Annotated in this window: 101 protein-coding genes and 2 pseudogenes (2 of these 103 cut by a window edge); 33 read left to right on the top strand and 70 right to left on the bottom strand. The window is 72.0% G+C overall.

The window, feature by feature from the left end; all coding sequences use genetic code 11:
* From ACZ7DE_RS18700 to ACZ7DE_RS18690, 3 genes are all read right to left on the bottom strand, one after another.
* Positions 1-516 carry the 5' portion of a histidine phosphatase family protein gene (locus tag ACZ7DE_RS18700; protein WP_470762479.1) on the bottom strand. The gene continues 78 nt to the left of window position 1, outside the view, so 516 of the gene's 594 nt are visible here — the first part of the coding sequence; it begins with the start codon at positions 514-516; its stop codon lies off the left edge, out of view.
* Positions 517-620: 104 nt separating this feature from the next.
* On the bottom strand, positions 621-1,058 hold the full coding sequence (locus ACZ7DE_RS18695) for a GNAT family N-acetyltransferase (protein ID WP_470762477.1): 438 nt from the start codon (positions 1,056-1,058) through the stop codon (positions 621-623).
* 27 nt (positions 1,059-1,085) lie between these two features.
* Entirely contained in the window at positions 1,086-2,570 is a 1,485-nt protein-coding gene (locus tag ACZ7DE_RS18690; protein ID WP_470762475.1) for an aminotransferase-like domain-containing protein, read from the bottom strand.
* On the opposite strand from ACZ7DE_RS18690, the gene ACZ7DE_RS18685 reads away from it, so the two are divergent.
* Both ACZ7DE_RS18685 and ACZ7DE_RS18680 read left to right on the top strand, forming a co-directional pair.
* Positions 2,569-3,495, top strand: coding sequence for a DMT family transporter (locus tag ACZ7DE_RS18685; RefSeq protein ID WP_470762474.1), 927 nt, complete (start codon positions 2,569-2,571; stop codon positions 3,493-3,495). The two genes, ACZ7DE_RS18690 and ACZ7DE_RS18685, sit on opposite strands and share 2 nt — an antisense overlap.
* A gap of 129 nt (positions 3,496-3,624) precedes the next feature.
* Complete coding sequence (locus ACZ7DE_RS18680) at positions 3,625-3,828, top strand: DUF1918 domain-containing protein (RefSeq protein WP_470762472.1); 204 nt, start codon at positions 3,625-3,627, stop codon at positions 3,826-3,828.
* 9 nt (positions 3,829-3,837) lie between these two features.
* On the opposite strand, the gene ACZ7DE_RS18675 is transcribed toward ACZ7DE_RS18680, so the two are convergent.
* Complete coding sequence (locus ACZ7DE_RS18675) at positions 3,838-5,064, bottom strand: glycoside hydrolase family 10-like protein (protein ID WP_470762470.1); 1,227 nt, start codon at positions 5,062-5,064, stop codon at positions 3,838-3,840.
* A 182-nt stretch (positions 5,065-5,246) separates the two neighbouring features.
* Here ACZ7DE_RS18675 and ACZ7DE_RS18670 point away from each other — a divergent pair, with 182 nt between their 5' ends.
* A complete protein-coding gene (locus ACZ7DE_RS18670; RefSeq protein WP_470762468.1) occupies positions 5,247-6,104 on the top strand; it encodes a 3-hydroxybutyryl-CoA dehydrogenase in 858 nt (285 codons plus the stop codon).
* 184 nt (positions 6,105-6,288) lie between these two features.
* Positions 6,289-6,546 (top strand): hypothetical protein, encoded by a 258-nt coding sequence (locus ACZ7DE_RS18665; RefSeq protein WP_470762466.1) that lies wholly within the window; start codon positions 6,289-6,291, stop codon positions 6,544-6,546.
* Positions 6,547-6,572: 26 nt separating this feature from the next.
* Here ACZ7DE_RS18665 and ACZ7DE_RS18660 read toward each other — a convergent pair whose 3' ends face one another.
* From ACZ7DE_RS18660 to infC, 10 genes are all read right to left on the bottom strand, one after another.
* Positions 6,573-7,103, bottom strand: coding sequence for an NUDIX hydrolase (locus ACZ7DE_RS18660; RefSeq protein WP_470762464.1), 531 nt, complete (start codon positions 7,101-7,103; stop codon positions 6,573-6,575).
* 121 nt (positions 7,104-7,224) lie between these two features.
* Positions 7,225-8,565, bottom strand: a complete 1,341-nt coding sequence (locus ACZ7DE_RS18655) for a transcriptional regulator (RefSeq protein WP_470762462.1) — start codon at positions 8,563-8,565, stop codon at positions 7,225-7,227.
* A gap of 287 nt (positions 8,566-8,852) precedes the next feature.
* Positions 8,853-9,917, bottom strand: coding sequence for a PP2C family protein-serine/threonine phosphatase (locus ACZ7DE_RS18650; protein WP_470762460.1), 1,065 nt, complete (start codon positions 9,915-9,917; stop codon positions 8,853-8,855).
* Positions 9,918-10,138: 221 nt separating this feature from the next.
* On the bottom strand, positions 10,139-12,661 hold the full coding sequence (gene pheT / locus ACZ7DE_RS18645; RefSeq protein WP_470762458.1) for a phenylalanine--tRNA ligase subunit beta: 2,523 nt from the start codon (positions 12,659-12,661) through the stop codon (positions 10,139-10,141).
* Positions 12,661-13,782 carry a phenylalanine--tRNA ligase subunit alpha gene (pheS, locus tag ACZ7DE_RS18640; RefSeq protein WP_470762457.1) on the bottom strand — a complete coding sequence of 374 codons (1,122 nt, stop codon included), beginning with the start codon at positions 13,780-13,782 and terminating at the stop codon, positions 12,661-12,663. The genes pheT and pheS overlap by 1 nt, the downstream gene beginning before the upstream one ends.
* Before the next feature lie 151 nt (positions 13,783-13,933).
* Positions 13,934-15,049: a sensor histidine kinase gene (locus ACZ7DE_RS18635; protein ID WP_470762456.1), complete on the bottom strand. Its 1,116-nt coding sequence runs from the start codon at positions 15,047-15,049 to the stop codon at positions 13,934-13,936.
* A 47-nt stretch (positions 15,050-15,096) separates the two neighbouring features.
* Positions 15,097-15,957: a TrmH family RNA methyltransferase gene (locus ACZ7DE_RS18630; RefSeq protein WP_470762454.1), complete on the bottom strand. Its 861-nt coding sequence runs from the start codon at positions 15,955-15,957 to the stop codon at positions 15,097-15,099.
* 213 nt (positions 15,958-16,170) lie between these two features.
* Entirely contained in the window at positions 16,171-16,554 is a 384-nt protein-coding gene (gene rplT, locus ACZ7DE_RS18625; RefSeq protein ID WP_232654097.1) for a 50S ribosomal protein L20, read from the bottom strand.
* Between the two features lie 97 nt (positions 16,555-16,651).
* The gene (rpmI, locus tag ACZ7DE_RS18620) at positions 16,652-16,846 is read right to left on the bottom strand and encodes a 50S ribosomal protein L35 (protein ID WP_470762451.1); all 195 of its coding nucleotides are present in this window, start codon (positions 16,844-16,846) and stop codon (positions 16,652-16,654) included.
* A 107-nt stretch (positions 16,847-16,953) separates the two neighbouring features.
* On the bottom strand, positions 16,954-17,661 hold the full coding sequence (infC, locus tag ACZ7DE_RS18615; RefSeq protein ID WP_470762449.1) for a translation initiation factor IF-3: 708 nt from the start codon (positions 17,659-17,661) through the stop codon (positions 16,954-16,956).
* 373 nt (positions 17,662-18,034) lie between these two features.
* On the opposite strand from infC, the gene ACZ7DE_RS18610 reads away from it, so the two are divergent.
* Positions 18,035-18,412, top strand: coding sequence for a DUF1844 domain-containing protein (locus ACZ7DE_RS18610; RefSeq protein ID WP_470762447.1), 378 nt, complete (start codon positions 18,035-18,037; stop codon positions 18,410-18,412).
* 16 nt (positions 18,413-18,428) lie between these two features.
* Here ACZ7DE_RS18610 and ACZ7DE_RS18605 read toward each other — a convergent pair whose 3' ends face one another.
* Complete coding sequence (locus tag ACZ7DE_RS18605) at positions 18,429-19,160, bottom strand: SseB family protein (RefSeq protein ID WP_470762445.1); 732 nt, start codon at positions 19,158-19,160, stop codon at positions 18,429-18,431.
* Positions 19,161-19,310: 150 nt separating this feature from the next.
* On the opposite strand from ACZ7DE_RS18605, the gene ACZ7DE_RS18600 reads away from it, so the two are divergent.
* Positions 19,311-20,345, top strand: a complete 1,035-nt coding sequence (locus tag ACZ7DE_RS18600) for a serine hydrolase (protein WP_470762444.1) — start codon at positions 19,311-19,313, stop codon at positions 20,343-20,345.
* A gap of 28 nt (positions 20,346-20,373) precedes the next feature.
* On the opposite strand, the gene mycP is transcribed toward ACZ7DE_RS18600, so the two are convergent.
* The gene (gene mycP, locus ACZ7DE_RS18595; protein ID WP_470762442.1) at positions 20,374-21,576 is read right to left on the bottom strand and encodes a type VII secretion-associated serine protease mycosin; all 1,203 of its coding nucleotides are present in this window, start codon (positions 21,574-21,576) and stop codon (positions 20,374-20,376) included.
* Positions 21,573-23,576, bottom strand: coding sequence for a hypothetical protein (locus ACZ7DE_RS18590; protein ID WP_470762440.1), 2,004 nt, complete (start codon positions 23,574-23,576; stop codon positions 21,573-21,575). The genes mycP and ACZ7DE_RS18590 overlap by 4 nt, the downstream gene beginning before the upstream one ends.
* A 282-nt stretch (positions 23,577-23,858) precedes the next feature.
* On the opposite strand from ACZ7DE_RS18590, the gene ACZ7DE_RS18585 reads away from it, so the two are divergent.
* Positions 23,859-25,061 carry an amino acid deaminase/aldolase gene (locus ACZ7DE_RS18585; RefSeq protein WP_470762438.1) on the top strand — a complete coding sequence of 401 codons (1,203 nt, stop codon included), beginning with the start codon at positions 23,859-23,861 and terminating at the stop codon, positions 25,059-25,061.
* Positions 25,062-25,064: 3 nt separating this feature from the next.
* Here ACZ7DE_RS18585 and ACZ7DE_RS18580 read toward each other — a convergent pair whose 3' ends face one another.
* Genes ACZ7DE_RS18580 through ACZ7DE_RS18570 form a run of 3 tightly spaced genes read right to left on the bottom strand, consistent with a single transcriptional unit; the run spans position 25,065 to position 28,638 of the window.
* Positions 25,065-25,856 carry a 3-oxoacyl-ACP reductase gene (locus ACZ7DE_RS18580; RefSeq protein WP_470762436.1) on the bottom strand — a complete coding sequence of 264 codons (792 nt, stop codon included), beginning with the start codon at positions 25,854-25,856 and terminating at the stop codon, positions 25,065-25,067.
* Positions 25,853-27,256 (bottom strand): aldehyde dehydrogenase family protein, encoded by a 1,404-nt coding sequence (locus ACZ7DE_RS18575; RefSeq protein ID WP_470762434.1) that lies wholly within the window; start codon positions 27,254-27,256, stop codon positions 25,853-25,855. The genes ACZ7DE_RS18580 and ACZ7DE_RS18575 overlap by 4 nt, the downstream gene beginning before the upstream one ends.
* 11 nt (positions 27,257-27,267) lie before the next feature.
* Positions 27,268-28,638, bottom strand: coding sequence for a glutamine synthetase family protein (locus ACZ7DE_RS18570; protein WP_470762432.1), 1,371 nt, complete (start codon positions 28,636-28,638; stop codon positions 27,268-27,270).
* Positions 28,639-28,747: 109 nt separating this feature from the next.
* Here ACZ7DE_RS18570 and ACZ7DE_RS18565 point away from each other — a divergent pair, with 109 nt between their 5' ends.
* Positions 28,748-29,482, top strand: a complete 735-nt coding sequence (locus ACZ7DE_RS18565; RefSeq protein ID WP_470762430.1) for a FadR/GntR family transcriptional regulator — start codon at positions 28,748-28,750, stop codon at positions 29,480-29,482.
* A 225-nt stretch (positions 29,483-29,707) separates the two neighbouring features.
* Positions 29,708-30,334 carry a gamma-glutamyl-gamma-aminobutyrate hydrolase family protein gene (locus tag ACZ7DE_RS18560; RefSeq protein ID WP_470762834.1) on the top strand — a complete coding sequence of 209 codons (627 nt, stop codon included), beginning with the start codon at positions 29,708-29,710 and terminating at the stop codon, positions 30,332-30,334.
* 406 nt (positions 30,335-30,740) lie between these two features.
* Here the strand turns inward: ACZ7DE_RS18560 and ACZ7DE_RS18555 are convergent, their stop codons facing one another.
* Positions 30,741-31,667: a LysR family transcriptional regulator gene (locus ACZ7DE_RS18555; RefSeq protein ID WP_470762429.1), complete on the bottom strand. Its 927-nt coding sequence runs from the start codon at positions 31,665-31,667 to the stop codon at positions 30,741-30,743.
* A 70-nt stretch (positions 31,668-31,737) separates the two neighbouring features.
* Here ACZ7DE_RS18555 and ACZ7DE_RS18550 point away from each other — a divergent pair, with 70 nt between their 5' ends.
* Positions 31,738-32,904, top strand: a complete 1,167-nt coding sequence (locus ACZ7DE_RS18550; protein WP_470762427.1) for a TDT family transporter — start codon at positions 31,738-31,740, stop codon at positions 32,902-32,904.
* Here the strand turns inward: ACZ7DE_RS18550 and ACZ7DE_RS18545 are convergent.
* The 4 genes from ACZ7DE_RS18545 to ACZ7DE_RS18530 all read right to left on the bottom strand — a co-directional run bounded on the left by ACZ7DE_RS18545 (position 32,816) and on the right by ACZ7DE_RS18530 (position 37,460).
* Positions 32,816-33,535 (bottom strand): helical backbone metal receptor, encoded by a 720-nt coding sequence (locus tag ACZ7DE_RS18545; RefSeq protein WP_470762426.1) that lies wholly within the window; start codon positions 33,533-33,535, stop codon positions 32,816-32,818. The genes ACZ7DE_RS18550 and ACZ7DE_RS18545 overlap by 89 nt on opposite strands.
* A complete protein-coding gene (locus ACZ7DE_RS18540) occupies positions 33,535-34,125 on the bottom strand; it encodes a helix-turn-helix domain-containing protein (RefSeq protein WP_470762424.1) in 591 nt (196 codons plus the stop codon). The genes ACZ7DE_RS18545 and ACZ7DE_RS18540 overlap by 1 nt, the downstream gene beginning before the upstream one ends.
* Before the next feature lie 442 nt (positions 34,126-34,567).
* Positions 34,568-36,382 carry an ABC transporter permease/substrate binding protein gene (locus ACZ7DE_RS18535; protein ID WP_470762422.1) on the bottom strand — a complete coding sequence of 605 codons (1,815 nt, stop codon included), beginning with the start codon at positions 36,380-36,382 and terminating at the stop codon, positions 34,568-34,570.
* Complete coding sequence (locus ACZ7DE_RS18530) at positions 36,375-37,460, bottom strand: quaternary amine ABC transporter ATP-binding protein (protein ID WP_470762421.1); 1,086 nt, start codon at positions 37,458-37,460, stop codon at positions 36,375-36,377. The genes ACZ7DE_RS18535 and ACZ7DE_RS18530 overlap by 8 nt, the downstream gene beginning before the upstream one ends.
* Positions 37,461-37,666: 206 nt before the next feature.
* Here ACZ7DE_RS18530 and ACZ7DE_RS18525 point away from each other — a divergent pair, with 206 nt between their 5' ends.
* Both ACZ7DE_RS18525 and ACZ7DE_RS18520 read left to right on the top strand, forming a co-directional pair.
* Positions 37,667-38,605, top strand: a complete 939-nt coding sequence (locus ACZ7DE_RS18525) for a 5'-3' exonuclease (protein WP_470762832.1) — start codon at positions 37,667-37,669, stop codon at positions 38,603-38,605.
* A gap of 66 nt (positions 38,606-38,671) precedes the next feature.
* On the top strand, positions 38,672-39,517 hold the full coding sequence (locus tag ACZ7DE_RS18520) for a siderophore-interacting protein (RefSeq protein WP_470762420.1): 846 nt from the start codon (positions 38,672-38,674) through the stop codon (positions 39,515-39,517).
* Positions 39,518-39,762: 245 nt separating this feature from the next.
* On the opposite strand, the gene ACZ7DE_RS18515 is transcribed toward ACZ7DE_RS18520, so the two are convergent.
* The 3 genes from ACZ7DE_RS18515 to ACZ7DE_RS18505 all read right to left on the bottom strand — a co-directional run bounded on the left by ACZ7DE_RS18515 (position 39,763) and on the right by ACZ7DE_RS18505 (position 42,301).
* Entirely contained in the window at positions 39,763-40,539 is a 777-nt protein-coding gene (locus ACZ7DE_RS18515) for an ABC transporter permease (protein ID WP_470762418.1), read from the bottom strand.
* Complete coding sequence (locus ACZ7DE_RS18510; RefSeq protein ID WP_470762416.1) at positions 40,536-41,555, bottom strand: ATP-binding cassette domain-containing protein; 1,020 nt, start codon at positions 41,553-41,555, stop codon at positions 40,536-40,538. The genes ACZ7DE_RS18515 and ACZ7DE_RS18510 overlap by 4 nt, the downstream gene beginning before the upstream one ends.
* A 170-nt stretch (positions 41,556-41,725) precedes the next feature.
* Positions 41,726-42,301: a PadR family transcriptional regulator gene (locus tag ACZ7DE_RS18505; protein WP_470762830.1), complete on the bottom strand. Its 576-nt coding sequence runs from the start codon at positions 42,299-42,301 to the stop codon at positions 41,726-41,728.
* A gap of 264 nt (positions 42,302-42,565) precedes the next feature.
* Here ACZ7DE_RS18505 and ACZ7DE_RS18500 point away from each other — a divergent pair, with 264 nt between their 5' ends.
* A complete protein-coding gene (locus ACZ7DE_RS18500) occupies positions 42,566-44,116 on the top strand; it encodes an amino acid permease (RefSeq protein WP_470762414.1) in 1,551 nt (516 codons plus the stop codon).
* A 29-nt stretch (positions 44,117-44,145) separates the two neighbouring features.
* Here ACZ7DE_RS18500 and ACZ7DE_RS18495 read toward each other — a convergent pair whose 3' ends face one another.
* On the bottom strand, positions 44,146-44,727 hold the full coding sequence (locus ACZ7DE_RS18495; protein WP_470762412.1) for a GNAT family N-acetyltransferase: 582 nt from the start codon (positions 44,725-44,727) through the stop codon (positions 44,146-44,148).
* Between the two features lie 67 nt (positions 44,728-44,794).
* On the opposite strand from ACZ7DE_RS18495, the gene ACZ7DE_RS18490 reads away from it, so the two are divergent.
* Positions 44,795-45,766, top strand: a complete 972-nt coding sequence (locus ACZ7DE_RS18490) for an RluA family pseudouridine synthase (RefSeq protein WP_470762410.1) — start codon at positions 44,795-44,797, stop codon at positions 45,764-45,766.
* Here the strand turns inward: ACZ7DE_RS18490 and ACZ7DE_RS18485 are convergent.
* The 6 genes from ACZ7DE_RS18485 to ACZ7DE_RS18460 form a co-directional block, all read right to left on the bottom strand.
* Entirely contained in the window at positions 45,760-47,304 is a 1,545-nt protein-coding gene (locus ACZ7DE_RS18485; protein WP_470762408.1) for a cytochrome P450, read from the bottom strand. The two genes, ACZ7DE_RS18490 and ACZ7DE_RS18485, sit on opposite strands and share 7 nt — an antisense overlap.
* Positions 47,305-47,361: 57 nt before the next feature.
* On the bottom strand, positions 47,362-47,982 hold the full coding sequence (locus ACZ7DE_RS18480; protein ID WP_328482922.1) for a GTP-binding protein: 621 nt from the start codon (positions 47,980-47,982) through the stop codon (positions 47,362-47,364).
* Positions 47,963-48,403 (bottom strand): DUF742 domain-containing protein, encoded by a 441-nt coding sequence (locus ACZ7DE_RS18475; protein WP_470762406.1) that lies wholly within the window; start codon positions 48,401-48,403, stop codon positions 47,963-47,965. Before ACZ7DE_RS18475 ends, ACZ7DE_RS18480 begins: the two co-directional genes overlap by 20 nt.
* Positions 48,400-48,807, bottom strand: coding sequence for a roadblock/LC7 domain-containing protein (locus ACZ7DE_RS18470; RefSeq protein WP_256909876.1), 408 nt, complete (start codon positions 48,805-48,807; stop codon positions 48,400-48,402). The genes ACZ7DE_RS18475 and ACZ7DE_RS18470 overlap by 4 nt, the downstream gene beginning before the upstream one ends.
* Positions 48,804-50,432, bottom strand: coding sequence for a sensor histidine kinase (locus ACZ7DE_RS18465; RefSeq protein ID WP_470762403.1), 1,629 nt, complete (start codon positions 50,430-50,432; stop codon positions 48,804-48,806). Before ACZ7DE_RS18465 ends, ACZ7DE_RS18470 begins: the two co-directional genes overlap by 4 nt.
* 285 nt (positions 50,433-50,717) lie before the next feature.
* On the bottom strand, positions 50,718-51,347 hold the full coding sequence (locus ACZ7DE_RS18460) for a TetR/AcrR family transcriptional regulator (RefSeq protein WP_470762401.1): 630 nt from the start codon (positions 51,345-51,347) through the stop codon (positions 50,718-50,720).
* A 171-nt stretch (positions 51,348-51,518) separates the two neighbouring features.
* Between ACZ7DE_RS18460 and ACZ7DE_RS18455 the strand changes: the two genes are divergently transcribed.
* The 4 genes from ACZ7DE_RS18455 to atzF are packed head-to-tail and all read left to right on the top strand — an operon-like array spanning position 51,519 to position 58,146.
* Positions 51,519-52,346 carry an urea amidolyase associated protein UAAP1 gene (locus ACZ7DE_RS18455; RefSeq protein WP_470762399.1) on the top strand — a complete coding sequence of 276 codons (828 nt, stop codon included), beginning with the start codon at positions 51,519-51,521 and terminating at the stop codon, positions 52,344-52,346.
* A complete protein-coding gene (locus ACZ7DE_RS18450; RefSeq protein WP_470762397.1) occupies positions 52,343-52,957 on the top strand; it encodes an urea amidolyase associated protein UAAP2 in 615 nt (204 codons plus the stop codon). Before ACZ7DE_RS18455 ends, ACZ7DE_RS18450 begins: the two co-directional genes overlap by 4 nt.
* Positions 52,954-56,463, top strand: coding sequence for a 5-oxoprolinase/urea amidolyase family protein (locus ACZ7DE_RS18445; RefSeq protein WP_470762396.1), 3,510 nt, complete (start codon positions 52,954-52,956; stop codon positions 56,461-56,463). The genes ACZ7DE_RS18450 and ACZ7DE_RS18445 overlap by 4 nt, the downstream gene beginning before the upstream one ends.
* A gap of 12 nt (positions 56,464-56,475) precedes the next feature.
* Positions 56,476-58,146, top strand: a complete 1,671-nt coding sequence (gene atzF, locus ACZ7DE_RS18440) for an allophanate hydrolase (protein ID WP_470762394.1) — start codon at positions 56,476-56,478, stop codon at positions 58,144-58,146.
* 321 nt (positions 58,147-58,467) lie between these two features.
* Here atzF and ACZ7DE_RS18435 read toward each other — a convergent pair whose 3' ends face one another.
* From ACZ7DE_RS18435 to ACZ7DE_RS18385, 11 genes are all read right to left on the bottom strand, one after another.
* Positions 58,468-61,326: a DEAD/DEAH box helicase gene (locus tag ACZ7DE_RS18435; protein ID WP_470762392.1), complete on the bottom strand. Its 2,859-nt coding sequence runs from the start codon at positions 61,324-61,326 to the stop codon at positions 58,468-58,470.
* A 90-nt stretch (positions 61,327-61,416) separates the two neighbouring features.
* A complete protein-coding gene (tatC, locus tag ACZ7DE_RS18430) occupies positions 61,417-62,301 on the bottom strand; it encodes a twin-arginine translocase subunit TatC (RefSeq protein WP_470762828.1) in 885 nt (294 codons plus the stop codon).
* 92 nt (positions 62,302-62,393) lie between these two features.
* Positions 62,394-62,678, bottom strand: a complete 285-nt coding sequence (gene tatA / locus ACZ7DE_RS18425; RefSeq protein WP_470762390.1) for a Sec-independent protein translocase subunit TatA — start codon at positions 62,676-62,678, stop codon at positions 62,394-62,396.
* 261 nt (positions 62,679-62,939) lie between these two features.
* Positions 62,940-63,134, bottom strand: coding sequence for a hypothetical protein (locus ACZ7DE_RS18420; protein WP_470762389.1), 195 nt, complete (start codon positions 63,132-63,134; stop codon positions 62,940-62,942).
* Between the two features lie 80 nt (positions 63,135-63,214).
* Positions 63,215-63,478 carry a hypothetical protein gene (locus tag ACZ7DE_RS18415; protein ID WP_470762826.1) on the bottom strand — a complete coding sequence of 88 codons (264 nt, stop codon included), beginning with the start codon at positions 63,476-63,478 and terminating at the stop codon, positions 63,215-63,217.
* Positions 63,479-63,507: 29 nt separating this feature from the next.
* Positions 63,508-64,536, bottom strand: coding sequence for a helix-turn-helix transcriptional regulator (locus ACZ7DE_RS18410; RefSeq protein ID WP_470762387.1), 1,029 nt, complete (start codon positions 64,534-64,536; stop codon positions 63,508-63,510).
* An 18-nt stretch (positions 64,537-64,554) separates the two neighbouring features.
* Entirely contained in the window at positions 64,555-65,532 is a 978-nt protein-coding gene (locus ACZ7DE_RS18405) for a helix-turn-helix transcriptional regulator (protein ID WP_470762385.1), read from the bottom strand.
* A 154-nt stretch (positions 65,533-65,686) separates the two neighbouring features.
* Entirely contained in the window at positions 65,687-66,058 is a 372-nt protein-coding gene (locus ACZ7DE_RS18400) for an FKBP-type peptidyl-prolyl cis-trans isomerase (protein ID WP_470762383.1), read from the bottom strand.
* 66 nt (positions 66,059-66,124) lie between these two features.
* On the bottom strand, positions 66,125-67,129 hold the full coding sequence (locus tag ACZ7DE_RS18395; protein ID WP_470762381.1) for an FKBP-type peptidyl-prolyl cis-trans isomerase: 1,005 nt from the start codon (positions 67,127-67,129) through the stop codon (positions 66,125-66,127).
* Positions 67,130-67,265: 136 nt separating this feature from the next.
* Positions 67,266-68,627: a Pup--protein ligase gene (gene pafA, locus ACZ7DE_RS18390; RefSeq protein ID WP_470762379.1), complete on the bottom strand. Its 1,362-nt coding sequence runs from the start codon at positions 68,625-68,627 to the stop codon at positions 67,266-67,268.
* A 9-nt stretch (positions 68,628-68,636) separates the two neighbouring features.
* Positions 68,637-69,896, bottom strand: coding sequence for an MFS transporter (locus tag ACZ7DE_RS18385; RefSeq protein WP_470762377.1), 1,260 nt, complete (start codon positions 69,894-69,896; stop codon positions 68,637-68,639).
* 120 nt (positions 69,897-70,016) lie between these two features.
* Here ACZ7DE_RS18385 and ACZ7DE_RS18380 point away from each other — a divergent pair, with 120 nt between their 5' ends.
* Positions 70,017-71,033 carry a LacI family DNA-binding transcriptional regulator gene (locus tag ACZ7DE_RS18380; protein ID WP_470762375.1) on the top strand — a complete coding sequence of 339 codons (1,017 nt, stop codon included), beginning with the start codon at positions 70,017-70,019 and terminating at the stop codon, positions 71,031-71,033.
* Between the two features lie 75 nt (positions 71,034-71,108).
* Here ACZ7DE_RS18380 and prcA read toward each other — a convergent pair whose 3' ends face one another.
* From prcA to arc, 6 genes are all read right to left on the bottom strand, one after another.
* Positions 71,109-71,846, bottom strand: a complete 738-nt coding sequence (gene prcA, locus ACZ7DE_RS18375) for a proteasome subunit alpha (protein WP_109001842.1) — start codon at positions 71,844-71,846, stop codon at positions 71,109-71,111.
* Positions 71,847-71,908: 62 nt separating this feature from the next.
* Positions 71,909-72,754 (bottom strand): proteasome subunit beta, encoded by an 846-nt coding sequence (prcB, locus tag ACZ7DE_RS18370; protein ID WP_470762373.1) that lies wholly within the window; start codon positions 72,752-72,754, stop codon positions 71,909-71,911.
* On the bottom strand, positions 72,706-73,203 hold the full coding sequence (locus tag ACZ7DE_RS18365; protein WP_470762371.1) for an endonuclease VII domain-containing protein: 498 nt from the start codon (positions 73,201-73,203) through the stop codon (positions 72,706-72,708). Before ACZ7DE_RS18365 ends, prcB begins: the two co-directional genes overlap by 49 nt.
* 38 nt (positions 73,204-73,241) lie before the next feature.
* A complete protein-coding gene (locus tag ACZ7DE_RS18360) occupies positions 73,242-73,460 on the bottom strand; it encodes a ubiquitin-like protein Pup (RefSeq protein ID WP_266723537.1) in 219 nt (72 codons plus the stop codon).
* A 188-nt stretch (positions 73,461-73,648) separates the two neighbouring features.
* Positions 73,649-75,160, bottom strand: coding sequence for a depupylase/deamidase Dop (gene dop, locus ACZ7DE_RS18355; protein WP_470762369.1), 1,512 nt, complete (start codon positions 75,158-75,160; stop codon positions 73,649-73,651).
* A 233-nt stretch (positions 75,161-75,393) separates the two neighbouring features.
* Positions 75,394-77,160 carry a proteasome ATPase gene (gene arc, locus ACZ7DE_RS18350; RefSeq protein ID WP_327313949.1) on the bottom strand — a complete coding sequence of 589 codons (1,767 nt, stop codon included), beginning with the start codon at positions 77,158-77,160 and terminating at the stop codon, positions 75,394-75,396.
* A gap of 243 nt (positions 77,161-77,403) precedes the next feature.
* Between arc and ACZ7DE_RS18345 the strand changes: the two genes are divergently transcribed.
* Positions 77,404-77,709 carry a ferredoxin gene (locus ACZ7DE_RS18345; RefSeq protein ID WP_470762367.1) on the top strand — a complete coding sequence of 102 codons (306 nt, stop codon included), beginning with the start codon at positions 77,404-77,406 and terminating at the stop codon, positions 77,707-77,709.
* 57 nt (positions 77,710-77,766) lie between these two features.
* On the opposite strand, the gene ACZ7DE_RS18340 is transcribed toward ACZ7DE_RS18345, so the two are convergent.
* From ACZ7DE_RS18340 to ACZ7DE_RS18330, 3 genes are all read right to left on the bottom strand, one after another.
* Positions 77,767-78,336: a hypothetical protein gene (locus tag ACZ7DE_RS18340; protein WP_470762366.1), complete on the bottom strand. Its 570-nt coding sequence runs from the start codon at positions 78,334-78,336 to the stop codon at positions 77,767-77,769.
* Between the two features lie 220 nt (positions 78,337-78,556).
* The gene (locus tag ACZ7DE_RS18335) at positions 78,557-79,459 is read right to left on the bottom strand and encodes a tRNA (adenine-N1)-methyltransferase (protein WP_470762364.1); all 903 of its coding nucleotides are present in this window, start codon (positions 79,457-79,459) and stop codon (positions 78,557-78,559) included.
* Positions 79,460-79,532: 73 nt separating this feature from the next.
* The gene (locus ACZ7DE_RS18330) at positions 79,533-81,089 is read right to left on the bottom strand and encodes a site-2 protease family protein (RefSeq protein ID WP_470762362.1); all 1,557 of its coding nucleotides are present in this window, start codon (positions 81,087-81,089) and stop codon (positions 79,533-79,535) included.
* Between the two features lie 187 nt (positions 81,090-81,276).
* Here ACZ7DE_RS18330 and ACZ7DE_RS18325 point away from each other — a divergent pair, with 187 nt between their 5' ends.
* Positions 81,277-82,242 carry a RecB family exonuclease gene (locus ACZ7DE_RS18325; RefSeq protein ID WP_470762360.1) on the top strand — a complete coding sequence of 322 codons (966 nt, stop codon included), beginning with the start codon at positions 81,277-81,279 and terminating at the stop codon, positions 82,240-82,242.
* A gap of 14 nt (positions 82,243-82,256) precedes the next feature.
* Positions 82,257-82,928, top strand: coding sequence for a response regulator (locus ACZ7DE_RS18320; RefSeq protein WP_097215673.1), 672 nt, complete (start codon positions 82,257-82,259; stop codon positions 82,926-82,928).
* 120 nt (positions 82,929-83,048) lie between these two features.
* Here ACZ7DE_RS18320 and ACZ7DE_RS18315 read toward each other — a convergent pair whose 3' ends face one another.
* The 4 genes from ACZ7DE_RS18315 to metH form a co-directional block, all read right to left on the bottom strand.
* Positions 83,049-84,632, bottom strand: coding sequence for an ABC transporter substrate-binding protein (locus ACZ7DE_RS18315; protein WP_470762357.1), 1,584 nt, complete (start codon positions 84,630-84,632; stop codon positions 83,049-83,051).
* A gap of 70 nt (positions 84,633-84,702) precedes the next feature.
* The gene (locus tag ACZ7DE_RS18310; RefSeq protein WP_470762356.1) at positions 84,703-86,310 is read right to left on the bottom strand and encodes an ABC transporter substrate-binding protein; all 1,608 of its coding nucleotides are present in this window, start codon (positions 86,308-86,310) and stop codon (positions 84,703-84,705) included.
* 476 nt (positions 86,311-86,786) lie between these two features.
* The gene (locus ACZ7DE_RS18305) at positions 86,787-87,485 is read right to left on the bottom strand and encodes an HAD family hydrolase (protein WP_470762354.1); all 699 of its coding nucleotides are present in this window, start codon (positions 87,483-87,485) and stop codon (positions 86,787-86,789) included.
* Between the two features lie 123 nt (positions 87,486-87,608).
* Complete coding sequence (gene metH, locus ACZ7DE_RS18300; RefSeq protein WP_470762353.1) at positions 87,609-91,124, bottom strand: methionine synthase; 3,516 nt, start codon at positions 91,122-91,124, stop codon at positions 87,609-87,611.
* Positions 91,125-91,477: 353 nt separating this feature from the next.
* Between metH and ACZ7DE_RS18295 the strand changes: the two genes are divergently transcribed.
* The 5 genes from ACZ7DE_RS18295 to ACZ7DE_RS18275 all read left to right on the top strand — a co-directional run bounded on the left by ACZ7DE_RS18295 (position 91,478) and on the right by ACZ7DE_RS18275 (position 97,391).
* On the top strand, positions 91,478-92,242 hold the full coding sequence (locus ACZ7DE_RS18295) for an IclR family transcriptional regulator (RefSeq protein WP_470762351.1): 765 nt from the start codon (positions 91,478-91,480) through the stop codon (positions 92,240-92,242).
* A 376-nt stretch (positions 92,243-92,618) separates the two neighbouring features.
* Positions 92,619-93,413 (top strand): MIP/aquaporin family protein, encoded by a 795-nt coding sequence (locus ACZ7DE_RS18290; protein WP_470762349.1) that lies wholly within the window; start codon positions 92,619-92,621, stop codon positions 93,411-93,413.
* Between the two features lie 74 nt (positions 93,414-93,487).
* The gene (gene glpK, locus ACZ7DE_RS18285) at positions 93,488-95,026 is read left to right on the top strand and encodes a glycerol kinase GlpK (protein ID WP_470762347.1); all 1,539 of its coding nucleotides are present in this window, start codon (positions 93,488-93,490) and stop codon (positions 95,024-95,026) included.
* A gap of 8 nt (positions 95,027-95,034) precedes the next feature.
* On the top strand, positions 95,035-96,651 hold the full coding sequence (locus ACZ7DE_RS18280; RefSeq protein WP_470762345.1) for a glycerol-3-phosphate dehydrogenase/oxidase: 1,617 nt from the start codon (positions 95,035-95,037) through the stop codon (positions 96,649-96,651).
* A 179-nt stretch (positions 96,652-96,830) separates the two neighbouring features.
* Positions 96,831-97,391: an SMI1/KNR4 family protein gene (locus ACZ7DE_RS18275; protein ID WP_470762343.1), complete on the top strand. Its 561-nt coding sequence runs from the start codon at positions 96,831-96,833 to the stop codon at positions 97,389-97,391.
* Positions 97,392-97,397: 6 nt separating this feature from the next.
* On the opposite strand, the pseudogene ACZ7DE_RS18270 reads toward ACZ7DE_RS18275, so the two are convergent.
* Positions 97,398-97,574, bottom strand: a pseudogene (locus ACZ7DE_RS18270) (S-methyl-5-thioribose kinase); the annotation flags it as partial.
* A gap of 2 nt (positions 97,575-97,576) precedes the next feature.
* Positions 97,577-97,942 (bottom strand): annotated as a pseudogene (locus tag ACZ7DE_RS18265) (S-methyl-5-thioribose-1-phosphate isomerase); the annotation flags it as partial.
* Between the two features lie 219 nt (positions 97,943-98,161).
* On the opposite strand from ACZ7DE_RS18265, the gene ACZ7DE_RS18260 reads away from it, so the two are divergent.
* Positions 98,162-98,833: a FadR/GntR family transcriptional regulator gene (locus tag ACZ7DE_RS18260; protein ID WP_470762341.1), complete on the top strand. Its 672-nt coding sequence runs from the start codon at positions 98,162-98,164 to the stop codon at positions 98,831-98,833.
* A gap of 164 nt (positions 98,834-98,997) precedes the next feature.
* Positions 98,998-99,933 (top strand): PAC2 family protein, encoded by a 936-nt coding sequence (locus ACZ7DE_RS18255; protein WP_470762339.1) that lies wholly within the window; start codon positions 98,998-99,000, stop codon positions 99,931-99,933.
* A 161-nt stretch (positions 99,934-100,094) separates the two neighbouring features.
* On the opposite strand, the gene ACZ7DE_RS18250 is transcribed toward ACZ7DE_RS18255, so the two are convergent.
* The 5 genes from ACZ7DE_RS18250 to ACZ7DE_RS18230 form a co-directional block, all read right to left on the bottom strand.
* Positions 100,095-101,054 (bottom strand): SMP-30/gluconolactonase/LRE family protein, encoded by a 960-nt coding sequence (locus ACZ7DE_RS18250; RefSeq protein ID WP_470762337.1) that lies wholly within the window; start codon positions 101,052-101,054, stop codon positions 100,095-100,097.
* Between the two features lie 181 nt (positions 101,055-101,235).
* On the bottom strand, positions 101,236-102,465 hold the full coding sequence (gene mshC / locus ACZ7DE_RS18245) for a cysteine--1-D-myo-inosityl 2-amino-2-deoxy-alpha-D-glucopyranoside ligase (protein ID WP_470762335.1): 1,230 nt from the start codon (positions 102,463-102,465) through the stop codon (positions 101,236-101,238).
* 101 nt (positions 102,466-102,566) lie between these two features.
* Complete coding sequence (locus tag ACZ7DE_RS18240; RefSeq protein ID WP_470762333.1) at positions 102,567-103,400, bottom strand: SCO1664 family protein; 834 nt, start codon at positions 103,398-103,400, stop codon at positions 102,567-102,569.
* Positions 103,364-103,954 (bottom strand): DUF3090 domain-containing protein, encoded by a 591-nt coding sequence (locus ACZ7DE_RS18235; protein ID WP_470762331.1) that lies wholly within the window; start codon positions 103,952-103,954, stop codon positions 103,364-103,366. Before ACZ7DE_RS18235 ends, ACZ7DE_RS18240 begins: the two co-directional genes overlap by 37 nt.
* A gap of 111 nt (positions 103,955-104,065) precedes the next feature.
* Positions 104,066-104,752 (bottom strand): histidine phosphatase family protein, encoded by a 687-nt coding sequence (locus tag ACZ7DE_RS18230; RefSeq protein ID WP_470762329.1) that lies wholly within the window; start codon positions 104,750-104,752, stop codon positions 104,066-104,068.
* 62 nt (positions 104,753-104,814) lie between these two features.
* Between ACZ7DE_RS18230 and corA the strand changes: the two genes are divergently transcribed.
* Complete coding sequence (gene corA / locus ACZ7DE_RS18225; protein WP_470762328.1) at positions 104,815-105,810, top strand: magnesium/cobalt transporter CorA; 996 nt, start codon at positions 104,815-104,817, stop codon at positions 105,808-105,810.
* Positions 105,811-105,827: 17 nt separating this feature from the next.
* On the opposite strand, the gene ACZ7DE_RS18220 is transcribed toward corA, so the two are convergent.
* Together ACZ7DE_RS18220 and ACZ7DE_RS18215 are read right to left on the bottom strand one after the other, a co-directional pair.
* Complete coding sequence (locus tag ACZ7DE_RS18220) at positions 105,828-106,616, bottom strand: ferritin-like domain-containing protein (RefSeq protein ID WP_470762326.1); 789 nt, start codon at positions 106,614-106,616, stop codon at positions 105,828-105,830.
* A gap of 235 nt (positions 106,617-106,851) precedes the next feature.
* Positions 106,852-107,907, bottom strand: coding sequence for an LLM class F420-dependent oxidoreductase (locus ACZ7DE_RS18215; protein WP_470762324.1), 1,056 nt, complete (start codon positions 107,905-107,907; stop codon positions 106,852-106,854).
* Positions 107,908-108,108: 201 nt separating this feature from the next.
* Here ACZ7DE_RS18215 and ACZ7DE_RS18210 point away from each other — a divergent pair, with 201 nt between their 5' ends.
* Complete coding sequence (locus tag ACZ7DE_RS18210) at positions 108,109-109,095, top strand: aldo/keto reductase (protein ID WP_470762322.1); 987 nt, start codon at positions 108,109-108,111, stop codon at positions 109,093-109,095.
* Complete coding sequence (locus tag ACZ7DE_RS18205; RefSeq protein ID WP_470762320.1) at positions 109,092-111,509, top strand: helix-hairpin-helix domain-containing protein; 2,418 nt, start codon at positions 109,092-109,094, stop codon at positions 111,507-111,509. The genes ACZ7DE_RS18210 and ACZ7DE_RS18205 overlap by 4 nt, the downstream gene beginning before the upstream one ends.
* Positions 111,510-111,672: 163 nt before the next feature.
* Here the strand turns inward: ACZ7DE_RS18205 and ACZ7DE_RS18200 are convergent, their stop codons facing one another.
* Positions 111,673-112,356: a hypothetical protein gene (locus ACZ7DE_RS18200; protein ID WP_470762318.1), complete on the bottom strand. Its 684-nt coding sequence runs from the start codon at positions 112,354-112,356 to the stop codon at positions 111,673-111,675.
* Positions 112,357-112,403: 47 nt separating this feature from the next.
* Here ACZ7DE_RS18200 and ACZ7DE_RS18195 point away from each other — a divergent pair, with 47 nt between their 5' ends.
* On the top strand, positions 112,404-112,592 hold the full coding sequence (locus ACZ7DE_RS18195; protein WP_470762316.1) for a DUF5703 family protein: 189 nt from the start codon (positions 112,404-112,406) through the stop codon (positions 112,590-112,592).
* 70 nt (positions 112,593-112,662) lie between these two features.
* On the opposite strand, the gene ACZ7DE_RS18190 is transcribed toward ACZ7DE_RS18195, so the two are convergent.
* Positions 112,663-113,079: the end of a chaplin gene (locus tag ACZ7DE_RS18190; protein ID WP_470762314.1), read on the bottom strand. Its footprint extends 441 nt past the window's final position; 417 of the gene's 858 nt are visible here — the last part of the coding sequence; the start codon falls outside the window, past its right edge — the gene reads right to left on this strand; the stop codon is at positions 112,663-112,665.

Genomic DNA, 113,079 nt, shown 5'->3' with positions numbered 1-113,079 from the left:
CGACAGGGGACGTACGTCGATGTTCCAGTACGTCGCCGGCGGCGCCTTGAGCGCGTACACCACGGCGGCGCGGATCACGCTGGGCTCGGCGACCGCGACGATCTTGTCGCCGTCGCCGATCGGCCGGGTGTCGAGCCAGTCGCCCACCCTGGTGACGAAGTCCAGCAGGGACTCGCCGCCGTGCGGGGTCGCCAGCGGGTCGGCCAGCCAGGCGTCCACGGCCTGCGGCTCACGGGCCATCGCCTCGCCCAGGGTGAGACCCCGCCAGCGCCCCATGTCGCAGTCGCGCAGCGCGAGCTGGACCAGCGGCGCGTAGCCGAGGGCGTCGCCGGTGGCGCGGCTGCGCGGGGTGGGCGAGCAGTAGCGCAGTCCGGCGGCGGCCAGCGGCAGCAGGTCGGGGACCGCCCGCTGCACCTCGTCCCAGCCCGGCTGGTCCAGCGGCCGGTCGTCCTCGAAGCGCTCCGCGAGCAGCGAGGAGCTGCGAGCGGCGGCGACGAACGTGACCCGAAGTGGCATGCGGTGATGGTGAGCCGCCGAAGTGAGCAGGTCAAGAGACGTTACGCGCGAGTTATGAGGGCTGCGCCAAACCTTGCCGAAAGGTCTGGACACGGCAGGGCAAGTCACTCGAAAACGAGCGCCATCCACCGGTCGGGCACGGCGAGCGGCCTGAATCCGGCCTTCTCGTACACGCCGTGCGCGTCATGGGTGGCCAGCAGGACGCGGCGCAGTCCGTGCGGCCTGAGGTGCTCCCGGACCGCCTCGACCATCGACGTGCCGAGCCCCTTGCCGCGCACCGCCGGGTCCACGTACACATCGCACAGCCAGGCGAAGGTGGCCTGATCCGTCACCACCCGGGCATAGGCGACCTGCTCCCCCGAGGCCGTGTCGTACACCCCGAAGTTGAGCGAGCCCGCGAGCGCCCGCTCCTGCTTGTCCCGCGGCCGCCCGACGGCCCAGTACGCGTCGGTCGACAGCCATCGATGCACCCGCTCGACGTCGATGCGGTCGGGGTCGGTGGAGATCTCGTAGCCGTCGGCGAGGCTGGCGGTGTGGGTCATGGCGGGATCCTCACAGCGGGGGGCGCGTCATGTCGAAGGGTTTACGGGGAACGCCTCGTCGCATGCCGTCCGCAGCCGCCGCACCCCCTCCGCGATCTCCTGCGTCCCGGCGACGGCCGCGAAGCTCAGCCGCACGTGGGCGGCCGGGGGTTCGGCGCTGAAGTACGGGCGGCCAGGGGTGAGGGCGACGCCGGCCCGCAGGGCGGCGGCCGCGAACGCCGCGTCTCCCCCGGCGCCGAATGCCTGGGAGGGGCCCTCGGCGCCGTCGGGCAGTCGCAGCCACAGGTGGTAACCGCCGGACGGGACGTGCGGCAGGGCCAGCCGGGGCAGGCGCAGCCGCAGCGCGGAGGTCATCGCGTCCCGCCGGATCTTCAACTCGGCGGCCACCGCGCGCAGATGACGCGGCCAGGCCGGCGAGCCGACGAGTTCGAGGGCCGCCTCCTGGAGCGGGCGCGGCACGAAGAACGTGTCGACGACCTGGATGGCGCGCAGCCGTTCCAGCACCGGGCCGCGGGCGACCAGGGCGCTGACCCGGAAGCTCGGCGAGGTCGCCTTGGTCAGCGACCCGACGTGGACGACGACCCCGTCGGGGTCCTCGGCGACGAGCGGGCGCGGCAGCGGTCCGGCGTCCTCGTGCGCGAGCCGTCGCACGAAGTCGTCCTCCACGACGAAGGCGCCCGCCTCCCGGGCGATGCGCAGCACCTGCGCCCGTCGGTCTGCGGCGAGGACGGCGCCGGTGGGGTTCTGGAACAGCGGCTGGCAGACGAAGACCCGGGCGCCGCTCGCCCGGAACGCGTCGGCGAGCAGGTCCGGCCGCACCCCGTCGGCGTCGACCGGGACCGGGACGGGCCGCAGCCCCGCCGACCTGGCGATCGCGAGCATGCCGGGGTAGGTGGGCGACTCGACGAGCACCGGCGCGCCGGGCGGGGCGAGGGCGCGCAGGGCGGTGGTCAGCGCTGCCTGGCCGCCGGCTGCGACCAGCACCTCGGCCGCGGTGACCGAGCCACCGACCGCGCGGGCGAACCACTCGCGCAGTTCCGGCAGTCCCTCCATGGGCGGCCGCCCCCAGGCGCCGGGCCGCCGCCCCGCCCTGGCCAGGGCCGCGGCCATGGCACGCTCCGGCTGCAGCGAGGGGTGGAGGTAGCCGCCGTTGAACTCGATCACCCCGGGCGGCGGGGCGGCCAGTGACACCGTGACGCCGGAGGCGTCCACCGAGCGCGGGACGAGGTCGCCGGCGCCGCCCGCGCTCAGCGCGACCTCCTGCCAGGAGGTGTCGCCGGCGGGGGCGGGGGCGGCTCGCGACGGACGGGCCCGGAAGGCTCCCGCGCCGGGGCGCGTCACCACCAGCCCCTCGGCGGCCAGCTGCGCCAGCGCCCGCGAGACGGTCACGGGGCTCACCCGGAACCGTTCGACCAGGGCCCTGCTCGACGGGAGCTTTCCACCTGGAGAGTAGCGGTCCAGCTCCTGTCGCAGCCGATCAGCCAGCTCACCCACGCTGCTACGCTCTTGCATGAAGACACAGAGTAGCGCTATCGCACCGCCCACGATAGCGGTCAGCACCCCGGACGACCTGGCTCCGCGCGGCGGCCTCGGCACCCTGCAGGCCGCTCTCGGCGTCGTCGCCTTCTCGCTGACCTTCCCCGCCACCGCCTGGGGCCTGGAGGGGTTCGGCCCCTGGGCGCTGGTCGCGGTGCGCAGCGTCCTGGCCGCCCTGATCGCGGGCGCGTGTCTGCTCGCCATGAAGGTCCGCCCACCCGCCCGGCGGCACTGGGCGGGACTGGCCGTCGTGGCCGGCGGGGTCGTCGTCGGGTTCCCGCTGCTGACCACGCTCGCGTTGCAGACGTCCACGACCTCGCACGCGGCCGTGGTGGTCGGGCTGCTGCCGCTGACGACCGCGCTGCTGTCCGCCCTGCGCATGGGCACCCGCCCCTCCCGCACCTTCTGGGCGGCGGCCCTGGCCGGCGCGGGCGCGGTGGCGGCGTTCACCGTGCTGCAGAGCGGCGGGGCCCTGACCGGCGCGGACCTGTATCTGTTCGGGGCGCTGCTGGTGTGCGCGGCCGGCTACACCGAGGGCGGCAGGCTGGCCCGGGTCATACCGGGCTGGCAGGTGATCGGCTGGGCGCTGGTGTTCTGTCTGCCCCTCACCCTGCCCGCCGCCGCGGTCGCCCTGGCCCTCGAACCCGCCCGTCCGACCGCGCACAGCGTGGCCGGGCTGCTGTGGGTCGCCGCCGGCTCGCAGTTCCTCGGCCTGGTCGTCTGGTACCGGGGCATGGCGGCCATCGGCATTCCCAGGGCCAGCCAGTTGCAGTTGGCGCAGCCGCTGCTCACACTGGTGTGGTCGGTGCTGCTGCTGGGCGAGCACGTCACGCCCGCCGCTCCGCTGACGGCCGCGGCCGTGCTCGTCTGCATCGCCGTCACGCAGCGGGCGCGCGGCTAGTCCGGCCCCGGCCGCGACCCACCACGGACTCGACGCACGGACTCCCTTCAGGAACTCGAAGATCAGGACTCGAAGATCAGGGACTCGACAGCACGGACCGATGCTCCGGCACGGTGAGGAGGCCCACAGATGCGCGCTACCGCGGGCGACCAGCTTGTCCAGCACGGCAGGGTGGTCGGGCAACACGACAAGGTCGGCGAGATCGTCGAGGTACTGGGCCAGGGCGGCGACCCCCCGTACCGCGTCCGTTTCGAGGACGGGCACGTGGGCGTGTGCTCACCAGGCCCCGACACCGAGATCCGCCACAGGACGGCCGAGGAACGACGACCGTAGGACGTCCCCTCAGCGCGGGGGCTTCGCCGGCTGCTGGTAGTGGTCGGCGATCACCCGCGCCATCGCCCCGATCCGGTCCGACTTGACGTCCTTGGCGGCGAAGTAGACGTGCCCGCGCACCTGCGGGTGCGCGGCGGCCAGATCGAGGTGGTCCGACAGTTCGGCCGGGTCCTGCCAGGCCGCCGACTGGGCCGGATCGCCCGCCCGGTACAGCGCCTCGCCGATGTACAGCTTGGTCCGGCTGCCCTTGGCCACCTCCGCCCACCAGGGCACGAGTTCGGCGTAGTCGGCGGCCGACTGCCCGATGTTCCAGTACAGCTGGGGCACGACGTAGTCGATCCAGCCCTCCCGCACCCACGTGCGGGTGTCGGCGTGGATGTCGTCGTACGACTGCAGCGCCCGGGTGTCCGAGCCGCGCGGGTCGGTGGAGGCGTTGCGCCACACCCCGAACGGGCTGATCCCGAACTGCGTGCCGGGCCGGGTGGCCTTGATCCGGGCGGCCGTCTCCAGCACCAGCTTGTCGATGTTGTCGCGCCGCCAGGCGGCCCTGCTGGGGAAGGCGTCGCCGTGGGCGTCGTACGCGTCCCCGTCGTCGAAGGTCTGGCCGGCGATCGGGTAGGGGTAGAAGTAGTCGTCGAAGTGCACGGCGTCCACGGGGTACTTCTGGACCGCGTCGAGGATCGCGTCCTGCACGAAGGCGCGGACCTCCGGAAGACCGGGGTTGTAGTAGAGCTTCCCGCCGAACGGCACCACCCAGCCCGGATGCCTGCGCGCGGGATGGGAGGCGACGAGCCGGGTGGGGTCGGCGTGGGTCGCGACCCGGTACGGATTGAACCAGGCGTGCAGTTGGAGGCCGCGGGCGTGCGCCTCCGTGACGGCCGTGCCCAGCGGGTCCCAGCCCGGCGACCTGCCCTGGGTCCCGGTGAGCACCTGGGACCACGGCTCGTACGGCGACGGCCACAGCGCGTCGGCCGTGGGCCGCACCTGGAAGACGACCGTGTTGAGCCGTCTGCGCACCGCCAGGTCGAGCCAGGCGATCAGTTCGGCGCGCTGGGCGGCGGCGGTCAGCCCCGTCCGGGACGGCCAGTCGCGGTTGGAGACGGTGGCCAGCCACATCCCCCGCATCTCGGTCGTCGCCCGCCGTTCCCGCGTTCCCGCGGGAGCGGCCGCCGCCCCCGTGGTGGTGAACGCCGACAGCGCCGCCAGCGCGAACGCCCGCCGGGTCAGTCGCCCCATCGCACACATCTCCATGTACTCCGCGGATCCGTTCGGTCACGGATCGTTTTCGCGCCCCAGCATGCCCCCACCCCGGCGATCGATCATCGATACTTCCTAGTAACGTGCACGATCGGAGCAAGCCTGCCGGGACCCGGCGGACGTGCCCCTGCCTACACAGTCAGCGCTGCGAAAGGGACGATGTGACCGACATCCAACGGGTCGGAGTGGTGGGCTGCGGCCAGATGGGGGCGGGCATCGCCGAGGTCTGCGCCCGCGCCGGACTGGACGTCAAGGTCGCCGAGACCAACGGCGAGGCCCTGGAGATCGGCCGGACCCGGCTGTTCAACTCCCTGGCCAAGGCCGCCGAGCGCGGCAAGATCTCCGAAGAGGAGCGGGACGCCACGCTGGCCCGCCTCAGCTTCACCACGGACCTGGGCGAGTTCGCCGACCGCGACCTGGTCGTCGAGGCCGTGGTCGAGAACGAGCAGGTCAAGACCGAGATCTTCCAGGTGCTCGACCAGGTCGTGACCCGACCGGACGCGATCCTCGCCTCCAACACCTCCTCCATCCCGCTGGTGAAGCTGGCGGTCGCCACCTCGCGGCCCGACCAGGTCGTCGGCATCCACTTCTTCAACCCGGCCCCGGTGCAGAAGCTCGTCGAGCTGATCCCGGCGCTGACCACCTCCGAGGGCACGCTCGGCCGGGCGCAGCTGTTCGCCGAGAAGGTGCTCGGCAAGCACGCGATCCGCGCCCAGGACCGCTCCGGCTTCGTGGTCAACGCGCTGCTGATCCCGTATCTGCTCTCCGCGATCCGGATGTTCGAGACGGGCATCGCCAGCCGCGAGGACATCGACAACGGCATGGAGATGGGCTGCGCCCACCCGATGGGCCCGCTGAAGCTGTCCGACCTGATCGGTCTGGACACGGTCGCCTCCGTCGCGTTCTCGATGTACGAGGAGTACAAGGAGCCGCTGTACGCCGCTCCCCCGCTGCTGCAGCGCATGGTGGACGCGGGCCGGCTGGGCCGCAAGACCGGCTCGGGCTTCTACACGTACTGACGGCCGTCGCTCCACGGCCACGGGCCCGGCGCTCCTCGGAGCGCCGGGCCCGCCGTATTCACACTCCGTGTGCACGCCGGGCCCGCATATGCCGCGCGCACACTCTCCCCACCGGCTCACCGGGCGAGTTCACTCATCATGCGCATGCAAGGGATGTGAGACGACTACGGAAAGGAGCGGACACGTGACCGCCGATCCCGGGCATCCCGTCGTCCATGAAGAACTCGCGGAGTTACGGCGCCGGCTCGACGTGGCGTACGCCCGCGTCGAGGGCGGGCTGGCCCTGCTGACCCACCGCACCGAGGAGACCGCCAAGGAGCTCGACGAACTGAGCACCCGCATCGTGACGTTGGAGCACGCACGCTGGCCGCTGCCGGCCGTCGCCGCCCTCACCGCCGTCGGCGCGCTGGTCGTGACGATCTGGCAGGCCGTCGGACGGTAGCACCCCGCACGGCACGTCGAGGGGGTTCAGCCGAGCCTGATGTGGTGCAGCAGCATCAGCGCGGCCGCCATGTTGGCGGCCGGGACCTCCCCCCGGGCGACCAGGTCGGGAACGAGCTTGAGGGGCACCCATTCCCGGCGGTCGGACTCGAAGTCGTCCACCGGGTGCCCCGTGTACTCGCCGTCGTCCGACCAGTAGATGTGGTGGACGGCGTCGGTGAGGCCGTTGGACGGCTCCACGCTCATCAGGTGGTTCAGGGGCCCCGGCCGCCATCCGGTCTCCTCCTCCAGTTCCCGGGCGGCCGCGCGGGCGACGTCCTCGCCGTCCTCGACCACGCCCGCCGCGAGCTCCCACCCCCAGCTGTCGGTGATGAAACGGTGGCGCCACAGCAGGAGTACCTCGTTGGCGTCGTTGACGACGGTCGCCACGGCGACCGGCCTCAGCCGTATGAGGAAGTGGTCGAGGTGCCGGCCGTCGGGCAGCTCCACATCTGCCAGGTTGACGCTGAACCAGCGGTTTTCATACACAGTTTGTTCGTTCTGTTTCGTCCACTGCACGGTTCTGCCACCTTCCGTCGAGTAAGTGGCAATATCGCAGCAGGAACTGTGCAGTGTGGCGTCGACGCCGGGGCCGGCGCCCCTCCAGGTGCCGACGTTCGGATACCCCGTAGGGCCCGTTCTACAGCGGTACGCGCAAGGCTCCGTCGATGAGTTCGGCCGCCTCGGCCGTGCCCGCGCAGCCGCTCTGCACCAGGTGCCGTCGCACCGCCCGGAGTCTGTCGCGCAGCCGCTGGGACTCCATTCCCCGGGCCTGTTCGGCCATCTGCACCGCGGTGACCACCGCTTTGTCGGCGTTGCCCTGGCGCAGTTCGATCGTGCTGAGCATCGCGAGCCGGTGCACCCGCCCCCGGTCGTGCGCCGGGTTGTCCACGGCGGCCACCGCGTGCTCGGCGGCCGCGGCGAGTTCGCCGAGGCTGAGCAGCGCCTCCGCCACCTGGACGTTGACCAGACCCGGCTGGACATAGCCGGTCTCGTCGGGCTCGTGGCCGCGCCGGATGCGTTCGGCGGCCGTCTCTGCACGCCGGATGCACGACAGGGCGCTCGTGCCGTCGCCGAGGTGGGCGTACGCCTTGGCCTGCATCGCGTACAGGTCGGAGGCGAGCGCGGGCGTGATGTGCCGGTCCGCCGCCCGCAGCGCCGCCTCCGCGAAGGCGACGGCCTGCCGGTACTCCCGCATGAACAGCGACTGGTTGACGAGCAGGGCGATGACGTACGCCCCGAGTCCGCGGTCACCGCTGGCCTTCGCCAGGCGCAGCGCCTGGTGGAAGTAGCGCTGGGCGAGGCCGTGGGCGTCGGAGTCGTACGCGCAGATGCCGGCCACGGCGACCAGTCCGCCGGTGGCGCGGTGCAGTTGACGGCCCGTCTCGTCGGTGTAGCTTCCGCGCAGCAGAGGCGCGGCCTCGGCGTTGAGGAAGCACACCACCCGGCTGCGGGTCACGATGCCGCCCGCCTTGCGGTACATCTGCTCGTAGTGGGCGCGCGCGGCGCGCAGCATCTCCAGGTCGGCCGAGGTGACGTGATGGCGGCCGCCACGGGAGACGTCGACGTCCTCGGGCGGGTTCTCCCACTCCCACACCGGCATCACGGCCGGGGTGCCGGTGACGGCGGGAGCGCCCAGGATGTGCGGGCGCTGCTGCTCGTCGGAGCGCCACAGGGCGGTGGCCCGCTCCACGAATCCGGAGAGGGAGGTCCCGTGCGGGGCGGACGGCTCGCCCGGGACGCCGAGGCCGATGTCGTCGAGGGTGACCGGCCGGTGCAGCCGCACCGCGAGCACCTCGCAGATCAGGTCGGGCACCTGACCTCGCGGCCGCTGGCCCTTGAGCCATCGGGCCACGGCCGTGTGCTCGTACCGCAGCGTGAGACCGCGGGCCCGTCCGGCCTGGTTCACGTGGGCGGCGAGGCCCGCGTGCGAGATGCCCGCCTCGTCGAGGATCGCGTCTAGCAGAGTGTTGGGCTGCATGGGTGCCCCCGGTGCCTCGGTGCCGTCAGATTAGCGGGTCCGCCTTCACACGGGGTGTGAACGGAGTGCCCGCATTCGCAGGGTGTGCACGCTGTCGCGGAGCGTTTCCGGCCGGTTGACTGGAATGCCTCGCAAGAGGTTCGCCGGGCCGTCGGCTCCCCCTCGAAAAGCGACGGTCCGGCGAAGCGTTCCACGGGCCCGACGCGCTCCTCGGGCCCGACGCACTCCGCGGGCCCGGACGGGACCGGGCCGCGCCGGGGCCGGGGGTCGTGGCTACGGGCGCGTGGCTAGGGGTGCGTGGTCGGCCCGGGGCGCCCCGTGGTGGCCCGCGGCCGCGCGGCGAAGCCCGCGACGTCACCGCTCCGGGCCTCCGGGATGTCGCACTCCCGCCCGCTCGCCAGCACCAGCAGGGCGATGTCGTCCGTCGGTCTGTTCGCCGTGTGCCGCAGCAGTGCGGTCAGGACCGAGTGCAGGATCCGCTGCGGTGACGCGGGCTGGTCGTGAGCCGCCTCCATGAGCGCGTCCGGCAGCGAGAAGAACGCGCCCCGCGCGTCCCGCGCGTCCTCCGCGCCATCGGTGAACAGAAGGACGGACTCGCCTCGCAGCAGAGGCCCCAAGGGCTGGGCGGTCAGCTCCGTCGGCAGGGGGAACAGGCCCAGCGGCGGAAGCGGATCCGCCCTCGACAGCGGCCGCGCCCTCGTGCCGCTCAGCAGATACGGCCAGGGGTGCCCGCAGTTCAGTCCGCGTACCTCGCCGTCCCCCCGGATCTCCAGCACCAGCACGGTGACGAACTCCTCCGCCACCGGCGCCTCGGGGTCGTCCCGGTGCCGGTCCCGCAGGTGCCGGGCCCATGCGCGCTCCAGCCGGCGCAGTACGCGGCCCAGGTCGGGCTCGTCGTGCGCGGCCTCGCGGAAGCTGCCGAGCAGAGCGGCCGCGGCGCCCAGCGCGGGCAGCCCGTGTCCACGGACGTCGCCCATCACGACCCGTACGCCGTGCTCGGTGGCGACGACCTCGTACAGGTCGCCGCCCACGCAGGCCCCTCGGTCCGCGGAGAGCTGGGCGGCGGCCACATTCAACCCGTCGACCTGCGGTGGCAGCGGCCGCAGCAGCGCCCGCTGGACCGCTGCGGCGACCCTGCGGACCTGCCGGAGCTCGCGCACCAGGGTCTGCCGCACGTGAAGGATCAGCACCGTGCCCACGGCGAAGAAGACGGCGCTGGAGACCATCCTCGCGCCGAGCCCGTCCTGCTGGGCCAGCGGACAGGACAGCTTGTAGGTGATCGCCAGGGCTCCCCAGACCGTGGGCAATCCCAGTGAGAGGGTCCGGCGCAACGGCCGCCTGATGCCGAACATGCTTGTCTGGCCCCCATCCAGGCCCGCACAACGCGGAATCGGACCGGCCTCGAAAGGCCGGTCCGATTCTGTCGGGCTCATGGCCCGGAAGGGGCATGCCCCCGGGCGATCTCACCCGAACGGATGAGGTGACCGGTCGGGTGCGGGGGCGCGTCCCCGCACCCGGGGAGCGCGGGGAGTCGCACGAGCCGCCGCAGCGCACCCGTAGCCGGCGACCGGCGTCAGCCGCGCAGGACCGCTCCCGTGCGCTCGCCCGCCAGGGCGACCGCCGCGTCCCGGGCGGCCGACGCCTCGTCGACCGTCAGCGTCCGGTCCCCGGCGCGGAAGCGCAACGCGTAGGCCAGCGACTTCTTGGCGTCGCCGAGCTGCTCCGCGTTCTCGTACACGTCGAACAGCCGGATCGCCTCCAGCAGTTCGCCCGCGCCTTCCCGCAGCGCGGCCTCGACCTCGGCGTGCGGCACGATCTTGTCGACGACGAGGGCGACGTCCTGCGTGGCGACCGGGAAGGAGGAGATGCTCGGCGCCTGGGGCGTGCCGTCGCCGGCCTGCTCCAGGACGTCCAGGTCGAGCTCCATCGCGCAGGTGCGCGCGGGCAGGCCCAGCGCCTTCAGCACACGGGGGTGCAGCTCGCCCGCGTGACCGATCACCCGCTCGGCGCCGTCGACGACCACGGCGAACTCGGCGCAACGCCCCGGGTGCCACGGCCCGTACTGGCCCTTGCGGACGATCAGGTCGACGCCGGCCTCCCGGGCGACCGCGCGCCCCGCCTCGACGGCGTCGGCCCACTCCGCCGGGCGGCCCTTGCCCCACCAGCCGGCCTGCTCGCGGGCGCCCGCGAGGACGACGGCGACATGGCGCGGCTGGTCCGGCAGCACGGCGTCGAGCGCCGCCAGCTCCTCGTCGGTGGGCCGACGGTCCACGGGCAGGTGCCCGGCGACGCCCTGCTCCTCGCGCGGGAGGAAGACCAGCCCGGTCTCGAAGAGCGCCAGGTCGTGCGCGCCCCGGCCGTCGTTGCGCCGCAGCGCGCCCAGCAGGCCCGGCAGCAGCGACGTGCGCAGCGCGGGCTCCTCGTCGTTGAGCGGGTTGGTGAGCTTCACGACGCGGCGGGCCGGGTCCTCGGCGTCCAGGCCGAGCTGGTCGAAGACCTGCTCGCTGACGAACGGGTAGTTCGGCGCCTCGACGTAGCCGGCGCCGGCCAGCGCGCGGCCGACGCGGCGGTGCAGCCGCTGGCGGTGGGTGAGACCGCGGCCCGACGGGGGCTTGGGCAGCGTGGAGGGCAGGTTCTCGTAACCCTCCAGCCGGATGACCTCCTCCGCGAGGTCGTTGACCTCGGCGAGGTCGGGCCGCCAGGACGGGACGGTGACGATCAGCTCGTCCTGCCCGTAGACGTCGCAGCCGATCTCCTGGAGCCTGCGGACGACGGTCTCACGGCCGTAGACCACGCCCGCGACCTTGTCCGGGTGGTCGGCCGGGACGCTGATCGTGTGCGGCGCCGAGGGCGCGACGATCTCCGTGACGCCCGCGTCGGCGGTGCCGCCCGCGAGCAGCACCAGCAGGTCCACCGTGCGCTGCGCGGCGGCCGCGGCGGCCAGCGGGTCGACCCCGCGCTCGAAGCGCCGGGACGCCTCGGAGGACAGCTTGTGGCGACGCGCCGTACGCGCGATCGACACGGCGTTGAAGTGGGCGGCCTCGATGACCACGTCGGTCGTGGAGGCGCCTCCGTTCTCGGCGGCGTCGTGGTCGGCGATCTCCGTGTCCGCGCCGCCCATGACGCCCGCGAGGCCGATGGGCCCGCGGTCGTCGGTGATGACCAGGTCCTCGGCGTGCAGCTCGCGGGTCACCCCGTCGAGGGTGACGATCCGCTCGCCCTCCCCGGCCCGGCGCACGCCGATCGTGCCCTGGACCAGGCTGCGGTCGTAGGCGTGCAGCGGCTGGCCGAGCTCCATCATCACGTAGTTGGTGACGTCGACGGCGAGCGAGATCGGGCGCATGCCGACCTTCTGCAGCCGGCGCTTCAGCCAGATCGGGGAGCGTGCCTCGGGGCTCAGACCGGTGACGGTGCGGGCGGTGAAGCGGTCGCAGCCCATCGGCTCGGAGATCTGCACCGGGTAGCCGAAGGCGTTCGGGGCCGGCACGTCGATCAGCGCGGGGTCGCGCAGCGGCAGGCCGTAGGCGATCGCGGCCTCGCGGGCGACGCCGCGGATGGACAGGCAGTCGCCGCGGTTGGCGGTGACGGCGATGTCCAGGACCTCGTCGACCAGTTCGAGGAGCTCGATGGCGTCCTTGCCCACCTCGGTCTCCGGCGGCAGCACGATGATGCCCTTGGTGCCGTCGTCGCCCATGCCCAGCTCGTCGCTGGAGCAGATCATGCCGTGGGAGGTCTTGCCGTACGTCTTGCGCGCGGCGATCGCGAAGCCGCCGGGCAGGACCGCGCCCGGGAGGACCACGACGACCTTGTCGCCGACGGCGAAGTTGCGGGCGCCGCAGACGATCTCCTGTGGCTCGCCGGTGCCGTTGGCGGTGCCGACGTCGACGGTGCAGAAGCGGATCGGCTTCTTGAAGCCCTCGAGCTCCTCGATGGTCAGCACCTGACCGACGACGAGCGGGCCCTTCAGGTCGGCGCCGAGGTGCTCGACGGTCTCGACCTCAAGGCCTGCGGAAACGAGCTTGGCCTGCACGTCGCGGCCGGTCTCGGTGGCCGGCAGGTCGACGTACTCCCGCAGCCACGAAAGCGGGATCCGCATCAGATCTCCATCCCGAACGGCCGGGTGAACCGGACGTCACCCTCGACCATGTCTCGCATGTCTTCGACGTTGTGGCGGAACATCAGCATCCGCTCGATGCCGAACCCGAAGGCGAACCCGCTGTACTTCTCCGGGTCGACGCCGCAGGCGGCCAGCACCTTGGGGTTGACCATGCCGCAGCCGCCGAGTTCGATCCAGCCCTCGCTGGAACAGGTGCGGCAGGGCCGGTCGGGGTTGCCGACGGACTCGCCGCGGCAGACGTAGCACACCATGTCCATCTCGGCGGACGGCTCGGTGAAGGGGAAGAAGTTCGGCCGCAGCCGGGTCTTCATGCCCTCGCCGAACAGCGACTGGACCATGTGGTCCAGCGTGCCCTTGAGGTCGGCCATGGTCAGGCCCTCGTCCACGGCGAGCAGCTCGACCTGGTGGAAGACCGGGGTGTGCGTGGCGTCCAGCTCGTCGGTGCGGTACACCCGGCCGGGGCAGATCACGTACACCGGCAGCTCACGGCCGAGCAGCGAGCGGATCTGCACGGGCGAGGTGTGGGTGCGCAGCACGACACCCGACTCGGTGCCGCCGTCCGGGCCCTGCACGAAGAACGTGTCGGCCTCACCGCGCGCCGGGTGGTCCGGGCCGATGTTGAGGGCGTCGAAGTTGAACCACTCGGCCTCGACCTGCGGACCCTCGGCGACCTCGTAGCCCATGGCCACGAAGACGTCCTCGATGCGCTCCGACAGGGTGGTGAGCGGGTGGCGGGCGCCGGCCGGCACGCGGTCGTAGGGCAGCGTGACGTCCACCGCCTCCTCGACCAGCACACGTGCGTCGCGCTCGGCCTCCAGCTCCTCCTGGCGGGCGGCCAGGCCCTTGTTCACGGCCCCGCGCGCCTGGCCGACCAGCTTGCCGGCGGCGGCCTTGGCGTGCGGGGGCAGGGCGCCGATCTCGCGGTTGGCGAGGGCGAGCGGGGAGGTGCCGCCGGTGTGGGCGACCTTGGCCTCCTGGAGCGCGTCGAGGGAGTCCGCGGCGGCGAAGGCGGCGAGCGCCTCGTCCCGCATGCGCTCGATCTCTTCCGGTTTCAAGGCCTCGACCTCTACCGGGTCGTACGACTTATTCGGTGCCGACATCTCTTCCCGTGCTTCCGATTGGCTGGCTGAAGGTCCCCGTCACCGACTCACGCTGAGGTCAGAGGGCCGTCCATGGGACACAAAGGTGCCAAAGGCCGAGTCTAACGGGGTGGGGGTGTACGGATGCGCCCGCGGGCTGCTCAGGCTGATCTCAGGCGAGATATGCCGGGGCCGCCACGGGCAACGTAAATCGGAACTCCGCGCCGCCGCCGGGGGCGCGGCCGACCGTGATGACACCGCCGTGGGCCTCGACGATGCCCTTGACGATGTAGAGCCCGAGGCCTGTGCCACCGCGCTTGCTGCCCCGCCAGAAGCGGGTGAAGACGCGGTTCATGGACTCCTCCGGGATGCCGGCGCCCTCGTCGCTCACGGTGACCGATGTGCCGGTGTCCTCCCCTTCCCGGGGGGACGCGGCGGGCGTGACGTCAATGGTGACGGTTCCCTCGCCGTGGCGCACCGCGTTTTCGATGAGGTTGCTCAGGACCTGGTCGATCTTGTCGGGGTCGGCCCACAGGGCGGGCAGCGGCTGTTCGAGGCGCAGCAGGAACCGGTCGGCGGGCTGCCCCGCGGCCACGTAGGCCTGGATGTGCCGCCCCACGGCCGCGCCCATGTCGACGGGCTGGCGGCGCACCTCCAGCCGCCCGGAGTCGATGCGCGAGATGTCGAGGAGTTCGGCGATGAGCCGGGTGACCCGGTCCGCGTCGGCGTCGACGGTCTCCAGCATCAGCCGCTTCTGGTCGTCGGTGAACCGCGACCACTTGGCGAGCAGGGTGGCGGTGAAGCCCTTGACGGAGGTGAGGGGCGAGCGCAGTTCGTGGGCCACGGTGGCGATCAGCTCGGCGTGGCTGCGCTCGGTGCGGCGGCGCGCCTCGGTGTCGCGGATCGAGACGACGACCCGGCGGACGGGGCCGGTGGGCTCGGCGCGGACGTACCGGGCGGAGACGAGCACCTCACGCCCGCCCGGCAGCAGAAGGTTGCGCTCGGGCTGGCCGACGCGGATGGCGAGGCCGCCGTAGGGGTCGGTGAGCTGCCACCAGCGGCGGCCCTCGAGGTCCTCCAGCGGGAGGGCCTTGTCCAGGCGCTGTCCGACGGCGTCCTCGGCGGCGACGGCGGTGATGCGCTGGGCGGCGGCGTTGAAGCAGATCACGTGCCCGTGCTCGTCGGCGACGACGAGCCCGTCGGGCAGGTCGTCGGGGTCGATGCCGAGTTCGGCGAGGTCACCGGCGGATCGGGCCGCTCCCGGTGCGCTGCTCGTGCCGACACTCATCCCCGTACCCCACCTCCCAGACGAGGACCCGCGAACTCGTCACCCTACTAGCTCTCGGTCACGGAGCGGCACCCTCCGGAGGCGCGCTGTGCACGGGCCGACGCGTAGAGACATACGGCGGCGGCGGTCGCGAGGTTCAGGCTCTCGGCCTTTCCGTGGATCGGGACGCGCACGACGGCGTCCGCGAGGGCACGGGTCTCCTCGGGCAGCCCCCAGGCCTCGTTGCCGAAGACCCACGCGGTGGGGCCGCCCATGGTGCCCTTGTCCAGCTCGTCGTCGAGGTCGTCGTCCCCCGCTCCGTCGGCGGCGAGGATCCGCACCCCGGCGTCCCTGAGGCCGGTCACGGCCTGCTCGACGGGGACGCCGACGGCGACGGGCAGATGGAACAGGGAGCCGACGGAGGCGCGGACGGCCTTGGGGTTGTAGAGGTCGACGGAGGCGTCGGTCAGCACGACGGCCTCGGCGCCGGCGGCGTCGGCGCACCGCAGTACGGTGCCGGCGTTGCCGGGGTCGCGCACATGGGCCAGGACGGCGACGAGCTTCGGCCGGGCGGCCAGGATCGCGTCGAAGGGCGTGTCCAGGAAGCGGCAGACCCCGACGAGCCCCTGCGGGGTGACGGTGGTGGAGACGTCCTCGATGACCTGCTCGGCGGCGAGGTGCACCCGGGCGCCGGCGGCGCGGGCCTCGCCGACGATGTCGGCGTGGCGTTCGGCGGCCTCGAGGGTGGCGAACAGCTCCACCAGCGTCGCCCGGCCGTCCGCCCGGTGCGCGGCGGCCTCCCGCACGGCCTGCGGCCCCTCCGCGAGGAACAGCCGCTCCTTGCCCCGGAAGTTCCGCCTGGCGAGCCGCCGGGCGGCCAGGACGCGGGGAGAGCGGGGGGAGATCAGCTCGGGGGTGGCGGAGGGCATGTGGTTCACCTTCGGCGACGGGGTCGGCCTGGGGCCGACGTGAGGGGACTTCCCCGGGGGCGCGGGGCGGTGCCGATGTGCGGCTCCGCCGCGTGGGCGCGACCGGTCACGGACGACCGGCACCCGGACGCCGGCCTCGGCCGGCGTCAGCAGCAAAGGACCCGCAGGCGAAACCTGCGGGTCCTTTCACGTCGGCCGGGAGCCGGCGCGGCGTCACGCGGCCTTGGGCGCGTTCACGTCCGCGGGGAGGGCCTTCTGCGCGACCTCGACCAGCGCGGCGAACGCGGTGGCGTCGTTCACGGCCAGCTCGGCCAGGATCTTGCGGTCGACCTCGACGTTCGCGGCCTTCAGACCCTGGATGAAGCGGTTGTAGGTGATGCCGTTGGCGCGGGCAGCGGCGTTGATGCGCTGGATCCACAGCTGACGGAAGTCGCCCTTGCGCTTCTTGCGGTCGTTGTAGTTGTAGACCAGCGAGTGGGTGACCTGCTCCTTGGCCTTGCGGTACAGGCGCGAACGCTGACCGCGGTAGCCGGAGGCCGCCTCGAGGATCGCCCGGCGCTTCTTGTGGGCGTTGACCGCCCGCTTGACGCGTGCCACTTTTTTAACTCCTTGTAGCGGGGCCGTGGTTGGACTCACACGACCCGGAAACGATTGGGTCCCGGTCAGGTGTCAGGCGCGACGGTTGCGCCCGACGTCACTTGCCGAGAAGCTTCTTGATCTTCGCGGCGTCGCCCGGGGCCATCTCGGCGTTGCCGGTGAGGCGGCGCGTCACGCGGGACGACTTCTTCTCGAGCAGGTGGCGCTTGCCGGCGCGCTCACGGAGCACCTTGCCGGAGCCGGTGACCTTGAAGCGCTTGCTGGCACCGCTGTGCGACTTGTTCTTCGGCATAGCGCCGTTCTCTCCTCGTCGGTGGCGTTCCGGTGCCCGGTCGTGAAACCGGGCACGGTGGAACGTCTCTGGTATCGGTTATGTCCCCGGGACTCGCGCCCCGTGGATCACGCCTCGGCGGAAGCTGCCTCGGCAGGGGCCTCGGCAGGCGCCTCGGCGTCGTCCGCGTCGGCGTTCACGGCGTCGGCGTCCGCGGCGTTCTGCGAGCGGCCCGGGTTGGCCTTCGCTTCGGCCTTGCGGGCCTCCTGTGCCTGACGGGCCTCGGCCATCGCCTCGGTCTTCTTCTTGTGCGGACCGAGAACCATGATCATGTTTCGGCCGTCCTGCTTCGGGTTCGACTCGATGAACCCGAGGTCCTGAACGTCCTCCGCGAGACGCTGGAGCAGTCGGTAGCCCAGCTCGGGCCGGGACTGCTCACGACCGCGGAACATGATCGTGATCTTGACCTTGTCGCCCTGCTTGAGGAACCGGACGACGTGACCCTTTTTGGTGTCGTAGTCGTGCGGGTCGATCTTCGGCCGGAGCTTCATTTCCTTGATGACCGTGTGCGCCTGGTTCTTGCGCGCCTCACGGGCCTTCATGGCCGACTCGTACTTGAACTTCCCGTAGTCCATGAGCTTGCAGACCGGCGGGCGGGCGCTCGCCGCCACCTCGACCAGGTCGAGGTCGTACTCCTGCGCAAGCTCCAGGGCCTTGGCAAGCGGCACGATGCCGACCTGCTCGCCACTGGGACCGACAAGTCGCACTTCGGGAACGCGAATCCGGTCGTTGATGCGGGGCTCGGTGCTGATGGATCCTCCTCGGTAGCACCACACGGCAGTCTGGCGGACGGCCGCGTAACGTCTGTGTTCGGTAGTCTTATAACCACGTCGAAGCACAAAAAATGCCCCGAACAATCACATGCGGGGCTCCAAGCACTACCGGAGCACCGCCGCAAGGATCGCGGGGCGCACTACCGGGCGACTCCATCGTCCGTACGGAACGATGGTGGCCGCCTGACCGGGGTGACCCGCCGCCCTCGAAGGACAGTCGGGTGGGAGCTCGGAGTCTCCACTTGTGGGCCGGGCCCGCCTGCTGAGGGGCACGCGTGTCCGACCGGTCGTTACACGAGATTACCAGCACGCGCCAGGAACGGCCAATCGGGCCTCGTCACAGGGCCCGGTCCGGCCTGCGCCTATCGTGTCCTGCATGAGTGAGACCTCCCCCGGCGGCTCCGCCGAGATCCCCGAGACCCCCGACTTCGACGAGATGACCCGCGACATCGCAGAGGTCCCCGCCGTCGAGGTGATCGTGACCGTCGCCGTCAACCTGATGAGCGCCGCGGCCGTGAAGCTCGGGCTGACCGAGGAGGGCGACAAGTACAAGGACCTGGACGAGGCCCGCAAGCTGGTGACGGCCCTCGCGGGTCTGCTGGACGCGTCCGCGACCGAGATCAGCTCCTTCCACGCGGCCCCGCTGCGCGACGGCCTCAAGTCGCTGCAGCTGGCGTTCCGCGAGGCGTCCCTCGTCCCGGACGAGCCGGGCCAGGGCCCCGGCGAGAAGTACACGGGCCCGGTCTACGGCTAGACCGCCGGCCGCCGGATCATCCGCGTACGTACAGGGGCTCGCCCGGAGGCGTCGTCCCGGCCGGCAGCAGTGCCAGGTCGAGGCCGCGCACCAGGCGGGCCCTCAGCGTCTCGTCGGCGGCCAGGCGGCGGGCCACGGCACGGGCGGTCTCGGCGGGGGCGGCCGCCGGGTCGAGGACGAGGGCGAGGGTGCCGTCGGCCTGCCCGGGCCCGAGGTGGGCGCTCAGGACCTCCGGTTCGGCGGCCACGGCGGCCCGTACCGCCGCGACGACAGCCGGATCGGCGAGCGGGTCGGTGGAGGTGCGGCCCTCGGCGAGCGCCAGCAGCGCCGGTCCGGTCAGCTCGAAGGCCACCGGCCCCGCCAGGTCGAGGACGACCGTGTCGGCCTTCTCGTGGGCGGCCGCCTGCAGCGCCTGGTGCAGCGGGACGGCGACGGGGCGGGCCGCGGGGTCCCAGCGGGCGAGCGAGTCGGTCGAGGTGAAGGCGGGCAGGGCGGTGCGGGGGCCCGCCTTCAGGGTCGGGACGGCCATGTCGCTGGTCTTCTCACGGCGCAGCCCGTTCTCGTCCTCCTCCACCTCGCCGAGCACGGCCACCACGGGGACGAGCAGCCGGGCGCCCTTGAGCGCCTCGAGCACGGGTCCCACGGCGGTGCGGTCCTCGGCCCAGGCGGCGAGCGCCGCGCTCAGCCGGGGGTCGGCGGAGCCGTCGTCGTCGGAGAAGCCGGGGTCGGGAATGTTCTTGTTCGCCACGGTCGTCGACCTTATCGGGGGGATGCTGCTGGGCTTGTGCGGGGCCCGAAACGCGGTGGTGACGGCCTTCACGGGATTCTCAGAGTCTCCTGACACACCTTTAACGCCGGCCCAACGGCGCGCACAGTCGCCGCCCCGACCATCACGGTCATGGAGTCCTCCGGAGCCCGTCGCAACCGCCGCGCTCGCACCTCCCGGCGCCGCCCCCTCCTCCGCGTCGCGCTGGCCGCGGTCGCCGTGCTGGGCGCGACGGCGGGCGGCACCGTCTACGTGAAGGCACAGGCCCACTCCCGCGCGGGAGCCGTATCGTCGTCCGGTACGCCGTCGCCCTCCGCGTCGGCGTCGGCGCCCGATGCGGAGTCGGGGAGCGAGGAGGTGGCGGTGGAGTCGGTGGTTGTGCCCGGGACGGACCGTGAGGCGCTGCTGGCGTCGGCGATGAAGTCGGTGACCGTGCCGGAGGACGCCGCCGTGTCCGTGGCCGTGCTCGACCTGCGCTCCGGTGACGGCGCCTCCTACGGCGAGGGCGCCTTCGACACGGCGAGCATCGTCAAGGTGGACATCCTGGCGGCGCTGCTGCTGCGGGCGCAGGACGAGGACCGTCACCTCACGGCGACCGAGAGGACGTACGCCACCGCGATGATCGAGAACAGCGACAACGACTCCGCGTCGGCGCTGTGGCGGACCATCGGGAAGGCCGAGGGGCTCGACGCCGCGAACGAGCGGTTCGGGCTGACGGAGACCGAGGGCGGCGACGGCATGCTGTGGGGACTCACCCAGACCACCGCCGCCGACCAGCTCACCCTGCTCCAGCAGGTGTTCGGGGACGACTCGGAGCTGAGCGAGGCGTCGCGGGCGTATCTCCAGGGGCTGATGGGGCAGATAGCCGCGGGCCAGCGCTGGGGCGTCTCGGCCGCGGCCGACGGGTCCTCGTGGGCGCTGAAGAACGGCTGGCTGGCGCGCAGCACGACCGCGTTGTGGGACATCAACAGCATCGGCCGGGTGAGCGTCGGCGGCCGCGACCGCCTGGTGGCCGTGCTGTCGAACGGCAACGCGACGCAGGCCGCGGGGATCTCGCTGGTCGAGGCGGCGGCGAAGGCCGCGGTGTCGGTCTTCGCCGACGGCGGCGCGACGGCGGCGACCGCGTCCGCGCCGGCCGTCACTAAGTCCTCGTCCGCCGCCGGATAGCCGCTCCCGGCCGTTGCGGACGGCCCGGCTAGAGGGTCTCGTAGGTCTCGTGGCGGTCGCCCTCGCGGCGGCCGCGCCACAGGACGACCGCCGTCGCCAGCAGCACTCCCCCGGCGCCGCCCGCGAGCAGGCCCGCCCAGCTCGACGTGTCGTCCTCCGTCTTCGCCTCGTCCGGGCCGGCGCCGAAGTACCGCTCGCCGTAGGCCGCGGACTGCAGCCCCTCCGGCTTGAGGTCCCCGGCCGCCCTGATCGCCGCGGCCGGGTCGATGAAGCCGTAGCCGCGGGAGTCGTCGCGGCCGCCTGCGGGTGCGTTGCGGGCGGTGTCCTCCAGGAGCTTCTTGATCTGCGCCGGGGTCAGTCCGGGGTGGGCGGCCTTGACGAGCGCGACGGCTCCCGAGACGAAGGCGGACGCGGCGCTGGTCCCCCAGCCCTGGTAGTACTTGTGGTCCGGGTCGGCGATGACGACGTCGACGCCGGGCGCGCTGACCGTGGCGTACCAGCGGCGGGTGGAGAACGAGGCGCGCGTGCCGTAGCGGTCCACGGCGGTCGCGGCGATGACGCCCGGGTAGGCGGCCGGGTAGGAGATGTGGTCGCCCTTCTCGCCCCCGTTGCCGGCCGAGGCGACGACGACCGAGCCCTTCTTCAGCGCGTACTGGACGGCCTCGTCCTCGGCGGGCTCGGGGTGGGCGGAGGCCGAGTCGTCGCCGAGGGAGAGGTTGATGACGTCGGCGCCCTGGTCGGCGGCCCAGCGGATGCCTTCGGCGAGGGCGTTGCCGCGGGTGTTGCGGGCCTTGGTGCGCTGCGGGTCGCCGTCCTCGAGGATCACGCGGACGGGAAGGATCTTCGCCTCCGGGGCGATGCCGAGCACTCCGTCGCCGTTGCCGTCGCCGTGTCCGTGACCGGCGATGATGCTCGCCATCGCGGTGCCGTGGCGGGCCCAGGCGCGCTCGCCGGGCCGTGCCCCGAAGCCCACCATGTCCCGGCCGGTGAGGACGTTGCCGGCGAGGTCGGGGTGGTCGGCCTCGACGCCGGTGTCCAGGACGGCGACCGTGATGCCCCGGCCCTTGGTGGTCTGCCAGGCCTGCGGGGTGTGCAGGGCGTCCAGGGCCCACTGCTGGCCGCGGATGCCGTCGGCGTGGGCGGTGGAGGGCGGCACCAGGGCGACGGCGGCGGCGAGGAGACAGCACAGGATCCCGGCCCTGCGGGGCGTACGGGTCGTACGGGTGCTCATGAGGGCTGCTCCGAGGGCGTGACGGCGGTCTTGCGCAGGCCGCGCTCGACGCGGTCGGCGAGGCCCTGGGCCTCGTTGCCGAGGCCGGCCTGGGCGGGGGCCGTGGTCGCGCCGTTCGCCGTGGCCCGGGGGGCGGGCTGCGGGGCGTCGACGGTCCTGCCGTCGGCCCAGCCGGAGACGGCGTAGACGACGACGGGCGCGTCGGTGAGGACGGACACCGTCCACGCGGCGCGCTGCCGGTCGCCGAAGCCTGCGGCGACGGTGCCCTTCGCGGCGTACGGGCGGGGCATCAGGTCCGCCCGCTGGGCCAGGCCCTCCTTGCCGAAGCGGGCGTCCAGCGAACGCATGGCGGCCGCGTCCGCCTTGGTGAACAGCAGGCCGACGGTGGTCACGTAGCTCTGGGTGGCGTCGGTGTAGGTGGCGCGCAGGAGACGCTCGCAGCCGACCGGGGAGAGCGCCTTGAGCAGCAGCGGGTCGAACGCGTCGGCGCAGCCGCTGTCCGGGGCGACGGCGATCCGCGTCCAGGTGCGGTCGGCGCCGCCGGGGCCGGCGCCCTTGCCGTCCACGGTGGGCGGGAACAGCTGGTCGACGGGCACGTTGTGCCACAGGCCGCCGGCCGTCACGTAGGCGCTGCGCTCGCTGTCCTCCGCCGAGCCGCCGACGAGCCAACTGCCCGCCGCGGCACCGCCGATGAGGCCCAGTCCGAGGACGGCGCAGGCGGCGGCGACGGCGGTGCGGCCGCGTCTGCCGAGGGTGCGGCGCGTGTCGCGGTATCCCTCGGGGCGCGCGAACGTCACCACGGGCCGGGTGGCGCCGAGGGCGCCGCCGGGGCTCATGGGCGCGCTCCAGGAGAGGGACGGATCGGGTCCGTGGACCGCGTCGGGGGCGACGTCCGGCCGCCGCGGCGTCTCCGGCGCGGGAGGCGCGGTGAACTCGGGTTGCCGCACCGCCGCCGCGGGACTCCAGGCGGGCCGTTCGTCCGCCGCCGGGTCCGGGTGGGGGACGCCGTGCCGTCCGGACCCGGCGCCGTCCGCGTCCGTGTCCTGTCGGCCGGTCCCGGGCACGGGCACCCAGCCGCGGGGCAGGGGCGACCAGGCCCGCTCGGTCGCGGGGGCCGGGATCGGTCCGGGGACGGCGTCGTCGTCCGGACCCGCGGGGCGCGCGTCCGCCCGGTCGCCGGGACGCGTGCCGTCCGGGCCCGGGCCGCCGGGGGCCGTCGGGCCGGTGCCGTGTGCGCCCTCCGAGGCCGCCGGGCCGTGCGGGCGGGGCACGGGCGCGCCGAGGGGGCGGAAGGCGGCCGCGTCCGGGCCGGCGAAGCGTGCAGGGGGTGCGTCGGAGGGGGCCGGGGTGTCCGCGGACGCCGGTCGCGGGCTCGGCCTGGCGGGACGAGGCGGCCTGCGGAAGTCGTGCGGCGGGCCGGGGCGCGGGCCGTGCGGGGAGGCCGGGCGCTCATCGGCCCGCGCGGGCGTCCCCGCGCCGTCGCTCCGGGGGGCCGGGGCGGGGCGGCTCGGCCGCGGCGGGGTGTCCGGGAAGCGTGCCGACGCGGGCGGCGGGGGCGGGATCATGGCGTCCGTGTGCTGGGCCCGCAGCCTGACGAAGCGGGGGGCGGTGCGTGGGGTGGGGGGAGCGGTGTCGGGGGAAGCGGGGGCGCCGTCCCCGGCGGTGGTCTCGTTCTCGGCGGCGGGCGCGGTCGGCGGACCGGCGGACGTCGGGCGCGAGGGCTCCTGGTCACGGTCAGCCGCAGGGGGTGCCGTCCGGGGCGCGGACCCGGGGTCCTGAGGGCCGGACGTCGCCCGCCGCGCGGGGTTCTCGTCCGGCCGGCCGTCGGCGGTCGGAGGGGCTGCCGTCGTGTCCCCCGGGTCGGCCGGTTGCGTCGGGCGCGCGGCCGTCGTCGGGGGCCGGGACGGGCGGGGAGGAGTCGTCGGGCGCGGGGGCACGCCGGGCTGGGGAGGCACGTCCGGGCGCGGGGGGACCGAGGCGCGGCGTGCTTCCGTGCTCATGCACCCCCCGTTTCCTCGTCCCCGGGCCGTCGTTCTGGTACTCGGGCCGTCCTTCTCGTGGCCGGGCGGCCCGGGCAGGACGCGACGATCCGTTCCGGGCACGCATACCCGCACGGGCGGACCGGCATCCCGACGCGGGCGTCCGGCCGGAGCCGTCCCTCCGTGCGTGCGCGTCACTCTACGGCTTGTCGGCGGGCGAACGGGAACCAGTCCGCACCCCCCGGGGCTTCTGCCCGGAACGTCCCCCTACCCTGCGGTAATCCTGTCTGGCAGGCTTCGTTCATGACTGCGCGCGCCGCCGACCGGGCCCGTTACGACCGGGCCACCGCCCATCTCGACGCCCCTCTCGCCCTTGTGGACCTGGACGCCTTCGACGCCAACGCCGAGGACCTGGTCCGCCGGGCCGGCGGCAAGCCGATCCGTGTCGCCAGCAAGTCCGTGCGCTGCCGGACGCTGCTGGAGCGCGTCCTGGCGAAGGACGGCTTCGCGGGCATCATGTCGTTCACCCTCGCCGAGTCGCTGTGGCTGGCGCGTTCGGGGTTCGACGACATCCTGCTCGCGTACCCGTCGGCCGACCGCGCCGGCTTCGCGGAGCTGGCCGCCGACCCCAAGCTGGCCGCCGCCGTCACCGTCATGATCGACGACGTCGCCCAGCTCGACCTGATCGACGCGGCGCGCGGCGAGGGCGGCGAAGTGATCCGCGTCTGCCTGGAGTTGGACACGGCGCTGAAGCTGTTCGGCGGCCGGTTCCGGGTCGGCGCCCTGCGCTCCCCGCTGCACTCCCCCGCCCAGATCGCCGACGTGGCGCGCGCGGTGTCCCGGCGGTCGGGCTTCCGGCTGGTGGGGATCATGGCGTACGAGGGGCACATCGCCGGGGTGGGGGACGCGGTCGCCGGGCGGCCCCTGCGGTCCCGGGCCATCCGGCTGATGCAGACCGCCGCCCGGCGTGAACTCGCCGAGCGGCGCGCCGCGGTCGTGCGGGCGGTGCGGGCCGTCGTACCGGACCTGGAGTACGTCAACGGCGGCGGCACCGGCAGCGTGCAGCACACCGCCGCCGAGGACGCGGTCACGGAGATCGCGGCCGGGTCGGGCCTGTACGTGCCGCGCCTGTTCGACAACTACACGTCGTTCAGCGGCCGGCCGGCCGCCCTCTTCGCCCAACCCGTCGTGCGTCGCCCGGGGGTGGGCACCGTGACCGTGCTCGGCGGCGGCTACCCCGCCTCCGGCGCCGCCGGCCCGGACCGGCTGCCGGTGCCGTACCTGCCCGAAGGGCTGCGCTACGACCCCCAGGAGGGCCCCGGCGAGGTGCAGACCCCGCTCATCGGCTCCCCGGCCGACGATCTGCTGATCGGCGACAAGGTGTGGTTCCGGCACGCGAAGGCCGGCGAGCTGTGCGAGCGGTTCGACGTGCTGCACCTCGTCGAGGGGGACACGGTGACGGCGACCGTGCCGACCTACCGGGGCGAGGGCCGGACCTTCCTCTGACTCCTAGAGCGGGGTGACGTAGGCGCCGGAGATGCCGCCGTCCACCAGGAAGTCGGTGGCGTTGACGAACGAGGAGTCGTCGCTGGCCAGGAAGGCCACGGCGGCGGCGATCTCCTCGGCCTCGGCGAACCGGCCGACGGGGATGTGCACCAGCCGGCGGGCGGCCCGCTCCGGGTCGGCGGCGAACAGCTCCTGCAGCAAAGGGGTGTTGACCGGGCCCGGGCACAGGGCGTTCACCCGGATCCCCTCCCGGGCGAACTGCACGCCCAGTTCGCGGGACATGGCCAGGACGCCGCCCTTGGACGCCGTGTACGAGATCTGCGAGGTCGCCGCGCCCATCCTCGCCACGAACGACGCCGTGTTGATGATGGAGCCCCTGCCCTGGCGCCGCATGTAGGGGATCGCGGCCTTGCAGCACAGGTAGACCGACGTCAGGTTGACCTCCTGGACCCGCTTCCAGGCCTCCAGGCCGGTCTCCAGGATGGAGTCGTCGTCGGGCGGCGAGATGCCGGCGTTGTTGAAGGCGATGTCGACGCTGCCGTAGGTGTCGTGAGCGGTCCTGAACAGCGCCTCGACCTGCTCGGGGTCGGTGACGTCGACCTTCACGAAGGTCCCGTCGATCTCCTCGGCGACGGCCTTGCCGCGCGCCTCGTCCACGTCGCCGCAGACGACGTGCGCGCCCTCGGAGGCGAGCCGGCGCGCGGTGGCGAGGCCGATGCCGCTGCCGGCTCCGGTGATGACTGCGGTGCGGCCGACCAGACGGCGGCAGATGATCTCGTCAGGCGATGCGGTCACTGTGCGGGGCCCTCCGTGCTGATGAAGACGTTCTTGGTTTCGGTGAAGGCGGTCAGGGCGTCCGGGCCCAGCTCACGGCCGACGCCGGACTGCTTGAAGCCGCCGAAGGGGGTCCAGTAGCGGACGCTGGAGTGGGAGTTGACGGACAGGTTCCCGGCGCGCACGGCCTGCGAGACGCGCAGGGCGCGGCCGACGTCCCGGGTCCAGATGGAGCCGGAGAGGCCGTAGGGGGTGTCGTTGGCGAGCCGGATCGCGTCCGCCTCGTCGGTGAAGGGGAGCAGGACGGCCACGGGCCCGAAGATCTCCTCGCGGGCCGCGGCCGAGTCGGGCGCGGCGCCGGTGAGGACGGTCGGCGGGAACCAGAAGCCGGGGCCGTCGGGCGCGGAGCCGCGCAGCGCCCGGGCGTCGTCCGGCACGAACGACCGTACGCGGTCCACCTGCTGACGGGAGATCAGCGGGCCCATCTGTGTGGCCTCGTCGGCCGGGTCGCCGACCGCCACCGCGGCCAGTTCCCGCGCCAGGTGGTCGGCGACCTCGTCGTACACCGACTCCTGGACCAGGATGCGGGTGCGGGCGCAGCAGTCCTGGCCGGAGTTGTCGAGGAACGAGAACGGGTCGACCGCCGCCTTCAGGTCGGCGTCCGCGAAGACGATGTTGGGGCTCTTCCCGCCGAGTTCGAGGGTGACCGGCTTGATCTGTCCGGCGCACCGCTCCATCACCTCGCGGCCGGTGCGGGTGGAGCCCGTGAACACGATCTTCGCCACGCCCGGGTGGTCGACGAGCGCCCTTCCGGTGACCGCGCCGTAGCCGGGCAGCACCTGGAAGAGGTGCTCCGGCAGGCCCGCCTCCAGGGCCAGTTCGGCCAGGCGCAGGGCGGTCAGCGGGGTGGCCTCGGCGGGTTTGAGGAGGACGGCGTTGCCGGCGGCCAGGGCCGGGAAGGACCCCCAGGCGGCGATCGGCATGGGGAAGTTCCAGGGGGCGATCACGCCGACCACGCCGAGCGGCTCGTGGAAGGTGACGTTCCAGCCGCCGGGGGCGGGGATCTGCCGGCCCAGGAGCCGCTCGACGCCGCCGGCCGCGTAGAGCAGCAGGTCGCGGGCGTTGCCTGCCTCCCAGCGGGCGTTGCCGAGCAGGTGGCCGGCCTCGCGGACCTCCAGCAGCGCGAGTTCCTCGAGGTGGGCGTCGACGACGTCGGCGAAGCGGCGCAGCAGCCGGGCCCGGTCGGCCGGGGCGGCGGCGGCCCACGCGGTCCGGGCGGCGCTCGCGCGGGCGACCGCGCGGTCCACGTCGGTCGCGTCGGCGGCCGGGACGGCGGCGACGACCTCCTCGGTGGCCGGGTTGAGGACGATCAGCTCGTGCGGGGAGCGCTCGGACGGGGACGGCTCGTGCGGGTCGGACACGGCGGGACCTTTCACAGGCGTTCGAAGGAGCGGCGCAGCTCCCAGTCGGTGACCGCGGCGTCGAAGGCCTCCAGCTCGACGCGTGCCATGTTGCGGTAGTGGGCGACGACCTCGTCGCCGAAGGCGGCCGACGCGATCGGGCTGTTCTCCCAGAGCTCGGCGGCCTCGCGGAGGGTGGTGGGGACGTGGGCGTAGTCGCCGGTGTAGGCGTTGCCGGAGCAGGCCTCGGGCAGTTCCAGCTTCTGCTCGACGCCGTACAGGCCGGCGGCGATCAGTCCGGCCACGGCGAGGTGCGGGTTGACGTCGCCGCCCGGCAGCCGGTTCTCGAAGCGCGTCGAGCGGCCGTGGCCGACGATCCGCAGCGCGCAGGTGCGGTTGTCGTGGCCCCAGGCGACGGCGGTGGGGGCGAAGGAGCCCGGCTGGAACCGCTTGTAGGAGTTGACGTTGGGCGCGTAGAGGAGGGCGAAGTCGCGCAGGGCGGCGAGCTGTCCGGCCAGGAAGTGGCGCATCACCTCGGACATGCCGTGCGGGTCCTCGGCCGTGCCCGCCATGACGTTGCGGCCGTCCGCGTCGGTGAGCGAGAGGTGGATGTGGCAGGAGTTGCCCTCGCGCTCGTTGTACTTGGCCATGAAGGTCAGCGAGACGCCCTCCTGGGCGGCGATCTCCTTGGCGCCGGTCTTGTAGATCGCGTGCTGGTCGCAGGTGACCAGGGCCTCGTCGTAGCGGAAGACGATCTCGTGCTGGCCGGGGTTGCACTCGCCCTTGGCGGACTCGACGGTGAGACCGGCTCCGGCCATCTCGTTGCGGATGCGGCGCAGCAGCGGCTCCACACGGCCGGTGCCGAGGACCGAGTAGTCGACGTTGTACTGGTTGACCGGGGTGAGCCCGCGGTAGTTCGCGTCCCAGGCGGCCTCGTAGCTGTCCTTGAAGACGATGAACTCCAGCTCGGTGCCGACCTGGGCGGTGAGGCCGTGCTCGGCGAGGCGCTCCAGCTGGCGGCGCAGGATCTGGCGCGGCGCGGCGGCCACGGGCGAGCCGTCGTTCCAGGCGAGGTCGGCGATCAGCATGGCCGTGCCCGGGTTCCAGGGCACGCGGCGCAGGGTGGCGAGGTCGGGGTGCATGGCGAAGTCGCCGTAGCCGCTCTCCCAGGAGGACATGGCGTACCCGTCGACGGTGTTCATCTCCGTGTCGACGGCGAGGAGGTAGTTGCAGCCCTCGGTCCCGTGCCGGAGGACCTCGTCGAGGAAGAACCGGGCGGCGAACCGTTTGCCCTGGAGCCGCCCTTGCATGTCGGGGAAGGCGAGGACGACAGTGTCGATCTCACCGCTCGCGACGAGGGCGTGCAGTTCCTCGACGCCGAGCGGGGGTGTGCGGTCTGCCACGGGAGGGCCTCCTCAGGCTTCCTCGGCTTCCGTCGCCTCGGTGGATCGGGCGGCCGGTGGCCCATAAGGTATTGCGGAGAACCATTGCTTGGGAAGGGGGCACGGCGAGATGTCGGTGGACGCTGACGGCGGACCGGACGACCGGCTGACGCCGGTGCTGCGGCCGGTGCGGGCCGGGAACGGCTTCGAGGAGGCGCTGGAGCAGATCCTGCAGGTCGTCCGGCTCGGTCTGGTGCCGGGGGGCGAACGGCTGCCGGCCGAGCGGGATCTGGCGGAGCGGCTCGGGATCAGCCGGGTGACGCTGCGCGAGGTCCTGAAGGTCCTGCAGGACCAGGGCCTGGTCGAGTCGCGCCGGGGCCGCTACGGCGGAACGTTCGTGCTGCCGCGGACCGACGCCGGCGGCGAGGACGAGCTGCGGCGGCGCGTCGCGGAGACCGACGTCGAGGACGTGCTGCGCTTCCGTGAGGTGCTGGAGGTGGGCGCGGCGGGCCTGTGCGCCGCGCACGGCCTCACGGACGAGCAGGCACAGCGGCTGCGCGAGGCGCTGGCCCGCACGGCGGACGCCCCGCTGACCGACTACCGCCGCCTGGACACCATGCTCCACCTCACCCTGGCCGAGCTGTGCGGCTCCCCCTCGCTGAGCGCTCGGTACGCGGCGGTGCGGGCCACGGTGAACGACCTGCTCGACTGCATCCCGCTCCTGGTGCGCAACCTGGAGCACTCGCAGCGCCAGCACACCGCGCTGGTGGAGGCGGTGCTGGACGGGGACGCGGACGGCGCGCGGGAGATGATGCGGGAGCACTGCGCGGGGACGGCCGCCCTGCTCAGAGGCTTCCTCACCTGACATGATGCATTGGTCTGCAGGCGATCCATTGTGGACGGTGCACCGGTGCGGTGGTGCACCGACAGGGCAGGAGGTCACATGACGCACGACGACACGCCCCTGATCGACGGGCCGCCGGCCGACGGGCCGCCGGTCGACAGGCCGCTGATCGACAGGCCGCCGGTCGACAGGCCGCTGATCGGCGTCAGCACCTATCTGGCCAGGGCTCGCTGGGCCGTGTGGGACATGGACGCGGCGCTGCTGCCCGCCGGGTACCCACGGCTGGTGCAGCGGGCCGGCGGGCTGGCCGTGATGCTCCCGCCGGACGCGCCCGGGCACGCGGCGGCGACCGTGGCGCGCCTCGACGGCCTGGTGATCGCCGGCGGCCCCGACGTCGAGCCCGTCCGCTACGGCGCCGATCCGGACCCCCGCACCGGGCCGCCCGCGCCGGAGCGGGACGCGTGGGAGCTGGCCCTGATCGAGGCGGCCCTGGCCTCCGGCCTCCCGCTGCTCGGCATCTGCCGGGGCATGCAGCTGCTGAACGTCGCTCTCGGCGGCACGCTGACGCAGCACGTCGACGGACACGTCGAGGCCGTCGGCGTCATGGGCAGCCACCCGGTCAAGCCCGTCCCCGGCACGCTGTACGCCGGGGTGGTCGCGGAGGAGAGCTCCGTGCCGACCTACCACCACCAGGCGGTGGACCGCCTGGGCGCGGGCCTGGTGGCGTCGGCGTACGCGGCGGACGGCACCGTGGAGGCCGTCGAACTGCCCTCCGCCGACTGGGTGCTGGGGGTGCAGTGGCATCCGGAGATGGGCGAGGACGTCCGCGTCGTACGCGCCCTGGTCACAGCCGCCTCCCGCCCCACCGCCTGAGCCCGCCCCCCCTCGCCCCGACCGGCCTCAGCCCCCGCCCTCGGTACGACCGGCCTCACCCTGACCGCCTTCGCCCCCGACCGGCGTCGCCTCCACCCTCGCCCCGACCGGCCTCGCCCCGACCGGCCTCGCCCTCACCGCTTCCGCCCCCGACCAGCGTCGCCCACCGCCTCGGTACGACCGGCCTCACCCTCACCGCCTTCCCCCCGACCGGCCTCACCCTCACCGCCTTCGCCCCCGGCCCTCGCCCTGACCGGCCTCGCCCCGATCACCTGGCGGCCCGGCCCTGCGCGAGCGACCGACCGGCCCCGCCGACGCCCGCTCCCTGCCTCACCCCGTGGGGAGCCTCACCCTCGCGCGCGCCCTCACAGGGCAGTGCCCCGGTCCCGGAGGCGAGGATGCCGGGTCACCCGCGCGTCAGGGTCAGGAGGTCTCTCGCGGGGCCCGTCGGGCGGTGGCCGGTGGGCCAGACCGCGCGCAGGTCCCGCGCCAGCGACACGCCGTCCACCGGTATCCCCACCAGCCGGCGCAGCGCCAGTTCCTCCCCCACCGCCAGTTCGCTCAGCACCGCCGGGCCGGCCCCGCTCACCGCCGCCGCCTTCACGGCCGTCGTCGAGGAGAGCTCGATCAGGGGGCGGGCCAGGCCGCCCAGGGCCCGGTCGAGGACCTGACGGGTCCCCGAGCCCTTCTCCCTCAGGATCAGCGGCGTCGACGCCAGCTCGGACGCGGCCAGCGGTCGCCGGCGCCGGGCCCACGGGTGGCCGGGTGCGACGACGACGACGAGATGGTCGTGCGCAATCACGGCGGAGTCCAGTCCGGCCGGCGCCGTGAGACCCTCCACGAAGCCGAGGTCCGCCTCCCCCGCCAGCAGCCGCTCCGCGACGGCCGCCGAGTTGCCCGCGAGCAGCGACACCGCCGTGTCCGGCCGCCCGGCGCGCAGCGCGAGCAGCCAGCCGGGCAGCAGGTACTCCGCGATCGTCATGCTGGCCGCCACCCGCAGCCGCGAGTCCCGCCGGTCCCGCAGGGCCTGCGTCCCCGCGTCGAAGGCCTGGGCCGCCTCGACGACGCGCCGCGCCCAGTCCGTCACCAGCGCGCCGGCGTCGGTGAGCCGGGAGCCGCGCGGCGAACGGTCCACCAGAGCCACGCCCAACTGCCGCTCCATGGAACGGATCCGGCTGCTCGCGGCGGGCTGGGTGATGCCCACCTCGCGAGCGGCCGCGCCCAGGCTGCCCAGCCGGGCCACCGCCAGCAGCAGCTCCAGCGCGCCCAGGTCCGGGACGCGGTGCGCGATCGAGCCGCCGCGGCCCGGCCGCTCTTCCTCCACGCTCCCCATAAGCCCAGCTTATGCCCCCATAGAGCCGTGCTCCCTGGTCCCGGCCGCGCCGTCGGGCGACCGTGGAACCATGGTCACCGCCGCCCAGCCCCTGTACGCCCCGTCCCGCCCGCGCGCCACAGCCGTCCGTCACCTCGGACCGAACTGGTACGCCACGGTCATGGGCACCGCGATCGTCGCCACGGCGGGAGCCGCGCTGCCGCTCCGGATTCCGGGACTGCGGCCGCTGTGCACGGCGTTCTGGGCGCTCTCCCTCGCGCTCCTGGCGGCCCTGCTCATCGCCCGCGCCCTGCACTGGCGCCACCACCGCGACCAGGCGCGCGCGCACCTCCTCGACCCGGCGACGGCCCCGTTCTACGGCTGCCTCGCGATGGCCCTGCTCGCCGTCGGGGGCGGCACTCTCACCGTGGGCCGGGACTGGATCGGCGCGGGCGCCGCGGTCGCCCTCGACGCCGTGCTGTTCACCGTCGGCACGGTGGTCGCCCTCACGGCCGCCGTCGCCGTCCCGTACCTGATGGCCGTACGCCACCGTGTGGAGGCCTCCCAGGCCACGCCCGTGTGGCTGCTGCCGCTCGTCGCGCCGATGGTGTCCGCCGCGCTCGGGCCGCAGCTGGTGCCGTACCTTCCGGCAGGCCAGCCGCGGCAGACGCTGCTGCTCGCGTGCTTCGCGCTGTTCGGGGTGAGCCTGCTGGGCACGTTCGTCATGCTGCCGCTGGTGTTCGGGCGGCTGGTGACCGGCGGACCGCTTCCCCTCGCGCTCGCCCCGACGCTGTTCCTGGTCCTGGGGCCGCTGGGTCAGTCGACGACCGCCGTGGGGAAGTTCGCCGAGGTCGCTCCGGGCGTCCTGCCGGGGGCGGGCGGCCGGGGCCCCGGCGTGCTCGCCGTGCTGTACGGGGTGCCCGTCATGGGGTTCGCGCTGCTGTGGCTGTGCCTGGCCACCGCGCATGTGGCGCGGGCCCGCCGGCACGGGATGGGCTTCGCGATGACGTGGTGGGCGTTCACCTTCCCGGTCGGCACCTGTGCGACCGGAGCGGCGGCACTGGCCCGGCACACCGGGCTGGCGGTCCTCGAGGTGCTCGCCTGCGCGCTGTACGTCGTGCTCGTCGCCGCCTGGGCCGTCGTCGCCGCGCACACCGTCCGCTCGGTGCTCAGCGGCGCGCTGCTCGCAGCGCCTCGCCCAGCGCCTTCGGCGCCTCGGCGAGCGAGGGGCCGTACCACGTCAGGTGCCGTCCGCTGACGAGCGCCCAGGGCAGTCCGGGGAAGGCCTCGGGGCCGTCGTCGGCGGTGAAGCGGTAGGGCTCGTCGGGCAGCACGACGAGGTCCGGCGCGGCGGCCCGCAGTTCCTCGACCGGGATCCGCGGATAGCGCTCGGGGTGCCCGGAGTAGAGGTGGTCGACGCCCAGACGTGCCAGCACGTCCCCGGCGAACGTGTCCCGGCCCAGCACCATCCAGGGACGGCGCCAGATCGGCACGACGGCCGTCCGGCGGCCGGCGAGCGGCGGCGGGGCCGCCCAGGCCTCCTCGGCCTCCGTGAGCCAGCGCGGTGGCGCGGGCGCCCCGCAGGCCTCGAGCACCCGGGTCAGCTCCCGGAACGCCTGCGGGACGTCCCGGACCTCGGTCACCAGCACACGCAGCCCGGCGGCCCGCAGGGCGGCCAGGTCCGGTTCCCGGTTCTCCTCCTCGTTGGCGATCACCAGATCGGGGGCGAGGGCGACGATCCGGTCGACGTCGGGGTTCTTCGTTCCGCCGATCCGGGTGACGGCGAGGTCCGCCGGGTGGCTGCACCAGTCGGTGGCGCCGACCAGCGCGCCGGGCACGGCGCCGGCCACGGCCTCGGTGAGCGACGGCACCAGGGAGACGACCCGCACTACCGCCTGCGCCCCCGGTCCCGTACGGCCTCGATGTGCTCGGCCACCGCGACGACGACCACCCGGGTGTCCGGCACGGTCGCCCGCCAGCGGTGGCGGACCCCGCCCGTGAGGTACAGGGTGTCGCCGCGGCCGAGCCGGTAGGCGCGGCCCTCCGCCTCGATCTCCACCGCGCCGTCGGCGACGTACATCAACTGGTCGTTGCGGTACTGGAATTCACGACCGGCGTCGTGATCGCCGGTGAACTCGGACGCGTGCATCTGATGGTGACCGCGCACGAGGGAACGGGAGCGGGGCTGCGGGTCGGGCGCGGCGGGCTGCCCCTGATCGGCGACCTCTGCGCGTACGACGTCGACGCTGCACGCCGGGTCGGCGGCGGCGAGGAGTTCGACGGCGGTGGTGCGCAGGGCGTCGGCGACCTTCTCCAGGGAGCTGGTGCTGGGGCGCGCGCGGTCGTTCTCGATCTGGCTCAGGAACGGGACCGACAGACCGCTGCGCTCGGCCACGACGGCGAGGGTGAGCTCCAGGGACCGGCGTCGGCGGCGCACGGCCGCGCCCACCCGCAGGGGCTGTTCTTTGTGGTCGCCCATCGCTCCGGCTCCCTCCTTCGCTCGTCGGCCCCAGGCGTGCGGTGTGTCCTCGGACACGTCCGCTGATGAGTTCTCTGCACCCTACGCATGTTCGGCAAACCGTTTCATGTGCCCGTCACATCGAGGACACACGGCGTGACACACGACCTCACAGTTCACGCCAGTCGATCGGACCCCGGAGGCGGTCGGCGCGAGCCCGCCCTCCCGTTTACCCGTTCAATGCGCGGACGACCGTGAGTGTTCCCGCTCGTCCCCGGCGTCACGGGCGTTCACGCTCGGGCTTGAGCATAGCTCTGCGTGGTTGGCCGGATCTTTCCCATGGGCCTGCCGGTCGGGCCCGCCGTGGCCGGACCGGGGGACGCGCGAGGGGCGGGCCCCGTCGCAGGCCATTCGGCCTCACGTCGGTGCCCGCCCCTCGCAGGACGGCCGCGGTGCTGTCAGGTCACCGGGCCGCCCGGCTCTTCTGCCCCGCATCGGGCACCGGTACCCACTTCTCGACCAGTCGGGGGTTGTCCTTCAGCCAGGTCCGGACCGCGTCCTGCTCCTTGCCCTTGCCGGCCTTCTGGATCAGCGCCTCCAGACCGGTGAGCTGGGCCTCGGTCATCCTGAAGTCCTTCAGCCACGCGCCGACCTCGGGGTTGTCGGCGGCGAAGCCCTCACGGGCCACGGTGTGCACGCCGTCGCCCTTGCCCCAGGCTCCCTTGGGGTCCTTGAGCTTCTTCAGGTCGTAGTCGCTGTACGCCCAGTGCGGCGACCAGAGCGTGACGGCGATCGGCTTCTTCGCGGCGTAGGCGCGCTTGAGCTCGGCGAGCATCGCGGGGGTCGAGCCGTCGACGACCCGGTAGGCGCCGTCGAGCCCGTACTCCCCCATGACCTTGTCCTTGAGCAGCCCCATCATTCCGGCGCTGGGCTCGATGCCGGTGATCCTGCCGTCGAACTCGGAGGCGCGGCTCTTCAGGTCCGCCAGCGAGTTCACGTCCTTCACGTACGAGGGGACGGCGAGTTCCAGCGAGGTGGGGCCGTACCAGGAGCCGAGATCGTCGAGCCGGTCGCCGTACTTCTTCCAGTACTCGGCGTGGGTGGTGGGCAGCCAGGCGTCGATCTGGAAGTCGATCTGCCCGGTGGCCACGCCGGTGTACAGCGGGCCGGCGGCGTACTGGGTGGTGGTGACCTCGAAGCCGCGTTCCTCCAGGAGCTCCTTCCAGAGGTACGTGGAGGCGATGCCCTCGTCCCACGGGATGTAGCCGATCTTGATCTCCCTGCCCTTGCCGACGTCCGAGGCGGAGGCCTCGGCGGTGCCGGACGAGGAGCCGAGGACGCCCATGCCGCCGGCGACCAGGGCGAGGACGACCACGCCGACGACGGCCACGGCCGGCCGCGGGCGGTACGTCCACACCGTCCCGCGGGCCTTGGCGGCGGCGCGGCGGCCGAGCGGGGAGATCCGGGTGCCGAGGGCGCCGGTCATCCGGTCCAGGTAGATGGCCAGGACGACGATGCCGAGGCCGGCCTCGAAGCCGAGGCCGATGTCGAGCTGTCCGATGGCCTCGTTGACGGCGCCGCCGAGGCCCCCGGTGCCGACCATGCCGGCGATGACCACCATCGACAGGCCCAGCATGATGACCTGGTTCACGCCCGCCATGATCGTCGGCAGGGCGAGCGGCAGCTGCACGCGCAGCAGGGTGTCGCGGGGGGTCGTGCCGAACGCCTCGGCCGCCTCGACGAGTTCCGCGTCGACCTGGCGGATGCCGAGCTCGGTCATCCGCACACCGGGGGCGAGCGCGAAGATCAGGGTGGCGACGACGCCCGCCGGGACGCCCATTCCGAAGAACAGGATGGCCGGGATGAGCAGGACCATCGAGGGCATGGTCTGGAGCAGGTCCAGAACGGGGCGGAGGGTCGCGCTGACGGCCTTGGAGCGGGCCGCCCAGACGCCCAGCGGGACGGAGACCACCAGGGCGATCACCGTGGCCACGAGCACCAGCGACAGCGTCGACATGGCCTCGTCCCACAGGGCGAGGGAGTCGATCAGGGCGAACCCGGCGAAGGCGAGGACGCCCGCGACCAGACCGCGCAGCCACCAGGCGAGCACCGCGAGGATGCCCGCGAGAAGGAGCGGCTCGGGGGCGGTGAGGACGGCGTCCAGGCCGTCGTACATGCCCTCGACGACGGACTTGATCGCGTCGAAGAGCCAGGCCATGTGCGTGACCAGCCAGTCGACGCCGGAGTCGACCCAGTCGCCGAGATGCAGCCTAGGCACGGGCGGTCACCTTCTTCCCGGCGTCGCGCGGAGTGGTGCAGGCGATCTCCTCGCCCTGCTCGTCGCCGAGGAAGCGCACCAGGCGCTGTCGCGGTACGACGCCGACCAGCCCGCGTTCGCCGTCGAGGACGGCGACCGGGTGGGGCAGCCGCGCGCTGAGCGCGCACAGCGCGGTGAAGGGGGTGTCGGGGGTCGCGGTCCGGCAGCCGCAGTCGGCCTCGTCGCCGCGCACGTCGGTGTCCATGACGGCGGAGGCGGTCAGCACACGGGAGCGGTCGACGTCCTGGATGAAGGAGGCGACGTAGTCGTCGGCGGGGCGGACGAGGATGTCCTCCGCCGTGCCCGTCTGCACGATGCGGCCGTCGCGCATGACGGCGATGCGGTCGCCCAGGCGCATGGCCTCGTTGAGGTCGTGGGTGATGAAGACGATGGTCTTCTTCAGCGTCTGCTGGAGCGTGAGGAGCTGGTCCTGCATGTCGCGGCGGATCAGCGGGTCCAGCGCGCTGAAGGACTCGTCCATCAGCAGCAGGTCGGCGTCGGTGGCGAGGGCGCGGGCCAGCCCGACGCGCTGCTGCATGCCGCCGGACAGCTCGTCCGGCCAGGACTTCTCCCAGCCGGCCAGACCGCACAGCCGCAGCGCCTCGGCAGCGCGCTCCTCGCGCTCGCGACGCGGGACGCCCTGGACGGCCAGCCCGTAGGCGGCGTTGTCGAGGACGCTGCGGTGCGGGAAGAGCGCGAAGTGCTGGAAGACCATGCTGATCTTCCTCGCCCGTACCTCGCGCAGTTCGCGGTCGGTGAGGGCGGTGAGGTCCTGACCGTCGAAGAGGACGCGTCCGGCGGTCGGCTCCAGCAGCCCGTTGAGCATGCGCAGCAGGGTGGACTTCCCGGAACCGGACAGGCCCATGACGACGAAGATCTGGCCCGGCCGGACGGTGAAGGACGCGTCGACGACCGCGGCCGTGGCGCCCTCGGCGCGCAGCTCCTCCCGGGAGGATCCGGCGCGGAGCCGTTCGACTGCCTGCTCCGGTCGTCTGCCGAACACCTTGTGCAGATGTTCGGCCTCTAGCCTGGAAGACACGCGTACCTCTCGATGGGGGGCGGATACCGGAGCACTGGGCGACAGCAAACAGTTGAAGGTGCAACCGACACGGCTCCGGGGCCGCCCCTGCCCTGGCTCGCACAGGGCAAACACGCGAGTGGTTCAGTTCACAGAAGGCTTCACAAAGGTTTACGCCTGCCACGGGAGTGAATACCCGCCGGTCACCCGGGCACCCGTGCGGCATGATGCGTGGCGTGACCGGACGACTGATGCTCCTCGACACCGCCTCGCTCTACTTCCGTGCCTACTTCGGCGTACCGGACTCCGTGAAGGCGCCGGACGGCACCCCGGTGAACGCCGTCCGCGGCCTGCTGGACTTCATCGACCGCCTGGTGAAGGACCATCGGCCGGACGAGCTGGTCGCCTGCATGGACGCCGACTGGCGTCCCCAGTGGCGCGTCGACCTGATTCCCTCCTACAAGGCGCACCGCGTCGCCGAGGAGCACGAGAGCGGGCCGGACGAGGAGGAGGTGCCGGACACGCTCTCGCCGCAGGTGCCGATCATCGAGGCGGTCCTCGACGCGCTCGGCATCGCGCGCGTGGGCGTCGCGGGCTACGAGGCGGACGACGTGATCGGCACCTTCACCGGGCGCGCGAAGGGCCCGGTGGACATCGTCACCGGCGACCGCGACCTCTACCAACTGGTGGACGACGCGCGCGGGGTGCGCGTGCTGTACCCGCTGAAGGGCGTCGGCACGCTGCAGCTGACGGACGAGGCATGGCTTCGGGAGAAGTACGGCGTCGACGGGCGGGGCTACGCCGATCTGGCGTTGCTGCGCGGAGACCCGAGCGACGGACTGCCCGGCGTGCCGGGCATCGGGGAGAAGACGGCGGCCAAGCTGCTGGCCGAGTTCGGCGACCTGGCCGGGATCATGGCCGCGGTCGACGACCCGCGGGCGAAGCTGACGCCGTCGCAGCGCAAGCGGCTGGACGAGGCGCGGCCGTACGTGTCGGTGGCGCCGAAGGTGGTCAAGGTCGCCGACGACGTACCCCTGCCGGAGGTGGCCACCGCGCTGCCCCGGGCCCCGCGGGACGGGGAGACACTGGAGGCACTGGCAGGGCGCTGGGGGCTCGGCGGGTCGCTGCAGCGGCTCCTGACGACGTTGGGCGCACCTCCCGCCTAGGCATTGATCTCACGCCAGAGGATGCTAACTTAGGTAAACCTAACCATAGCGACATGGGAGGCCGTCATGGCAGAACGTCCGGCACGGAAGCCGCGGAAGCCTCACTCCGCGCAGGTCGTCCGCACCGAACGGCTCACCCCGCACATGCAGCGCGTCGTCCTCGGCGGCGAGGGCCTGGCGGAGTTCACCGCCGGCACCTGCACCGACCACTACGTCAAACTGCTCTTCGGTCCCGACGGCGTGACCTACCCGGAGCCGTTCGACCTGGAACGCGTCCGTGCCGAGTTCCCCCGTGAGCAGTGGCCCGTGACCCGGACGTACACGGTGCGCGACTGGGACGCCGAACACCGCGAGCTGACCCTGGACTTCGTGATCCACGGCGACGAGGGCCTGGCCGGGCCGTGGGCGACCCGCGTCCAGCCGGGCGAGACCGTCCGCTTCATGGGTCCCGGCGGCGCCTACGCTCCCGACCCGGCCGCCGACTGGCATCTGCTGGCCGGCGACGAGAGCGCCCTGCCCGCCATCGCCGCCGCCCTGGAGTCGCTGCCCGCCGGCGCCGTCGCCCACGCCTTCATCGAGGTGGCCGGCCCCGAGGAGGAGCAGAAGATCGAGTCCGACGTGGAGGTCGTCTGGCTGCACCGCGGCGACCGGCCGGTCGGCGAGAAGCTCGTCGAGGCCGTGCGGGCGCTGGAGTTCCCCGAGGGCCGTGTGCACGCGTTCGTGCACGGCGAGGCGGCCGGCGTGAAGGAGCTGCGCAAGCTGCTGCGCGTCGAACTGCAGATCCCGCGCGAGGACCTGTCGATCTCCGGCTACTGGCGGCTCGGCCACAACGAGGACGGCTGGCAGGCCTCCAAGCGGGAGTGGAACGCCCGCGTGGAGGCCGAGCAGGAGGGCGTGGCGTCGACCGCGTGACCCGCGGCCGGCGGCCCGCCCCGCCCCCGTGAAGCGGGCCGCCGGCAAGGCCACCCCGGCCGCACCGCCCCAGCCGCGCCGAACCGCCCCGGCCGCACCGCACCGCCGGACAGTCGCACCGCCGGACAGTCGCACCGCCGGACAGTCGCACCGCCGGACCGGCCGCGCACCGCCGCCGCGATCCCTCCGGACTCCGGCCCTCCGTACCGCCGCCCCTCGGAACCGAGGCGGCGCGCCGCCTGCGGCTACACCGACCGCTGGTAGGACCGGAACGTCCTGATCGACAGCCACACGGCCGCCACCGCGAGCGCGAGCAGCGCGCCTGTCCGCACGAGCACCGCGCCCCAGTCGGGATCCGCGGACAGGGCCGAACGGCCCGCCGCCATCGCCCAGTCCAAGGGGTTGAACCGGGCCACGTGCCGTATCCAGCCGGGCATCCGCTCCGGCGCCATGAACGCGCTGGAGAGGAAGGTCAGCGGCAGCAGCAGGAACGTGTTGACGCCGATGATCGACTCGCGCTCGCGCACCAGCATGCCCAGGGCGTTGGACAGCGCCCCGAAGACGGTGCCCAGCAGCACCGAGGCGACGACCAGGACGACGACGCCGGCGAAGCCGCCCGGGTAGTCCGCCCCGCCCGCCAGCCCGAGCAGCACGATGACGGCCGACTGCAGGGCGGTGACGATGCCGTTGTGGACGATGTTGCCGTTCATCAGTGCGGCCCGGCTCGCCGGGGTGGTGAGGAAGCGGTTGAGGGTGCCGCGCTGGATCTCCTCCAATGTGCCCATGCCGGCCCACAGATTGGAGGCGAGGGCGCTCATCACCACCACGCCCGGCACCAGGTAGTCGAGGTAGGAGGCGGTGCCGAAGCCGCCCAGCGCGACGACGTTCTCGAAGAGGCCGCCGAAGAGGAACAGCCAGATCACCGGCTGGATCAGGGTGATCACGGCATACGCGGGCTGGCGGGCGAACACCATCAGCTGGCGCTGTGTCATGTACCAGGTCTGTACGAGCGCGGTGCTCATCGGGCGCCTCCGGCGGACACGAGGGCCTCGTCGGCGGTCCCGCTGCCGGCCTCGGCGTAGCGTCGGCCCGCGTACCGCAGGTAGACGTCGTCGAGGGAGGGCCGGGCCACGGTCGCGGTGGCGACGGTGACGCCGGCCCGCTCCAGCGCGCCGAGGAGGGCCGGCACCGCCGCCGCACCGTCCTGGGCGCGGACGCTGATCCGCGCCCCGTCGAACGTCACCTCGGACACCCCCGGGAGGGCCCCCAGGGCGCCGTCCAGGAGCACGCGGCCGGCCTCGCCGAGCGCGGTGCGCAGCTCCATGTGCACGGCGTCGCCGCGGAGTTCGCCCTTGAGGGAGTCGGGGGTTCCCGTGACGACGATCCGGCCGCGGTCGACGATGGCGACCCGCTCGGCGAGCCGGTCGGCCTCGTCCAGGTAGTGAGTGGTGAGCACGATGGTCAGCCCCTCCTCGCCGGCCAGCCGCCCGACCTCGTCCCACATCGCGCCGCGTGCCTGCGGGTCCAGGCCGGTGGTGGGCTCGTCGAGGAAGAGCACCTCGGGCCGGTGCACGAGGCCGAGCGCCACGTCGAGCCGGCGCCGCATGCCGCCGGAGTAGCCCTTGACCGGGCGCCGGGCCGCGCCGGTGAGCGCGAAGCGTTCGAGCAGTTCGTCCACCCGGCGGTCCAGGGCGGCGCCCTTCAGGCCGTAGAGCCTGCCCTGCAGGCGGAGGTTGTCGCGGCCGGTGGCGACCGGGTCGGCGCCGGAGTTCTGCGCGACCACGCCGATCGCCCGGCGCACCCGGTCCGGGTGGCGCAGCACGTCGTGCCCGGCGACCGTGGCCGAGCCGGAGTCGGGCCGGGCGAGCGTGGTGAGGATCTTGACGGCGGTCGACTTGCCCGCGCCGTTGGGGCCGAGCAGCGCGAAGACGGTGCCGGGCTCCACGGTGACGTCGAGGCCGTTCAGGGCGGTGACCCCGCCGGGGTAGGTCTTGACGAGATGACGCGCCTGCACTGCGGGCGCACGAGTCGTACTCATGGCGATGCTGCTCTCCTGTGTGAGCGGACATGACTGCTGATCCGCCGGAGGAGCGCCGGGCTATCCTGGGTGTGCCGCACCTCGATCGCCTGGAACTGCCTCACGGCGGCCTACAGCTCGGGGTTCGGGACCCCGGCGGGACTGCTGCAACAGTCCTGCCGGGGTCCTCGTCATCTTTCGAGCTCCTGCGGCAACTCCCCCGTCTCGTGGAACCGCCGCCACTCCTGCACTCCGGGCAGCGAGCCCTTCCTGACCTCCTCGAGGAATCCGGCGACCCACTCCGCCTGCGCCTCGACCATGTGCAGCTGGTACTCCACCTCGACCAGGAAGAGCCTCGGCACGGTCTCGTAGGCCTTCTCGAGCGCGCCCCGGCCGCCGGCCACCTGGACCTCCAGCGAGCTCAGCCGCGTCTCGAGCAGACGCACCACGTCGTCCGGGGGCAGTGCCGCCATCAGCGAGAGCGCCGTCTCGAAGATCGGGTACTCCTTGGCGGGGACGGCGATCAGCTCGGCGAGCCAGTCGGCCATCTCCTCGCGCCCGGCCCCGGTGAGTCCGTAGACCGTGCGCTCGGGGCGGTTGCCCTGCCGTTCCACGCCGGCCACCTCGACGAAGCCGTACTTCTCGAGGTTCTGCACGACGGTGTAGAGCGAGCCGTAGGTGGTCTTCGTGCTTGTGTCCTTGCCCTGGCTGCGCAAGGTCTGGGCGATCTCGTACGGATGCATCGGCTTCTGCCACAGCGTCGTCATCACGGCGAGCGCCAAGGGGTTGCTCAGCCTGCGCTTCCTCGCCACCACGACGACCACCTCGCTTCCGAATATACGTAGCCGAACATAACGCGAGTCGACGAAGCTCGCAAGACACGCGATGTAACGCGATCGGGTGAAGCGGTGGGGACGTGAGGACTTGGGCCCGCCTCGGACACGGCGGCGTGACGCGGACGAAACAGCCCGTCTCTAATTTCTGTCGCCCGACAGGAATTCCCGTTCCTCTGGGCCAAGGCAGGTTCCGCCGTGACGACAACGACACCCACCGACGTACGCCCCGACCCGCCGCACTCCCCCGACAGCGACGACGGCTCCCTCTCCGAGTTCGGCTACCGCCAGGAACTGCACCGCAGCCTGGGCCGGTACGCCTCGTTCGCCGCCGGCTTCTCCTTCATCTCCGTCCTGACCACCGTCTTCCAGTTCTTCGCCTTCGGGTACGCCTTCGGCGGACCGGTCTTCTTCTGGGCCTGGCCGGCGGTGCTGGTCGGACAGCTGCTGGTGGCCGCCTGCTTCGCCGAGCTGGCGGCGCGCTACCCGATCTCGGGCGCCGTCTACCAGTGGTCCTCCCGGCTCTCGACGCCGTCGTTCGGCTGGTTCGCCGGCTGGATCATGGTGATCGGGCAGGTCGTCGTGGTCGCCGCGGCCGCGCTGGCACTGCAGATGGTGCTGCCCGCCATCTGGTCGGGCTTCCAGCTGATCGGCTCCGACCCGGCGCCCACCTCCCCGGACGGCGCGGCCAACGCGGCGCTGCTCGGCGTGCTGCTGCTGGTGCTGACGACCGCGGTGAACCTCGTCGACAACCGTGTGATGTCGGCGGTCAACCGGGTCGGCGTCACCGCGGAGATCATCGGCGCGGTGCTCATCGTCGTCCTGCTCCTCACCCACTCCGAGCGCACCCCCGGCATCACGTTCCACACCGAAGGGGCAGCGCAGAACGGCCTGTTCGGGGCACTGCTCGTGGGATCCTTCACGGCCGCGTACGTGATGATCGGCTTCGACAGCGCGGGCGAGATGAGCGAGGAGACGCACCACCCCCGGCGCACCGCGCCCCGCACCATCCTCACCGCGCTGGGCGCGGCCGGGCTGCTGGGCGGGCTGATCGTGCTGGGCGGACTGCTGGCCGCGCCCAGCCTCACCGACGGACGGCTCGCGGTCGACGGACTCAGCTACGTCCTCACCAGCAGCCTCGGCGACGGCGTCGGCAAGGTCCTGCTGGCGGACGTGGTGGTGGCGATCGCGGTGGCGACGCTGGCCATCCAGACGGCGGCCTGCCGGATGCTGTTCTCCATGGCGCGCGACGGCCGGCTCCCGTTCTCCGCCCGCCTCGCGCGCGTGCACCCGCGCACCGGCATGCCGAGCGCCCCCGCGCTGGTGGTCGGCGTCCTCGCCGCCGCCCTGCTGCTGCTGAACTTCGCCTCGCCGGACGCCTTCCTGGCCATCGGCACCACCTGCATCGTGATGCTGTACCTGGCGTACGCGATGGTCACCGGCCCGCTGCTGGTGCGCCGGCTGCGCGGCGGGTTCTCCTCGGCCGGCACGGACGAGACCGGCGCCCGCCTGTTCTCCCTGGGCCGCTGGGGCGTCCCGGTGAACGCCCTCGCCCTTCTGTACGGCCTGTTGATGACCGTCAACCTGGCGTGGCCGCGCGCCGCGGTGTACGACCCGGCGGGCGGGCACTGGTACTTCCAGTGGTTCACCCTGCTGTTCCTGGGCGCGACCGTCGCCGTCGGCGTGGCCTTCCGGGCCCACCGCAGGCGGGCGACGGCGGCGGCCGTACCGGAGACGGCCGCGGCGTGAGACCCGCGCGCGGGCGGGGCGTCGTGCGTTCAGTCGCCCCGCACGCGCGCGTGCAAATGCATGTCGTGCCAGCCGTCCTGGTGGAGACAGGCGCTGCGTTTGGTGCCCTCCAGGGTGAAACCGGCCTTGGCGGCGACCCGGCAGGAGGCCTCGTTGGCGGTGGCGTGCATCAGCTCCAGCCGGTGGAAGCCGATCTCGTCGAAGGCCCAGCGCGTCAGGGCGGCCGTGGCCCGGGGGGCGACTCCCCGGCCGCGGGCCGCCCCGGTCGTCCAGTAGGCGACCTCGGCGACGCCCTCACCGAGCAGGATGCCGCGCAGCGCCACCCGCCCCAGCAGTTCACCGGTACCGGCGTCGGCGACGGCCCACTGGGCGTTGTTCTCCTGTTCCCAGCTCTTCTGCCATTCCTCGATCCAGCCGGCCACCTCCTCCTCGGAGTCGGCGGCCCGGATGTGCCACTGGTGCATCAGCGGGTCCTGGAAGGCGGCGTGGACGGCGGGGACGTCCTCGGCCCGCCACGGACGCAGCAGCAGTCCGTCGCCGCTGGGGAGCACGGGCTGCGGGGCGGCTGCGAGGGTCCCGGCGGGCAGGACGAAGCCGGCGGTGAAGGGCATGGTCGGCATCCTGCCAACGGGCCACGGCCCGGCCAACGGGTTTTCCGGTCCCCGTAGGCTTGACCCGATGAGACGCCGTACGCCTCCCCCGCCCTCCCCGCTGCCGCAGCGCGACGGGATCGACCCGGTACGGGTGCGGCTGCCCGGCGAGGGTTCCTGGGCCACCGTGCGGGAGCACCTGGTGGAACGGCTCGGCGCGGCGCGTGCCGACGTGGTGGACGGGATGCTGGAGGACGGGCGGATCGTCGGCGCCGACGGGCGGGCGCTGACGCCGGACGCGGCCTATGTGCCGGGGATGTTCGTCTGGTACCACCGCGAGCTGCCGCCCGAGGTACCCGTGCCGTTCCCGCTGGAGATCGTCCACCGCGACGAGCACATCGTCGTCGTCGACAAGCCGCACTTCATGGCCACCACCCCGCGCGGCAGCCATGTCACCGAGACCGCGCTGGCGCGGCTGCGGCGGGAACTGGGCATCCCCGCGCTCGGCGCCGCGCACCGGCTGGACCGGCTCACCGCCGGTCTCGTGCTGTTCACCGTTCGCCCCGAGGAGCGCGGCGCGTACCAGTCGCTGTTCCGCGACCGCAGGGTGCGCAAGGTGTACGAGGCCGTCGCGCCGTACGACCCGCGGCTCGCCCTGCCCCGGACGGTGCGCAGCCGGATCGTCAAGGAGCGCGGGGTCCTGGCCGCCTACGAGGTGGCGGGCGAGCCGAACGCGGTGAGCCGCGTGGAGCTCGTCGAGCACCGTGCGCCGGGGCTCGGCCGGTACCGGCTGCTGCCCGCCACCGGGCAGACGCATCAGCTGCGCGTCCACATGAACGCCCTCGGCGTGCCGATCCTCGGCGACCCGCTGTACCCCGAGGTGGCCGCCCCCGTGCCGGCCGGCGACTTCCGGCGCCCGCTGCAACTGCTGGCGCGGGAGCTGGAGTTCACCGATCCGGTCACGGGGACGCGGCACCGGCTGCGCAGTCGGCGCGTCCTCGACGCCTGGGCGTCGTACGACGGCTGGGCCGCCCACGGCCTACCAGAAGCGGTTCAGTAACCGCGCCACCAGGCCAGGAAGCGCCGCCAGGCGTTCGGCCTGCGGGCCGGCCCGGCCGACTCCGGTGCGGCCGGCGCGGACTGCGGCGCGGGCGCAGGCGACGGCGACGGTGTCGATGCCTGGGTCGGCGTCTGGGTCGGCGTCGGTTCCACCGCCGGCTCGGGGACGGTCACGGCAGCGGCCCGGGGCCGCGTGCTCACCGGCGGCGTCAGGCGCTGCGGCGGGATCGGGGCATGGCTCGGCTTGTGCTTGACGTCCTGCTGGTCCTTGGGCTCGAACCGCACCGGCAGCTCCACCAGGTGGCGCGAGGCGATCGACATCGTCCAGCGCAACTCGTCCTCTTCGCAGTCGAGTTGCACGTCGGGCAACCGCATCAGCAGCGCGTCGACGCCGACGTCGGCGATGGCGCGGCCGATGTCCTGGCCGGGGCACTCGTGCGGGCCGCTGCCGAACGCGAGGTGCGAGCGGTTGCCCTGCATGTGGGCGGACAGGTCGGGCCGCACCCGGGGGTCGACGTTGCCGGGCGCGGGCGCGAAGAAGAGACCGTCGCCCCGGCGGATGCGCTGACCGCCGAGTTCCGTGTCCTGCTTGGCGAAGTAGCCGAAGATGGTGCTGAACGGCGGCTCGTCCCACAGGGACTGCTCGACCGCCTCCGCCACCGTCATCTGGCCGCCGTTGAGCTGGGCCAGGAAGCGCGGGTCGGTGAGGACCATGCGCAGCGCGTTGGAGAGCAGGTTGACGGTGGCCTCGTAGGCGGCGAAGAGCACCAGGCGCAGATGCTCCCTGACCTCGTCGTCGGTGAGCTCGGCCGGGTGGGTGATGAGGTGGCTGGTGAAGTCCTCCTCGGGCTTGGCGCGGCGGCGGGCGGTGAGCCGGGCGAGCGCTCCCACGACGTACTCGTGACTGGCGAGCGCGGTCTCGGTGCCCTTGAGCGCGTCGCGGGCCGAGTGCACCATCTTGTCGTTGTACTCGTCGGGCATGCCGAGGACATGGCACATCACGGCCATCGGAAGGTGCTCGGCGAAGTCTCCGACCAGGTCCGCACTCCCCTTCTCGCAGAAGCGGTTGACCAGGCGCTGGCTGGACCGGTTGATGTAACGGCGCACGCTGCGGTCGTCGATGGTCGCCATGGCCGAGGTGACCGCGCCCCGCAGCCGCTTGTGCTCGTCGCCCTCGGCGTGGGCGCAGATGGGCTGCCAGGCGATGTGCGGCATGAGCGGGTGGTCGGGCCTGACCTTGTCGGCCAGCAGCTGGGACCAGATGCGGCTGTCCTTGGTGAACTGCGAGGGAGTACGCAGCATGCGCAGGTTCTCGGCGTGTCCGAGGACCATCCACATCGGCAGGTCGTCGTGGATCAGGACGGGCGCCACGGGGCCGTGTTCCTCGCGCAGTCGCTCGTACAGTTCGTTCAGGTCCTCGGCGCCGGGGCCGTAGAGGCGGGCCAGTCCGCCGGGGCCGCGGACGTGCGCGGGGCAGCCCGGCGGCGGGTCCAGGGCGAGGTCGCGCGAGCCGGTCGGGGTGGGGTGTTCGGGAGTCACAGGGGGTCGCTCCGAAACTGTGCTGGATCGGTGTCGGTGAACGTGGTGCCGTGCGGGTCAGGTGAGGCTGCGGGCCAGGGCCAGGGAGTGCAGGAAGCGCATGAGGGTCATCAGGACGTCCCGGCTGGAGGCGCGGCGGCGGACGTCGCACTCCACGATCGGGATCTCGGGCGGCAGGTCGAGGGCGGCCCGCAGGTCGTCGATGGGGTAACGGGGCCCGTCGGGGAAGGTGTTGACGGCGACGACGAAGGGGACGCCGCCCTCCTCGAGCCGGCCCATCACCTCGAAGCTGACCTCCAGGCGGCGGGTGTCGACCAGGACGACCGCGCCGAGCGCGCCCTCGAACAGGCCGTTCCACAGGAACCAGAAGCGTTCCTGGCCGGGCGTGCCGAAGAGGTAGAGCACGACCTGCTCGGTGATGCGGATCCGGCCGAAGTCCATGGCCACGGTGGTGGCGGTCTTGGTCTCGGAGCCGTAGTTGTCGTCGACCCCGATGCCGGCCTGGGTCATGGTCTCCTCGGTGGTCAGCGGCCTGATCTCGCTGACGGAGCCGACCATGGTGGTCTTGCCGACGCCGAAGCCGCCCACGATGACGATCTTCGCCGCGGCCGTGGTGGTGTGCGGCAGATGGTCCTCGGCCCGTGGGCCGGGAATCGTGTCAGAGCCGTTGAAGTCCATGCATCACCGCTTCGAGAAGGGAACGGTCGGGGAGCTGCTGCCGGACGATGGGGGCGCGCGCCTGGACGAGTTCGGCCGCCAGCATCTCGGTGAGCAGCACCGTCACCACGCTGAACGGCAGGCACAGATAGGCCGAGATCTCGGCCACCGACAGCGGGGCGGCGCACATCCGCAGCACCGCGGTCTGCTCCGGGGTGGCCGACGAGGGCGGTTCGGCGCGCGCCACGATCAACGTGACGAGGTCGACGGGCGCACGCTCACCGTCCGCGCCCGTGATGATGTACAGCCGCTCGGGGTTCTTGCCCTCCCCTTCCTGGCCCTCCGTCGAGGACGACGGGGGCGGTGGAGGCGGTGGAGGCGGTTGGGGCGGCGGGGGCGGTTGGGGCAGAGGTTGTCGCCGGCGGCGTTGCGGAGGGGTCATACGCTCTGCCCGTTGCGCCGGGGCGGACTGGTCAGATGGGCGCCGATGCGGACCACGAGGTCGCGCATCATGCCGCTCATCCGGCCCGCCTCGCAGCGCACGTCGGCGAGGACCGCGAGGTAGGCGTTGGCGCCGGCCGACATCATGTAGAAGTAGCCGCCGCTCAGGTCGATGACGACCATGTCCATCTCGCCGCTGCTGGAGTGGATCTCCTGGCCGACGGCGGCGGCCAGGCTCTGCAGGCCCGCGCAGGCCGCGGCGACCCGGTCGGCGGCGTCGGGGTCGCCGGCGTAGCGGGCGATGCGCAGTCCGTCGGCCGAGAGCACGACGATCATCTCGATGCCCGGAACCCCGTCATAGAGCTCCTTGAGCAGCCAGTCGAAGTTTTGGCGCTGCTGGATCACGTGAGGTCCCCTTCATCGTCGGCCTCGGTCTTGGCCTTGTCTTCGAGCAGGTGCACGTATGCGGTGGGATTGCGGGTGAAGTCGGTGGGGTGCACGCCGGGCGGGGCCGCTTTCACCAGGCCCTCCCAGAAGGCCTCGAACGCCAGGCCGGGCTCGGCCCTCTTGACGGGCTCGGGCTCCGGCTCCGGCCGGCGCTGGGCGAACGGGTCGGGCTGGCCCAGGCGTTCGGCCTCCTGAGCGGCGTACGCCTCGGCGTAGCGCTGGGTGATCGGGATCGTGGTCTTGCTGCGGCGTTGCGGCAGGCCCTGCTCGGTCCACTCGGTGACCTCGGGCACCTCGTCGTCGGTCAGGGAGACTCGGGCCGGGATGCGCGCGTTGGTGGGGCGACGCTTCTTGGGCGGTCGCTTGGGGCCCTCGCCGACCGTGCTCAGGTCGATCTGCGGGACGGCGGTGGCGCCGATGCCGTGCGCGAAGCCGGGAGCGGGATCGGAGGTCTGCATCTCGCTCGGCACGATGAGGACGGCCCGGACGCCGCCGTAGGCCGAGGTGCGCAGCGAGACCTGGAGGTTGAACGACGTGCACAGACGGCCGACGACCGCGAGGCCCAGCCGCGGGCTGCCGCCGACGTCCTGGATGTCGACGCCCGCCATGGCCTGTTCCAGCATGCGTTCGCACTTGGCGCGGGCCTCTTCGCTGAGGCTGACGCCGGCGTCCTCGATCTCGATGGCGATGCCGGTCTGCACCTCGACGGCGTTGACGTGCACCTTGCTCTGCGGGGGCGAGTAGCGGGTCGCGTTGTCGAGGAGTTCCGCGAGCGCGTGGATGAGGGGCTCGACGGAGAGGCCGCGGATGTTCACCTTGGCGATGGAGTCCAGCTGGATGCGCCGGTACTCCAGGATCCGGGACATGGCGCCGCGCAGCACGCTGTACAGCGGGACGGGCTGGGGCCAGTTGCGGCTGGGGCGGCCGCCGCCGAGCACGCCGATGGAGTCGGCGAGGCGACCGATCAGCGCGGTGCCGTGGTCGATGCGCAGCAGGTCGTCGAAGACCTCGGGGTTGCGTCCGTGGTCCTCCTCCATCTCCCGCAGCTCCGCGGCCTGTTGGTGGACGATCGCCTGCATGCGGCGGGCGACGCTGACGAAGGAGCGCTGGGCGGAGTCGCGCAGGGACTCCTCGTGGTCGACGATGTCGAGGATCTTCCTGACCACGGCGCGCTGCGCGTCGTCCAGAGCGCGGAACGCAGGATCACTCTCGCTGAGGTCGCGCATCACCTCTCTGGGGGAATTTCCGGCGCGCAGCCAGGCCACGGCGCTCGGCACGTGCTCCTGGGCCAGGCGGCGGTTCTCCTCCGTGTGCTCGGCGACGCGCCGTTCCAGGTGGGCGACGCGCTGTTCGTTCTCCGCGCGCAGTTCCCGAAGTCGCCGGCCGCGGCGGACCGACTCGGCTCCCGTCGCGATCACCAGAAGGGTGGCGAGCGTTCCGCAGACGCCGACGGCGAGCCGGGCCTCCGTCGCCACCAGGGCCACGGCGGCTCCGCTTGCCGCGGCCATCAGTATCGCCGGCAGCAACAGCACGCGCGCGTAGGGAAGTTCTCGGCGACCGGGTGGGGACTGAACACTCACCATGTGGGCACCCTCTGTAGGGATCTGTCGGCATCTTCGAGACATTGGGGAACAAGCGCACGAATACGTCTCAACTCGGTGCGCCGCGGGCGAGCTTAGTCCGACCGGATCATCGCCGTGTCATATTCGGCAACAGCGTGAAACCGCTCTCGTACGTGGAGTAACCTCGGCGCATTTGCACACATGGCAATCGTTCGAACACAACGGGTGACAGCGAACGGGCGTACGCATCAATTCACCGGGACGGATGAGGCGACCACGCGCGGGCGATCACGAGCCGTGGTCGGCTCAGCGGTTCCCCACGATGCGCAGCGCCGCGTCGGCGGTGGCGCGGGCGAACTCCGAGACGGAGCGGTCGGGATCGGAGCGGTGGACCAGGATGACGCCCTCGATGAGCCCGAAGACCAGATCGGTGCGCAGGTCGAGATCGCTCTTGGCCAGCGCGCCGCCCGCCACGGTCGCGGCGATCAACTGCCGGTAGGCGTCCTTGAGTTCCGCGCGCACGGCATGGAATCCGGCGAACCGCTCCGTGCGCACCTCGGGCAGCAGGTAGAGGCCGCCGAGATCGTGGGAGCCGCCGCACAGCAGCTCCACGTCGGCACGGCACAGCTCCCACAGCCGGTCCTCGGCCGGCCGCGCGTCGTCCGCGAGCAGCTCGCCGGCATACCTCAGCGAGGGCGTGACCGTCGACTCCAGCAGTGCGGCGAGCAGCTCCTCCTTGCCGGACACGTAGTGGTACATGGAGGCCTGGCGCATGCCCGCCCGCTCGGCGACGGCCCGGGTGGTGGTGGCGGCGTAGCCGCGCGTGGTGAACAACTCCGCGGCGGCCACGAGCAGTTCGGCGCGCGGCGCGAGCCCGCTGTCCGGGCGCTGCGCGGCACGCGGCCGGCCCACTCGACGTCCGTTGCCCGTCCCCATGCGTCCGATCCTCGCACACGGCGCCCGGACGCGATCTTCGAGCGAACCCGGTGAGGAGTCGGTAACGGGCCCGCAACCCGAGGGCAACGGCGACGACCCGGCGCGGTCCTAATTTCTGTCGCGCGACAGAAATACCGTGACAGCGACGGAACCGAGCTGCGGAGGTCCGCGATGGCGGCGACAGCGACCACGTACGGAGCACGCGCCCACGCCAGGGCCCAGGAGGGGGCACGGGCCGAGGCCATGCCGGTCGTCCCGGCCCGGAACTGGCCCGACCCGCCCTGCGAGGCCGGCCACCTGGTGTGGGCCGAGACGGTCGCGGGCGGCGGCTACACCCACCGCGTCCTCGCGCGCGGCACCGAGCTGCGCCTGACCGACCTGCACGGCGACGCCTGCGCCCACCTGCTCCTCCACGTCGACGGCCGCCCCTGGGAGCGGCTCAACGTGGCCGACACGGTCAAGGTCCAGTGGAACGCCTACCTCGGCGAGGGCGTGCTGCTCCTGTCCGACCAGGGCCGCGTCCTCGCCTCGGTCGTCACCGACACCGCCGGCCGGCACGACGCCCTGTGCGGCACCTCCACCCTCGTGCGCAACACCGCGCGCTACGGAGACGGCGCCCCGCAGTCCCCCACCCCCGCCGGACGCGAGCTGTTCAAGCTGGCCGCGGCGAAGAACGGGCTGGAGCCACGCGACCTGCCGCCCTCGCTCTCCTTCTTCCAGGGCGTGGAGGTCCGCGAGGACGGCGCCCTCGACTTCACCGGCTCCGCGGGCCCGGGCGGCAGCGTCACCCTGCGCACCGAGCAGGACGTGACCGTCCTGATCGCCAACGTGCCGCACCCCGCCGACCCCCGCCCCGGCTACGTCAGCACCCCGCTGGAGGTGCTGGCCTGGCGGGCCGGGCCGACCCGGCCCGGCGACCCGCTGTGGGACGCGACCCCGGAGGGCCGCCGCGCCTTCCTCAACACCGCCGAATTCCTCACCGCCAGGGGGCTCGCATGAAGACCGTCGTTCCCGCCCGGGCGGCCTGGTCGTCCGTCGTCCGCGCCGGCGACACGCTCACCATCACCGACCTGCACGGCAACCAGGCCGTCGACTTCCTCGTGTACGACGCCCACGACACGTCCGTCCGCTACAGCGCGCCCGACACGATCCACGCCCAGGGCCGGATCTTCCTCACCACGGGCAGCGTGCTGATGTCCAACGAGCACACCCCGCTGATGACGGTGACCGCCGACGCCGTGGGCCGCCACGACACCGTCGGCGGCGCCTGCTCCAAGGAGTCCAACACCCTGCGCTACGGCCACCACACGTTCGCGCAGCACGCCTGCGTGGACAACTTCCTGGCCGAGGGCGCGAAGCACGGCCTCGGCAAACGCGACCTCGTCTCCAACATCAACTGGTACATGAACGTGCCCGTCGAGAAGGACGGCACCCTCGGCATCGTCGACGGCCTCTCCGCTCCCGGCCTCTCGCTCACGCTCCGCGCCGAACGCGACGTCCTCGTCCTGGTCTCCAACTGCCCCCAGGTCAACAACCCCTGCAACGGCTTCGAGCCGACGGCGGTGGAGATGACCGTCGGCGGCCCCACCGGCGACGAGGACCCGACATGAGCTTCGACAAGCTGCTGATCGCCAACCGGGGCGAGATAGCCGTCCGCATCATCCGCACCGCCCGCGAACTCGGCCTGCGCACCGTCGCGGTGTACTCCGACCCCGACCGGTCGGCGCCCCACGTCCGGCTCGCCGACGAGGCGGTGCGGCTCGGCCCGGCGCCGGCCAAGGAGTCCTACCTCGACGCCGAGCTGGTGCTGAAGGCGGCCGAGGACACCGGCGCGGGCGCGATCCACCCGGGCTACGGCTTCCTCTCGGAGGACGCGGACTTCGCCCGCCGCTGCGCCGACGCCGGGATCGTCTTCGTCGGCCCGACGCCCGACCAGCTGGAGCTGTTCGGCGCCAAGCACACGGCCCGCGCGGCGGCCCAGGCCGCCGGGGTGGCGCTGGCGCCGGGCACCGGGCTGCTGGAATCCCTGACCGAGGCGGAGCGGGAGGCCCGGGCCATCGGCTATCCGGTCATGCTCAAGGCGACCGGGGGCGGCGGCGGGATCGGCATGTCGGCCTGTCGCACCCCCGGCGAACTCGCCGACGCCTGGGAACGCGTCCAGCGCGTCGCGACCGCCTCCTTCTCCTCGGCCGGCGTCTTCCTGGAACGGCTCGTCGAGAACGCCCGCCACATCGAGGTCCAGGTCTTCGGCGACGGCGAGGGGAAGGTCGTCGCCCTCAGCGACCGCGACTGCTCGCTGCAGCGCCGCAACCAGAAGGTTCTGGAGGAGGCCCCGGCGCCGGGACTGCCGGCCCACGTCCGGGAGCGGCTCGCCGCGTCCGCCCGCGAGCTGTGCGCCTCGGTCGGCTACCGCTCGGCCGGCACCGTCGAGTTCGTCTACGACGCGGCCCGCGAAGAGGGCTACTTCCTGGAGGTCAACACCCGCCTGCAGGTGGAGCACCCGGTCACCGAGGAGATCTACGGCGTCGACCTCGTCGCCTGGATGCTGCGCCTGGCGCGCGGCGAACGGGACGTCGTCCGCGAGCCGGGACCCCCGCGCGGGCACGCCGTCGAGGCGCGCCTGTACGCCGAGGACCCGAGTCGCGGACACCGGCCCAGCGCGGGCCTGTTGACCCGGGTCGAGTTCCCGGCAGGGGTGCGCGTCGACGGCTGGGTGGAGACCGGCACCGAGGTGACCACGTCCTACGACCCGATGCTCGCGAAGGTGATCGCCTACGGCAGCGACCGCGCCCACGCGCTGCGCCGGCTCGACGAGGCGCTGGCCCGCACCCGCGTCGACGGCGTCGAGACGAACCTGGGCCTGGTGCGGGCGGCGCTCGCGGACCCGCGCTTCGTGACGGCGTCCCACTCGACGGCCACCCTCGCGCAGGTGCACGACCCGACCCCGCGCATCGAGGTCGTGTCCGGCGGCACCCTCACCACCGTGCAGGACTGGCCCGGCCGCACCGGTCACTGGCAGGTGGGCGTTCCGCCGTCCGGCCCGATGGACGACCGCTCGTTCCGGCTCGGCAACCGGGCGCTCGGCAACCCCGAGGGGGCCCCGGGTCTCGAGTGCACCCTGCAGGGCCCGGCGCTGCGGTTCACCCACGCCACGACGGTGTGCGTGACGGGCGCGCCGGCGCCGGTCGCCGTGGACGGCGCGGCGGCGCCGCAGTGGGAGCCGGTGACCGTCCCCGCGGGATCCCTGCTGGAGATCGGCGCGCCCGGCGAGCACGGTCTGCGCACCTACGTCCTGTTCGCGGGCGGCGGCCTCGACGTCCCCGCCTTCCTCGGCAGCGCGAGCACGTTCACGCTGGGCCGCTTCGGCGGACACGGCGGCCGCGCGCTGCGCACGGGCGACGTGCTGCACGGCGGGACGGCCGCCGACGGCCCCGGCACACCGGAGCGCCCCTCGTTCACCTCCGTCTGGCACATCGGCGCCGTCGAAGGCCCGCACGCCGCACCGGAGTTCTTCACCGAGGACGACATCCGCGACTTCTACGCCGCCGACTGGAAGGTCCACTTCAACTCCGCCCGCACGGGCGTGCGCCTGGTCGGCCCCAAGCCGCGGTGGGCGCGCGCCGACGGCGGCGAGGCGGGCCTGCACCCGTCCAACATCCACGACACCCCCTACTCGGTCGGCGCCGTCGACTACACGGGCGACATGCCGGTGCTGCTCGGCCCGGACGGGCCCTCGCTCGGCGGGTTCGTGTGCCCGGCGACGGTGCTCACCTCCGAACGCTGGAAGCTGGGCCAGCTGCGGCCCGGCGACACGGTCCGCTTCCGGCCGGTGGACGTGGACGGCGGGACGCGCCCCGAGATCGTCGACGGCGGGGTGCTCGCGCGGGACGGCGACGTCACCTTCCGCCGCAGCGGCGACGACAACCTGCTGGTCGAGTTCGGGCCGCCGCAGCTGGACCTCGCCCTGCGCATGCGCGTCCACGCCCTGATGGAGGCGGTGGCCACGGCGGACCTGACGGGCGTCACCGACCTCACCCCGGGCATCCGCTCGCTGCAGATCCGGACCGACCCGAGCCGACTGCCCCAGCGCGAACTCCTGCCGGTCGTCAGGGAGATGACGGCGGCCCTGCCTGCCTCGGACGAGCTGGTCGTTCCGTCCCGCACCGTGCATCTGCCGCTGTCCTGGGACGACCCGGCGACCCGTGAGGCGATCGCCCGCTACATGGCGGGCGTCCGCGACGACGCCCCCTGGTGCCCCTGGAACATCGAGTTCATCCGCCGGGTCAACGGCCTGGAGTCGCCGGCCGACGTCTACGACACGGTGTTCGCCGCGGAGTACCTGGTCCTCGGCCTCGGGGACGTCTACCTCGGCGCCCCGGTCGCCACCCCCCTCGACCCCCGGCACCGGCTGGTGACGACGAAGTACAACCCCGCGCGTACCTGGACGGCCGAGAACTCGGTGGGCATCGGCGGGGCGTATCTGTGCGTCTACGGCATGGAGGGCCCCGGCGGCTACCAGTTCGTGGGCCGCACGACGCAGGTGTGGTCGCCGTGGCAGCAGCGCGGCGCGTTCGAACCGGGCTCGCCGTGGCTGCTGCGGTTCTTCGACCGGATCCGCTGGTATCCGGTCGGCCCGGACGAACTCCTCGACCTGCGGGCCGACATCGTCTCGGGCCGCTTCGTGCCGCGCGTCGAGGAGGGCGTCTTCTCTCTCGCCGACCACCAGGCCTTCCTCGCCGAACACGCCGACTCCATCGCGGAGTTCCGGTCCCGTCAGCGGGCCGCCTTCGCGGCGGAGCGGGACGCGTGGGAGGCGGCGGGCGAGTTCGCGCGGGCGCAGGACGCGTCCGCTCCGGCCGCCGCGCCCGCCCGGGTGACGGTCCCGGCGGGCGGACGTCTCGTCGAGGCCGAGTTCGCCGCGTCCGTATGGCAGTTGAACGTGTCGCCGGGCGACGAGGTGACGGCCGGCCAGCCGCTGCTCGCCCTGGAGGCGATGAAAATGGAGTCCAGGGTGCACGCGCCGGTCGACGGCGTGGTGGCCCAGGTCCTGGCCCGACCCGGCGACCAGGTCGAGGCGGGGACGGCACTGCTCGTCCTCGCCCCGGCCGGCGACTGAAAGAGGTACCGGATGTCCACCACGCTCGGCCGCGTCCGCGCCGCCTACCACCGCATCGAGGCCACCGGCCGCCCCGAGATCTGGATCGACCTGCGCCCCCGGGCGGAGGTCGAGGCGGAGGCACGGGCGATCGACGAGCGCGTCGCCGCCGGGGCCCGCCTCCCGCTGGCCGGACGGCTGTTCGCCGCCAAGGGCAACATCGACGTGGCCGGCCTGCCCACGACCGCGGGCTGTCCCGCGTACGCCTACGAGCCCGCCGCCGACGCCCCGGTGGTCGCCGGTCTGCGCGCGGCGGGCGCCCTGCCGCTGGGCACGACGAACCTGGACCAGTTCGCGACGGGCCTGGTGGGGACCCGCTCCCCGCACGGCGCGGTGCGCAACGCGCTCGACCCGGCGCGGATCAGCGGCGGCTCCAGCTCCGGCTCGGCCGTCGCGGTGGCCCTCGGCATCGTGGACTTCGCCCTCGGCACGGACACGGCGGGCTCGGGCCGGGTCCCGGCCGCCTTCAACGGCATCGTCGGCCTGAAGCCCACCCGCGGCCTCGTGCCGACCGAGGGCGTCGTCCCCGCCTGCGCCTCGCTCGACTGCGTGACCGTCTTCGCCCGCACCCTGCCGGAGGCCGAGCAGGCCCTCGCCCACATGACGTCCGGCACCGTCCCGCCGCTGCCCGGGCGGCCCGCCGGCCCCTGGCGGATCGCGGTCGCGCCGCGTGAGCAGCTCGGCGAGCTGGACGAGGGGTGGGCGCAGGCCTACGAGGCTGCGGCACGGCAGCTCGCGTCGGCCGGGGCCGAGATCCGCGTCCTCGACCTCACACCGTTCACCGAGGCCGCCGCGATGCTGTACGAGGGCGCGTTCGTCGCCGAGCGCTACACCGCCGTAGGGAGCTTTGTCGACAAGTTGCTCGCCGAGGGCGGCGCGGGTCTGGACCCGACCGTCGCCGGCATCATCACCCGCGCTCGCGACATCCCCGCCCACCGGCTCTTCGCGGACCAGGAGCGGCTGGCCGGCCTGCGCACCCGGGCCCTCGCCGAGCTGGCCGACGCCGACGCCCTGCTGCTGCCCACCGCCCCCGGCCACCCCACCCTCGCCGAGGTCGCCGCCGACCCGCTGGGGGCCAACGCCCGTCTGGGCCGCTTCACCAACTCCACGAACCTCTTCGACCTGGCCGCGGTGGCCGTCCCGGCCGGCGAGGTGAACGGCCTCCCCTTCGGAGTGATGCTGATCGGCCCGGCTCACACGGACGAACGGCTGACCCGGATCGCCGGTCTGCTGCGGCCCGGGACACGGGTGGCCGTGGTGGGCGCGCACCTGTCGGGTCAGCCATTGAACCCGCAGCTCCTGGCTCTGGGCGCCCGCCTCGACCGCACGACCACCACGGCCCCGGCCTACCGCCTGCACGCCTTGCGAACGAACCCGCCGAAGCCCGGCCTCGTCCATGTCGGCGAAGGAGACGTGCCGGGGGCGGCGCAGGCGGCCGGGGCGGCGATCGAGGCGGAGGTCTGGCGCCTCCCGGCGGAAGGCCTCGGGGCGCTGCTGGCCGCGCTGCCCCGCCCCATGGCCCTGGGCGCCGTCGAACTCGCCGACGGCACCCGCGTCCCCGGCTTCCTCTGCGAGCCGTCCGCCCTGGCCGACGCCGAGGACATCACCGCGTACGGCGGCTGGCGAGCGTACCTGGACCGCTGACCCGCGCAGCCTGCACCCCGGCACCCCGGCACCCCGGCACCCGCCGATGCGGCCCCCTCCCGGCTGCGCGTGCGCGCGGACCGCGGGCGCACGGAACGTCGGACGGCACGGACGCCACCGGAAACGGCGCCCTGTCGTACCGGCGTGCGTCCCGGGCCCCTCGCCCTGTCGGCGCCGACCCGCGGCGCCCGACCCGGCCGTCGCGAACCGAACCGAGCCGACCCGGCCGGCTGGGAGAACGGGGGAGCCGGTTTGGGCCAGGACCCGGGCCTGGGTCCTGGCCTGGGTCTGGTCCGCCTGGACCTGGCAGCCCTGGGCCGGTCAGCCCACCGAGGAGTAGGCGACCACGCCTCGCAGCAGCGCGTCGACCGCCTTGCGGGCGTTCTTCGCCACCGTCGAGCCCTCGGCCGAGGCGGGAGCCGCCGCCGCGATCTGCCCGAGCACGTCGATGACCTGCTTGCACCAGCGCACGAAGTCCCCGGCCGGCATCTCGGCCTCCCGCAGCACCTCGTCCAGCCCCTTGCCCGAGGCCCACATGTAGGCGGACCAGGCGAAGCCGAGATCGGGCTCGCGCTGTCCCACGCCCTCGGTCTGACTGATCCGGAAGTCCTCCTCCAGGGCGTCCAGCCGACCCCAGATCCGCACCATCTCCCCGAGTGCCGCCTTCGCCTTGCCCGAGGGCAGCTTGGGCGCCATCGCGTCGTCGCCGACCCGCGCCTCGTAGACCAACGCCGAGACGCAGGCGGCGAGTTCGGCGGGGGCGAGCCCCTCCCAGACGCCCGCGCGCAGGCATTCGCTGGCGAGCAGGTCGAGTTCGCCGTAGAGGCGGGCGAGCCGCTTGCCGTGCTCGGTGACCTCGTTGCCGCGCAGATAGTCCAACTCCGTCAGCAGCGCCACGATCCGGTCGAAGGTGCGGGCGATGGTGTTGGTGCGCCCTTCGATGCGGCGCTCCAACTGGGAGGTGTCGCGCAGCAGCCGGTGGTAGCGCTCGGCCCAGCGGGCGTGGTCCTCGCGCTCGGAGCAGCCGTGGCAGGGGTGCGCCCGGATCGCCGTCCGCAGCCGGGCGATCTCCCGGTCGTCGGCGGCCTGGGAGCGCTGCTTGCGGGCCCGCTCCGGCGGGATGTGCCCGGCCTTGGTGCGCAACGCTGAGGCGAGGTCGCGACGGGACTGCGGCGAGCGCGGGTTGAACGTCTTCGGGATCCGCATCCGCTCCAGCGCCTCGACCGGCACCGGGAAGTCCATCGACGCCAGCCGCTTGACCTGCCGTTCGGCGGTGAGCACGAGCGGGCGCGGCCCGTCGTGGTGGTCGAAGCCGCGGTGGCCGTTGGCACGTCCGGCGGGCAGGCCGGGGTCGAGCACCAGCGCCAGGCCCGCGTACTTGCCGGTGGGCACGTGGATGACGTCCCCCGGCTTGAGCTTCTCCAGCGCCACGGCCGCCTCGGCGCGCCGCTGGGCCGCGCCCTGCTTGGCCAGCTCGGTCTCGCGGTCCTTGAGGTCGCGGCGCAGCCGCGCATACTCCTCGAAGTCGCCGAGGTGACAGGTCATGGAGGCCTTGTAGCCCTCCAGGCCCTCCTCGTTGCGCTGCACCTGCCGGGAGATCCCGACCACCGAACGGTCGGCCTGGAACTGCGCGAACGACGTCTCCAGCAGCTCGCGCGAGCGGTGTCGCCCGAACTGCTCGACGAGGTTGACCGCCATGTTGTACGACGGCTTGAAGCTGGAGCGCAGCGGGTACGTGCGCGTGCCCGCGAGGCCGGCCAGGTGGTCGGGGTTCATGGCGCGCTGCCACAGCACGACGGCGTGTCCCTCGACGTCGATGCCGCGCCGGCCGGCGCGCCCGGTGAGCTGGGTGTACTCGCCGGGGGTGATGTCGGCGTGCTGTTCGCCGTTCCACTTGACGAGCTTCTCCAGCACCACCGACCGGGCCGGCATGTTGATGCCGAGGGCGAGGGTCTCGGTCGCGAAGACGGCCTTGACCAGGCCGCGCACGAACAGTTCCTCGACGACCTCCTTGAACGTCGGCAGCATGCCCGCGTGGTGGGCTGCGATGCCCCGCTCCAGGCCCTCCAGCCACTCGTAGTAGCCGAGGACGTGCAGGTCCTCGTGCGGGATGGCGGCGGTGCGCTCCTCGACGAGCGCCCGGACCTCGGCGCGCGCCTCCTCGTCGTTCAGCCGCAGGCCGGCGTACAGGCATTGCTGGACGGCGGCCTCGCAGGCGGCGCGGCTGAAGATGAACGTGATGGCGGGCAGCAGGCCTTCGGCGTCGAGCCGCTCGATGACCTCCGGGCGTCCCGGCGTCCACACCCGCGAGCGCTGGCGGCGCTCCCTCTCGCGATCGGCCTCGCGCACGTTCCGGCCGCGCCGGCGGTCCTGGTACGAGGGCTTGGACGCCTCCATGCGGGCCAGCCGCGTCAGGTCGGGGTTGACGGCCCTGCGGTGGCCCTCGCCCTCCTCGAACAGGTCGTACATCCGCCGCCCCGCGAGGACGTGCTGGAACAGCGGCACGGGCCGGTGCTCGGAGACGATCACCTCGGTGTCGCCGCGCACGGTGTCCAGCCAGTCGCCGAACTCCTCGGCGTTGGACACGGTCGCGGACAGGGAGACCAGGGTGACCGACTCGGGAAGGTGGATGATCACCTCTTCCCACACGGCGCCGCGGAAGCGGTCGGAGAGGTAGTGCACCTCGTCCATCACCACGTGGCCGAGGCCCAGGAGGGTCTGCGAACCGGCGTACAGCATGTTCCGCAGCACCTCGGTGGTCATCACGACCACGGGGGCGTCGGAGTTGACGCTGTTGTCGCCGGTGAGCAGGCCGACCTTCGCACTGCCGTAACGGCGGCACAGGTCGGAGTACTTCTGGTTCGACAGCGCCTTGATGGGCGTCGTGTAGAAGCACTTCTTGCCCTGCTGGAGGGCGAGGTGGACGGCGAACTCGCCCACGATCGTCTTGCCCGAGCCGGTGGGGGCGGCCACGAGGACGCCCTTGCCCGCCTCCAGCGCCTGACAGGCCTCGATCTGGAAGGGGTCGAGACCGAAGTCGTACATCTCGCGGAAGGACGCGAGCGCGGTGGCCTGCTCGACAGCGCGCTTACGTGCTGCCGCGTACCGCTCGGCCGGTGAGAGATCCTCTGTCATCGTGCTTTCGAGCGTACCGGGCCGCACTGACAACAGGACGATCATTATCCGGAAGACGGGCCGCCAAACACCGCGGAGGCGCCCTCGTCCGTGGGGACGAGGGCGCCTCTGCGGGTTCGGTGCGGGCCGGGGGGCTCAGGTCACGTCGTCATAGCCGTTGACCCGGTCCGGCGTCGCCTGCTCGGGCAGCGCCCGGCTGACGGCGACGGTCTCGATCTCGCCGATGTCCGTGGGGGTGAGGTCCAGGTCCGACGCCTCGTCGTCGCTCAGTTCCGCGTCCGGATCGGCGCGGCGGCGTCGGCGGTCGTTCAGGAGGGAGACCCCTACCGCGATGAAGTACAGGACGATGATCGGGCCGGCCAGCGCGATCATTCCGAAGGGGTCGGTGGTGGGAGTCGCCACCGCCCCGAAGACGAAGACGCCCATGACCACGCCCCGCCACCAGCCGGCCATCCTGCGCCCGGTGACCATGCCGCTGAAATTGAGCATGACCAGGAGCAGGGGCAGCTCGAAGGCGGCCCCGAAGATCAGGATCATCCGGACGATGAAGTCCAGGACCTTGTCCATCGGCAGGATGTTCGCCGAGCCGTCCGGCGTGATGCCGAGGAGCACGCGCATGCTGATGGGCAGGACGGTGTAGGCGAGGGCGGCGCCGCCCAGGAAGAGCGGCACGGCCGCGGACACGAACCAGTACGTGTACTTGCGCTCGTGCTGGTGCAGTCCCGGCGCCACGAAGGCCCAGAGCTGGTACAGCCAGACCGGGCTGGAGATGACCACGCCCGCCATGAAGCACACCTTCACCGTGGTGGTGAAGGGTGACAGCAGGTCGGTGTAGGCGATGACGGCGCAGGTTCCGCCCGTGGACTCACCCAGCCCGGTGGTGCACCGCGGGACGGGGTCCATCAGGAAGTCCATCAGCTGTTGGCTGTAGAAGGCGACCACGACGGACACCACCGTCAGCGCCAGCATGCCCTTCGCGAGCCGGTTGCGGAGTTCGCGAAGGTGCTCCGCAAGAGGCATCCGCCCCTCGGGATCCTTCTCCTTCTTGCGGGCAGACTTCAGCAACCCACGTTCCCATCTCGTGCGGCGGGCCGGATGTCTCCGGCCCTGCGTCAGCGCTTGGTGGTGTCCGTCGGCTCGGTGACCGGGCGCGAGCTCGTCACGTCACCGGGGGCCGCCTGGATGGTGCGCTGGGCCGGGGTCTGCTCGTCGTTGGGCGGGCCGGCCGGGGTGGCCGTGCTCCCGCCGTCTTCCTTCATCGCCTTCGCCTCGCTCTTGAGGATGCGAGCGGACTTGCCGAGCGAGCGCGCCATGTCGGGAAGCTTCTTGGCGCCGAACAGCAGGATGACGACGACGAGGATGAGAATGATCTCGGGGGCGCCGAGCCTTCCGAACATAAGTCTTTACCTTCTCACCGAGGCTGCGGGGGCGGGTTGCCGTCCGACCGGTCGGACACCTGTCCGAACAATCGTCTTCAGAGCGATCGTAACGCTGCGGGGTAAACGTGAGGCAATCCCCGTGCCTACTCCCGGTACGCGGTCCGAGCCTCGTTCTCCGGGCCGCGACCAGCAGCGTACCTGCCGGGGTGGCCAGGGTGACAGGTCGAAGTGACCCAAACCGCCTGGGACGCGGGACTCACACGCTTCCCACTACAGGACTCAGAGGGAGTCCACGGCCCGGGCGGTGCTCACGGCGGCCCGCTCGAGGTCCTCGGCCGCCCGGTTGATGCGGCGCGCGGACTCCGTGACCTGCCTGCCCAGACGCCGCGCCTCCACGAACACCCGCACGGCGAACACCCCGAGCACGGCGAGACCCAGGAAACCCACAGCTACCGCGAACATCGGCCAGAACATGCCGCCGAGCCTAGACGCTCCCGGACGCCGTCGAGGAACACGGGGAGCGGCCGGCCGGCGGCCGGTTCACGGCGAGCGGCCTACTGGACGGAGGAGTGCAGCCGCAGGGTGCGCACCCCGCCTCCGGTCAGCAGCTCGACGATGCGCTCCCCCGCGGGCTTGCGCACGGCCGCGCCGCACTCGGGGCAGGTGAACGAGTAGAACGTCGTACGGCTGGTGGCGCCGATGGACAGGCGCAGCGCGCTCGCGGCGAGCTCGAAGCGCTCCCGGCAGTCCGGGCAGCCCGCCCTGAACACCATGGGGACCACCCTCCTCATCCCGGCGAACGCCGCAGCGACCGTCATGTCCCGCGCAGCGGACCCCGCAGACTCGATCACAGCCCCAGCTCCTTCCGTTCCGCAACGTCGGCCCCACCGGCCTGCGGCGTGTCGTACGCCGCGAGCGCCACCGTCGCCGCAAGGCGGGCGCTGTCGGCCAGCTCGGGCGGCGAGACGATCCGGCCGTCGCGGCCCAGCCGCAGGGCCAGCCGCTTCAGCGAGGCGGGGTCGGGGGTGCGCAGAGCAATACGCAGACCGCCGTCGGCAAGCTCATCCGCGCTGTCGTGCGGGTAGTACTCGGCGACCCAGCGGCCGCCCGGACCGACCTCGACCACGACCTCCGGGTCCTCCGCGGCCGGCTGCACCAGCCCCTCCGACAGGTCCCGCAACTCGATCTCGGGCGGCGCCGAGGGCTCGTCGAGGATCTTGATCTCGGCGACCCGGTCCAGTCGGAACGTGCGCCGCGCCTCAGAGCGGCGGCACCAGGCCTCCACGTAGGTGTGCCCGACGCTGACCAGCCGGATGGGGTCGATCTCGCGCTCGGTGACCTCGTCACGAGCGGGCGAGTAGTAGCGGATCCACAGCCTGCGCCGCTCGGAGATCGCCCGGTCGACGTCGGCGAAGACCCCGCCCTCCGACTCGAACGTCACCGACAGGCGCGCACTCGCCCCCGCCGCCTCGCCGGCCGCCGCCTCCACCTTCGCCGTGGCCCGCAGCAGCGCCTGCCGGTCGCCCTCCCGCAGCCCCGGCAGCGTGGCGACGGCCCGGGCCGCCACCAGCAGCGCGGTCGCCTCGTCGGCGGCCAGCCGCAGCGGCTCGGCCGCGTCCGCGCCCAGCGCGGCCGGGTTGTGCCACCAGATCCGCTCGCCGTCGGTGTCGATGTCGAGAAGGTCGCCGCCGCGGAAGCTGGTGCCGCACATGGGCAGCACGTCGAGGTCCGAGACCAGCTCGTCCTCCGTGATGCCGAAGGCGCGCGCCACGTCCTCGATGCGCGCGCCGGGGCGCTCCCTGAGATACGTCACCAGGGAGAGCATCCGCCGGGTCTGGTCGATCGCGTTCGCCGGCCTGACCGGTTTGCCTGCCACTGTGTTGCTCGCTCCCCCTCAGCCCTTGGCCACGGCTCGCAGCCGGTCCACGACGTCCGCCCGCAGTTCGGCCGGCTCCAGCACCACCACGTCCGGCCCGAACTCCACCAGCCAGGCGTCCAGTCCGTGCCCGTACGGAATCTCCAACTCGTCCCAGCCGTCCCCGAGTTCCCGCACGGCCGTGGCCTTCGCCCGCAAGGGGTACCCGGAGCCCGTCCGCAGCCGGATCAGCGCGCTGCGGTCGGCGGTCTCCCCCGCCCAGCTGGCGACCGTCTCGCGCACGGTGACGACGTCGGGAACCGGCACGGTGAAGCCCGTGCCGCGCGAGCGCACCCTGCCGGTGATCCGCGACAGCCGGAACACCCGCTCGGCGCCCCGGTCGCGGTCGAAGCCCGCCAGATACCAGTGGCCGCGCCAGCACTCCAGCGCCCACGGCTCGACATGGCGCGGCTCCGGATGCGCGGCGGTGGCCTTGCGGTAGTCGAACACGACGGGCCGACGGTCACGGCAGGCCAGCATCAACGGCTCGAACGCCGCCTCGTGCACGGGGATCCGGGGCTCCAGCGCGCCGTGCGCCTCGTACGGGTCCACGTCCTCGGGCAGGCCCGCCGCGCGCAGCTTCTGCAGCGCACCGCTGGCCGCGCCCGCCAGGCGGGCCTGCTGCCACACCTTGGCGGCCAGCCCCAGGGCCGCGGCCTCCTCGGCGTCGAGGGTGATGGGCGGCAGCCGGTTGCTGTCTCGGCGCGCGAGGTAGCCGATCTCGCCGTCCAGGCTCTCCACGGTCTCGATGACCAGGCCGAGCTCGCGCAGATCGTCCTTGTCCCGCTCGAACATCCGGTTGAAGGAGTCGTCCGACCCCGCGGACCCGGCGCCGGACCGGAAGGTCTCGACGTACGCCTCGATGGAATCGCGCAGCTCGCGCTTGCTGAGCGGCCGCCGCGTCCCGAGCAGACACAGCGCCAGGTTCATCAGCCGCTCGGCCTTGGCAATGGCCATCGACGCCCTTCGCCTCCCCTATGGTGCTTACGATCGAGACCGTACCGCCCCGCGGTGCCCGGACAAAAGCCGAGGGCCCATGCCCGGGCAGGCATGGGCCCCGAATGACCGCCACCGGTCGCGCCACGATCAGCGCGGGCCGGCGGAGCGACGATCAGACCGCGAGCAGATCCACCACGAAGATCAGCGTCTCACCGGGCTTGATCGCCGGGGTCGGGCTCTGGTCGCCGTAGGCGAGGTGGGCCGGAATGGTCAGCTGACGACGGCCGCCGACCTTCATGCCCTGCACGCCCTGGTCCCAGCCCTTGATGACGCGGCCGCCGCCGAGCGGGAAGCGGAACGGCGTCCCACGGTTCCAGCTGGCGTCGAACTCCTCACCGGTGCTGAAGGCGACGCCCACGTAGTGGACGGTGACGGTCTGACCGGCCTGCGCAACCTCGCCGTCGCCCTCCCAGATGTCCTTGATCTCGAGGTCCGCCGGGGGCTCGCCGCCGGGAAAATCGATCTCGGGCTTGTCAATGCTCACGTCACTTACTCCTGGCGTGTCTCACGGAAAGGCAACAACACAGACAGTCTTACACCCTGAACGGGCTCACGCCTTGGCGAGGATGTCCACCGAGAACACCATCGTGGAGTCCTTCTCGATGCCGCTGCCGCTCGGCGGGCTGTCGCCGTAACCCAGCGACGGCGGCACGACGATGACGACGCGACTGCCCACCTTCTTGCCGGTCAGACCCTGCGCCCAGCCCTTGACCACCTGCTGGAGCGAGAACGACGTCAGCGAACCGCGGCTGTACGTCGAGTCGAACTCCTTGCCCGTGTCCCAGATGACGCCCTTGTACTGCACCAGCACGGTGTCGTCCGCCGCCAGCTCGGCGCCGTCCCCCTCGATCACGTAGTCCGCCACCAGCTTGGTCGGCGGCTTCGACTTGGGGATCTCGATCGAGGGCGCCTTGCCGTCGGTGTTCGTGCCGACCTTCGGCACACCGGCCTCGTCCTGCGCGGCGTCCTTGCCCTTGGCCGAACTCTTCGCGTTGAACGTGTCCAGGATGTCGAAGACGAAGACCAGCGTGTCGGTGCCCGAGATGCCCGCCTCCGCGTTGCCCTCCTTGCCGAAACCCCAGGTCGGCGGCACGGAGAACAGCACCCGGCTGCCGGTCTTCTTCCCCGTCAGCGCATAGGTCCAGCCCTCGAGGTTGCCGCCCTTCGCGAGCTGGGTGAACTGCGTCTTCTTGGTGTCGTAGGAGTTGAGGAGGACCTTCGCGCTGTCCCAGATCTGCCCGAGGCAGTGGGCCTGGATGTAGTCGTTCTCCGCGACCGTCTTCCCGCCGCCCGCGATCACCGTCTTCACCGCCAGCTGGTCCGAGGGCTTGCCCGTGCCCTTGGCGACCGTCGGCTTCTCGCCGAACTTCACCCCCGCCGTGATGGCCGGCAACGGACCGTCCACGATCTTCGGCGAAGGCGCCGCCGACGGGGCCGCGGCCGAGGGCGACGCACTGTCGCTCGCCTTGCTCGAGTCGGACTTGTCGTCACCGCACGCGGACAGCGTGACCAGTCCCGCGGGGACGGCGGCAAGGATGAGGGAGCGTCGGCGCACGATGAAAGCCTCGTAATCGGTCGATCTTCTGATGGCGTGCGCGCAACTCTACGACGTGCGACGGGCACCGTACGGAAAACGTACGGTGCCCGTGTTGCGCGGCGCACCGCGCGCCGAACACGCGCGGAGCGCTCGCTCACATGCCGGCGATCAGCTTCTCGACCCGGTCGTCCACCGACCGGAACGGGTCCTTGCACAGCACGGTGCGCTGCGCCTGGTCGTTGAGCTTCAGGTGGACCCAGTCCACCGTGAAGTCCCGGCGCTGCTCCTGCGCGCGGCGGATGAAGTCGCCGCGCAACCGCGCCCGAGTCGTCTGCGGCGGCACCGACTTGCCCTCGAAGATCTTCAAGTCGTTGCAGATACGCGCCGCTTGACCCTTGCGCTCCAGCAGGTAGTACAGACCACGACGACGATGGATGTCGTGGTACGCGAGGTCTATCTGCGCCACCCGCGGATGCGACATCGTCATGTTGTGCTTGGCCCGGTACCGCTCGATGAGCTTGTACTTCATCACCCAGTCGATCTCGGTGCCGATCCGGTCGAGGTCCTCCTCCTCGATCGAGTCCAGCGTGCGGCCCCACAGCTCCAGGACCTGGTCGACCGTGCCGGTCCGGATGCCGCGGCGCTCGACGAAGTCCACGGCCTTCTCGTAGTACTCCCGCTGCACCTCCAGCGCGGAGGCCTCACGGCCGCTGGCCAGCCGCACCTTGCGCCGGCCCGTGATGTCATGACTGACCTCACGGATCGCCCGGATCGGGTTCTCCAGCGTCAGATCCCGCATCACCGTGCCCGCCTCGATCATGCGCAGCACCAGATCGGTCGCGCCGACCTTCAGCAGCATGGTCGTCTCGGACATGTTCGAGTCGCCCACGATGACGTGCAGCCGGCGGTACCGCTCGGCGTCCGCATGCGGCTCGTCACGCGTGTTGATGATGGGCCGCGAGCGGGTCGTCGCCGAGGAGACGCCCTCCCAGATGTGCTCGGCCCGCTGGCTGACGCAGTAGACCGCCCCGCGGGGCGTCTGCAGCACCTTGCCCGCGCCGCACAGCAGCTGCCGGGTCACCAGGAACGGGATCAGGATGTCCGCGAGCCGGGAGAACTCCCCGTGCCGCGCCACCAGATAGTTTTCGTGGCAACCATAAGAGTTGCCGGCCGAGTCCGTGTTGTTCTTGAAGAGGTAGACGTCGCCCGCGATTCCTTCCTCGTGCAGGCGTCGCTCCGCGTCCACCAGGAGTCCCTCGAGAATGCGCTCGCCGGCCTTGTCGTGGGTGACCAACTCGGTCACGTTGTCACATTCCGGTGTCGCGTATTCCGGATGCGATCCCACGTCGAGATAGAGGCGGGCGCCGTTCCGCAGAAAGACATTGCTGCTTCGGCCCCATGACACGACACGGCGGAAGAGGTACCGCGCCACCTCGTCGGGAGACAGCCGGCGCTGTCCCCTGAACGTACATGTGACGCCGTACTCGTTCTCCAGCCCGAAAATGCGGCGGTCCATGACTGAACATTACGCCCGATCCCCTGAACTGAAACGGGGTTCGGCAGCACGGTTTGGATCATTTTCCGATGAAGCCGCAACCACCGCACCCACGACGGGAACAGCCAGTACCCGCCCCGTGGCCAGCAAAACCAACAGGGACACGGCGCCCGCGACAGCCGGCACGGCGAAGCCCCACACCGCCCCACCGGCCTCCACCACGGGACCCGTCAGGCCCGTTCCCACCGACGCGCCCACCGTGAACGTCGTCACCAGCCAGGAGAACGCCTCCGTCACCGTCCCGCGCGGCGCATGCCGGTCCACGATGACGAACGCGCACGCGATGGCCGGCGCCAGGAACACCCCCGCGAGCGCCGTCAACGCCACCATCGCCACCGCACCCGGCATCAGCATCAACGGCAGATAACACACCGCCAAAGCCCCCACCAGACAGCGCAGTCGCCGCTCCGGCGCCCCCGCCCACCGCCGCGCCCCGTACACCACACCGCCGAACAGCGCACCCAGTCCCAGCGCCGCCATCAGCCAGCCGTACACCGCGTCACCGCCGTGATCGTCCGCGTACGGCACGGACGCCACCGTGATCGAACCGAGCGCGACCCCGACGAACAGGAACGCCCCGAGCAGCGCCAGCAGACCCGGCGACCGCAGCGCGCCCAGCCAGTGCGCCTCCCGCGGGGCCGAGCGCCACGCGCGCGAGGGAGCCGACACGACCACCCACAGCGCGCCCAGCACCCCCACCGCGTTCAGCACCAGCAGGGCCCCCTGCGCCGACCACACCGACACGCACAGCGTCACCAGCAGCGGCCCGACGGTGAACATCACCTCCTGGGCGACCGCGTCCATCGCGTAGGCCGTGTGCACCTGGTCCTCACGACGCAGCACCGCCGGCCACAGGGCGCGCAGACCGCCCTCCAGGGGCGGCGTGAAGAGCCCGGCCGCGGCCACCGCCGCGTACGCCGACGGCAGCGGATCGGTGCCGGTGAGGGCGAAGACGGCCATGGCCAGCGCCGAGGCGAGCGCGGCCGGCAACTGCACCCGCGGCTGCCCGTACACGTCGACCAGCCGGCCCAGCAACGGCTGCCCGACGGCGTTGGCGACGCCGTACACCGCCGCCAGCGCCCCCGCGAGGCTGTACGAACCGCCCTGCGCGCGCACGAACAGCACGATCGCGATCGCGGCCGTGGCATTGGGCAACCGGCCCACGAGCGTGCCCGCCAACAGCCTGGCGGCGTGCTTCGCCCTGAGGATCTCCAGGTATCCCGCGGCCAATGTCCCGCCTCCGTCGGCTCGACCGAGGCGGTGAGCCACCTCGAAGTTTTACGTATAACGCCTCTTGTCATACGTACCATGTGCGCTGTTCACGAGTCCAGACGAAGGAGCAGGCCCACCGTGGCACGAGGTAGCACACGCCCCACGAGCCGCGACGTCGCCCAGGCCGCAGGCGTCTCCCAGGCCGCCGTCTCCCTCGTCCTCGGCGACAAGTGGCGCGGCCGCGTCGCCGAGACCACCGCCGAACGCGTACGCCAGGCCGCCCGCGAACTCGGCTACCGCCCCAACCTCGCCGCCCGCAACCTCCGCCTCGGCCGCACCCGCACCGTCCTGCTCGTCGTCCCCGCCCTCACCACCGAGTTCTACGCCGGCGTCTACACCGGCGCCGCACGCGTAGCCGCCGACCACGGCTTCGGCGTCGTCCTCTACCCCTCCCCCGAAGGCGTCGGCCCCGCCCGCGATCCCTTCGCCTCCGCCCAGGCCGCTCTCGACGGCGTCCTCGCCTCCTCCATGGCCGCCGACGCCCTCACCGCCATCCGCGGCGACCAGCTCCCCCTCGTCATGCTCGACAGCGACCCCCACGGCAGCCTCGGCGCCGCGACCGTCAACCTCGACATCGCCGACGGCGCCCGCCAGATCGCCGACCACCTCCTCGGCCTCGGCCACCGGCACTTCCTCCACCTCGCCGCCGACGTCCCCTCCTGGACCTTCGAGGTACGCGCACACGAACTCACCGCCCGCATCCGCGCCACGCCCGGCACGACCCTGCGCACCGCACCCGCCCCCATCTCCATCGACGAAGCCCGCGGCGCCGCCGAAACAGCCCTCTCCGCCCCCGGCCCCCGCCCCACGGCCGTCGTCTGCGACGACGACAAACTCGCCGCCGGCGCCTACAAGGCCGCCCGCCGCCTCGGCCTGCGCATCCCCGACGACATCTCCGTCACCGGCCTCGACGACCTCGCCCTGGCCACCGCCCTCGACCCCGAACTCACCACCGTACGACTCGACGCCGAACTCTTCGGCGAACGCGGCATGCAAGCCCTCCTCGACGTCCTGGAGGGCCGCGCACCGGACGCCGCGGACATCCCCGTCCACCTCGTCGTACGAGCCTCCACGGCCCCGCCCAGCGCCCCCTGAAACGCCCTGTGCCCCGGCCGACGACCCGACCGGGGCACACAAAGGACTCACGCGACGCGGAAGACCCGAACCGGACTACTCCTCCTCGGAGCTCTCCGCCTCCGTCGACGCACCGTCCGTCTCCAGCAAGCGGCCCAGCTGACGGCCCACGATCCGCTTGAACTTCCGCTGCTGCGGCCGAGTACGGTCCAGCACCGCCACCTCGAGCCGCTCCGCCGGAATCTCGCGCTGCGTGCCGTTGGTGTCCCGCGACAACGCCTGCACAGCCAGCTTCAACGCATCGGCCAGGCTCATCCCGTCCTGATGACGCTGATCCAGGTAACTGCTGATCTGCTCGGCATTGCCGCCCACCGCCACCGAACCGTGCTCGTCGACGATCGACCCGTCATGCGGCAGCCGGTAGATCTGATCGCCGTCCGGAGTCTCACCGACCTCCGCCACGACCAGTTCCACCTCGTAGGGCTTCTCACCCGCCGACGAGAAGATCGTGCCCAACGTCTGGGCGTACACGTTGGCCAGACCGCGAGCGGTCACATCATCACGGTCATAGGTGTAACCACGCAGATCGGCATAACGCACACCGCCGATCCGCAGATTCTCGTACTCGTTGTACTTGCCGGCGGCCGCAAAACCGATCCGGTCATAGATCTCGCTGAACTTGTGCAGCGCACGGGACGGATTCTCGCCGACGAACACGATGCCGTCGGCATACTGCAGCACGACCAGGCTGCGGCCACGGGCGATGCCCTTGCGCGCGTACTCCGCGCGATCCGCCATCGCCTGCTGGGGTGAGACATAGAACGGCGTCGACACCGGTTATCCGTCCCTTTCTGTCGAAGTCACTGGATCACCTGGGACAAGAACGAGGCCGCCGGCTACAGCAGAGCGGCACGCGGGCCGTCCGGCTGCTCCAGGCGGCGCTCGAGAATGGAACGGGCGATCCCCGACGACTCCTCGTCGGTCAGCCGACGGAAACCGTCCTCGGTGATCACGGTGACGATCGGGTAGATCCGGCGAGCGACATCGGGACCGCCGGTCGCCGAATCGTCGTCGGCCGCGTCGTACAGAGCCTGCACCACCAACGTCGTGGCCTGCTCCTCGGACAGATCCTCACGGTAGAGCTTCTTCATCGCCCCACGCGCGAAGATCGAACCGGAGCCGGTCGCCGCGTAGTGATGCTCCTCGGAACGACCGCCCGTCACGTCGTACGAGAAGATCCGGCCCCGGTCCCGGTCCACGTCGAATCCCGCGAACAACGGCACGACCGCCAGACCCTGCATCGCCATGCCCAGATTGGACCGGATCATGGTCGACAAGCGGTTGGCCTTGCCCTCCAGCGAGAGCTGCGCCCCCTCGACCTTCTCGAAGTGCTCCAGCTCCAGCTGGAACAGCTTCACCATCTCGACGGCCAGGCCCGCGGTGCCGGCGATGCCCACGGCCGAGTACTCGTCGGCCGGGAACACCTTCTCGATGTCGCGCTGCGCGATGACGTTGCCCATCGTGGCCCGACGGTCACCGGCCAGCACGACCCCGCCGGGGAACGTGACGGCCACGATCGTCGTCCCGTGCGGAGCCTCGATCACACCCTGCGTCGGAGGAAGCTGCCGCTTGCCGGGCAGCATCTCCGGCTGGTGCTCGGAGAGGAAGTCCATGAAGGACGAGGACCCAGGCGTCAGGAAGGCAGCTGGTAGACGCCCGGTGCTACGAGTGTTGGCTTCCACGAAGTTCCCTCCAGGTAGGCGGCTGCCCGACGAACAGCGTCGGGGTCGTCTCCCAACTTGCCGATGGCCGAATTGCAGTTGAAGCACAGTACGCCACGGACCCTACCCGCCTTGTGGCGGTGATCCACATGGACGGCCGGGGCTTTCAGGCAGATCACGCAGAGCCCCTTTTTGAGAAGCCTCGCCAGGCCGTCAGGAGCGCTTCGATTCCACGTCCACTCACTGTGCGGCTCGATCTCACCGCACGTGCGGTGAGACGTGTGGTCTTCAGGCACAACGACACTCGGGCGAACGTTCCGGCCTTTCGCGACCTGACGCTCCTGGTGGTACGAGGCCGCGCACGCCCGGCAGTAGGCCTGAAGCCCGTCACGCGTTGATCTGTTGCTCGCGAACGCTGCTCGCGACGTGTACTGCTTGCGCCGCGAGCAGCGCTTCGCGTCCTCATCCATGGTCGACCCCGAAGCCCCCGCTACCTTCGATTCGAAGGCTACTCGCCGCCTTTTTGCACGAAGGAGCGCACGAAATCCTCGGCATTTTCCTCGAGTACGTCGTCGATCTCGTCCAGAACCGAGTCCACGTCGTCGCTCAGCTTCTCCTGGCGCTCCTTGAGGTCCTCGGAGCCCTGCGTCTCCGCGGCCTGCTCCTCGACCTCCTCCGTGGAGCGTGTCGCCTTCTGCTGGCCTCCGCCGGTGTCCTTGGTCGCCATAACACTCACCCCGCTCTTTCGCCCGACATGGTCGACAGGTCGGCATTCCTGCCGATCGGTGATGATCAGACCCTACAAGCCGGGTCCGACATCGGCCCCGCAGTTGCGTCAACGTACGAGGGCCATCTCGATGATTCCCGGCCAGGGGTCGTTCCACCCTGCCCGGCAGGTTCCGGCCCGATCACGGTTCAGCCGCCCGAAAGGACCCTGACCAGGTCTTCTGCCGTGCGGCAGCGGTCCAGGAGCGCCTTGACGTGATTTCGCGTTCCGCGAAGGGGTTCGAGGGTTGGGACGCGCTGGAGCGAATCCCGGCCCGGCAGATCGAAGATCACCGAGTCCCAGGAGGCCGCGGCGACGTCGTCGGCGTACTGCTCCAGGCAGCGGCCGCGGAAGTAGGCGCGGGTGTCCTCCGGGGGCTTCGTGACGGCCCGCTCGACCTCTGCCTCGTCCAGGAGGCGCTTGATGCGGCCGCGGGCCACGAGGCGGTTGTAGAGGCCCTTCTCGGCCCTCACGTCGGCGTACTGGAGGTCGACGAGGTGGAGACGCGCGGCGTCCCAGTCGAGGCCGTCACGGCGCCGGTAGCCCTCCATGACCTCCCGCTTGGCGACCCAGTCCAGTTCGCCGGCGAGGCTCATGGGGTCGTTCTCCAGGCGGGTGAGGGTGTCCTCCCAGCGGGCGAGGACGTCCTTGGTCTGGTCGTCGGCGTCCGCGCCGAAGCGCTCCTCCACGTATTTGCGCGACAGCTCGTAGTACTCCATCTGGAGCTGGACGGCGGTGAGCGTGCGGCCGCTGCGGAGGGTGACCAGGCGCTTGAGGCTCGGGTCGTGGGAGACCTGGTGGAGGGTACGGACGGGTTGGTCGACGGCCAGGTCGACGGCGATGAAACCGTCCTCGATCATCGACAGGACCAGGGCCGTGGTGCCGAGCTTCAGGTACGTCGAGATCTCGGAGAGGTTGGCGTCGCCGATGATCACGTGGAGGCGGCGGTACTTCTCCGCGTCGGAGTGCGGTTCGTCACGGGTGTTGATGATGGGGCGCTTCAGCGTCGTCTCGAGGCCGACCTCGACCTCGAAGTAGTCGGCGCGCTGGCTTAGCTGGAAGCCGTGTTCGTGGCCGTCCTGGCCGATGCCCACGCGGCCCGCGCCGGCGAAGACCTGGCGGGAGACGAAGAACGGGGTGAGGTGGCGCACGATGTCCGAGAAGGCGGTCTCGCGCTTCATCAGGTAGTTCTCGTGCGTGCCGTAGGAGGCGCCCTTGTTGTCGGTGTTGTTCTTGTAGAGGTGGATGGGCTGGGCGCCGGGGAGTGCGGCGGCGCGTTCGGCGGCCTCGGCCATGATGCGTTCGCCGGCCTTGTCCCACAGGACGGCGTCGCGGGGGTTGGTGACCTCGGGAGAGCTGTATTCGGGGTGTGCGTGGTCGACGTAGAGGCGTGCGCCGTTGGTGAGGATGACGTTGGCGAGGCCGATGTCCTCGTCGGTGAGCTGGCTGGAGTCGGCGGCCTCCCGGGCGAGGTCGAAGCCTCGGGCGTCCCGCAGCGGATTCTCCTCCTCGAAGTCCCAGCGGGCCCGGCGGGCCCGGTGCATCGCCGCCGCGTAGGCGTTGACGATCTGGGACGAGGTGAGCATGGCATTGGCGTTGGGGTGGCCGGGGACGGAGATGCCGTACTCCGTCTCGATGCCCATTACTCGCCGTACGGTCATGCGGCCCTCCTTGCCCGGCGGCACCCTCGGTCGTGGGCGCCGCTCAGATACCGGTGGTGCTCCGGTGCGTGTGCGGTGCCCGTCCCCGCACTGCGCGACCCGGCGGTACGGAAGAGCCTAGAACGCCTCTGCGCTGGTGGGGAGATCATTTGCGTCATTGCCTTGCTCCAGCCGTGGCCTGGAAAGCAGTCGGCTGCGGGTACCCGTGGTGGGCACCCGCAGCCGCCCTGGTTTTACAGGTACTGTCCGGTGTTCGCCACCGTGTCGATGGAGCGTCCGGTGTCTGCGCCTTGCTTTCCGGTGATGAGGGTGCGGATGTAGACGATCCGTTCGCCCTTCTTGCCGGAGATTCGGGCCCAGTCGTCGGGGTTGGTGGTGTTGGGAAGGTCCTCGTTCTCCTTGAACTCGTCCACGCATGCCTGGAGGAGGTGGGAGACGCGCAGGCCCTTCTGGTTGTGGTCGAGGAAGTCCTTGATGGCCATCTTCTTGGCGCGGCCGACGATGTTCTCGATCATGGCGCCGGAGTTGAAGTCCTTGAAGTAGAGGACTTCCTTGTCGCCGTTGGCGTAGGTGACTTCCAGGAAGCGGTTTTCCTCGGATTCGGCGTACATGTGTTCCACTGCCGTCTGGATCATGCTCTGGACGGTGGTGGTCTTGTCGCCGCCGTGTTCGCCGACGTCCTCGGAGTGCAGGGGCAGGCGTTCGGTGAGGTACTTCTGGAAGATGTCCTTGGCCGCTTCGGCGTCCGGGCGCTCGATCTTGATCTTCACGTCCAGGCGGCCGGGGCGCAGGATCGCGGGGTCGATCATGTCCTCGCGGTTGGAGGCGCCGATGACGACCACGTTCTGCAGGCCTTCGACGCCGTCGATCTCGGCGAGGAGCTGCGGGACGATGGTGTTCTCGACGTCGGAGCTGACGCCGGAGCCACGGGTGCGGAAGAGGGACTCCATCTCGTCGAAGAAGACGATGACGGGGGTGCCCTCGGAGGCCTTCTCACGAGCACGCTGGAAGACGAGGCGGATCTGTCGCTCGGTCTCGCCGACGTACTTGTTGAGGAGCTCGGGGCCCTTGATGTTGAGGAAGAAGCTCTTGCCGGTGGCCTGGCCGGTGACTTCGGCGACCTTCTTGGCCAGCGAGTTGGCGACGGCCTTGGCGATGAGCGTCTTGCCGCATCCGGGGGGTCCGTAGAGCAGGACGCCCTTGGGCGGGCGCAGCTCGTGCTCCTTGAAGAGGTCGGGGTAGAGGTAGGGGAGCTCGACGGCGTCGCGGATCATCTCGATCTGTCCGCCGAGGCCGCCGATCTGCTCGTAGCCGATGTCGGGGACCTCTTCGAGGACGAGTTCCTCGACCTCGCTCTTGGGGACGATCTCGTAGACGTAGCCGGATCGGGGTTCGAGCAGGAGGGCGTCGCCGGGGCGGATGGTGACGTCCAGCAGAGGCTCGGCGAGCCTGACCACCCGTTCCTCGTCGGTGTGCCCGAGCACCAGGGCGCGTTCGCCGTCCTCGAGGATCTCCTTGAGGGTGACGATGTCGCCGACGCGCTCGTACTCCATGGCCTCGACCACGTTGAGCGCCTCGTTGAGCATGACTTCCTGGCCGCGCCGCAGTTCGTCGAGTTCGACGCTGGGGCTGACGTTCACGCGGAGTTTGCGGCCGCCGGTGAAGATGTCGGCGGTGCCGTCCTCGTTCGCCGTGAGGAAGACTCCGAAGCCGGCCGGCGGCTGCGCGAGCCGGTCGACTTCCTCCTTGAGGGCCACGATCTGGTCGCGGGCCTCGCGGAGTGTGTTCGCCAGTCGCTCGTTCTGGGCGGACACGCCGGCCAGGTTGGTCTGCAGCTCGACGATCCGCTCTTCGAGAATCCTCGTGTGTCGCGGAGAGTCGGCGAGCTTGCGTCGCAGGACGGCGATCTCCTGCTCAAGGTAGGCAATCTGCCCGGACGGGTCGTCGGACCCTCGTCCCGGGCGGATGCCGCGGTTCATGTCGTCGTCGTGGGCTGCCACGGTCCTCACCTCCTCCAAGGGGAGCTGGACGCTTCCAGACCCTACCTGGGTGGGTGTCGATTGAAACCCCTAGATCACAAAGACTGTAGGGGTGTGTCCGATCTTCACCCTTGCGCTCTCCCTCACGCCAGGGGAATACCCACCGAACATGATTGGAAAGCGGCCGAGGGTAGGGTCGAAGTGTTCAACACCCGTCAGAGCCTGCATGGTTCCCTGGCGGCTCGACGATAAACGGCAGGAGTTATGGGCGTGCAGCAGGAGGCCGGTGTCGGCGAGGAGGCCCTGGAGGTCTGGATCGATCAGGATCTCTGTACCGGTGACGGGATCTGCGCGCAGTACGCGCCCGAGGTGTTCGAGCTGGACATCGACGGCCTGGCGTACGTCAAGAGCGCGCAGGACGAGCTGTTGCAGGCCAAGGGGGCTGTGACGCCGGTGCCGTTGCCGTTGTTGACGGACGTGGTGGACTCGGCGCGGGAGTGTCCGGGTGACTGCATTCATGTGCGTCGGGTTTCGGACGGGGTCGAGGTCTACGGCCCTGACGCGGAGTGAGTGCACGGACGCCCGGTGTGATCTCTGTCTGATTTCTCACAGGGCGGATGGCCGGTGTCAGACGTTCTGGGCGCCGGCGGGTGTGGAGCGGATGAACCTGTCGTCCTTCCAGTGCCATGCGGCGCTGTCCTTGAGGTCGGGGCAGCAACTGGGTACGTCGGGGGTGGAGTAGCCGAGGAGGGTGGCGTGGACGGTCTCGTCGGTGATGGCGAGGCTGGTGACGGTGTTGCGGTCCTTGGGGTCGACGAGAGTGGCGACCACGCGCGCGTGGGTGTGGCCGGTGTCGTGGGTGAGGACGTAGACGCCGTCGGGCGGGGTGCCCATGGGGGCGTCGCAGTGCACGACGGCGACTGTTTCGGGGGCGCCGTCGCCGTCCAGGTCGCCGGTGGCCTTCTTCACGACGAGGGCGGTGACGGGTCCGCAGTCGAGGGGGAAGTCGACGCCGGTGGTGGCGGGCGCCGCGGCGGCGGGCCTGGCGGCGGGGCCGGCGGTCTGGGCGGCTGTCGCGGGTTTGGGTTGCAGCAGCGAGGAGAGGGCGACCACGCCGGCGACGGCGGTGGCGGTCGCGACCCAGTGGATGGGCCGGGTATGGGTGTGTGCCAGTTCCGGGACGGCGGAGTGCTGCACTAGGAGTGTCTCCTGCGGTGGCTGTGCCGGTGGGGGTGGGATTGGCCAGCATCGTGCCACACGTCACAGGGTGGGGGAACGGCGGGGGTGCGGGATTTCGGACGCCGCGGTGTGGTGTTCTGCGCGCGGGTCAACTGGCGAGGCGCCGTGGCCGAGTTCCCGGTGTGGTGCGGGAACTCGGCCACGGCGCCTTGTCGTTGGGGGGTTGTGCGGGGCCGGGTCAGCGGCCGCTGCCTCCGTCGGCGTTGGGGCCGGAGTAGTCCTCGCCGTAGGCGCCCTTGGCGGGGCGGCGGCGGCGCATGGGCGGCTCGACGCCGTCCGCCAGGCGGCGGGCGGTGAGGAGGAAGCCGGTGTGGCCGATCATCCGGTGGTCGGGACGGACGGCGAGGCCCTCGATGTGCCAGTTGCGGATCATCGTCTCCCAGGAGGTCGGCTCGTTGAAGCAGCCGATCTCGCGGATGGACTCGACGGTCCGGGCGAGCTGGGTGGTGGTGGCGACGTAGCAGCAGAGGATGCCGCCGGGGACGAGTGCCTTGGAGACGGCTTCGAGGCATTCCCAGGGGGCGAGCATGTCGAGGATGACGCGGTCGACGTCGCTGTCGCTCAGGTTGTCCTGGAGGTCGCCGACGGTGAGCTGCCATGCGGGGTGGGGGCCGCCGAAGTAGCGCTCCACGTTCTGCTGGGCGATCTCGGCGAAGTCCTCGCGGCGCTCGTAGGAGTGCAGCATGCCGTGGTCGCCGATGGCGCGCAGCAGGAAGCTGCTCAGCGAGCCGGAGCCGACGCCGGCTTCGACGACGCGTGCGCCGGGGAAGATGTCGGCGAAGGCGAGGATCTGCCCCGCGTCCTTGGGGTAGACGACGGCTGCCCCGCGGGGCATGGACAGGACGTAGTCGGGGAGCAGGGGGCGCAGCGCGAGGTAGGCGACGTTCCCGGTGGTGCGGACAACGCTGCCCTCGGGTGCGCCGATCAGTTCGTCGTGCGGGAAGGAACCCTTGTGGGTGTGGAAGTTCTTCCCGGCTTCGAGCGTGAACGTGTAGTGGCGGCCCTTGGGGTCGGTCAGCTGAACCTGGTCCCCGACCTTGAAGGGCCCGCGCCTGCGGGCGGCACCGGTCGGTTCGGACATGTGAACAGCCTACCGGCGTTTGGCGGGGCCGCCGACCATGGGGGCGGGGCCGCCGGGTCGGCGGCCCCGGTGCTCAGCTGGGGCGGGCCATCGCTTTGACGAAGGCGCGTTCGACGTCGGCGGCGGACAGGACGCCGAAGATCTCTCCGGTCTCCTCGACGACGAGGTATTCGGTGGCGGGGGTGGCGCGCAGGACGTCGAGGAGGTCTTCGCCAGCGAGCTCGGCGGAGACGCGCATGCCGTCGGTGAGGTCCTGGGCGAGGCCGCTGACGGCGACCCAGGGGCGGCGGTGTTCGGGGACACCGACGATGGCGGCCTCGCGGACGAGGGAGAGGGGTTCGCCGTGGGCGTCGACGACGACGAGGGCGCGGGCGCCGGCGTCGTTGGCGCGGCGGAGGGCTTCGGAGAGCGGGGTGTGGGTCTCGACGGGGACGGCGCGGCGGGTGAGGGTGCGGGCGCGCAGTTCGGGGAGGTGTTCGCGCAGGCGGGCCATGCGCAGGCTGTTGCCGGCGCCGGTCCAGATGATCGCGGCGAGGATGGCGGCGAGGAGGGCGTCGGTGACGGTGTCCATGCCGACGCTGTCCTCGGCACCGGAGCCGAGGGCGCCGGACTGGGTGAGGAGGGGCAGGCCGATGAGGACGGAGACGGCGAGGGCGCGGCCGACCCAGGCGGCGGCGATGGTGCCGCTCATGGGTTTGCCGGTGATCTTCCAGACGACGGCGCGGAGCATGCGGCCGCCGTCCAGGGGGAGGCCGGGCAGGAGGTTGAAGGCGGCGACGATGAGGTTGGAGATCATCAGGCCGGCCAGCAGGACGCCCGGGACGGTGCCGCGTTGGACGGGCTGCATGGCGAGGTAGAAGACGCCGGACAGGGCGAGGGACAGCAGAGGGCCGACGAAGGCGAGCCAGAACTCGCGGCCGGGGGTCTCGGCTTCCTTCTCGATCTCGGAGACGCCCCCGAAGAACTGGAGCTGGATGCGGCGCACGGGGAGTTTGAAGCGGAGGGCGGCGAGGGTGTGGGCGAGTTCGTGGATGAGTACGGAGGCGTAGAAGGCGACGGCGAAGAAGAGGGAGACGAGGTAGCGGGCGGCGCCGAGTTCGGGCAGCACGCGGTCGAGCTGGCCGCCGAAGACCCAGGTGATGAGGGCGGCGACGAGGAACCAGCTGGGGGCGACGTAGACGGGCACGCCGAAGGGGCGCCCCATGAGGAGGCCGCCGCGGGGCTGCTCCGGGGGGCGGGGCGGCGGGGGGCCCTTGGTGAGGGCGGGGGGTGCGGGTCGCCGGGCCTCGGTGTCGTCGTCGTCCGGGTCGCCGGGCCCGCTGGTGTCCGCGGTGGCTCCGGTGGCCGGGGGGTCGTCGGTGTCGGCCGTGTCGTTCGCGGGCCCGGGGTCGGGGCGCCGCTGCGGGGTGTCCTGGCCGTCGGCGGGCGGGGCGGGCTCGGCCGTGGGCGTGGGTTCGCCCTCGGCGGGGGGCCGGCCCGGCGTCGCGTTCGTGGCGGGGGTGGCGCCCTCGGGCTTCGGCGTGTCCGGGGTGTGCGCGAGGTCGGTGGCCGGGGACGCAGGTGTCGCGGGGTGCTCGGCCGGCTGTTCGTTGTCCGGCCGCGGTCGCCCGCTCCCGCCGCTTTCCACCACGGTGTCCCCTCGTTCGAAGCGTCTCCCGCCCGGGCCGGGCGGGAGGGTCTGTGACCGATGGTATGCGGCAGTCGAGGCGTGTTCCGCCCCGGCACCCCCAGTGTTTCCCCGCCGGTCGCCGGTGTCCGGGGTGCGGCGGGGTGCGGGGCTGGGTGACTGTCAGTGGCGGGCCGTAAGGTCTGTGGTCATGGAGAGCAGCAGCGAGGGTGTCGCCCGGGTGGGCGACGGCGGTGTCGTGGAGGATCCGGCGGGCGTGACGGCGGTCGTGCCGGAGGCGGCGGGCGTCGTCGCCGTGGCGCCGTCCTCGCTCTCGCCCTCGCGGGCCGGTGATTTCATGCAGTGTCCGCTGCTGTACCGGTTCCGGGTGATCGACCGGTTGCCGGAGAAGCCGAGTCCGGCGGCGACGAAGGGGACGCTGGTGCACGCGGTCCTCGAGCGGTTGTTCGACGCGCCGGCGTCCGAGCGGACCGCGCCGCGGGCGAAGTCTCTGATTCCGGGTCAGTGGGACCGGTTGCGGGAGTCGCGGCCGGAGGTGGTGGAGCTGTTCGCCGACGATCCGGAGGGCGAGCGGCTGGCGGGCTGGCTCGCGGAGGCGGAGCGGCTGGTCGAGCGCTGGTTCACGCTGGAGGACCCGACGCGGCTGGAGCCGGCCGAGCGCGAGCTGTTCGTGGAGGCGGAGCTGGAGTCGGGCCTGCGACTGCGCGGGATCATCGACCGGGTCGACGTGGCGCCGACCGGGGAGGTGCGGATCGTCGACTACAAGACGGGCAAGGCGCCGCGGCCGGAGTACGCCGAGGGCGCGCTGTTCCAGATGAAGTTCTACGCGCTGGTGGTGTGGCGGCTGAAGAACGTGATCCCGCGGCGGCTGCAACTGGTCTACCTGGGCAGTGGGGACGTGCTGACCTACGACCCGGTCCTTTCGGATCTGGAGCGGGTGGAGCGCAAGCTGCTGGCGCTGTGGGAGGCGATCCGGCTGGCGACGGAGACGGGTGAGTGGCGGCCCCGGCCGACGAAGCTGTGCGGTTGGTGCGATCACCAGGCGCACTGTCCGGAGTTCGGCGGTACTCCCCCGCCGTATCCGCTCGCGGTGACGCCGGCGGTGAGGGCGGCCGAGTCGGAGGGTGGGGCGCAGGGCAGAATGGGGCCGGGCTAGAGAAGGAGATTCACGTGGCCATCCGCGTCCTACTGGTCGACGACCAACCGCTGTTGCGCACCGGCTTCCGGATGATCCTGGAGGCCGAGCAGGACATCGCGGTCGTCGGTGAGGCCGGAGACGGTCTGCAGGCGCTCGACCAGGTGCGGGCGTTGCAGCCCGACGTGGTGTTGATGGACATCCGTATGCCGCGGATGGACGGGGTGGAGGCGACCCGGCAGATCACCGGTCCCGGGCGGGACGGACCGGCGAAGGTGCTGGTGCTGACGACGTTCGATCTCGACGAGTACGTGGTGGAGGCGTTGCGGGCGGGGGCCAGCGGGTTCCTGCTGAAGGACGCGCCGGCCAACGAGCTGGTGCAGGCGATCAGGGTGGTGGCCTCGGGTGAGGCGATGCTGGCGCCGAGCATCACGCGCCGGCTGCTGGACAAGTACGCCACGCATCTGCCGTCGGGGGAGGAGCCGGTGCCGGACACGCTGCACACGCTCACCGATCGTGAGGTGGAGGTGCTGAAGCTGGTGGCGCGGGGTCTGTCGAACGCCGAGATCGCCGCGGACCTGTTCGTCAGCGAGACCACGGTGAAGACGCATGTGGGGCATGTGCTGACGAAGCTGGGGCTGCGTGACCGGGTGCAGGCGGCGGTGTACGCGTACGAGAGCGGTCTGGTGCGCCCGGGCGCGCAGTAGGTGCCTGGCGCGCTGTACGTCCCGGGCGCTGCACCAGGCCCGGGGCGCGGGAGCGCGGGTACGGCGAAGGGCGCCCCCTGTCCGACGGGGGGCGCCCTTCGTCGTTTCGTGCGCGGTGGCTCAGCTCTTGCTGAGTTCCCAGAAGCGGAACACGGTGGAGGCGTCCAGGCAGTTCTCCAGGCCGTAGACGTTCTCGCCGACGACCGCGTACTGCTTGGCCTGCCAGACGGGCAGGACGGGCACCTGTTCGGCGACGATGTTCTGGATCCGCCCGTAGTCGGCGTCGGTGGCGGTGCGGTCGCTCTGGGCGGCGGTGCGCGGGATGAGCGTGCCGGTCAGGGTGTCGTCCGTGAAGTTGTTGTCGAGGACGTTGCCCTTGCCGAAGAAGGGCGAGGTGAAGTTGTCGGCGTCCGGGTAGTCGGGCACCCAGCCCTTGACGTAGACGCCGTACTTGCCGGCGGCGATGTCCTTCTCGTACTGGCCGTAGGCCACGGACTTGACGTCGGCGTCGAACAGGCCGCTGGCGTTGAGCTGGGCGGCGAGGGCCGTCAGTTCCTGGTCGGTGGCGGGGCCGTAGCGGGAGGGGGTGGACCAGAGGGTGAGCTTCACCTTGCCGGTGATGTTCTCGTCCGCGAGTGCGGCGGCGGCCTTGGCCCGGGAGGGGCGGGAGCCGTAGCGGTCGAAGAAGGCGGTGTTGTGTCCGGCGATGCCGGCCGGGACGATCGAGTAGAGGGGGTCGGCGGTGCCCTGGTAGACGGTCTTGATGAGGGCTTCGCGGTCGATGAGGTGCGCTATGGCCTGGCGGACGCCGAGCTTTCCGGCGACGGGGTCGGCCATGTTGAAGACGAGGTGCTGGACCTCGGCGCTGCTGCCCTCGACGACCTCCGCGCCGGCGTCGCCGGTGCTCTGCTGGATGTCGGAGATGTCGGCCGCGGTGAGGCCTCGGTAGGCGATGTCGACGTCGCCCGCGAGGAGGGCCTCCTTGAGGGCCTTCTGGTCGCCGCCGAAGAACTTCAGGGTGATGCCGGCGTTCTGGGGGTCGCCGGCGGTGCCCTTGTAGTTCTCGTTGACGGAGAAGACCGCTTCGCCGTCGTCGAAGGAGTCCAGCTTGTAGGGGCCGGATCCGACGGCGGCGCCGTCCTCGCGCAGGCCGTCGGCGTCGTATTCCCGGTGGTCGACGATGGAGCCGGCGCCCGAGGCGATCTTGCTGGGGAAGGTCGCGTCGGGGACCTTGAGCTTGAAGACGACGGTCTTGGCGTCGGGGGTCTCGACCTTGTCGAGCATGGGGAACATGATCGCCGGGCCGGAGTCGTCGTTGATCTTCAGCATGCGGTCGAAGGAGAACTTGACGTCCTCCGAGGTGAGCGCGTCGCCGTTGCTGAACGTCAGGCCGTCCTTCAGGGTGCACGAGTAGACCTGGGCCCTCGTGTCGTTGAAGGAGCACTCCTGGGCCGCGTCCGGCTGGGGTTCCGTGCCGCCCTTGGGGAAGCTGAGCAGGGACTGGAAGACGTTGTTGAACAACAGCCAGGAGCCGGGGTCGTAGCCGGACGCGGGGTCGGTGGCCAGGACCTTGTCGGACATTCCCAGGACCACCGAGGAAGGATCGCTTCCGGAGCCCGAGTTCTGGGAGCCGCAGCCTGTCAGCAGGCCCGAGGCCAGTCCCGCCATGATCGGCAGGACTGGCCACTGGTTACGCATGTTCACGAAATGCCTTGTCGTCGGTTCTCGTCATACCGGGGCCGCCGTCCCGGGCCCCGGGCCTTCAAGGGCTCGGTCAGTTGCTGGTGCCTCGGCCGAGTTCCCACAGCTGCAGGGTCGCGGAGGAGTTCAGCGCGTACGCGGTGCCCGTGACGTCGTTGTTGGCGGCGACGTACTGCTTGCCCTGCCACAGCGGCAGGATCGGGACGTCCTTGGCGACGATGTCCTGGACCTCGGTGAGGCTCTTGGCGGCGCCGAGGCGGTCGGCCTCGCGGCGGGAGGCCGGGATCAGCTTGTTGATGATGTCGCTGTTGGCGTACGGGGACTTGAGGAAGTTGTCCTTGTCCAGGAACGGCGCGACGAAGTTGTCGGCGTCGGGGAAGTCGGGGAACCAGCCCATGCCGTAGACGGCGTACTCGCCCTTGCGCTCGGCCGGGACGAACGACTCCCAGGGGGTGCCCTTGATGGCGACGTCGAACAGGCCGCTGGCGTTCAGCTGCTTCTGCAGCGTCTCGAACTCCTGCTTGGTGGCCGGACCGTAGTGGTCGGTCGTGTAGTTCAGCGTCAGCTTCACCGGGGTGGTGATGTCCGCGTCGGCCAGCAGGGACTTGGCCTTGCCGACGTTCGGGTCGCCGTAGGTGTTGAAGAACGAGTTGGAGTGGCCGGTGAGGGTGGCCGGGACCAGCGAGTAGAGAGGTTCGGCCTGGGAGCCGTACACCTCGGAGACGAGCTGGCCGCGGTTGATGATCTGGGCCATCGCCTGGCGCACGGCCTTGGACTTGACCGCCGGGTCCGTGGTGTCGAAGGCGAGGTAGCGGATCTCGAGGCCGTTCAGCTCGACCAGGTCGATGTCCGCGTCGGCGGAGGCGTCGGAGAGCTTGCGGATCTGCTCCGGCGACATGGTGCGCGTCATGAGGTCGATGTCGCCTTTTTCGATGGCGGTGCCCATGGCGTCGGCGTCCTTGAAGGAGACCATGTCGACCTCGTCGTTGTTCACCGTCAGCGTCCCCTTGTAGTGGGGGTTCTTGGTGAACACGGCCTTGGTCATCTCATCGCCGTCGGTCTCGGCCTTGAGGATGTAGGGGCCGGAGCCGTCGACCGAGAAGCCGTCGCGCAGCTTGTCCTTCGTGTAGTCGTCGGGGTTGACGATGCCGGCGACCGGGGTCGACAGCTTGAAGGGGAAGGTGGCGTCGGCGGTCTTGAGGTGGAAGATGACTTCGTTGTCGCCCTGGGTTTCGATGGTGTCGATCGTGGACAGCAGGGCGAAGACGCCGGAGTCGGCCTTGATGGTGCGGGCGCGCTCGATGGAGAACTTGACGTCCTCGGCGGTGATGTCGTCGCCGTTGGCGAACTTCAGACCGCCGCGCAGCTTGCAGGAGTAGCGCTCGTTGCCGGTGTCGGTGAAGCCGCAGCTCTGGGCGGCCTCGGGGACGGGCTCGCCCTCGCCCTTGGGCTGGATCATCAGGGTCTGCACGGTCTGGCGCAGGATGTTCCAGGTGCCGACGTCGTAGGAGTACGCGGGGTCCAGCGGGGCCGGGGCGTCCTTCGTGGCGATGAACCGGTCGGTGGTGCCGACGACGATGGCGTCGCCGCTGCCGCTCCCGCCGTCGGTTCCGCCGCAGGCCGCGAGCGCGGGCGCGAGCAGACCGACCACGGCCGGCAGCACCAAAGTCTTACGGTTCATGCTCGAGTTTCTCCAGAGCTGTCGGTCCGTGTATCCGGCATGCAGGGGTGGCGCTGCGGATCACGGGGGTGGGGCGATGTTCTCGCAATGAGATTAGTCCGCACCAGCACGACGGCTCGCGGCCACCGGAGTTGAAACCCCATCACGCAGCGAAACCGGCTGCGGACGCGCTGAACAACCGTCAGTGGAAGGATTCGTACAGCCGCTCACCAATCGGGACACAAGGATGCGTCCGGGACCCTGCGCAACGGCCCTGCAGCATACGGAGAGTCATCTGTCGACCCTCGACCGGGTGGGGAACCTCACATACTGAAACAGGGTTCGGACAGGGCGGAATTAGGCCCCGCGGAGAGGCCGGTGAAGATCGGAATTCCACCGCGGGTACGCCCGCCGAATTCCCCGCTATCGCAGTTCACGCTCGGTGAACGCCTCTGGCATTTCCGTCATCGGCCGATCGCCAATGATCGGCGCGGCGATCATCGGAGCGGGATCAGGCCACGCAGAAAAGTCAGGTCGACCTGTTCCAGCGAGGAGACGACGGTGCGCCGCGCGGACGGCGTGATGGGCGCCACGGAGGGCACGGCCACCACGTGGCAGCCCGCCGCCTCCGCCGAGGCGACGCCGGTCGCGGTGTCCTCGATGACGGCGCACCGGGCGGGGTCCACACCGAGGCCCGCGGCCGCGAACAGGTAGGGGTCGGGGTGGGGCTTGGTGCGCGCGACCTCGTCGCCGGCCACGGTGAGCCGGAAGTTCTCGGCGCCGAGCGCGGTCAGGACACGGTCGATGATGCGCCGGTGGGAGGCCGACACGAGTGCCGTGGCGACCTCGTGCTCGGCCAGTTCGGCCAGCAGCCGGGCGGCTCCCGGCATCAGGGGCAGGTGGCGGGTGATGCGGTCCTCGAACCCCGCGTTGAGCAGGACGGTGAGTTCGTCGAGCGTGATGTCGGCTCCGGTCGCCTCGATCAGGAACCCGGCGCTGCGACTCATGGGGCCGCCGACCACGACATGGCGCCATGAGTCGTCGAGGGGGTGGCCGAGGCCGGCGAAGACCTCGACCTCGACGTCCCACCAGAAGCCCTCGGTGTCCACCAGAGTGCCGTCCATGTCGAGGAGCACGGCCTGCAGGGCGGAGCCCTCGGCCGTGCGGGTCACTGGCGCGGGAACCGTGCTGGTCATCCGCGTACCTCCTTGAGGGACGAGCAGGCCGGTTCCCGCTGGGGGAACCGGCCTGCAGTGGACCGACCAGTGTACGACTTATCGGATCAGTGTGCTCGGTGGCGCGCCTGTGACGGCCGCGGGTCACCGTGCGTTGAAGTACTTCGCCTCGGGGTGGTGGATCACGATGGCGTCGGTGGACTGCTCGGGGTGGAGCTGGAACTCCTCCGACAGGTGCACGCCGATCCGCTCGGGCTGGAGCATCTCGGCGATCTTGGCGCGGTCCTCGAGGTCGGGGCAGGCGCCATAACCGAGGGAGAAGCGGGCGCCGCGGTACTTCAGGGCGAACATGTCCTCGATGCCGGCCGGGTCCTCGCCGCCGAAACCGAGCTCCGAACGCACGCGCGCGTGCCAGTACTCGGCGAGGGCCTCCGCCAACTGCACGGACAGACCGTGCAGTTCGAGGTAGTCGCGGTAGGCGTTCGCCTCGAAGAGCTTGGCCGTCTCCTCCCCGATCCGCGAGCCGACGGTGACCACCTGGAAGCCGACGACGTCCGTCTCGCCCGACTCCTCCGGGCGGAAGAAGTCGGCCAGACACAGGCGGCGTCCGCGGCGCTGGCGCGGGAAGGTGAACCGGGTGCGTTCGTTGCCCCGTTCGTCCAGGATGATCAGGTCGTCGTCCTTGGACACGCAGGGGAAGTAGCCGTAGACCACGGCGGCTTCGAGGAGGTTGTCGGTCTGGAGGCGGTCCAGCAGACCGCGCAGCCGGGGCCGGCCCTCGGTCTCGACGAGTTCGTCGTAGGTCGGTCCTTCGCCGGTTCGGGCCTGCTTGAGTCCCCACTGGCCCTTGAAGAGGGCGCCTTCGTCGAGCCAGGAGGCGTACTCCTTGAGCTGGATGCCCTTGATGACCCGCGTGCCCTCGAACGGCGGGGTGGGGACGGGGTTGTCGGTGGCCACGTCGGAGCGGACGTGGCCCTCCTGCGGCCGCTCCTCGACCTCGACGGCGGCGGCCGCGCGGACCCGGCGCTGCTTGAGCTCCGGCAGCTTCGCCCCGGGCACGCCCCGCTTGACGCCGATCAGGGCGTCCATGAGGCGCAGGCCCTCGAAGGCGTCGCGGGCGTAGCGGACCTCGCCCTCGTAGATCTCGTGCAGGTCCTGCTCGACGTAGGCCCGGGTCAGGGCGGCGCCGCCGAGGATGACGGGGAAGTCCGCCGCCAGACCGCGCTGGTTGAGCTCCTCCAGGTTCTCCTTCATGATCACCGTGGACTTCACCAGCAGTCCCGACATGCCGATGACGTCGGCCCGGTGCTCGGCGGCCGCGTCCAGGATGGCCGAGACCGGCTGCTTGATGCCGAGGTTGACGACGTTGTAGCCGTTGTTGGACAGGATGATGTCGACGAGGTTCTTGCCGATGTCGTGGACGTCGCCGCGCACGGTGGCGAGCACGATGGTGCCCTTGCCGTCCGCGTCCGACTTCTCCATGTGCGGCTCCAGATGGGCCACCGCGGCCTTCATGACCTCCGCGGACTGCAGCACGAACGGCAGCTGCATCTGGCCCGAGCCGAACAGCTCGCCGACCACCTTCATGCCGTCCAGGAGCGTGTCGTTGACGATCTCCAGCGCCGGCCGGCCGAGCAGCGCCTCGTCGAGGTCCGCCTCCAGGCCGTTGCGCTCGCCGTCGATGATGCGCCGCTTGAGGCGCTCCTCCAGCGGCAGGGCGGCCAGTTCCTCGGCCCTGCCGGCCTTCAGCGACTTGGCCGTCGCGCCCTCGAACAGCTGCATCAGCTTCTGCAGGGGGTCGTAGCCCTCGCTGCGGCGGTCGTGGATGAGGTCGAGGGCCGTGCGGACCTCCTCCTCGCTGAACCGGGCGATCGGCAGGATCTTCGACGCGTGGACGATCGCGGAGTCCAGGCCCGCCTTGACGCACTCGTCGAGGAAGACCGAGTTCAGCAGGATGCGGGCGGCCGGGTTGAGGCCGAAGGAGATGTTGGACAGGCCGAGGGTGGTCTGGACGTCGGGGTGGCGGCGCTTGAGCTCGCGGATCGCCTCGATGGTGGCGACCCCGTCGCCGCGGGACTCCTCCTGACCGGTGCAGATGGTGAAGGTCAGGGTGTCGATGAGGATGTCCTCCTCGCGGATGCCCCAGTTCCCCGTCAGATCGGCGATGAGCCGCTCGGCGATCTCCACCTTCTTCTCGGGGGTGCGGGCCTGGCCCTCCTCGTCGATGGTCAGCGCGATCAGCGCCGCGCCGTGCTCACGGGCCAGCCGGGTGACCTTGGCGAAGCGCGACTCGGGGCCGTCGCCGTCCTCGTAGTTGACCGAGTTGATCACCGCGCGGCCGCCGAGCTTCTCCAGCCCCGCCCGGATGACGTCCACCTCGGTGGAGTCCAGGACGACCGGCAGGGTGGAGGCGGTGGCGAAACGGCCGGCCAGCTCCTCCATGTCGGCGACGCCGTCGCGGCCCACGTAGTCCACGCACAGGTCCAGCAGGTGCGCGCCCTCGCGGATCTGCTCGCGGGCCATCTCCACGCAGTCGTCCCAACGGCCGGCGAGCATGGCCTCGCGGAACTTCTTCGAGCCGTTGGCGTTGGTGCGCTCGCCGATCGCCAGGTACGAGGTGTCCTGGCGGAACGGCACCGACTGGTAGAGGGAGGCGGCTCCCGGCTCGGGGCGCGGGCTGCGCTGCGCGGGGGTGAGGTCGCGGACCCGCTCGACGACCTGGCGCAGGTGCTCGGGCGTCGTGCCGCAACAGCCGCCCACCAGGGACAGGCCGTAGTCGCGGACGAAGTTCTCCTGGGCGTCGGCGAGCTCCGGCGCGCTGAGCGGGTAGCTCGCGCCGTCCTTGCCCAGCACCGGCAGACCCGCGTTCGGCATGCAGGCCAGCGGGATGCGCGCGTTGCGGGCCAGGTACCGCAGATGCTCGCTCATCTCGGCGGGGCCGGTCGCGCAGTTCATGCCGATCATGTCGATGCCGAGCGGCTCCAGCGCCGTCAGGGCGGCGCCGATCTCCGAGCCCAGGAGCATCGTCCCGGTGGTCTCGACCGTCACCGAGACGATCAGCGGGAGGTCCAGACCGGACAGCTCACGGGCGCGGTGGGCGCCCAGCACGGCCGCCTTGGTCTGGAGCAGGTCCTGGGTGGTCTCGACGATCAGCGCGTCCGCGCCGCCGGCGACGAGGCCCTCGGCGTTGCGCTGGTAGGCGTCGCGCAGGGTGGTGAAGTCGATGTGGCCGAGGGTGGGCAGCTTGGTGCCGGGGCCGATCGAGCCCAGCACCCAGCGGGTGCGTCCGTCGCGGGCGGCGAAGGCGTCGGCGGTCTCACGGGCGATGCGGGCGCCCGCCTCGGACAGCTCGTACACGCGTTCGGGAATGTCGTACTCGGCCATCGCGGAGTGGTTTGCGCCGAACGTGTTGGTTTCCACGCAGTCGACGCCCGCGGCGAAGTACTCCTCGTGCACGGAGCGGACGATGTCCGGCCGGGTGAGGTTGAGGATCTCGTTGCAGCCCTCGAGGTTCTCGAAGTCCTCGAGGGTGGGCTCCTGGGCCTGGAGCATGGTGCCCATGGCTCCGTCGGCCACCACCACACGGGTGGCCAGGGCCTCTCGGAGCGCGGACACACGGGTCCGGCTGTCGGCGGAAGGGGTCGGCGGCACAGAGGCCATGAAAGGGCTCCCTCAGATGCGACGGCTGTCGGCTTTGCGTCACCTCAGGATGCGGGCGATGAGCCTTCCCGAGGAGCGCGCACGCCGTCAGGGTAGCCGGGACGGAGGCCTTATGGTCAGGGGCGTCCACGGGGCGGACGGGCAGGGCGGCCGCCGGACGGGCCTAGGCCGGCGTGGCGGACGGTCGGGCACGGCCGTGCGACGGCCGGGTCGCCGCCGGGAGACGAGTGTCGCAACACGAATCGACCGACCATTAGCGGGAGGTCGGCATGGACCGGTAGTGTTCGACATTGCCGAACGGCGGCAGTTGATGCCGCGCGTTGACGGTCGAAGGGGACGGAGGCAGGACGGCGATGGCACGGAACATCCAGTCGCTCGAACGTGCGGCCGCGATGCTGCGACTGCTCGCGGGCGGCGAGCGGCGGCTGGGCCTGTCGGACATCGCCTCGTCCACGGGCCTGGCCAAGGGCACCGCGCACGGCATCCTGCGCACCCTCCAGCAGGAGGGCTTCGTCGAGCAGGACGACGTCTCCGGGCGCTATCAGCTGGGCGCGGAGCTACTCCGGCTGGGCACCACCTACCTGGACGTGCACGAGCTGCGCGCACGTGCCCTGGTGTGGACGGACGACCTGGCCCGCTCCAGCGGCGAGAGCGTGCACCTGGGGGTCCTGCACCAGCAGGGCGTGCTGATCGTGCACCACGTGTTCCGGCCCGACGACAGCCGGCAGGTGCTGGAGATCGGCGCCATGCAGCCGCTGCACTCCACGGCCCTGGGCAAGGTGCTGTCGGCCTACGACCCGGTGGCGCACAGCGAGGTCCTGGAGGCCGACCGCAAGCCCTTCACGGACCGCACGGTGTGCGAGCTGGAGGCCTTCGAGCAGATCCTCGACCTCACCCGCGCGCGCGGGTACGCCGCCGACGTCGAGGAGACCTGGGAGGGCGTGGCGTCCATCGCCGCGCCCATCCACGACCGCCGGCGCATGCCCGTGGGCGCGGTCGGCGTCACCGGCGCCGTGGAGCGGCTGGGGCGGGACGGCGAGCTGCGCCCCGAGCTGATCGCGGCGGTGCGCGACTGCGCCCGCGCGGTGTCGCGCGATCTGGGCGCCGGGCGCTTCTGAGCCGCCGGGCGGGCCCACGCCTCCGAAAAGCACGTACGACCGAGCCGGGACGGCCCCACGCCGTTCCGGCCTTTTCCATACCCTGCAATACGACCCCGAAGCGGTCATAAAGGGCGAGAGCACGCGCACCGGCGCGAAGATCGATAACTCGCGGCGATCAATAACGATCGCGTTTTCGATAACAGCACTCTTGACGCACACGTAACGACCGGGCAAGACTCCCGTCCATCGGTCGGCATTGTCGAACACCTACCGGCAATACGCGCTAGAGTGTGACAACGCCAAAGGCCGGCATCGCTCTCACCCCCGAGGGCGCTCGAACCCCCGGCGGGACCCGGGGTTCGGCTTCCCTGGACGAAGGACAAAGGAGTCGCGGGTGTCCAGCTCCGACATCTTCATCGGCGAGACCATCGGTACCGCCATACTCATCCTGCTCGGCGGTGGCGTCTGCGCCGCCGTCACGCTGAAGGCCTCCAAGGCTCGCAACGCCGGCTGGCTCGCCATCACCTTCGGGTGGGGTTTCGCCGTTCTGACGGCCGTCTACACCTCGGCGCCCCTCTCCGGCGCCCACCTCAACCCGGCTGTCACCCTCGCACTCGCGATCAAGGACGACGACTGGAGCAACGTTCCGGTCTACTGGGCCGGGCAGCTGCTCGGCGCGGCCATCGGCGCCGCCCTGGTCTGGGTCGCCTACTACGGCCAGTTCCACGCACACCTGACCGACAAGGAGATCGTCGGCGGCCCGGGCGCGCAGGCGACCACGGCCAAGGCCGTCGAGGCGCAGGAGAAGGGCGCCGGCCCGGTCCTGGGCGTCTTCTCCACCGGCCCGGAGATCCGGGTCGCCTGGCAGAACCTCGCCACGGAGATCGTCGGCACCGTCGTACTGGTGCTCGCCGTGCTCACCCAGGGCCTGAACGACAAGGGCAACGGCCTGGGCACCCTGGGCGCCCTGGTCACCGCGCTCGTCGTCGTCTCGATCGGTCTGTCCCTCGGCGGCCCGACCGGCTACGCGATCAACCCGGCCCGTGACCTCGGTCCCCGCATCGTGCACGCCCTCCTCCCCCTGCCCAACAAGGGCGGCTCCGACTGGAGCTACGCCTGGATCCCGGTGGTCGGTCCGCTGATCGGCGGCGCGATCGCTGCAGGCATCTACAACGTCGCTTTTGCTTAAGAGCACCAGCTGCACCGCGTAGTCAGCAGCGCCGTACAGGCAGCCAGTTATCCACGGAAGACCAGGAGTACACAGTGACCGACGCGCACACCGCCGGCCCCTTCATCGCCGCCATCGACCAGGGCACCACCTCTTCCCGCTGCATCGTCTTCGACCGGGACGGCCGGATCGTCTCCGTCGACCAGAAGGAGCACGAGCAGATCTTCCCGAAGCCGGGCTGGGTCGAGCACGACGCCAACGAGATCTGGACCAACGTCCAGGAAGTCGTCGCCGGCGCCATCGAGAAGGCCGGCATCACGCGGGACGACATCAAGGCCATCGGCATCACCAACCAGCGTGAGACGACGCTGCTGTGGGACAAGAACACCGGTGAGCCCGTCCACAACGCCATCGTCTGGCAGGACACCCGCACCGACGCGCTCTGCCGCGAACTCGGCCGCAACGTCGGCCAGGACCGCTTCCGCCGCGAGACGGGCCTGCCGCTGGCCTCCTACTTCGCCGGCCCCAAGGCCCGCTGGCTGCTCGACAACGTCGAGGGCCTGCGGGAGCGCGCCGAGGCGGGCGACATCCTCTTCGGCACCATGGACACCTGGGTCATCTGGAACCTGACCGGCGGCGTCAACGGCGGCAAGCACTACACGGACGTCACCAACGCCTCCCGCACCATGCTGATGAACCTCCACACCCTGGAGTGGGACGACAAGATCGCCGAGTCCATCGGCGTGCCGCTGGCGATGCTCCCCGAGATCCGCTCCTCCGCCGAGGTCTACGGCGAGGTCACCGGCGGCAAGCTGGGCGACCTGCTCGGCGGCATCCCGGTCGCCTCCGCGCTCGGCGACCAGCAGGCGGCGCTGTTCGGCCAGACCTGTTTCGCCGAGGGCGAGGCGAAGTCGACGTACGGCACCGGCACCTTCATGCTGCTGAACACCGGCGAGAAGATCATCAACTCGTACTCCGGCCTGCTGACCACCGTCGGCTACCGCATCGGCGACGACAAGCCGGTCTACGCCCTCGAGGGCTCGATCGCCGTCACCGGTTCGCTGGTGCAGTGGATGCGCGACCAGATGGGCCTGATCTCCACCGCCGCCGAGATCGAGACGCTCGCGCTCTCCGTCGAGGACAACGGCGGCGCCTACTTCGTGCCGGCCTTCTCCGGTCTGTTCGCCCCGTACTGGCGCTCCGACGCCCGCGGTGTGATCGCCGGCCTCACCCGGTACGTGACCAAGGCGCACCTCGCGCGCGCCGTCCTGGAGGCCACGGCCTGGCAGACCCGCGAGATCACCGACGCCATGACGAAGGACTCCGGCGTCGAGCTCGCGGCCCTCAAGGTCGACGGCGGCATGACCTCCAACAACCTGCTGATGCAGACGCTCTCGGACTTCCTGGACGCCCCCGTGGTGCGCCCGATGGTCGCCGAGACCACCTGCCTCGGCGCCGCCTACGCCGCCGGCCTCGCCGTCGGCTTCTGGACCAGCACCGACGACCTGCGCGCCAACTGGCGCCGGGCCGCCGAGTGGACCCCCCGCATGGACGCGGAGACCCGCGACCGTGAGTACAAGAGCTGGCTCAAGGCCGTCGAGCGGACCATGGGCTGGCTCGAGGACGAGGAGTAAGAACCCGAATGACCAGTCAGTCCACCCTGCAGTCCGTGCCTGCCCTGGGGACGCGCCCGGCGTCCGGCTCGAACCCGAGCCGCGCCGAGACCCGGGAGCAGCTCTCCAAGGCGTCGTACGACCTCCTCGTCATCGGCGGCGGCATCCTGGGCATCTCCACCGCCTGGCACGCCGCGCAGTCCGGTCTCAGGGTGGCTCTGGTCGACGCCGGCGACTTCGCCGGCGCCACCTCCTCCGCCTCCTCCAAGCTGCTCCACGGCGGTCTGCGCTACCTGCAGACCGGCGCGGTGAAGCTGGTGGCGGAGAACCACTTCGAGCGCCGTGCGGTCTCCCGCCAGGTGGCCCCCCACCTGGCGAACCCGCTCACGTTCTACCTCCCCGTGTACAAGGGCGGGCCGCACGGCGCGGCGAAGCTCGGGGCGGGCGTCTTCGCCTACTCCGCGCTGTCGGCGTTCGGCGACGGCGTCGGTCACCTGCTCTCGCCGGCCAAGGCCGCGCAGGACGTGCCCGAGCTGCGCACCGACAACCTCAAGGCCGTCGCCGTCTACGGCGACGACCAGATGAACGACGCGCGCATGGCGCTGATGACGGTCCGCGCGGCCGTCGAGGCGGGCGCGGTGGTCCTGAACCACGCGGAGGTCTCCGGCCTGCGCTTCACCAAGGGCCGCGTCACCGGCGCCGAGCTGCGCGACCGGCTCTCCGGGGACGAGTTCGGCGTGAACGCCCGGCTGGTGCTGAACGCGACCGGGCCCTGGGTCGACCACCTGCGCAGGATGGAGGACCCGAACGCGGCGCCGTCCATCCGCCTCTCCAAGGGCGCGCACCTGGTTCTGAAGCGCACCGCCCCCTGGCGGGCCGCGCTCGCCACCCCGATCGACAAGTACCGCATCACCTTCGCCCTCCCGTGGGAGGACATGCTGCTGCTGGGCACCACGGACGAGGAGTTCGAGGGCGACCCGGCGGACGTCTCGGTCACCGAGAAGGACACGGCCCAGATACTCGACGAGGCCGCGTTCTCCATCCGCGACCAACAGCTCGACCGGGACCTGATCACCTACGCCTTCGCGGGTCTGCGGGTGCTGCCGGGCGGTCCCGGCGACACCGCGAAGGCCAAGCGCGAGACCGTGGTCACGGAGGGCCGCGGCGGCATGCTGTCCGTCGCGGGCGGCAAGTGGACGACGTTCCGGCACATCGGCCGTACGGTCATGCAGAAGCTGGAGGCGCTGCCGGGCCACCCGCTGGGCGACGACTTCGAGCCGATCTCCTCGCTGCCGAAGAAGCTGCCGCTGCCCGGCGTCGCCAACCCGCGCGCGGTGGCCCACCGGCTGCTGGTCGACAACCCGGCGCCCGGTCCGCGCATGGCGGCCGACACCGCCCGGCACCTGGCCACCCACTACGGCTCGCTGGCCTTCGACATCGCCCGGCTGGCCAACGAGAACCCGGAGCTGGGCGAGCGCGTCCACGCCGACGCACCCGAGATCTGGGCGCAGGTCGTCTACGCCCGCGACAACGAGTGGGCCGAGACGGCGGACGACGTGCTGCGCCGCCGTACGACGCTGACGATCCGCGGCCTCGCCACGGACGACGTCCGCGCCAAGGTCCAGGACCTGCTCGACAAGAAGTAGGTCCGCCCGCGAGAAGACCCTCCGCCGGCCCCACTCCCCTGACCGGGGCCGGCACCGGGGACGGCCCTCCGTACCGGGGCCGTCACGGGCAAGGGGCGGTTCCACCCCTGTGGAGCCGCCCCTTTCGCCTGTCCGCCCCTCCCGGTCCCGTTGTCGGTGGCGGCTGCTTCCATGGAGCCATGAACATCGATCAGGCGGATCCCGCCGAGCTCGCGGCCCTGCGGAAGGCCTTCGCCGTGGACGACGGCGGGGAGTCGGCGCTCGGCTGGGAGGCGGTGCGCGCCTTCGAGGCCGAACACGGGGTGGTGCTGCCGGAGCCGTACCGCACGTTCGTGGCGGAGGTGACCGACGGGTCGTCCCAGGGCCCGCCCGCGTACGGCCTCATGGGGCTGGCCGAGTTGCCCTCGGACTGGGGCGACGACGGGACGGAACGGGACCTGGCCCAGCCGTTCCCGCTCACGGAGCAGTGGCTCTGGGAGGAGGACGACGGGCCGTACGAGGATCCCGAGGCGGTCATCGAGCGGGTGCACGACCACGGTTCCGTCGTGCTGGGGACTGACGGATGCGCCATGAACTGGCATCTCGTCGTGACCGGACCCCAGCGGGGGCGGATATGGCTGGTGACCGACGTCGGCGCCATGCCGTTCGGCGCCGGGTCGGGCCACACGACCTCCGCCCCCGGCTTCGCCGGCTGGGTCGCGCACTGGGCGGCCGGCAAGGAGTGGTTCGACGCGCTGTGAGGGGGGTCAGCCGAGCGACTCCACGACCGCCCGTACGGCCCCGACGTCCTTCAGCTCCTCGCGCCGCACGATCAGTTCGCGTCCCAGGAGCAGTGCGCGGCGCGAGGCCGGCACCGGGTCGGGCAGGGTCGTCAGGTCGGTGAGGTGGGCGAAGCCGATGATGCGGCGGACGATCTCGGTGCCGCGTCGCGCTGCACGGCGGCCTCCGTCAGGACGGCGTCGAGTCCCTCGGCGAAGCGGGTCATGACCCGGTCCACGCACACCATGAGGTTCACGGTCGTGGGCCGTGCCTCGCGGAGGCGGGCCACGGCCGCGCGCACCTCGCCCTCGGACCAGCCCTCGCGCTCGCCCTGGAGGAGGGCGATCGCGACACCGTACGCACCGGCCGCGCCGATCGCGGGGGCTCCGCGCACGACGAGTCGCCGGATGGCGTCGATCAGGCTGTCCACATCGCGGACATCGACCGTCTCGGTGCGGTGCGGCAGCAGCGTCTGATCGATGAGCGCCAGCCCTTTTCCGGTCCAGTCGACAGCGCGCAGTTCCTGGGACATAGCGGATATTCCTGGTGTTCCGTGGTCTCCGCCACGGTACCCGACCTGGCCGAACCGAAGTTCGACACCCTTCGAGCGGATGTCCGGAAACAGGCACCGCACACCGCATATTCGTCCAGATGACGAGACGGTAACCTGCCTGGAGGCAGTACTGCGATCTGGCCCCATAATGGCGCTGAGACATCCGATGTCTTAGTGATGAACCAGAGGAGGCCGGACATGGCAGTCACCGACGAGGCGATCGAGCGGATCAAGGGCATGATCGTCTCGGGTGCGCTGCGCCCCGGGGACAGGCTGCCCAAGGAGAGCGAGCTGGCCGCCGACCTCGGCCTGTCGCGCAACTCCCTGCGCGAGGCGGTGCGGGCCCTGTCGCTGATCAGGATCCTGGACGTGCGCCAGGGCGACGGCACCTATGTCACCAGCCTCGATCCGCAACTGCTCCTCGAGGCGCTGAGCTTCGTCGTCGACTTCCACCGCGACGACACGGTCCTGGAGTTCCTGGCCGTGCGCCGCATCCTGGAGCCGGCCGCGACGGCGATGGCCGCGCTGCGCGTCAGCGAGCAGCAACTGGACGCACTGGAAGCCCAGTTGGACAAGCTCGGCGCCAGCCCCTCGGTGGAGGAACTGGTCGCCTCCGACCTGGAGTTCCACCGGGGCATCGTGCAGAGCGCCGGGAACTCGGTGCTGTGCTCGCTGCTCGACGGGCTGTCCGGGCCCACCACCCGGGCCCGGATCTGGCGCGGCCTGACGCAGGAGGACGCGGTCACCGGCACCCTGCGCGAGCACCGGGCCATCCTCGCCGCGCTGCGCGACCGGGACGCCGAGGCGGCACGGTCGTGGGCGACGGTGCACATCGCGAGCGTCGAGCAGTGGCTGCGGTCCTCGCTGTAGACCGTCTTCCGATCTGTCGGCAGATCCGATCACCGAGGGGTGTTCCGGGGTGGCGAACGGGGCAGTGATCCGGTCACTCCCCCGTGCATGGGGGCTGCGGGCGCCCCCGCAGAACGCCGTAAGGTTGGGTGGTCAAGCGAGGGCACGTCGGAAGGAGGCGCTGGGTGATCGAGCTCGAGGGGGTTCCCGAGCTGATCGACCCGGTCATGGTGGCCGCGTTCGAGGGCTGGAACGATGCCGGCGACGCCGCCTCCACCGCGGTCGCGCACCTGGAGCGGGAGTGGAAGGGCGAGGTGTTCGCGGCGCTGGACGCCGAGGACTACTACGACTTCCAGGTGAACCGTCCCACGGTGTGGATGGACGCCGGCGTCCGCAAGATCACGTGGCCCACGACAAGGTTGTCGGTCGTCCGGGTCGGCGGTGACAAGCCACGCGACCTGGTGCTCGTACGCGGTATCGAACCGTCCATGCGCTGGCGCTCGTTCTGCAACGAACTGCTGGGCTTCGCCCACGAGCTGGGCGTGGAGCTGGTGGTCGTCCTGGGCGCGCTGCTCGGCGACACCCCGCACACGCGTCCGGTTCCGATCAGCGGGACCACCTCCGACGCGGATCTGGCGCAGCGGATGGACCTGGAGGAGACCAAGTACGAGGGCCCCACGGGCATCGTCGGAGTCCTGCAGGAGGCCTGCACCCACGCGGGCGTGCCCGCCGTCAGCCTCTGGGCGGCCGTACCGCACTACGTCTCGCAGCCGCCGAACCCGAAGGCGACGCTGGCCCTCCTCAACCGCCTGGAGGACCTGATCGACGTGCGCATCCCGCTGGGCGAGCTGCCCGAGGACGCGCGTGCCTGGCAGGTGGGCGTGGACCAGCTGGCCGCCGAGGACACCGAGGTCGCCGAGTACGTGCAGACGCTGGAGGAGGCGCGGGACACCGCGGAACTGCCCGAGGCGTCGGGCGAGGCCATCGCCCGTGAGTTCGAGCGCTACCTGCGCAGGCGGGACGGCGGCGGTCCGCCCGACCCCGGGGAGCGCACCCGGCCCCCGAAGCCGCCGAAGCCGACCGGGGACGCCTCCGACGACAGCGACGCGTCCGAGGACTGAGCGGACCGGGCGGAGACGACCGGGCGGAGACGGACCGGACGGACCGGACGGACGACGACAGGGCCGGCGCCACCGGGGAGGGACCGCACGGCTGGGACCGCACGGGAGCGCCGGCGCCACGGGACCGCGGGGGCGGTGCGCCGGTGCGCACCGCCCCTGTCTCACACCTGGTCCACGGCCACCACGTCGTAGTCCGTGTCGGGGGTGGGCTCGACGTCGAAGCGGGCGTTGGGCAGGTAGAGGCGGTCGCCCCAGGCCGCGACCGTCGTCGGGATGCGGAAGCGCGGATCGGTGATCCGGGTGATGGCGGTGCCCCGGGTGCCCGCGGCGTTCAACCGGAAGACGTCGATCGCGTTCTGCCGTTGCTGGACCGCGTAGAGGGTCCTGCCGAGCAGCAGCAGGCCGTCCCCGTTGGGCAGCCGTGCGGCGCCCAGGTCCACCGCGCGGGCGGTTCCGGTGCGCGGGTCGACCCGCATGAGGCCGCCGCCGTCGGCGACGGCGTTGACCACGAGCAGGGCGCTGCCGTCGGGCGTGCGCTCGATGCCGTTGGCGGTGAAGTCCTCGCCCTGGACCCAGTCGCCGCCCAGCGGCACGGTCTCCACGGCCACGGGGGCGCCGTGCCGGCCCAGGACCAGCTTGTACAGCTGCGCCTTGAAGGAGTCGGTGAACCAGGCGGCGCCCGGGGTGAGGATCACGTCGTTCACGAAGGCGCCGCCGGTGGCGTACACGTCCTGGGTCCGGCCTGTTCGAGCGTCTGCGGTGCGGATCTCGCCACTGGCGCCCCCGGCGAGGAGGAGCCGCCCGTGCCGGTCGATCTTCAGGCCGACCGTGGGATGTCCGACGCCGAGGCCCGGCACGACGACGGATCCGCGGCCGGTGGCCAGACTCGCCCGGAAGACGGCGCCGTCGGCCAGGGAGCCGAAGTAGGCGAAGGGGCCGGCTCCGATGGCGACGCCCTCGGGCTGGAAGCCGTCGGGGAGGGCAAAGCGGGCCGGCCACTGCCTCGAGCGCGCCGGGGCGGCCTGGGCCGCGCCGGTCCCTCCCAGCAGGGCCGCGCCGGACAGCGCGAGGGTGGTGGTGAGGAGCCTTCGGCGGGCTAAGAAGCCGTCTGCGGATGTCATGGATACGTCCTTCCGGAGGGCCGGCGGTGGCCGGCGGAACGGTCGGCGAGCCCTCACACCCCATCACATGGCCCGTGCCGCCGCAGCCTTGATTCCCGGTACGGCGAAGGGGCGCCCTCCGACCGCGGAGGGCGCCCCTGTCGTGACGTGTGCCGATGCTCGTGACGTGTACCCGATGTCCCTACAGCGCGACGCCGAGCAGCGCGTCCACGGCCCGCGAGACGACGCCGGGTGCGCCGATGTCGGTACCGCCCCGCTCCTGCTGGAGCGCGGCCCAGCGGTCGACGGCGGCGAGTGCGGCGGGGGCGTCGAGGTCGTTCGCGAGTGCCTCGCGCACCTCCTCGACCAGCGCGTCGGCGGGCGGTCCGTCGGGGCGGGAGACGGCGGCGCGCCAGCGGCCCAGCCGGGCCTCGGCGTCCGCCAGCACCTGGTCGGTCCACTCCCAGTCGGCGCGGTAGTGGTGGGCGAGGAGGGTGAGCCTGATGGCGGCGGGGTCGACGCCGTCCTGGCGCAGCTTGGAGACGAAGACGAGGTTGCCCTTGGACTTGGACATCTTCTCGCCGCCGAGGCCGACCATGCCGGCGTGGACGTACGCCTTGGCCATGGGGAACTCGCCGGTGAGCGCCTGGGCGTGGGAGGCGCCCATCTCGTGGTGCGGGAAGGCGAGGTCGGACCCGCCGCCCTGGACGTCGAACCCCATCCCGAGGTGGTCAAGGGCGATGGCCACGCACTCGATGTGCCAGCCGGGCCGGCCGCGGCCGAGGGAGGCGCCGTCCCAGCTGGGCTCGCCGTCGCGGGCGGCCATCCACAGCATGGGGTCCAGCGGGTTCTTCTTGCCCGGGCGGTCCGGGTCGCCGCCGCGCTCGGCGGACAGCAGCCGCATGGCCGCGGCGTCGAGGCCGGAGACCTTGCCGAAGTGCGGGTCGGACTCGACGGAGAAGTAGACGTCGCCTTCGAGTTCGTAGGCGGCGCCCGCGTCCCGCAGGCGTTCGACGAGCGGGACGATGCCGGGTATCGCCTCGACGGCGCCTATGTAGTGCTGCGGCGGGAGCATCCGCAGGGCCGTCATGTCCTCGCGGAAGAGGGCCGTCTCCTTCTCGGCGAGGGCGACCCAGTCGACGCCGTCGCGCTCGGCCCGCTCCAGGAGCGGGTCGTCGACGTCGGTCACGTTCTGGACGTACTGAACCTGCCGCTTGGTGTCGAGCCACACGCGCTGAACCAGGTCGAACGCGTTGTAGGTCGCCGCGTGACCCATGTGGGTCGCGTCGTACGGCGTGATGCCGCAGACGTAGATACGGGCGACAGGACCGGGGTCGAGGGAGACCGGACCGCCGGTCGCGGTGTCGTGGATCCTCAGGTCGCGGCCCTGACCAGGCAGGGCGGGGACCTCGGAAGCGGGCCAGGCATGCATGTCATGAGCGTAACCGGACGGAACTTGGCTGTACGAACCGGAGCGGGCCGGATGGCCGGTAAGGCGCTCTTGCGAGGTTCGCGCCGGTGTGCCCTCAGGCTCTATACCGGCGGCCAGGGGATCGCCGGCCACTCGCCGCTCGGCTCCGGGTGCCTGCCGGACTCCAGCAGCGCCCCGGTACGCGCGCGCGTGGCGTCGAGTTCGGCGGGGGTGACGAGCGCGGCCAGGACGGCGGCCAGCCGCCCGCCGGGCTCCAGGGCGCCCCTGAGGCCCTCGAGGACCTCGACGGCCTCTCCGGTCAGGGGCTCCCCCGCCCAGCCCCACAGGAGCGTCCGCAGCTTGTTCTCGGCGTTGAAGGTCACGCCGTGGTCGATGCCGTACAGGCGGCCGTCGGCGGTGGGCAGCAGGTGGCCGCCCTTGCGGTCGGCGTTGTTGATCACCGCGTCGAGGACGGCGAGCCGGCGCAGGCGTTCGTCGTCGGCGTGCACCAGCAGCGCGGTGCGGCCCTCGCCGACCTCGGCGAACCCGATCGCCTTCCAGCCCGGCTCGGGCTCCTCGCCGTCCACCAGGGCGAGCAGCTCCGACTCCGGGGTCGTCTCGATCCACAGCTGGCACATGCCCTCGCCGTACGGCCCCTCCCGCAGCACGGTGGGCGGGACGAGGCCCCAGCCGGTCGCCTCGGAGACCTCGTAGGCGGCGACCTCCCGCTGGGCGAGGGTGCCGTCGGGGAAGTCCCACAGGGGTCTCTCCCCCGCGACGGGCTTGTAGACGCAGGCGGCCTCGCGGCCCTCGTACGCGACCGTGCAGTACAGCGCCGCGTTCGAGGCCTCGCGGATGCGTCCGCGGACGGTGAGCTCGCCCTGGGCGAGGAGCTCGGCGAAGGCCGGGTCGGTGGTCGTCACGCCCCCCGGCGGTATCCGTTCTGGCGCGGACATACGTGTCCCTCCGGATCGAGCGGCAGGCTGCACAGCGGGCACGGCGGGCGGCCCGCGTTGACGACGTCCAGGGCGCGCTTGGCGAAGGCTCTCGCCTGCGCGCCGGTGAGCCGGACCCGCAGCATCGGGGGCCCGTTCTCCTCGTCCTGGAGGAGTCTCTCCTCGGCCTCGGCGAGGTCCTCCTCGGAGTCCGCCTCGAGCTCCACGAGAGCCTGCGCCTCGACGATCATGCGCTGTTCCTCGCCGTCCCAGGCGAGGGCCATCGTGCCGACCCGGAACTCCTCCTCGATCGGGGTGTCGAGGGGGGCGGTGTCGGTGTTCTCGGCGGGCGAGACGGCGGGCACCAGGGCGCTTCCGCCGCTACGGCGTACGACCTCGTCCAGCAGTTCGTCCATGCGCTCGGCGAGCGCGGCGACCTGGGTCTTCTCCAGGGCCACGCTGGTCACCCGACCGCCGGCGGTGGCCTGGAGGAAGAAGGTGCGGCGCCCGGGCAGTCCGACCGTACCGGCCACGAAGCGGTCCGGGGGGTCGTAGAGGAACACCTGACGGGACACGTCCTGTCTCCATGGGAATCGTGGGTCATCGTGGTGCGGGGGACGAGTGGGGGAACGTCCCTGCGGGTACGCGCGCGTTTGCGGACCGCTTCACCCTACTGCGGCCGACGATCACGGTGCGCCTGCACCACCCCCGACCGTGGCCTCCCCGGTCGGCGGCTCCTCGCGCGGCGCGAGGGACGCGAGGTCGCCGGTGTCGCCGAGGCGCACGAGAAAAGGGCGCAGCCGGGTGTAACGGATCGCGGTGATGGAACAAGGCTCCACAGAGATCCGCTGGAAGAGGTCGAGATGAAGTCCGAGCGCGTCCGCGACGAGCGACTTGATGATGTCGCCGTGGGAGCACATGAGATAGACGGCGTCGGCGCCGTGGTCGCGCTCCACGCGCGCGTTCCACTCCCGCACCGCCTCGGCGGCGCGGGTCTGCATGGCCCGCATCGACTCGCCGCCCGGGAAGGCGGCCGCGGAGGGGTGCGACTGCACGACCTCCATCAGCGGTTCGTCCATCAGCTCGGCGAGCTTGCGGCCGGACCAGTCGCCGTAGTGGCACTCGCCGATCCGCTCGTCGGTGTGCGCGCGCAGGCCGGGGCGGGCGTCGAGGAGCGGGCGGACCGTCTCCTGGCAGCGTTGCAGGGGGCTCGTGACGACCTCGGCGATCGGCAGTGCGTCGAGCCGTCCGGGCAGCGCGGCGGCCTGTGCAGCTCCGCGCTCGTCGAGGGCGACGCCGGGCGTCCAGCCGGCGAGCACTGCGGAGGTGTTGGCGGTGGACCGGCCGTGCCGGACGAGGATCAACGTGGGCATGCGGCCCAGAGTAGGCGCACGCGCGCGTGCGCCGGTGAGCGGCCGAAGGGAGAATACGCCGCGTGATCGTCGACTGCGCCATCTACCGGGACGGGCACCGCGTCGAGGGCCCGCAGGACTTCTCCGACGCCGTGGACGAGGCACGTTCCAGCGGCGGCTTCGTGTGGATCGGGCTGCACGAGCCCACCGAGAAGGAGTTCGACCACGTCACCCTGGAGTTCGGGCTGCACCCGCTCGCCGTCGAGGACGCCCTCAACGCTCACCAGCGGCCCAAGCTGGAGATCTACGACGACTCGCTGTTCCTGGTGTTCAAGCCGGTCGTCTACGAGGCCGAGAGCGACACCGTCTCCTCCGGCGAGGTGATGGTCTTCCTGGGCGACTCGTTCGTGGTGACCGTCCGGCACGGCGACGGCGCGCCCCTGGCCGCCGTGCGGCGGCGGCTCGAGGACGAGCCGGAACTGCTCGCCAAGGGGCCCACCTCGGTGGTGTACGCGATCGCCGACGCCACGGTGGACCACTACCTGGACGTGGCGACCGAGCTGCAGACCGACCTGGAGGAGCTGGAGACGGAGGTGTTCTCGCCGGACGGCGGCGGCTCGCGGAACACCGCGTCGCGGATCTACACCTTCAAGCGGCAGATCCTGGAGTTCCGCCGGGCGACCGGCCCGCTGGGGCCGCCGCTGAGCCGGCTGGCCGGCACCAGCGCGTTCGGCTCGGGCGTGCCGTTCGTGAACGACAAGGCACGGCCCTTCTTCCGCGACGTCAGCGACCACCTCACGCGCGTGAACGAGTCCGTGGAGGGCCTGGACCGGCTGGTGTCGGACATCCTGTCGGCGCATCTGGCGCAGATGAGCGTCCGGCAGAACGACGACATGCGGAAGATCTCGGCGTGGGCGGCCATGGCCGCGGTCCCCACGATGATCGCGGGGATCTACGGCATGAACTTCGAGCACATGCCGGAGCTGCGGTGGGTGTGGTCGTATCCGGCGGTGATCCTGTTGATGGGCGTGCTCGAGGTGCTGCTGTTCCGGCTGTTCAAGCAGCGCGGCTGGCTGTAGCCGCCCGCCGGCCCGGCTCAGGCGAACTCGGGCGCAGCGGTCGCGGGACCGCCGAGCGCGTCGCGGCGTTCGGGCATCTCCAGGGACACCATCCGCCGCCAGCCCGCGAGCCGCTCCCACGCGTAGACGGCGTGGATGCCGGCCGCGAGGACGGCGGACCTGGCCCTGGACCAGCCGAGGATGCGTCCCATGTGGGCCATGACGGCCAGGCTGACGTCCCGGTGGACGCGGATCTCGGCGAGCGCGCACGTGCGCAGCGTCCGCTGGATGGCCCGGCCGTGTCCCGCGCGGGCGAAGCGCAGCAGTTCCTCGTGGCAGTAGGCGAGGTGGTTGTCCTCGTCGTTCGAGATCATCTTGACCGCGCGGCCGATGTCGGGGTGGTCGGCGAAGTGCTTGCGCAGCAGGTCCATCTGCTCGGAGGCGCGCTGTTCGGTGACCCGGCTGTGGGCGAGGTAGACGACGATGTCCTGCACCGTCAGGGCCCGCTCGGCCTTGAGACGGTCGTGCGCGAGACCGATGCCGCCGCGCTCGAGGAGCATCGTGTAGTCGGTGTCGGGCGGGACGGGCACGGGGTCGAGGCCGCGTTTGCGCAGCAGCGCGGTGAAGATCCGTCCGTGCTTGTCCTCGTCGGCGCCGTGGCGGGCGATCTTGGGGGCGAGGTCACGTTCGCTCTGCGGGATGAGCGCGGCGATCCGGGCGTTCTCCCAGCCGCCCTGCGACTCGCCGCCGGCGGCGATGGAGCAGAAGAGGGCGAAGGACTCGTCGTGGTCGATGATCTCCTGGAACAGACTCTTGGCCGAAAGCATCGTGGGGCACCTCTCCGCATAGCGCAGGATTCCGCAGCGTTCCGCAAGGAACGAGTCAAGTGCGGCACTGCGGGCCCTGCAACAGCTGTGTCCGACGGCTCCGCCGAAAGAGGTACCCCGGCCGTCGGCCGGGGAGCGTAACCGCGCGCCGTGCGGCGCGTTGTTCCCCGTGACGGCCGTGGCGGGGAAGACCCCCGAGCCCCCACCACGGCCGCTGAAATCCTCCTCCTCCCGGCTATGCCAGGCCGGCCAGCTCCAGCGCCTGCACGCCCGCCCGCAGCGAGGCGAGCCGCTCCTCCAGGGCGAAGCCCGCCGGGGCCAGGGTGAGGGTGGTGACGCCGGCGGCCGCGTAGGCCTTCATCCGGTCGGCGATCCGCTCCACCGAGCCCAGCAGCGTGGTCCGGTCGATCAGCTCGTGGGGGACGGCGGCCGCGGCGCCCTGCTTGTCGCCGGACAGGTACTTGTCCTGGATGTCGGCGGCGGCCTCCTCGTATCCCATCCGCTGCGCGAGCTGGTTGTAGAAGTTCTGCTTGCGGCTTCCCATGCCGCCGACGTACAGCGCGGTGTAGGGGCGGAAGGTGTCGGCGAGCCGCTCGACGTCCTTGTCCTCGCCGAGGGCCAGCGGCAGCGTCGGGCAGACGTCGAAGCCCTCCAGGGTCCGGCCCGCCTTCTCGCGTCCGGCGCGCAGGTGCCTGATCGCGGTGTCCTCGAGGTGGTCGGCGGAGGGGAAGATGAGCAGCGCGCCGTCGGCGATCTCGCCGGTCTGCTCCAGGTTCTTCGGCCCGATCGCGGCGATGTACAGCGGGATGTGCTCGCGCTCCGGGTGGACGGTCAGCTTGATCGGCTTGCCCGGGCCGTCCGGCAGCGGCAGCGTCCAGTGCGCGCCCTCGTAGGACAGCCGCTCGCGCGTCATCGCCTTGCGGACGATCTCGACGTACTCGCGGGTGCGGGACAGCGGCTTGTCGAACTTGACGCCGTACCAGCCCTCGGAGACCTGCGGACCGGAGACCCCGAGGCCGAGCCGGAAGCGGCCGCCGGACAGGGAGTCGAGGGTGGCGGCGGTCATCGCGGTCATCGCGGGCTGCCGCGCGGGAATCTGGAAGATGGCAGAGCCGACGTCGATCCGCTCGGTCTTGGCGGCGACCCAGGCGAGCACGGTGGCCGCGTCCGACCCGTAGGCCTCGGCGGCCCAGCAGACGGAGTACCCGAGGCGGTCGGCCTCCTGGGCGACGGCGAGGTTGTCGCCGTCCATTCCGGCACCCCAGTAGCCGAGGTTGATCCCGAGCTGCATGGCCGATCCCCTTACTGATCAGTAACGACGCTGTTGCGGACAGACCTTAGCGTGGGGGACGGGGGCCGGGGAGGGCGGTGTGGCGAGGGTCGCGCCGGCCGACGGCGGGGTTCCGGCCTGCGCGGACCCGGCCCGACGTCCCGCGATTCGGTTGTCCACAGGCAACCCACTGCCCAGTTCTGGCCAGTAATCTCGGCGTCCATGGAGCAGAGGCATCTCGGCCGCACCGGCCTGCGCGTGTCCCGCATCGGGCTCGGCACCCTCACCTGGGGGCGCGACACCGACGAGCACGACGCCGCGGACGTCATGAAGACGTTCTGGGAGGCGGGCGGGACCCTGGTCGACACGGCCGACGTGTACGGCGACGGGGACGCCGAGTACCTGCTCGGGCGGCTCATGGAGGGCCTCGTGCCGCGCCGGGACCTGATCATCTCGACGAAGGCGGGCAGCGTGCCCGACCCGGACCGCCGCTTCGACGGTTCGCGCGGTCACCTGCTCGCCGCCCTCGACGCCTCGCTCGCCCGTCTCGGCACGGACTACGTCGACATCTGGCAGGTGCACGCCTTCGACCCGGACACCCCGCTGGAGGAGACCCTCCAGGCCCTCGACATCGCTGTCGCGAGCGGTCGCGTCCGGTACGCCGGCGTCTCCAACTTCTGCGGCTGGCAGCTCGCCAAGGCGGCCACCTGGCAGCTGGCCGCACCGGGCGTGCGGACGCGGCTGGCGGCGACGCAGATGGAGTACTCGCTGCTGCAGCGCGGCATCGAGCGCGAGGTGCTGCCGGCCGCGCTGGACCTGGGCATCGGCCTGCTGCCCTCCTCGCCGCTCGGCCGCGGCGTCCTCACCGGCAAGTACCGCGGCGACGCCCTGCCGCCCGACTCGCGCGGCGCCTCGGACCACTTCGCGCTCTTCGTCGAGCCCTACCTCGACGACACCGCGAGCCGCATCGTGGACGCCGTGTCGACGGCGGCGGACGGGCTGGCCGTGACACCGCTCCAGGTGGCCCTCGCCTGGGTCCGCGACCGGCCCGGCGTCGCCGCCCCGATCGTCGGCGCGCGCAACGCGCAGCAGCTCACGGCCGCATTGTCAGTGGAGGCGCTTAGTCTTCCTGACGAGATCTGCCGGGCCCTCGACGACGTGTCGGCGCCTGTGCACCGCTATCCCGATCACGACTGGAGCACGCTGTGAGCACGGAGCCGGACCCCCCGGAGAGCACGGAGCACGCCGGGACGGCGGAGCCGGACGCCCCCGGGGACCCCGGCACGTCGGCCACCGCCGACCCGTCGGAGCCGGGAGCGGCCGAGGGCGGGGCCACGGACACCGCACCGGACTCGGGCTCGGGCTCGGAGCCGGAGTCCCCGGTGGAGTCGGAGTCGGGGTCTCAGGCGGAGTCGGCCTCGGAGTCGGAGACGGCCTCGGAGCCTGGGTCCCGGTCCCGGCCGGCGCCCGAGTCGGGAACGCCCGGCGGCGGCGCGGACGGGGCGGGCGCGGGAGCCGACGCGGAGGCGTCCGAGGCCGACGGGGGTGCCGCCGCGACCGGTCGGGCCGCCGAAGCGGAGGCCGAGGCCGAAGCCGCCGCGCAGCTCTCCGAGGCGCAGGCCGAGCTCGCCGCGCAGAAGCTGGAGCGGGAGCGGATCGAGCGGCGCAAGGCCGAGAAGGCGGCGCCCATCGCCGCCGGGACCAAGCTCAGCGGAAAGGCCGCCGACCTCCTGGCAGCCGTACGGGCTGTGGAGGGCGGCGCGAAGCCCCCGGCCACCGTCTTCGGCGAGCAGGAACCCGCCCCGCGCCGCCCCGCCCCGGAGCCGGTCCGGCGTCCGCAGCCGACGCCCGCCGTCGCCGCCGCACCACCGGCGCCCGCGGCGGACGCCGTCGAGGGCGTGCGGCGCGTGCTGGCCGGCGGCGGCGCGCCCGAGACGCTCGCGCCGCAGGCCGCCGCCGCGCTCGGGGAGGACGCCGAGGACCTGCTGCGCGAGGACCCGTGGCAGTTGCTGCGCGTCCCCGGGGTGCGCCCCGAGCAGGCCGACGGGTTCGCGCGGGCGCTGCTCGGCCCGGAGTGCGCCCCCGACGACGAACGGCGCGGCCGCGCGGTGACGGTCTGGCTGCTGGAACAGGCCGCGCTGGCCGGGCACACCGCCCTGGAGCTGCCGACGCTCACCGCCGCCCTCGGCCGCCAGGCCGTGCCGGACGCGGACGCCGCCGTGCAGAGCACGCTGGCCGAGGGCGAGGCCCTCGTCTTCCAGGACGCCCTGGACGCGCCCGCGCCCGGAGCCGGGCAGCCGGTGGCGGACGGCGGGGAGGCCCCCGAGGGCGAGGAGGCCGCGCCCGTTCGTGTGCTGGTCGGTCTGGAGCGGTACGCGCTCGCGGAGGAGAGCCTCGCCGACGCGCTGGCCCGTGTGGTCAACTCCCTGGCCAAGGACGACTCCGCGGCGTGGGAGCCGGCGGCCGCCGCCGCGTCCCGCAGCGCGGCCGAGCTGATCCGCGCCGTCGCCGGGCACGGCCTGGTGCTGCACACCGGCGGCGAGGCCGCCCGCGCCGAGCCCGCCGCGCTGCTCGTCGCGGCCCGGTCCCTGGGCCTGCACGCCGTCGCGGCCTGCCACGCGCCGGACGGCCGGCGGCGGTTCGCGGCGCTCCTGGGCGAGGACGACGGCGCGGTCGTGACCGTCCCCGGTCTCCTCTCCGGCGCCGAGGGTCCCGGACGGGACGCCGACGGGGCCTTCGCCCTCGACCTGCTGATCGTGCTCGACGCGCCGCAACTGGACGTGGAGAGCGCCGCCATGCTGGCGGAGTCGCTGCCGGACGGGGCACGGCTGGTGCTCAGCGGGGATCCGGCGGTGCTGTGGTCGGCCGGGCCCGGCCGGGTCTTCGCCGATCTGCTGGCGGCGCGCGCGTGCCCGCAGATCGCCTCGCGCACCCCCGACCCGGGGCCGATCGGCGAGCTGGTGTCCGGCATCGGCATCGGCGAGCTGAACCAGGTCGACGCTCCCGGCAAGGAGATCGTGATCGTTCCCGTGCGGGACGCGGGCGAGGCCGTGCACCGGACCGTGCAGCTCGTGGCCGACTCGGTGCCGCGGGCCTTCGGGATCACCTCCGACGAGGCCGTGGTGATCACCCCGGGACACGGCGGCGCGGCCGGCACGCGGGCGCTCAACGCGGCTCTGAAAGAACGGCTCAATCCCGGCCCCGGCCGCTTCGGCGGCTTCGACCCCGGCGACCGGATCGCCCACTCCCCCGCGCCGGGTCGTACGGTGACGGGCCGGGTGGTGACGGCCGACGCGGACGGGCTGCACCTGTCCTGCGCCGACGGACCCGTCGTCGTGCCGAGGGAGCGGGTGGAGCAGACCGTGCGGCACGGGTGGGCGCTGACGGCGCACCAGGCGGTGGGCAGCCGATGGCCCGCGGCGGTCGTGGTCCTGCCCGGGGACGCCGCGCAGGCCCTGTCCCGCCCCTGGGTGTACACGGCCTTCGGCCGGGCGGAGCGCCACCTGTCCGTGGTGCACGGCGTCGAGCAGGCCCTGCCGAGAGCGGTCGCCGAGGTCCCGGCGAAGCCCCGCACGACGCGGTTGCCGGTGCTGCTGCGCACCCAGGTCCCGGCGGCCGACTAGCACGAACGGCGGCGGTCGCGAAGGGTTCCCCCTTCGCGACCGCCGCCGTCCTGACACTCGGGACGCCGCCGGCTCGTGCGGTCATGTCACCGCCCGTGATCACCGGCCCGCTCGTGACCGGCGACCGGCTGGTGTTCGCCGACCGCCGGCTCGTGCTCGTCGGCTAGCGATCCGCGTCCAGCGTCTCCAGCTCCTCGTCCTCGATGTCGTCCACGAGATCGTCGTCGGCGTCGGCGTCGGCGTCCAGCTCGTCGAAGACCGAGCTCACGTCGAAACGGCAGACCACCCGCGCGGGGTCGGCCTCCTCGAACGGCGCCTCCAGCCATTCGCCGGGCTCGGCCGTTTCCTCGGCGGCCAGGACCCACAGCGTGGAGTCGCCCTCCTCCAGGCCGAACTCCTTGTGCCGGGAGGCGATCTCGTCCGGCTCGAACTCGCCGAACAGGATGCCCAGCGCCCCGTGGACCGTGTCCGAGACAGCGCCGCCCACTCCCTCGTCGTCCGCCGCCTCGACCCGCTGGGCCTGCGCCATGAGCCGCTGCGGCTCCGCGACGGCGTAGTCGCGACGGATCAGCACGCTCAGCGCGTTCGGCTCCTCGGGGCCCGCATACGGCGGCAGGGAGTCCTCCGCACCAGGAATCTCGAAGGGCGTGACCTCGTCGTATCGGTCGTAGAGCAGTTCGTCGTACACCTCGGCGGCCGCGGCCAGCTCGTTGAACGCCTCGTAGACGGCCTGGTCGTCCTCTCCCGTCCTGCGTTCGACCGCGGCCAGGTGGCGGTCGAGCGCGGTCTTGACCGCCTCGGCGGCGGCGCGTACCTCGGCAGCGGTGGGCTGCGCAGCATCAGACATAGTGCAGACGCTATCCGTACCGGGCCCCAGCCCGCACAATAGATGCGATGCCGGAATACGAATTTGTCGACGTCTTCGTACCGCGCGGGGTCTCCCGCAAGGAGGCGACTCGACTGCTGACCGACCATGCCGAGTACGGACACTGGGAGTTGGACCGCCTGAGCCTGCTGCGTGACGGCAGCCGCAGGGTGCGGTTGCGCCGGCGGATCATCCGCCAGGTGCGTGCCACGTGGTGAGGTGAGACGACACGAACGGAGCGGGCCCCGCCGAGGCGGGGCCCGCTCCGTTCGTGGGCGCTCCGGGCGGCTACGCGGAAGGACGCGCCTTGCGGTAGAGCAACGCGCCCGCGAGCAGCGCGCCGGCGCCGACCGGCACGACGAGGCCCATGGGCATCTCGCTGCCGGTGTGCGCGAGCTGCGCGGCGTGGGCGCCGGGCAGGTGGCCGGAGGAGGCTCCGGCCGGCGTCACGTGGTGCGAGGTGGACGGCACGCCCCCGGGGCGGGACGGGTTGGAGTGCCCGTGGTCGGCCGGCTTGCCGGGCCCGTGCTCCGCGGGCTTGCCCGGCGTCTCGTGGCCGCGCGACGGGGGCGTGTGCACGCCGCTGTCGTTGGCGCAGTCGTTGCCGAAGCTCGGGTTGAGGATCCCGACCACGTCGACGCCGTTGCCGCACACGTTCACCGGCACGTCGATCGGCGCCTGGACGTTGTTGCCGGAACCGACACC

The sequence above is a fragment of the Streptomyces sp. NPDC037083 genome (assembly GCF_055606485.1).
The sequence above is the reverse complement of the archived record's forward strand: the minus strand, read 5'-3'. Positions and strand labels throughout refer to the sequence as shown.

Excerpts from the sequence above, each read along its gene's own strand:
- ACZ7DE_RS18695 (WP_470762477.1), bottom strand. The coding sequence starts at position 1,058 with ATGACCCACACCGCCAGCCTCGCCGACGGCTACGAGATCTCCACCGAC.
- ACZ7DE_RS18685 (WP_470762474.1), top strand. The coding sequence starts at position 2,569 with ATGAAGACACAGAGTAGCGCTATCGCACCGCCCACGATAGCGGTCAGC.
- ACZ7DE_RS18690 (WP_470762475.1), bottom strand. The coding sequence starts at position 2,570 with ATGCAAGAGCGTAGCAGCGTGGGTGAGCTGGCTGATCGGCTGCGACAG.
- ACZ7DE_RS18680 (WP_470762472.1), top strand. The coding sequence starts at position 3,625 with ATGCGCGCTACCGCGGGCGACCAGCTTGTCCAGCACGGCAGGGTGGTC.
- ACZ7DE_RS18675 (WP_470762470.1), bottom strand. The coding sequence starts at position 5,064 with ATGGGGCGACTGACCCGGCGGGCGTTCGCGCTGGCGGCGCTGTCGGCG.
- ACZ7DE_RS18655 (WP_470762462.1), bottom strand. The coding sequence starts at position 8,565 with ATGCAGCCCAACACTCTGCTAGACGCGATCCTCGACGAGGCGGGCATC.
- ACZ7DE_RS18650 (WP_470762460.1), bottom strand. The coding sequence starts at position 9,917 with ATGTTCGGCATCAGGCGGCCGTTGCGCCGGACCCTCTCACTGGGATTG.
- pheT (WP_470762458.1), bottom strand. The coding sequence starts at position 12,661 with ATGCGGATCCCGCTTTCGTGGCTGCGGGAGTACGTCGACCTGCCGGCC.
- pheS (WP_470762457.1), bottom strand. The coding sequence starts at position 13,782 with ATGTCGGCACCGAATAAGTCGTACGACCCGGTAGAGGTCGAGGCCTTG.
- ACZ7DE_RS18635 (WP_470762456.1), bottom strand. The coding sequence starts at position 15,049 with ATGAGTGTCGGCACGAGCAGCGCACCGGGAGCGGCCCGATCCGCCGGT.
- ACZ7DE_RS18630 (WP_470762454.1), bottom strand. The coding sequence starts at position 15,957 with ATGCCCTCCGCCACCCCCGAGCTGATCTCCCCCCGCTCTCCCCGCGTC.
- rpmI (WP_470762451.1), bottom strand. The coding sequence starts at position 16,846 with ATGCCGAAGAACAAGTCGCACAGCGGTGCCAGCAAGCGCTTCAAGGTC.
- ACZ7DE_RS18610 (WP_470762447.1), top strand. The coding sequence starts at position 18,035 with ATGAGTGAGACCTCCCCCGGCGGCTCCGCCGAGATCCCCGAGACCCCC.
- ACZ7DE_RS18600 (WP_470762444.1), top strand. The coding sequence starts at position 19,311 with ATGGAGTCCTCCGGAGCCCGTCGCAACCGCCGCGCTCGCACCTCCCGG.
- mycP (WP_470762442.1), bottom strand. The coding sequence starts at position 21,576 with ATGAGCACCCGTACGACCCGTACGCCCCGCAGGGCCGGGATCCTGTGC.
- ACZ7DE_RS18590 (WP_470762440.1), bottom strand. The coding sequence starts at position 23,576 with ATGAGCACGGAAGCACGCCGCGCCTCGGTCCCCCCGCGCCCGGACGTG.
- ACZ7DE_RS18585 (WP_470762438.1), top strand. The coding sequence starts at position 23,859 with ATGACTGCGCGCGCCGCCGACCGGGCCCGTTACGACCGGGCCACCGCC.
- ACZ7DE_RS18565 (WP_470762430.1), top strand. The coding sequence starts at position 28,748 with ATGTCGGTGGACGCTGACGGCGGACCGGACGACCGGCTGACGCCGGTG.
- ACZ7DE_RS18560 (WP_470762834.1), top strand. The coding sequence starts at position 29,708 with ATGGACGCGGCGCTGCTGCCCGCCGGGTACCCACGGCTGGTGCAGCGG.
- ACZ7DE_RS18555 (WP_470762429.1), bottom strand. The coding sequence starts at position 31,667 with ATGGGGAGCGTGGAGGAAGAGCGGCCGGGCCGCGGCGGCTCGATCGCG.
- ACZ7DE_RS18550 (WP_470762427.1), top strand. The coding sequence starts at position 31,738 with ATGGTCACCGCCGCCCAGCCCCTGTACGCCCCGTCCCGCCCGCGCGCC.
- ACZ7DE_RS18540 (WP_470762424.1), bottom strand. The coding sequence starts at position 34,125 with ATGGGCGACCACAAAGAACAGCCCCTGCGGGTGGGCGCGGCCGTGCGC.
- ACZ7DE_RS18525 (WP_470762832.1), top strand. The coding sequence starts at position 37,667 with ATGCGTGGCGTGACCGGACGACTGATGCTCCTCGACACCGCCTCGCTC.
- ACZ7DE_RS18520 (WP_470762420.1), top strand. The coding sequence starts at position 38,672 with ATGGCAGAACGTCCGGCACGGAAGCCGCGGAAGCCTCACTCCGCGCAG.
- ACZ7DE_RS18515 (WP_470762418.1), bottom strand. The coding sequence starts at position 40,539 with ATGAGCACCGCGCTCGTACAGACCTGGTACATGACACAGCGCCAGCTG.
- ACZ7DE_RS18510 (WP_470762416.1), bottom strand. The coding sequence starts at position 41,555 with ATGAGTACGACTCGTGCGCCCGCAGTGCAGGCGCGTCATCTCGTCAAG.
- ACZ7DE_RS18505 (WP_470762830.1), bottom strand. The coding sequence starts at position 42,301 with ATGACGACGCTGTGGCAGAAGCCGATGCATCCGTACGAGATCGCCCAG.
- ACZ7DE_RS18495 (WP_470762412.1), bottom strand. The coding sequence starts at position 44,727 with ATGCCCTTCACCGCCGGCTTCGTCCTGCCCGCCGGGACCCTCGCAGCC.
- ACZ7DE_RS18490 (WP_470762410.1), top strand. The coding sequence starts at position 44,795 with ATGAGACGCCGTACGCCTCCCCCGCCCTCCCCGCTGCCGCAGCGCGAC.
- ACZ7DE_RS18480 (WP_328482922.1), bottom strand. The coding sequence starts at position 47,982 with ATGGACTTCAACGGCTCTGACACGATTCCCGGCCCACGGGCCGAGGAC.
- ACZ7DE_RS18475 (WP_470762406.1), bottom strand. The coding sequence starts at position 48,403 with ATGACCCCTCCGCAACGCCGCCGGCGACAACCTCTGCCCCAACCGCCC.
- ACZ7DE_RS18465 (WP_470762403.1), bottom strand. The coding sequence starts at position 50,432 with ATGGTGAGTGTTCAGTCCCCACCCGGTCGCCGAGAACTTCCCTACGCG.
- ACZ7DE_RS18460 (WP_470762401.1), bottom strand. The coding sequence starts at position 51,347 with ATGGGGACGGGCAACGGACGTCGAGTGGGCCGGCCGCGTGCCGCGCAG.
- ACZ7DE_RS18455 (WP_470762399.1), top strand. The coding sequence starts at position 51,519 with ATGGCGGCGACAGCGACCACGTACGGAGCACGCGCCCACGCCAGGGCC.
- ACZ7DE_RS18450 (WP_470762397.1), top strand. The coding sequence starts at position 52,343 with ATGAAGACCGTCGTTCCCGCCCGGGCGGCCTGGTCGTCCGTCGTCCGC.
- ACZ7DE_RS18445 (WP_470762396.1), top strand. The coding sequence starts at position 52,954 with ATGAGCTTCGACAAGCTGCTGATCGCCAACCGGGGCGAGATAGCCGTC.
- atzF (WP_470762394.1), top strand. The coding sequence starts at position 56,476 with ATGTCCACCACGCTCGGCCGCGTCCGCGCCGCCTACCACCGCATCGAG.
- ACZ7DE_RS18435 (WP_470762392.1), bottom strand. The coding sequence starts at position 61,326 with ATGATCGTCCTGTTGTCAGTGCGGCCCGGTACGCTCGAAAGCACGATG.
- tatC (WP_470762828.1), bottom strand. The coding sequence starts at position 62,301 with ATGCCTCTTGCGGAGCACCTTCGCGAACTCCGCAACCGGCTCGCGAAG.
- tatA (WP_470762390.1), bottom strand. The coding sequence starts at position 62,678 with ATGTTCGGAAGGCTCGGCGCCCCCGAGATCATTCTCATCCTCGTCGTC.
- ACZ7DE_RS18420 (WP_470762389.1), bottom strand. The coding sequence starts at position 63,134 with ATGTTCTGGCCGATGTTCGCGGTAGCTGTGGGTTTCCTGGGTCTCGCC.
- ACZ7DE_RS18415 (WP_470762826.1), bottom strand. The coding sequence starts at position 63,478 with ATGACGGTCGCTGCGGCGTTCGCCGGGATGAGGAGGGTGGTCCCCATG.
- ACZ7DE_RS18405 (WP_470762385.1), bottom strand. The coding sequence starts at position 65,532 with ATGGCCATTGCCAAGGCCGAGCGGCTGATGAACCTGGCGCTGTGTCTG.
- pafA (WP_470762379.1), bottom strand. The coding sequence starts at position 68,627 with ATGGACCGCCGCATTTTCGGGCTGGAGAACGAGTACGGCGTCACATGT.
- ACZ7DE_RS18365 (WP_470762371.1), bottom strand. The coding sequence starts at position 73,203 with ATGGATGAGGACGCGAAGCGCTGCTCGCGGCGCAAGCAGTACACGTCG.
- ACZ7DE_RS18360 (WP_266723537.1), bottom strand. The coding sequence starts at position 73,460 with ATGGCGACCAAGGACACCGGCGGAGGCCAGCAGAAGGCGACACGCTCC.
- dop (WP_470762369.1), bottom strand. The coding sequence starts at position 75,160 with ATGACCGTACGGCGAGTAATGGGCATCGAGACGGAGTACGGCATCTCC.
- ACZ7DE_RS18345 (WP_470762367.1), top strand. The coding sequence starts at position 77,404 with ATGGGCGTGCAGCAGGAGGCCGGTGTCGGCGAGGAGGCCCTGGAGGTC.
- ACZ7DE_RS18335 (WP_470762364.1), bottom strand. The coding sequence starts at position 79,459 with ATGTCCGAACCGACCGGTGCCGCCCGCAGGCGCGGGCCCTTCAAGGTC.
- ACZ7DE_RS18325 (WP_470762360.1), top strand. The coding sequence starts at position 81,277 with ATGGAGAGCAGCAGCGAGGGTGTCGCCCGGGTGGGCGACGGCGGTGTC.
- ACZ7DE_RS18310 (WP_470762356.1), bottom strand. The coding sequence starts at position 86,310 with ATGAACCGTAAGACTTTGGTGCTGCCGGCCGTGGTCGGTCTGCTCGCG.
- ACZ7DE_RS18305 (WP_470762354.1), bottom strand. The coding sequence starts at position 87,485 with ATGACCAGCACGGTTCCCGCGCCAGTGACCCGCACGGCCGAGGGCTCC.
- metH (WP_470762353.1), bottom strand. The coding sequence starts at position 91,124 with ATGGCCTCTGTGCCGCCGACCCCTTCCGCCGACAGCCGGACCCGTGTG.
- ACZ7DE_RS18295 (WP_470762351.1), top strand. The coding sequence starts at position 91,478 with ATGGCACGGAACATCCAGTCGCTCGAACGTGCGGCCGCGATGCTGCGA.
- ACZ7DE_RS18280 (WP_470762345.1), top strand. The coding sequence starts at position 95,035 with ATGACCAGTCAGTCCACCCTGCAGTCCGTGCCTGCCCTGGGGACGCGC.
- ACZ7DE_RS18275 (WP_470762343.1), top strand. The coding sequence starts at position 96,831 with ATGAACATCGATCAGGCGGATCCCGCCGAGCTCGCGGCCCTGCGGAAG.
- ACZ7DE_RS18260 (WP_470762341.1), top strand. The coding sequence starts at position 98,162 with ATGGCAGTCACCGACGAGGCGATCGAGCGGATCAAGGGCATGATCGTC.
- ACZ7DE_RS18250 (WP_470762337.1), bottom strand. The coding sequence starts at position 101,054 with ATGACATCCGCAGACGGCTTCTTAGCCCGCCGAAGGCTCCTCACCACC.
- mshC (WP_470762335.1), bottom strand. The coding sequence starts at position 102,465 with ATGCATGCCTGGCCCGCTTCCGAGGTCCCCGCCCTGCCTGGTCAGGGC.
- ACZ7DE_RS18240 (WP_470762333.1), bottom strand. The coding sequence starts at position 103,400 with ATGTCCGCGCCAGAACGGATACCGCCGGGGGGCGTGACGACCACCGAC.
- ACZ7DE_RS18230 (WP_470762329.1), bottom strand. The coding sequence starts at position 104,752 with ATGCCCACGTTGATCCTCGTCCGGCACGGCCGGTCCACCGCCAACACC.
- ACZ7DE_RS18220 (WP_470762326.1), bottom strand. The coding sequence starts at position 106,616 with ATGCTTTCGGCCAAGAGTCTGTTCCAGGAGATCATCGACCACGACGAG.
- ACZ7DE_RS18215 (WP_470762324.1), bottom strand. The coding sequence starts at position 107,907 with ATGCAGCTCGGGATCAACCTCGGCTACTGGGGTGCCGGAATGGACGGC.
- ACZ7DE_RS18210 (WP_470762322.1), top strand. The coding sequence starts at position 108,109 with ATGGAGCAGAGGCATCTCGGCCGCACCGGCCTGCGCGTGTCCCGCATC.
- ACZ7DE_RS18200 (WP_470762318.1), bottom strand. The coding sequence starts at position 112,356 with ATGTCTGATGCTGCGCAGCCCACCGCTGCCGAGGTACGCGCCGCCGCC.
- ACZ7DE_RS18195 (WP_470762316.1), top strand. The coding sequence starts at position 112,404 with ATGCCGGAATACGAATTTGTCGACGTCTTCGTACCGCGCGGGGTCTCC.